Origin of the sequence: Enterobacter sp. RHBSTW-00994, from assembly GCF_013782625.1 — a bacterium.
GTDB lineage: Bacteria > Pseudomonadota > Gammaproteobacteria > Enterobacterales > Enterobacteriaceae > Enterobacter.
Window position 1 is genome coordinate 2,581,062 of record NZ_CP056199.1, and the last position, 115,343, is coordinate 2,696,404.

General features: G+C 51.8%; 109 protein-coding genes, 2 tRNA genes, 2 other RNA genes, 1 pseudogene and 1 other annotated feature (1 of these 115 only partly in view). Of the genes and pseudogenes, 55 read left to right on the forward strand and 59 right to left on the reverse strand.

The window, feature by feature from the left end; all coding sequences use genetic code 11:
* Positions 1-79: 79 nt before the first annotated feature.
* Positions 80-2,677: a type I DNA topoisomerase gene (gene topA / locus HV346_RS12375; protein WP_181619646.1), complete on the reverse strand. Its 2,598-nt coding sequence runs from the start codon at positions 2,675-2,677 to the stop codon at positions 80-82.
* A 398-nt stretch (positions 2,678-3,075) separates the two neighbouring features.
* Here topA and HV346_RS12380 point away from each other — a divergent pair, with 398 nt between their 5' ends.
* On the forward strand, positions 3,076-3,327 hold the full coding sequence (locus tag HV346_RS12380) for a YciN family protein (protein ID WP_181619647.1): 252 nt from the start codon (positions 3,076-3,078) through the stop codon (positions 3,325-3,327).
* Positions 3,328-3,361: 34 nt separating this feature from the next.
* On the opposite strand, the gene sohB is transcribed toward HV346_RS12380, so the two are convergent.
* Positions 3,362-4,408 carry a protease SohB gene (sohB, locus tag HV346_RS12385; protein ID WP_181619648.1) on the reverse strand — a complete coding sequence of 349 codons (1,047 nt, stop codon included), beginning with the start codon at positions 4,406-4,408 and terminating at the stop codon, positions 3,362-3,364.
* A 252-nt stretch (positions 4,409-4,660) separates the two neighbouring features.
* On the opposite strand from sohB, the gene HV346_RS12390 reads away from it, so the two are divergent.
* The gene (locus HV346_RS12390; RefSeq protein WP_181619649.1) at positions 4,661-5,422 is read left to right on the forward strand and encodes a YciK family oxidoreductase; all 762 of its coding nucleotides are present in this window, start codon (positions 4,661-4,663) and stop codon (positions 5,420-5,422) included.
* Positions 5,419-6,009, forward strand: coding sequence for a cob(I)yrinic acid a,c-diamide adenosyltransferase (cobO, locus tag HV346_RS12395; RefSeq protein WP_181619650.1), 591 nt, complete (start codon positions 5,419-5,421; stop codon positions 6,007-6,009). Before HV346_RS12390 ends, cobO begins: the two co-directional genes overlap by 4 nt.
* A 33-nt stretch (positions 6,010-6,042) precedes the next feature.
* On the opposite strand, the gene rluB is transcribed toward cobO, so the two are convergent.
* The 6 genes from rluB to rnm all read right to left on the reverse strand — a co-directional run bounded on the left by rluB (position 6,043) and on the right by rnm (position 11,031).
* Positions 6,043-6,918 carry a 23S rRNA pseudouridine(2605) synthase RluB gene (gene rluB / locus HV346_RS12400; protein ID WP_181619651.1) on the reverse strand — a complete coding sequence of 292 codons (876 nt, stop codon included), beginning with the start codon at positions 6,916-6,918 and terminating at the stop codon, positions 6,043-6,045.
* Positions 6,919-7,167: 249 nt separating this feature from the next.
* Positions 7,168-7,599, reverse strand: a complete 432-nt coding sequence (gene arsC / locus HV346_RS12405; protein WP_181619652.1) for a glutaredoxin-dependent arsenate reductase — start codon at positions 7,597-7,599, stop codon at positions 7,168-7,170.
* 13 nt (positions 7,600-7,612) lie between these two features.
* Entirely contained in the window at positions 7,613-8,902 is a 1,290-nt protein-coding gene (locus HV346_RS12410; protein ID WP_181619653.1) for an arsenic transporter, read from the reverse strand.
* Positions 8,903-8,955: 53 nt separating this feature from the next.
* Positions 8,956-9,276, reverse strand: a complete 321-nt coding sequence (locus tag HV346_RS12415) for a metalloregulator ArsR/SmtB family transcription factor (protein ID WP_181619654.1) — start codon at positions 9,274-9,276, stop codon at positions 8,956-8,958.
* 244 nt (positions 9,277-9,520) lie between these two features.
* Complete coding sequence (locus HV346_RS12420) at positions 9,521-10,141, reverse strand: L-threonylcarbamoyladenylate synthase (protein ID WP_181619655.1); 621 nt, start codon at positions 10,139-10,141, stop codon at positions 9,521-9,523.
* Positions 10,138-11,031 carry an RNase AM gene (rnm, locus tag HV346_RS12425; protein WP_181623766.1) on the reverse strand — a complete coding sequence of 298 codons (894 nt, stop codon included), beginning with the start codon at positions 11,029-11,031 and terminating at the stop codon, positions 10,138-10,140. The genes HV346_RS12420 and rnm overlap by 4 nt, the downstream gene beginning before the upstream one ends.
* Before the next feature lie 148 nt (positions 11,032-11,179).
* Positions 11,180-11,274: a sequence feature (Trp leader region), on the forward strand.
* A gap of 25 nt (positions 11,275-11,299) precedes the next feature.
* Between rnm and HV346_RS12430 the strand changes: the two genes are divergently transcribed.
* From HV346_RS12430 to trpA, 5 genes are read left to right on the forward strand one after another with little or no spacing between them, the layout of a single operon-like run.
* Positions 11,300-12,862, forward strand: a complete 1,563-nt coding sequence (locus HV346_RS12430; RefSeq protein WP_181619656.1) for an anthranilate synthase component 1 — start codon at positions 11,300-11,302, stop codon at positions 12,860-12,862.
* A complete protein-coding gene (gene trpD, locus HV346_RS12435) occupies positions 12,862-14,457 on the forward strand; it encodes a bifunctional anthranilate synthase glutamate amidotransferase component TrpG/anthranilate phosphoribosyltransferase TrpD (RefSeq protein ID WP_181619657.1) in 1,596 nt (531 codons plus the stop codon). Before HV346_RS12430 ends, trpD begins: the two co-directional genes overlap by 1 nt.
* Before the next feature lie 3 nt (positions 14,458-14,460).
* A complete protein-coding gene (trpCF, locus tag HV346_RS12440; RefSeq protein WP_181619658.1) occupies positions 14,461-15,819 on the forward strand; it encodes a bifunctional indole-3-glycerol-phosphate synthase TrpC/phosphoribosylanthranilate isomerase TrpF in 1,359 nt (452 codons plus the stop codon).
* A 10-nt stretch (positions 15,820-15,829) separates the two neighbouring features.
* The gene (gene trpB / locus HV346_RS12445; protein ID WP_181619659.1) at positions 15,830-17,023 is read left to right on the forward strand and encodes a tryptophan synthase subunit beta; all 1,194 of its coding nucleotides are present in this window, start codon (positions 15,830-15,832) and stop codon (positions 17,021-17,023) included.
* Entirely contained in the window at positions 17,023-17,832 is an 810-nt protein-coding gene (gene trpA / locus HV346_RS12450; RefSeq protein WP_181619660.1) for a tryptophan synthase subunit alpha, read from the forward strand. The genes trpB and trpA overlap by 1 nt, the downstream gene beginning before the upstream one ends.
* Before the next feature lie 33 nt (positions 17,833-17,865).
* On the opposite strand, the gene HV346_RS12455 is transcribed toward trpA, so the two are convergent.
* Positions 17,866-18,318: a MarR family transcriptional regulator gene (locus tag HV346_RS12455; protein WP_181619661.1), complete on the reverse strand. Its 453-nt coding sequence runs from the start codon at positions 18,316-18,318 to the stop codon at positions 17,866-17,868.
* A 74-nt stretch (positions 18,319-18,392) separates the two neighbouring features.
* On the opposite strand from HV346_RS12455, the gene HV346_RS12460 reads away from it, so the two are divergent.
* A complete protein-coding gene (locus HV346_RS12460) occupies positions 18,393-19,340 on the forward strand; it encodes a zinc-binding alcohol dehydrogenase family protein (RefSeq protein WP_181619662.1) in 948 nt (315 codons plus the stop codon).
* A 1-nt stretch (position 19,341) separates the two neighbouring features.
* Here HV346_RS12460 and HV346_RS12465 read toward each other — a convergent pair whose 3' ends face one another.
* Entirely contained in the window at positions 19,342-19,680 is a 339-nt protein-coding gene (locus HV346_RS12465; RefSeq protein WP_181619663.1) for an SMR family transporter, read from the reverse strand.
* Between the two features lie 205 nt (positions 19,681-19,885).
* Here HV346_RS12465 and yedE point away from each other — a divergent pair, with 205 nt between their 5' ends.
* The 3 genes from yedE to HV346_RS12480 all read left to right on the forward strand — a co-directional run bounded on the left by yedE (position 19,886) and on the right by HV346_RS12480 (position 21,773).
* Entirely contained in the window at positions 19,886-21,097 is a 1,212-nt protein-coding gene (yedE, locus tag HV346_RS12470) for a selenium metabolism membrane protein YedE/FdhT (RefSeq protein WP_181619664.1), read from the forward strand.
* A complete protein-coding gene (gene yedF, locus HV346_RS12475) occupies positions 21,094-21,327 on the forward strand; it encodes a sulfurtransferase-like selenium metabolism protein YedF (RefSeq protein WP_049841022.1) in 234 nt (77 codons plus the stop codon). Before yedE ends, yedF begins: the two co-directional genes overlap by 4 nt.
* A 128-nt stretch (positions 21,328-21,455) precedes the next feature.
* Complete coding sequence (locus HV346_RS12480) at positions 21,456-21,773, forward strand: PTS cellobiose transporter subunit IIB (RefSeq protein ID WP_181619665.1); 318 nt, start codon at positions 21,456-21,458, stop codon at positions 21,771-21,773.
* 116 nt (positions 21,774-21,889) lie between these two features.
* Here HV346_RS12480 and HV346_RS12485 read toward each other — a convergent pair whose 3' ends face one another.
* Together HV346_RS12485 and HV346_RS12490 are read right to left on the reverse strand one after the other, a co-directional pair.
* Entirely contained in the window at positions 21,890-22,453 is a 564-nt protein-coding gene (locus tag HV346_RS12485) for a DUF1440 domain-containing protein (RefSeq protein ID WP_181619666.1), read from the reverse strand.
* A gap of 291 nt (positions 22,454-22,744) precedes the next feature.
* The gene (locus tag HV346_RS12490) at positions 22,745-23,050 is read right to left on the reverse strand and encodes a cupin domain-containing protein (protein ID WP_249415085.1); all 306 of its coding nucleotides are present in this window, start codon (positions 23,048-23,050) and stop codon (positions 22,745-22,747) included.
* 184 nt (positions 23,051-23,234) lie between these two features.
* Here HV346_RS12490 and HV346_RS12495 point away from each other — a divergent pair, with 184 nt between their 5' ends.
* Positions 23,235-23,648 (forward strand): hypothetical protein, encoded by a 414-nt coding sequence (locus HV346_RS12495; protein ID WP_181619667.1) that lies wholly within the window; start codon positions 23,235-23,237, stop codon positions 23,646-23,648.
* Positions 23,649-23,745: 97 nt separating this feature from the next.
* Here HV346_RS12495 and HV346_RS12500 read toward each other — a convergent pair whose 3' ends face one another.
* The 3 genes from HV346_RS12500 to ompW form a co-directional block, all read right to left on the reverse strand.
* Entirely contained in the window at positions 23,746-24,324 is a 579-nt protein-coding gene (locus tag HV346_RS12500) for a GNAT family N-acetyltransferase (protein WP_249415086.1), read from the reverse strand.
* Positions 24,325-24,373: 49 nt separating this feature from the next.
* Positions 24,374-25,141: a GIY-YIG nuclease family protein gene (locus HV346_RS12505; RefSeq protein ID WP_181619668.1), complete on the reverse strand. Its 768-nt coding sequence runs from the start codon at positions 25,139-25,141 to the stop codon at positions 24,374-24,376.
* Between the two features lie 1,395 nt (positions 25,142-26,536).
* Positions 26,537-27,169: an outer membrane protein OmpW gene (gene ompW / locus HV346_RS12510; protein ID WP_181619669.1), complete on the reverse strand. Its 633-nt coding sequence runs from the start codon at positions 27,167-27,169 to the stop codon at positions 26,537-26,539.
* Between the two features lie 268 nt (positions 27,170-27,437).
* On the opposite strand from ompW, the pseudogene HV346_RS23425 reads away from it, so the two are divergent.
* From HV346_RS23425 to yciA, 4 genes and pseudogenes are all read left to right on the forward strand, one after another.
* A pseudogene (locus HV346_RS23425) lies at positions 27,438-27,563 on the forward strand (YkgJ family cysteine cluster protein); the annotation flags it as partial.
* A 25-nt stretch (positions 27,564-27,588) separates the two neighbouring features.
* On the forward strand, positions 27,589-28,332 hold the full coding sequence (locus tag HV346_RS12515) for a YciC family protein (protein ID WP_181619670.1): 744 nt from the start codon (positions 27,589-27,591) through the stop codon (positions 28,330-28,332).
* A gap of 59 nt (positions 28,333-28,391) precedes the next feature.
* Complete coding sequence (locus HV346_RS12520; RefSeq protein WP_181619671.1) at positions 28,392-28,934, forward strand: septation protein A; 543 nt, start codon at positions 28,392-28,394, stop codon at positions 28,932-28,934.
* Between the two features lie 107 nt (positions 28,935-29,041).
* Positions 29,042-29,437: an acyl-CoA thioester hydrolase YciA gene (gene yciA / locus HV346_RS12525; RefSeq protein ID WP_181619672.1), complete on the forward strand. Its 396-nt coding sequence runs from the start codon at positions 29,042-29,044 to the stop codon at positions 29,435-29,437.
* A 42-nt stretch (positions 29,438-29,479) separates the two neighbouring features.
* On the opposite strand, the gene tonB is transcribed toward yciA, so the two are convergent.
* A complete protein-coding gene (gene tonB / locus HV346_RS12530; protein ID WP_181623769.1) occupies positions 29,480-30,199 on the reverse strand; it encodes a TonB system transport protein TonB in 720 nt (239 codons plus the stop codon).
* A gap of 221 nt (positions 30,200-30,420) precedes the next feature.
* On the opposite strand from tonB, the gene HV346_RS12535 reads away from it, so the two are divergent.
* Positions 30,421-30,717, forward strand: a complete 297-nt coding sequence (locus HV346_RS12535) for a YciI family protein (protein WP_181619673.1) — start codon at positions 30,421-30,423, stop codon at positions 30,715-30,717.
* A 31-nt stretch (positions 30,718-30,748) separates the two neighbouring features.
* On the opposite strand, the gene leuE is transcribed toward HV346_RS12535, so the two are convergent.
* Together leuE and HV346_RS12545 are read right to left on the reverse strand one after the other, a co-directional pair.
* Positions 30,749-31,384 (reverse strand): leucine efflux protein LeuE, encoded by a 636-nt coding sequence (leuE, locus tag HV346_RS12540; protein ID WP_181619674.1) that lies wholly within the window; start codon positions 31,382-31,384, stop codon positions 30,749-30,751.
* Between the two features lie 183 nt (positions 31,385-31,567).
* Positions 31,568-31,741, reverse strand: coding sequence for a YciY family protein (locus tag HV346_RS12545; RefSeq protein WP_181619675.1), 174 nt, complete (start codon positions 31,739-31,741; stop codon positions 31,568-31,570).
* Positions 31,742-31,884: 143 nt separating this feature from the next.
* Here HV346_RS12545 and cls point away from each other — a divergent pair, with 143 nt between their 5' ends.
* Positions 31,885-33,345, forward strand: a complete 1,461-nt coding sequence (gene cls / locus HV346_RS12550) for a cardiolipin synthase (RefSeq protein ID WP_181619676.1) — start codon at positions 31,885-31,887, stop codon at positions 33,343-33,345.
* 33 nt (positions 33,346-33,378) lie between these two features.
* Positions 33,379-33,708: an HI1450 family dsDNA-mimic protein gene (locus HV346_RS12555; protein WP_181619677.1), complete on the forward strand. Its 330-nt coding sequence runs from the start codon at positions 33,379-33,381 to the stop codon at positions 33,706-33,708.
* 31 nt (positions 33,709-33,739) lie between these two features.
* Here the strand turns inward: HV346_RS12555 and HV346_RS12560 are convergent, their stop codons facing one another.
* From HV346_RS12560 to HV346_RS12590, 7 genes are all read right to left on the reverse strand, one after another.
* Complete coding sequence (locus HV346_RS12560; RefSeq protein WP_249415087.1) at positions 33,740-34,576, reverse strand: ion transporter; 837 nt, start codon at positions 34,574-34,576, stop codon at positions 33,740-33,742.
* A 47-nt stretch (positions 34,577-34,623) separates the two neighbouring features.
* On the reverse strand, positions 34,624-35,628 hold the full coding sequence (oppF, locus tag HV346_RS12565; protein WP_181619679.1) for a murein tripeptide/oligopeptide ABC transporter ATP binding protein OppF: 1,005 nt from the start codon (positions 35,626-35,628) through the stop codon (positions 34,624-34,626).
* Positions 35,625-36,638, reverse strand: a complete 1,014-nt coding sequence (locus tag HV346_RS12570; protein ID WP_181619680.1) for an ABC transporter ATP-binding protein — start codon at positions 36,636-36,638, stop codon at positions 35,625-35,627. The genes oppF and HV346_RS12570 overlap by 4 nt, the downstream gene beginning before the upstream one ends.
* 11 nt (positions 36,639-36,649) lie before the next feature.
* The gene (gene oppC / locus HV346_RS12575; protein ID WP_181619681.1) at positions 36,650-37,558 is read right to left on the reverse strand and encodes an oligopeptide ABC transporter permease OppC; all 909 of its coding nucleotides are present in this window, start codon (positions 37,556-37,558) and stop codon (positions 36,650-36,652) included.
* A gap of 12 nt (positions 37,559-37,570) precedes the next feature.
* Positions 37,571-38,491, reverse strand: coding sequence for an oligopeptide ABC transporter permease OppB (gene oppB, locus HV346_RS12580; RefSeq protein WP_181619682.1), 921 nt, complete (start codon positions 38,489-38,491; stop codon positions 37,571-37,573).
* A gap of 124 nt (positions 38,492-38,615) precedes the next feature.
* The gene (oppA, locus tag HV346_RS12585) at positions 38,616-40,250 is read right to left on the reverse strand and encodes an oligopeptide ABC transporter substrate-binding protein OppA (protein ID WP_181619683.1); all 1,635 of its coding nucleotides are present in this window, start codon (positions 40,248-40,250) and stop codon (positions 38,616-38,618) included.
* Positions 40,251-41,022: 772 nt separating this feature from the next.
* Positions 41,023-41,670: a YchE family NAAT transporter gene (locus tag HV346_RS12590; protein ID WP_181619684.1), complete on the reverse strand. Its 648-nt coding sequence runs from the start codon at positions 41,668-41,670 to the stop codon at positions 41,023-41,025.
* A 478-nt stretch (positions 41,671-42,148) separates the two neighbouring features.
* Here HV346_RS12590 and adhE point away from each other — a divergent pair, with 478 nt between their 5' ends.
* On the forward strand, positions 42,149-44,827 hold the full coding sequence (gene adhE, locus HV346_RS12595) for a bifunctional acetaldehyde-CoA/alcohol dehydrogenase (protein WP_181619685.1): 2,679 nt from the start codon (positions 42,149-42,151) through the stop codon (positions 44,825-44,827).
* Positions 44,828-44,907: 80 nt separating this feature from the next.
* Here adhE and tdk read toward each other — a convergent pair whose 3' ends face one another.
* The gene (gene tdk / locus HV346_RS12600; RefSeq protein WP_181619686.1) at positions 44,908-45,522 is read right to left on the reverse strand and encodes a thymidine kinase; all 615 of its coding nucleotides are present in this window, start codon (positions 45,520-45,522) and stop codon (positions 44,908-44,910) included.
* A 547-nt stretch (positions 45,523-46,069) separates the two neighbouring features.
* Between tdk and hns the strand changes: the two genes are divergently transcribed.
* Complete coding sequence (hns, locus tag HV346_RS12605; protein ID WP_008502781.1) at positions 46,070-46,483, forward strand: histone-like nucleoid-structuring protein H-NS; 414 nt, start codon at positions 46,070-46,072, stop codon at positions 46,481-46,483.
* Positions 46,484-46,691: 208 nt separating this feature from the next.
* On the opposite strand, the gene galU is transcribed toward hns, so the two are convergent.
* From galU to rssA, 3 genes are all read right to left on the reverse strand, one after another.
* Positions 46,692-47,600 (reverse strand): UTP--glucose-1-phosphate uridylyltransferase GalU, encoded by a 909-nt coding sequence (gene galU, locus HV346_RS12610; RefSeq protein ID WP_181619687.1) that lies wholly within the window; start codon positions 47,598-47,600, stop codon positions 46,692-46,694.
* A gap of 199 nt (positions 47,601-47,799) precedes the next feature.
* Entirely contained in the window at positions 47,800-48,813 is a 1,014-nt protein-coding gene (gene rssB / locus HV346_RS12615; protein ID WP_181619688.1) for a two-component system response regulator RssB, read from the reverse strand.
* Between the two features lie 90 nt (positions 48,814-48,903).
* Positions 48,904-49,806, reverse strand: coding sequence for a patatin-like phospholipase RssA (gene rssA / locus HV346_RS12620; RefSeq protein ID WP_181619689.1), 903 nt, complete (start codon positions 49,804-49,806; stop codon positions 48,904-48,906).
* A 114-nt stretch (positions 49,807-49,920) separates the two neighbouring features.
* Here rssA and HV346_RS12625 point away from each other — a divergent pair, with 114 nt between their 5' ends.
* The 6 genes from HV346_RS12625 to HV346_RS12650 all read left to right on the forward strand — a co-directional run bounded on the left by HV346_RS12625 (position 49,921) and on the right by HV346_RS12650 (position 51,985).
* On the forward strand, positions 49,921-50,379 hold the full coding sequence (locus tag HV346_RS12625) for a YchJ family protein (protein ID WP_181619690.1): 459 nt from the start codon (positions 49,921-49,923) through the stop codon (positions 50,377-50,379).
* 48 nt (positions 50,380-50,427) lie between these two features.
* Complete coding sequence (gene purU / locus HV346_RS12630) at positions 50,428-51,270, forward strand: formyltetrahydrofolate deformylase (protein ID WP_181619691.1); 843 nt, start codon at positions 50,428-50,430, stop codon at positions 51,268-51,270.
* 158 nt (positions 51,271-51,428) lie between these two features.
* Positions 51,429-51,513: transfer RNA gene (locus HV346_RS12635), tRNA-Tyr, on the forward strand.
* 35 nt (positions 51,514-51,548) lie between these two features.
* A tRNA-Tyr gene (locus HV346_RS12640) sits at positions 51,549-51,633 on the forward strand.
* Between the two features lie 45 nt (positions 51,634-51,678).
* Positions 51,679-51,809: non-coding RNA, RtT sRNA (locus HV346_RS12645), on the forward strand.
* 45 nt (positions 51,810-51,854) lie between these two features.
* Positions 51,855-51,985, forward strand: a non-coding RNA gene (locus HV346_RS12650) — RtT sRNA.
* Between the two features lie 147 nt (positions 51,986-52,132).
* Here HV346_RS12650 and HV346_RS12655 read toward each other — a convergent pair.
* Positions 52,133-52,576 (reverse strand): Lrp/AsnC family transcriptional regulator, encoded by a 444-nt coding sequence (locus HV346_RS12655; RefSeq protein WP_181619692.1) that lies wholly within the window; start codon positions 52,574-52,576, stop codon positions 52,133-52,135.
* Positions 52,577-52,683: 107 nt separating this feature from the next.
* On the opposite strand from HV346_RS12655, the gene HV346_RS12660 reads away from it, so the two are divergent.
* The gene (locus tag HV346_RS12660) at positions 52,684-53,583 is read left to right on the forward strand and encodes a DMT family transporter (protein ID WP_181623770.1); all 900 of its coding nucleotides are present in this window, start codon (positions 52,684-52,686) and stop codon (positions 53,581-53,583) included.
* On the opposite strand, the gene narI is transcribed toward HV346_RS12660, so the two are convergent.
* From narI to HV346_RS12680, 4 genes are read right to left on the reverse strand one after another with little or no spacing between them, the layout of a single operon-like run.
* On the reverse strand, positions 53,580-54,257 hold the full coding sequence (narI, locus tag HV346_RS12665; protein WP_181619693.1) for a respiratory nitrate reductase subunit gamma: 678 nt from the start codon (positions 54,255-54,257) through the stop codon (positions 53,580-53,582). The two genes, HV346_RS12660 and narI, sit on opposite strands and share 4 nt — an antisense overlap.
* On the reverse strand, positions 54,257-54,967 hold the full coding sequence (narJ, locus tag HV346_RS12670) for a nitrate reductase molybdenum cofactor assembly chaperone (protein ID WP_181619694.1): 711 nt from the start codon (positions 54,965-54,967) through the stop codon (positions 54,257-54,259). Before narJ ends, narI begins: the two co-directional genes overlap by 1 nt.
* The gene (narH, locus tag HV346_RS12675) at positions 54,964-56,499 is read right to left on the reverse strand and encodes a nitrate reductase subunit beta (RefSeq protein ID WP_181619695.1); all 1,536 of its coding nucleotides are present in this window, start codon (positions 56,497-56,499) and stop codon (positions 54,964-54,966) included. Before narH ends, narJ begins: the two co-directional genes overlap by 4 nt.
* Entirely contained in the window at positions 56,496-60,239 is a 3,744-nt protein-coding gene (locus HV346_RS12680; protein ID WP_181619696.1) for a nitrate reductase subunit alpha, read from the reverse strand. The genes narH and HV346_RS12680 overlap by 4 nt, the downstream gene beginning before the upstream one ends.
* A gap of 352 nt (positions 60,240-60,591) precedes the next feature.
* Between HV346_RS12680 and HV346_RS12685 the strand changes: the two genes are divergently transcribed.
* Both HV346_RS12685 and HV346_RS12690 read left to right on the forward strand, forming a co-directional pair.
* Positions 60,592-61,269 carry a patatin-like phospholipase family protein gene (locus tag HV346_RS12685; protein ID WP_181619697.1) on the forward strand — a complete coding sequence of 226 codons (678 nt, stop codon included), beginning with the start codon at positions 60,592-60,594 and terminating at the stop codon, positions 61,267-61,269.
* The gene (locus HV346_RS12690) at positions 61,184-61,834 is read left to right on the forward strand and encodes a hypothetical protein (RefSeq protein WP_181619698.1); all 651 of its coding nucleotides are present in this window, start codon (positions 61,184-61,186) and stop codon (positions 61,832-61,834) included. The genes HV346_RS12685 and HV346_RS12690 overlap by 86 nt, the downstream gene beginning before the upstream one ends.
* Before the next feature lie 45 nt (positions 61,835-61,879).
* Here the strand turns inward: HV346_RS12690 and HV346_RS12695 are convergent, their stop codons facing one another.
* Positions 61,880-63,277 carry a NarK family nitrate/nitrite MFS transporter gene (locus tag HV346_RS12695; protein WP_181619699.1) on the reverse strand — a complete coding sequence of 466 codons (1,398 nt, stop codon included), beginning with the start codon at positions 63,275-63,277 and terminating at the stop codon, positions 61,880-61,882.
* 309 nt (positions 63,278-63,586) lie between these two features.
* On the opposite strand from HV346_RS12695, the gene narX reads away from it, so the two are divergent.
* Positions 63,587-65,383, forward strand: a complete 1,797-nt coding sequence (gene narX, locus HV346_RS12700; protein ID WP_181619700.1) for a nitrate/nitrite two-component system sensor histidine kinase NarX — start codon at positions 63,587-63,589, stop codon at positions 65,381-65,383.
* A complete protein-coding gene (narL, locus tag HV346_RS12705; protein WP_181619701.1) occupies positions 65,376-66,026 on the forward strand; it encodes a two-component system response regulator NarL in 651 nt (216 codons plus the stop codon). The genes narX and narL overlap by 8 nt, the downstream gene beginning before the upstream one ends.
* 2 nt (positions 66,027-66,028) lie before the next feature.
* Here the strand turns inward: narL and HV346_RS12710 are convergent, their stop codons facing one another.
* The 7 genes from HV346_RS12710 to nasR form a co-directional block, all read right to left on the reverse strand.
* Entirely contained in the window at positions 66,029-67,435 is a 1,407-nt protein-coding gene (locus tag HV346_RS12710; protein ID WP_181619702.1) for a YchO/YchP family invasin, read from the reverse strand.
* A gap of 134 nt (positions 67,436-67,569) precedes the next feature.
* On the reverse strand, positions 67,570-70,068 hold the full coding sequence (locus tag HV346_RS12715) for a nitrate reductase (protein ID WP_181619703.1): 2,499 nt from the start codon (positions 70,066-70,068) through the stop codon (positions 67,570-67,572).
* On the reverse strand, positions 70,065-74,048 hold the full coding sequence (gene nirB / locus HV346_RS12720; protein WP_181619704.1) for a nitrite reductase large subunit NirB: 3,984 nt from the start codon (positions 74,046-74,048) through the stop codon (positions 70,065-70,067). Before nirB ends, HV346_RS12715 begins: the two co-directional genes overlap by 4 nt.
* A gap of 13 nt (positions 74,049-74,061) precedes the next feature.
* Entirely contained in the window at positions 74,062-74,850 is a 789-nt protein-coding gene (locus HV346_RS12725) for an ABC transporter ATP-binding protein (RefSeq protein WP_181619705.1), read from the reverse strand.
* A 9-nt stretch (positions 74,851-74,859) separates the two neighbouring features.
* Positions 74,860-75,741: a nitrate ABC transporter permease gene (gene ntrB, locus HV346_RS12730; RefSeq protein WP_181619706.1), complete on the reverse strand. Its 882-nt coding sequence runs from the start codon at positions 75,739-75,741 to the stop codon at positions 74,860-74,862.
* A 2-nt stretch (positions 75,742-75,743) separates the two neighbouring features.
* The gene (locus tag HV346_RS12735; RefSeq protein WP_181619707.1) at positions 75,744-76,991 is read right to left on the reverse strand and encodes a CmpA/NrtA family ABC transporter substrate-binding protein; all 1,248 of its coding nucleotides are present in this window, start codon (positions 76,989-76,991) and stop codon (positions 75,744-75,746) included.
* Positions 76,992-77,219: 228 nt separating this feature from the next.
* Positions 77,220-78,404 (reverse strand): nitrate regulatory protein NasR, encoded by a 1,185-nt coding sequence (gene nasR / locus HV346_RS12740; RefSeq protein ID WP_181619708.1) that lies wholly within the window; start codon positions 78,402-78,404, stop codon positions 77,220-77,222.
* Between the two features lie 73 nt (positions 78,405-78,477).
* Here nasR and HV346_RS12745 point away from each other — a divergent pair, with 73 nt between their 5' ends.
* The 3 genes from HV346_RS12745 to HV346_RS12755 all read left to right on the forward strand — a co-directional run bounded on the left by HV346_RS12745 (position 78,478) and on the right by HV346_RS12755 (position 81,178).
* Positions 78,478-78,831, forward strand: a complete 354-nt coding sequence (locus HV346_RS12745; protein WP_181619709.1) for a DsrE/DsrF/TusD sulfur relay family protein — start codon at positions 78,478-78,480, stop codon at positions 78,829-78,831.
* Positions 78,832-78,938: 107 nt separating this feature from the next.
* Positions 78,939-80,723, forward strand: coding sequence for a methyl-accepting chemotaxis protein (locus HV346_RS12750; RefSeq protein ID WP_181619710.1), 1,785 nt, complete (start codon positions 78,939-78,941; stop codon positions 80,721-80,723).
* A gap of 212 nt (positions 80,724-80,935) precedes the next feature.
* Positions 80,936-81,178: a DUF1883 domain-containing protein gene (locus tag HV346_RS12755; RefSeq protein ID WP_181619711.1), complete on the forward strand. Its 243-nt coding sequence runs from the start codon at positions 80,936-80,938 to the stop codon at positions 81,176-81,178.
* A gap of 42 nt (positions 81,179-81,220) precedes the next feature.
* Here the strand turns inward: HV346_RS12755 and HV346_RS12760 are convergent, their stop codons facing one another.
* On the reverse strand, positions 81,221-81,916 hold the full coding sequence (locus HV346_RS12760) for a gamma-glutamylcyclotransferase (protein WP_181623771.1): 696 nt from the start codon (positions 81,914-81,916) through the stop codon (positions 81,221-81,223).
* A 447-nt stretch (positions 81,917-82,363) separates the two neighbouring features.
* Between HV346_RS12760 and chaA the strand changes: the two genes are divergently transcribed.
* The gene (gene chaA / locus HV346_RS12765; RefSeq protein ID WP_181619712.1) at positions 82,364-83,464 is read left to right on the forward strand and encodes a sodium-potassium/proton antiporter ChaA; all 1,101 of its coding nucleotides are present in this window, start codon (positions 82,364-82,366) and stop codon (positions 83,462-83,464) included.
* Between the two features lie 64 nt (positions 83,465-83,528).
* Here chaA and kdsA read toward each other — a convergent pair whose 3' ends face one another.
* Genes kdsA through hemA form a run of 6 tightly spaced genes read right to left on the reverse strand, consistent with a single transcriptional unit; the run spans position 83,529 to position 88,832 of the window.
* Positions 83,529-84,383, reverse strand: a complete 855-nt coding sequence (gene kdsA / locus HV346_RS12770; RefSeq protein ID WP_181619713.1) for a 3-deoxy-8-phosphooctulonate synthase — start codon at positions 84,381-84,383, stop codon at positions 83,529-83,531.
* A gap of 36 nt (positions 84,384-84,419) precedes the next feature.
* A complete protein-coding gene (gene sirB1, locus HV346_RS12775; RefSeq protein WP_181619714.1) occupies positions 84,420-85,229 on the reverse strand; it encodes an invasion regulator SirB1 in 810 nt (269 codons plus the stop codon).
* 3 nt (positions 85,230-85,232) lie between these two features.
* Positions 85,233-85,625, reverse strand: coding sequence for an invasion regulator SirB2 (gene sirB2, locus HV346_RS12780; RefSeq protein WP_181619715.1), 393 nt, complete (start codon positions 85,623-85,625; stop codon positions 85,233-85,235).
* Positions 85,622-86,452, reverse strand: a complete 831-nt coding sequence (gene prmC, locus HV346_RS12785) for a peptide chain release factor N(5)-glutamine methyltransferase (protein WP_181619716.1) — start codon at positions 86,450-86,452, stop codon at positions 85,622-85,624. Before prmC ends, sirB2 begins: the two co-directional genes overlap by 4 nt.
* Positions 86,452-87,534: a peptide chain release factor 1 gene (prfA, locus tag HV346_RS12790; RefSeq protein WP_181619717.1), complete on the reverse strand. Its 1,083-nt coding sequence runs from the start codon at positions 87,532-87,534 to the stop codon at positions 86,452-86,454. The genes prmC and prfA overlap by 1 nt, the downstream gene beginning before the upstream one ends.
* A gap of 41 nt (positions 87,535-87,575) precedes the next feature.
* Positions 87,576-88,832: a glutamyl-tRNA reductase gene (hemA, locus tag HV346_RS12795; RefSeq protein WP_181619718.1), complete on the reverse strand. Its 1,257-nt coding sequence runs from the start codon at positions 88,830-88,832 to the stop codon at positions 87,576-87,578.
* A gap of 210 nt (positions 88,833-89,042) precedes the next feature.
* Between hemA and lolB the strand changes: the two genes are divergently transcribed.
* The 4 genes from lolB (at position 89,043) to dauA (ending at position 93,415) form a co-directional block, all read left to right on the forward strand.
* On the forward strand, positions 89,043-89,654 hold the full coding sequence (gene lolB, locus HV346_RS12800; protein ID WP_181619719.1) for a lipoprotein insertase outer membrane protein LolB: 612 nt from the start codon (positions 89,043-89,045) through the stop codon (positions 89,652-89,654).
* The gene (gene ispE / locus HV346_RS12805) at positions 89,651-90,520 is read left to right on the forward strand and encodes a 4-(cytidine 5'-diphospho)-2-C-methyl-D-erythritol kinase (protein WP_181619720.1); all 870 of its coding nucleotides are present in this window, start codon (positions 89,651-89,653) and stop codon (positions 90,518-90,520) included. The genes lolB and ispE overlap by 4 nt, the downstream gene beginning before the upstream one ends.
* A gap of 125 nt (positions 90,521-90,645) precedes the next feature.
* A complete protein-coding gene (gene prs, locus HV346_RS12810; RefSeq protein ID WP_003856663.1) occupies positions 90,646-91,593 on the forward strand; it encodes a ribose-phosphate diphosphokinase in 948 nt (315 codons plus the stop codon).
* 124 nt (positions 91,594-91,717) lie between these two features.
* Positions 91,718-93,415 (forward strand): C4-dicarboxylic acid transporter DauA, encoded by a 1,698-nt coding sequence (dauA, locus tag HV346_RS12815; RefSeq protein ID WP_181619721.1) that lies wholly within the window; start codon positions 91,718-91,720, stop codon positions 93,413-93,415.
* On the opposite strand, the gene HV346_RS12820 is transcribed toward dauA, so the two are convergent.
* Entirely contained in the window at positions 93,395-94,441 is a 1,047-nt protein-coding gene (locus HV346_RS12820) for a MerR family transcriptional regulator (protein ID WP_181619722.1), read from the reverse strand. The genes dauA and HV346_RS12820 overlap by 21 nt on opposite strands.
* 125 nt (positions 94,442-94,566) lie before the next feature.
* The gene (gene ychH, locus HV346_RS12825; RefSeq protein WP_181619723.1) at positions 94,567-94,842 is read right to left on the reverse strand and encodes a stress-induced protein YchH; all 276 of its coding nucleotides are present in this window, start codon (positions 94,840-94,842) and stop codon (positions 94,567-94,569) included.
* Positions 94,843-95,121: 279 nt separating this feature from the next.
* On the opposite strand from ychH, the gene pth reads away from it, so the two are divergent.
* Positions 95,122-95,706, forward strand: a complete 585-nt coding sequence (gene pth / locus HV346_RS12830) for an aminoacyl-tRNA hydrolase (protein WP_181619724.1) — start codon at positions 95,122-95,124, stop codon at positions 95,704-95,706.
* 126 nt (positions 95,707-95,832) lie between these two features.
* Positions 95,833-96,927: a redox-regulated ATPase YchF gene (ychF, locus tag HV346_RS12835; RefSeq protein WP_181619725.1), complete on the forward strand. Its 1,095-nt coding sequence runs from the start codon at positions 95,833-95,835 to the stop codon at positions 96,925-96,927.
* A 56-nt stretch (positions 96,928-96,983) separates the two neighbouring features.
* Here ychF and HV346_RS12840 read toward each other — a convergent pair whose 3' ends face one another.
* Entirely contained in the window at positions 96,984-97,790 is an 807-nt protein-coding gene (locus tag HV346_RS12840) for a hypothetical protein (RefSeq protein ID WP_181619726.1), read from the reverse strand.
* A 231-nt stretch (positions 97,791-98,021) separates the two neighbouring features.
* Between HV346_RS12840 and HV346_RS12845 the strand changes: the two genes are divergently transcribed.
* Positions 98,022-100,310 carry an FdhF/YdeP family oxidoreductase gene (locus tag HV346_RS12845; RefSeq protein ID WP_181619727.1) on the forward strand — a complete coding sequence of 763 codons (2,289 nt, stop codon included), beginning with the start codon at positions 98,022-98,024 and terminating at the stop codon, positions 100,308-100,310.
* 1 nt (position 100,311) lies between these two features.
* On the opposite strand, the gene HV346_RS12850 is transcribed toward HV346_RS12845, so the two are convergent.
* Positions 100,312-101,151: an AraC family transcriptional regulator gene (locus tag HV346_RS12850; RefSeq protein WP_249415088.1), complete on the reverse strand. Its 840-nt coding sequence runs from the start codon at positions 101,149-101,151 to the stop codon at positions 100,312-100,314.
* A gap of 107 nt (positions 101,152-101,258) precedes the next feature.
* Here HV346_RS12850 and HV346_RS12855 point away from each other — a divergent pair, with 107 nt between their 5' ends.
* The 7 genes from HV346_RS12855 (at position 101,259) to HV346_RS12885 (ending at position 107,184) form a co-directional block, all read left to right on the forward strand.
* The gene (locus HV346_RS12855; RefSeq protein ID WP_181619728.1) at positions 101,259-101,999 is read left to right on the forward strand and encodes an AzlC family ABC transporter permease; all 741 of its coding nucleotides are present in this window, start codon (positions 101,259-101,261) and stop codon (positions 101,997-101,999) included.
* A 2-nt stretch (positions 102,000-102,001) separates the two neighbouring features.
* Positions 102,002-102,322, forward strand: coding sequence for an AzlD domain-containing protein (locus tag HV346_RS12860; protein ID WP_181619729.1), 321 nt, complete (start codon positions 102,002-102,004; stop codon positions 102,320-102,322).
* 147 nt (positions 102,323-102,469) lie between these two features.
* Positions 102,470-103,558 (forward strand): ABC transporter ATP-binding protein, encoded by a 1,089-nt coding sequence (locus HV346_RS12865; protein WP_181619730.1) that lies wholly within the window; start codon positions 102,470-102,472, stop codon positions 103,556-103,558.
* The gene (locus HV346_RS12870; protein WP_181619731.1) at positions 103,551-104,180 is read left to right on the forward strand and encodes an ABC transporter permease subunit; all 630 of its coding nucleotides are present in this window, start codon (positions 103,551-103,553) and stop codon (positions 104,178-104,180) included. Before HV346_RS12865 ends, HV346_RS12870 begins: the two co-directional genes overlap by 8 nt.
* A complete protein-coding gene (locus tag HV346_RS12875; protein ID WP_181623773.1) occupies positions 104,180-104,851 on the forward strand; it encodes an ABC transporter permease in 672 nt (223 codons plus the stop codon). The genes HV346_RS12870 and HV346_RS12875 overlap by 1 nt, the downstream gene beginning before the upstream one ends.
* 37 nt (positions 104,852-104,888) lie before the next feature.
* Positions 104,889-105,788 carry an ABC transporter substrate-binding protein gene (locus tag HV346_RS12880; RefSeq protein ID WP_181619732.1) on the forward strand — a complete coding sequence of 300 codons (900 nt, stop codon included), beginning with the start codon at positions 104,889-104,891 and terminating at the stop codon, positions 105,786-105,788.
* 46 nt (positions 105,789-105,834) lie between these two features.
* Entirely contained in the window at positions 105,835-107,184 is a 1,350-nt protein-coding gene (locus HV346_RS12885) for an LLM class flavin-dependent oxidoreductase (RefSeq protein ID WP_181619733.1), read from the forward strand.
* On the opposite strand, the gene HV346_RS12890 is transcribed toward HV346_RS12885, so the two are convergent.
* Together HV346_RS12890 and HV346_RS12895 are read right to left on the reverse strand one after the other, a co-directional pair.
* On the reverse strand, positions 107,161-107,964 hold the full coding sequence (locus tag HV346_RS12890) for a PhnD/SsuA/transferrin family substrate-binding protein (RefSeq protein ID WP_181619734.1): 804 nt from the start codon (positions 107,962-107,964) through the stop codon (positions 107,161-107,163). The genes HV346_RS12885 and HV346_RS12890 overlap by 24 nt on opposite strands.
* Positions 107,957-108,928 carry a fatty acid desaturase gene (locus tag HV346_RS12895; protein WP_181619735.1) on the reverse strand — a complete coding sequence of 324 codons (972 nt, stop codon included), beginning with the start codon at positions 108,926-108,928 and terminating at the stop codon, positions 107,957-107,959. The genes HV346_RS12890 and HV346_RS12895 overlap by 8 nt, the downstream gene beginning before the upstream one ends.
* Positions 108,929-109,131: 203 nt before the next feature.
* Between HV346_RS12895 and HV346_RS12900 the strand changes: the two genes are divergently transcribed.
* Positions 109,132-110,112, forward strand: a complete 981-nt coding sequence (locus tag HV346_RS12900; RefSeq protein WP_181619736.1) for a helix-turn-helix domain-containing protein — start codon at positions 109,132-109,134, stop codon at positions 110,110-110,112.
* A 78-nt stretch (positions 110,113-110,190) separates the two neighbouring features.
* Positions 110,191-111,201: a type I glyceraldehyde-3-phosphate dehydrogenase gene (gene gap, locus HV346_RS12905; RefSeq protein ID WP_181619737.1), complete on the forward strand. Its 1,011-nt coding sequence runs from the start codon at positions 110,191-110,193 to the stop codon at positions 111,199-111,201.
* 130 nt (positions 111,202-111,331) lie between these two features.
* Here gap and HV346_RS12910 read toward each other — a convergent pair whose 3' ends face one another.
* Complete coding sequence (locus HV346_RS12910; RefSeq protein WP_181619738.1) at positions 111,332-111,742, reverse strand: ASCH domain-containing protein; 411 nt, start codon at positions 111,740-111,742, stop codon at positions 111,332-111,334.
* A gap of 422 nt (positions 111,743-112,164) precedes the next feature.
* On the opposite strand from HV346_RS12910, the gene HV346_RS12915 reads away from it, so the two are divergent.
* Positions 112,165-112,725 (forward strand): hypothetical protein, encoded by a 561-nt coding sequence (locus HV346_RS12915; protein WP_181619739.1) that lies wholly within the window; start codon positions 112,165-112,167, stop codon positions 112,723-112,725.
* A gap of 233 nt (positions 112,726-112,958) precedes the next feature.
* On the opposite strand, the gene HV346_RS12920 is transcribed toward HV346_RS12915, so the two are convergent.
* From HV346_RS12920 to HV346_RS12930, 3 genes are all read right to left on the reverse strand, one after another.
* Positions 112,959-113,501: a DUF3916 domain-containing protein gene (locus HV346_RS12920; protein ID WP_181619740.1), complete on the reverse strand. Its 543-nt coding sequence runs from the start codon at positions 113,499-113,501 to the stop codon at positions 112,959-112,961.
* Between the two features lie 181 nt (positions 113,502-113,682).
* Positions 113,683-114,372: a class I SAM-dependent methyltransferase gene (locus HV346_RS12925; protein WP_181619741.1), complete on the reverse strand. Its 690-nt coding sequence runs from the start codon at positions 114,370-114,372 to the stop codon at positions 113,683-113,685.
* Positions 114,373-114,527: 155 nt separating this feature from the next.
* The gene (locus tag HV346_RS12930; protein ID WP_181619742.1) at positions 114,528-114,827 is read right to left on the reverse strand and encodes a putative quinol monooxygenase; all 300 of its coding nucleotides are present in this window, start codon (positions 114,825-114,827) and stop codon (positions 114,528-114,530) included.
* A 175-nt stretch (positions 114,828-115,002) separates the two neighbouring features.
* Here HV346_RS12930 and HV346_RS12935 point away from each other — a divergent pair, with 175 nt between their 5' ends.
* Positions 115,003-115,343 carry the 5' portion of a GNAT family protein gene (locus tag HV346_RS12935; RefSeq protein WP_181619743.1) on the forward strand. The gene runs 205 nt beyond the window's last position, so 341 of the gene's 546 nt are visible here — the first part of the coding sequence; its start codon is at positions 115,003-115,005; the stop codon falls past the right edge of the window.

Sequence of the window (115,343 nt, forward strand, 5' to 3'; positions counted from 1 at the left end):
GGAACAAAAAATAATAACGTAGTAATAAAAAAGGGCCGAAAATTCGGCCCTTTCAGAGGTAAGTTACGGTAAGTGTAGATTATTTCTTGCCTTCAACCCATTTACCGTCGACGAAGAATGCTGACCAGCCTGTTGCTTTGCCCTCTTTCTCCGCTGCAACATATTGCTGCTTTGTTTTACGGCTAAAGCGTACGACAGTCTTGTTGCCTTCGGGGTCTTGCTGAGGTGCATCAGCCAGATAACGCAGTTTCTCTGGCATACGATCGCGGAACCGATACAGCTCTTCAACCAAAGGTGCACGCGTTTCGCGCGATTTCGGGAAGGTGTTCGCTGCCAGGAAAACGCCGGCTGCACCATCACGCAGGACAAAATACGCATCTGATTTTTCACACGGCAACTCAGGCAGCGGAACCGGATCTTCCTTCGGCGGCGCAACTTCACCGTTACGCAGGATTTTACGCGTATTCTTACACTCGTCGTTGGTGCATGCCATGTACTTTCCGAAACGCCCCATTCTCAGGTGCATTTCAGAGCCACACTTTTCGCACTCAACAATCGGGCCATCATAGCCTTTAATGCGGAACTCACCTTCTTCAATCTCATAACCATCACAGGTCGGGTTATTACCACAGACGTGCAATTTACGTTTTGGATCGATCAGGTAACTGTCCATCGCCGTACCACATTTCTGGCAACGACGCTTAGCGCGCAGGGCGTTGGTTTCAGCGTCATCACCTTCCAGGATATTGAGAACTTCGTTCTCAGGCACAAGGTTGATGGTGGTTTTGCAACGCTCTTTAGGCGAGAGCGCATAGCCAGAACACCCCAGGAAAACACCTGTAGTTGCAGTACGGATCCCCATCTTGCGGCCACAGGTCGGGCAATCAATGCTGGTCAACACCATCTGGTTTGGCAGCATACCGCCCTCTTCAGGATCTTTCTCAGCTTTATCCAGTTGGCTGGTAAAGTCGCTAAAGAAACTGTCGAGTACCTTTTTCCATTCCGCCTGGTGGCTGGCAACCTGGTCCAGGCTGTCTTCCATTTGCGCGGTGAAATCGTAGTTCATCAACTCGCGGAAGTTTGCTTCCAGACGGTCGGTAACAATCTCACCCATTTTCTCAGCATAGAAACGACGGCTTTCGACACGGACGTATCCACGATCCTGAATAGTTGAGATGATGGATGCATAGGTTGACGGACGACCAATCCCACGCTTTTCCAGTTCTTTGACCAACGACGCTTCACTAAAACGTGCAGGCGGTTTGGTGAAATGCTGCGCTGGAAGCAGTTCAACCAGCGACAGCTGATCGCCTTTATTTACCGCTGGTAAAGTTCGGTCTTCATCGCCTTTACGCAGTGCAGGCATAACTTTCGTCCAGCCATCAAAGCGCAGAATACGACCACGCGCTTTCAGACGGAAATCACCTGCCCCAACGGTCAGCGTGGTGGAATCATATTTCGCCGGTGTCATCTGACACGCCACAAACTGACGCCAAATCAACTGATACAGCTTCTGTGCATCGGCTTCCATGTCTTTGAGCGATTCAGCTAACACCGCAACATCAGAAGGACGAATCGCTTCATGCGCTTCCTGAGAGTTCTCTTTGCTGGCGTACTGGTTGGCGTTTTCAGGCAAGTACTTTTTACCAAAATTGTCGCCAATGTAATCGCGTACCATGTTGACAGCGTCCTGACTCAGGTTTGTTGAGTCGGTACGCATGTAAGTGATGTAACCCGCTTCATATAAGCGCTGTGCCATCATCATGGTTTTCTTCACGCCATAGCCCAGACGCGTACTCGCCGCCTGCTGCAATGTTGACGTGATAAACGGTGCACCCGGTTTGCTGCTGGTCGGCTTATCTTCACGATCCAGTACCTGATAACGTGCTTTTTCCAGCAGCGCCACAGCGGCCATTGTCTGGTCGCGATTTTCAGGTCGGAATGGTTTATCGTTCTGATGACTGACCTGTAACGGCAGAGCATCACCACCAGGCGTGGTGACATTGGCATCAATTTCCCAAAACTCTTCCGGCACAAACGCTTTGATCTCGCGTTCGCGTTCAACAACAAGACGCACCGCGACGGACTGGACACGTCCCGCAGAGAGACCACGTGCAATTTTTTTCCACAGGAGCGGAGAGACCATATAGCCAACGACACGGTCCATAAAGCGGCGTGCCTGCTGTGCATTTACACGGTCGATATTCAGTTCGCCAGGCTTTTCAAACGCCTGGCGAATGGCATTCTTGGTAATTTCGTTGAAGACAACACGGCTGTAGCGTTTCTCATCGCCGCCGATCACTTCCCGCAGGTGCCATGCAATGGCCTCCCCTTCGCGGTCAAGGTCGGTTGCGAGATAGATGTGGTCTGCTTTCTCAGCAAGCTGCTTCAGCTCGTTAACGACTTTCTCTTTGCCGGGCAGCACTTCGTACTGTGCGTCCCAGTTGTGCCATGGGTTAACACCCATGCGGTTGACAAGCGCGCTACGTTCATCCTTTTTAGGCTTTTTAGCCCCTTTGGTGGAGGTAGAGTCTGCGCTCTTTTTGCTGGCTGAGCCACTGGTCGGCAAATCGCGGATATGACCAACACTGGATTTAACCACGTAGTCACTACCCAGATACTTATTGATCGTTTTGGCTTTTGCCGGGGACTCAACGATGACGAGAGCTTTACCCATATTCACCTTTACCTAATTTAATTCTTCCAGGAATACGCCGCACGTTGATTTCCCTTCCGCTGACGACGAGCCATTGATATAGCGACTGCGCCAGGGGATATCAACCCCTTGAACTTACCGGACGTCAAAAAGACTCCATCCAGGTAATTGAGTTATCGGGCTTTTTTTCACATCAAAGTGACTGCGTGACGACTCTCAGGTCGAATGTCAAGCAATTCTATTGCCAGAATGACGAAAGCGCACACTGTACCTGATAAAATTCGTTACGCAACTTTATTAGCATGCAAAAGCAAATCACGCCAGCCTCACCCTCAGCACTTACCCCTTTGCATAACAGGGAATATTTGCCCATAAAGCGCCCCCGGCGTAGACTATTGTCACTGTTTAAGGAGTGGATTATGCAGAAAACAACCCAACCTATTGACCGAGCTTCTCTGCTCATTGAAGCGAACAAGTTGATTCGCAGCCATGAAGATACCCTGGCGGGAATCGAAGCGACTGGCGTTGAGCAACGCAACGGTGTGCTGATTTTCAGCGGCGAATACTATCTTGACGAACAAGGATTACCCACCCCGAAAAGCACCGCGGTGTTTAACATGTTTAAATACCTGGCGCATACGCTTTCAGAGAAGTATCACCTGGTCGATTAATGCAAAACGCGAGGCTCAAGCCTCGCGTTTTTGTTTACAACAGTGGTTTCTGACCGCGCTGTAACCAGCGCAGCAACAGTTTATCGGCACTCTCTGCCGCGCTGTTAGTAAAGCGGTCGAGCATTCTCTTACGTTGCGTAAATCGCACACCGACCAGTTCACGGCCTTCCATCAGGTTCAGCAGCAGATCGTCACTCGTTCCGACATCATCCACCAGCCCTTTCTCCTGCGCCTGCACCCCGTACCAGTGTTCACCGGTCGCCACGCTCTCAATATCAAGAGCAGGTCGCATGCGCTGAACAAAATCTTTAAAGAGGTGGTGCGTTTCGTTAAGGTCTTCGCGGAATTTTTGACGACCTTCATCGGTATTCTCACCCAGCAGCGTCAACGTGCGTTTGTACTGCCCTGCAGTATGCAATTCAATATCGATCTCTTTGTTTTTCAGGAATCGATTGAAGTTAGGGATCTGCGCGACCACGCCGATGGAACCAATAATAGAAAACGGTGCAGCCACAATTTTGTCGGCGACACAGGCCATCATATAACCACCACTCGCCGCCACTTTATCTACGGCAACCGTCAGTGGGACCTGTTTCTCCCGCAAACGCTGTAATTGCGATGCTGCCAGTCCGTAGCCATGCACAACACCACCAGGGCTTTCGAGACGCAAGACAACCTGATCCTCGGGTTTCACAACAGCCAGCACGGCAGTCACTTCCTCGCGCAAAGAGGTCACTTCATGCGCATCCATACTGCCTTTAAAATCCAGAACATAGACACGTGGTTTAACATCATCCTGCGTAGTGTGTAATTTTGCTTTTGCCTTAGCCGCCTTAGCGTCCTGCTTGAGCTTTTTCTTTTGTGCTTTCAGCCATATTTTCTGTTGATGGCTATCGAGCAACGCCAGGGACATCTCTTCCTGCATCTCCTTATATTGCTCACTTAGGCGGGTAATACGTAACTCACCACGCTGACGCTTACGTTGCGTCAGATTGGCAACCAGAACAGCGATCACCGCGATAGCAATGACTATCGTCGCGATTTTGGCCAAAAATAACCCATATTCAGAAAGTAATTCCACGCGTTCCACCTTGATTTAACCACGATTCTTTCACGCCAGTGTACAACAGCGATAGCCAGGCGTCTCATTCGTGACAATACCTGTGCGCACCGCTTTCCGGAATCCCTGATTGTGGTTGAAATATTTGCAAATTGTTAATTTTGCAGCGAAGCCTCCTGTAGACTGATTGAATTCTCGCGCTATTTCGGGCATAAAGCCGAAAAGTGATAAAAAGCAGGCGCAATTTATGCGCAGTGTGCCAGAGGAGTCACCGTGCACTATCAACCGCAAAAAAATCTACTGCAAAACCGGATCATTCTTGTGACAGGGGCCAGCGATGGCATCGGTCGTGAGGCCGCCCTCACATACACACGCTACGGGGCCAGCGTTATCCTGCTTGGTCGTAATGAGCAAAAACTGCGGGATGTGGTGCAAGAAGTCGAAAATGCAGGCGGCGCGCCCGCATCGTGGTATACGCTCGATTTGTTAACCTGCACGCCGGAATCATGTCAGGAGCTTGCACAGCGTATCGCCGCGCATTACCCCCGCCTTGATGGCGCTCTGCATAATGCCGGGCTTCTTGGCGAGGTTCGGCCGATGGATGAACAAGATCCCATAATCTGGCAGCACGTTATGCAGGTCAACATTAACGGAACATTCTTCCTGACACAGGCATTGCTTCCTTTATTACTTAACTCAGATTCTGGTTCCCTGGTCTTTACCTCATCCAGCGTTGGCCGCGAAGGGCGCGCGAACTGGGGAGCCTACGCGGTATCCAAATTCGCCACAGAAGGCATGATGCAAGTCCTGGCAGAGGAGTATCAAAGTCGCCATCTTCGGGTAAATTGCATTAATCCCGGCGGAACACGCACTAAAATGCGTGCCAGTGCATTCCCTGAGGAAGACCCGCAAAAACTCAAAACTCCGGCAGAGATTATGCCGCTCTATCTTTGGCTAATGGGCGACGACAGCCGCCGTAAAACGGGCATGACATTTGATGCCCAACCAGGTCGTAAACCGGGGATTTCACAATGAGTGAAGAACGTCATCAGCAACGCCAGCAACGTCTGAAGGAACAGGTCGACGCCCGCGTCGCTGCAGCCACGGATGAGCGTGGGATCATCATTGTTTTTACCGGCAATGGTAAAGGGAAAACAACAGCGGCATTTGGTACAGCCACGCGAGCCGTGGGTCACGGTCAGAAAGTGGGTGTCATCCAGTTCATCAAAGGTGAATGGCCAAACGGTGAGCGAAACCTGCTGGAACCGCACGGCGTGGAATTTCAGGTGATGGCGACAGGCTTCACCTGGGACACGCAAAACCGTGAAACCGACACCGCGGCCTGTCTTGCGGTCTGGGAACACGCGAAACGAATGCTGGCTGATCCGGCCTTAAACATGGTCCTGCTGGATGAGATTACCTATATGGTGGCCTATGACTACCTGCCGCTAAATGACGTACTGGAGGCATTGCAGCGTCGTCCGGTTCATCAGACGGTAATTGTGACAGGACGGGGCTGCCATCGGGACATTCTGGAGATTGCGGATACCGTAAGCGAATTGCGTCCGGTTAAGCACGCGTTTGATGCAGGTATCAAAGCGCAAATTGGTATTGATTACTAAAAAAACCCGGTCGAAATAACCGGGTTTTTCATTTTAACCGTTGTTATTACGGCTGCCCGAGCGACGATTAGTGCTCACCTGGCTATGGCGTTTCACTGCGCGGCGGATTTGATTCGCCTTCATGCGACGGCGGTCTTTCTCAACCGCCACTTTAGAGGCGGTTTCCGGCGTCAGTTCAACCAGTTCACGCAGGTAGTTGGTCTGCTCTAAATCCAGCTCGGTATAACCGCCTCGCGGCAAACCTTTCGGTAAGAGGATATCGCCATAACGAACGCGGATCAGTCGGCTCACCTGCACGCCCACGGCTTCCCACAAACGACGTACTTCGCGGTTGCGTCCTTCGGTCAGCGTGACGTTGTACCACTGGTTAATGCCTTCACCGCCGGTAAATTTGATCGTTTTAAACGCTGCAGGACCATCTTCAAGCTGGACACCACGTGACAGGTCACGCAGTTTGTTTTCATCGACCTGGCCGAAGACACGCACAGCATATTCACGTTCAACTTCACGGCTTGGGTGCATCAAACGGTTTGCCAGTTCGCCATCGGTGGTAAACAGCAGCAGCCCACAAGTATTTACATCCAGACGGCCCACGGCAATCCAGCGAGCACCACGTAGTTTCGGCAAACGGTCAAACACTGTCGGGCGACCTTCGGGATCATTACGGGTACAGAGTTCACCTTCAGGCTTGTAATACGCCAATACGCGGCAGATCTGCTCAGCGGATTCTTTAACCGAGATGAGATGTCCATCAATACGGATTTTCAGTCCAGGCAAGATTTCAACGCGATCGCCCAGCGTGGCGATTTTACCGTCCACACTCACGCGACCGGCTTCAATAATTGCTTCAATTTCACGGCGTGAACCGTGGCCGGCGCGCGCCAGCACTTTCTGTAATTTCTCGCTCATTGAGCTTCCTCAGATGTCGCCTTCACAGGCGTCTTATATACTTTCAAAAACAATGAGTTGGAAAAATATTAACGTAACTCACTGCTATATAACTCTTGCATGTTACATACGTGCGGCAAACCATACGCCACACGTTATGAATCGTGGGCGCACATACTACATGAATTTTAGCCTAAATGATTCAACAAGTTTCGCCCGCTCAGTTATTCACGCGCGCGCCCTGTGCTGAAGACATCTAATCTCTACTGATTATTTTGAAATCAGTCGGTTGCCAGCATCGTCAACGACCTTTTCACCGTCTTCTTTTTCAAACGCCCCCCGTTGATGATCAGGCAAAATATCGAGGACGACTTCGGAGGGTCTGCATAACATTGTCCCTAATGGTGTCACCACTATAGGACGGTTAATCAGAATCGGATGGCTCAACATCGCTTCAATAAGTTCTTCATCACTAAACCGCTCCTCGGCTAAACCAAGCTCGACGTAGGGTTCCACGTTCTGGCGCAACAGCGCGCGTGGGCTGATCCCCATGGCGCTGATCAATTTCCTGAGCGTATCCCGATCCGGTGGCGTTTCCAGATAAAGGATCACCGTAGGTTCAACACCGCTATTGCGAATCAACGCCAACGTATTACGGGAGGTTCCGCAGGCTGGATTGTGGTAAATGGTGATATCAGTCATAACGTTTCTCGTATCAGAGGGAAATCGACAGGCGGAGAACCAGCGCGCAGAGGGTAACAAACAACACAGGTATCGTCATAACAACGCCAACCCGGAAATAATAACCCCAACTTATTTTGACGTTTTTCTGAGCAAGAACATGCAACCAAAGTAATGTGGCAAGGCTACCTATTGGCGTGATTTTGGGGCCCAGATCGCAGCCAATCACATTGGCAAAGATCATGGCTTCCTTAATTATGCCGGAAGCGGTACTGCCCTCAATTGAGAGCGCACCAATCAGTACGGTAGGCATGTTGTTCATGACAGATGACAGGAATGCTGTCAGAAAGCCGGTTCCCAGTGCCGCAGTCCAAATCCCTTTACTCGCAAGCTGATTCAGCATGCCAGAAAGGGAGTCGGTCAGTCCTGCATTGCGCAGACCATAAACCACCAGGTACATCCCTAACGAGAAAATGACAATCTGCCAGGGCGCGCCACGGAGTACTTTACCTGTGTTAATTGCATGACCGCGTTTCGCCACCAGAAAGAGAATGAAAGCCCCGGCTGCAGCAATAGCGCTCACCGGGATCCCCATCGGCTCCAGAACAAAAAAGCCCGTCAGCAACAGAAGGAGTACTATCCACCCGGTCCTGAACGTTGCGCTATCTTTTATGGCGTCTGCCGGTATTTTCAGCCGCGAGCGCTCGTAGACGGCTGGAATGTCACGGCGAAAGAAGAGATGCAGAACCGCGAGTGTTGTCGCAATAGCAGCAAGATTGACCGGAACCATCACCGAAGCGTAATCGCTAAACCCCAGTTTGAAAAAGTCAGCAGAAACAATGTTCACAAGGTTCGAGACGATAAGCGGCAAACTGGCCGTATCAGCAATAAATCCTGCCGCCATGACAAACGCCAGGGTCGTTGCCTGGCTAAAGCCCAACGCCAACAGCATGGCTATCACAATCGGTGTCAGGATCAGTGCAGCGCCGTCATTGGCGAAAAGCGCGGAAACGGCAGCGCCCAGCAAGATAATGTATGAAAATAAGCGCCTCCCGCTCCCCCTTCCCCACCGGGCCACATGCAATGCACACCACTCAAAAAAACCTGATTCATCCAACAACAGGCTGATAATGATGACGGCGATAAAAGCCGCAGTCGCATTCCAGACAATGTGCCAGACAACGGGAATATCGTTGATCTGAATAACCCCTGAGACCAGAGCCAGAACAGCACCCAATGAGGCCGACCAGCCAATGCTAAGGCCTCGAGGTTGCCAGATGACAAACACGATGGTGAATACAAAAATAGCGCCTGCCAATAACATCCCGGTCTCCTGCCTTACTATTTACATTTGATTTAGCGTATATGTTTTGTCATTCAGCAGCAGGTTTCGGCACTGACGTTCTTTAACGATGCGCGTACTTCATTCCGATGACTGCTCCATGCACTGTCGATGACAGATGCTGCCCACGCGGGCATATGCGGAGAAAGCCGGTAATAGATCCATTTTCCTTCGCGACGGTCCAGAACCAGCCCAGAGTCACGCAGTAAAGCAATGTGCCGGGAGATTTTCGGCTGAGATTGACCGGTAATCGCACAGAGTTCGCACACGCAGAGCTCGCCAGCTTCCCGTAAAAGCAGAATAATTGTCGTGCGCGTTTCATCCGCAAGGAGTTTAAAAAGTTGAACAGGCTGCATATAAAACAGTTCCAGTGAAAATCTTACACATACGTTAATTCATATATGTAAAAAGTAAAAGCAGTAATACCATACCGCCTGTTGCTGACCATGGCACGTATTGTGATTGCGATGACGAAAGGGAAAGCGTCTTACAGACGCAGAGGAAAAGAGGCAAGTGATAACACGTTGCTTTGCGTTTAGAAATATTGCAAACGCAAAGCAACGCAGTCGGTTAAATCGAGTTTATCTTCCCCGGCAGGTGTTACAGGAAGGGTTTAACATCGCCCACGCCCTCACGAATGACTTCAGGCGCATCTTCTGTCAGATCGACCACGGTTGTTGGTTGCTGACCGAGATACCCCCCGTGAATAATCAAATCCACCAGCTTCTCCAGACGATCTTTAATTTCCTCAGGATCGGACTCAGTAAACTCACTGCCCGGCAGCATCAGCGAGGTCGAGAGCATCGGTTCGCCAAGTGTTTCGAGCAGTGCCTGGGCAATCGGGTTTGATGGCACACGCATACCAATCGTTTTGCGCTTTTCCTGTAACAGACGGCGCGGCACTTCTTTCGTCCCTTTCAGGATGAAAGTGTAATTGCCAGGCGTGTTGTTTTTGATCAAGCGAAACGCCACGTTATCAACATAGGCATATGTGGAGAGCTCCGAAAGATCGCGACACATCAGCGTAAAGTTATGCCCATCCGGCAGTTGTCGAATGCGGCAGATACGCTCCATTGCGCCTTTATCTTCGATTTTGCAGCCCAGCGCATAACCAGAATCGGTCGGGTAGACGATAACGCCACCTTTACGGACAATCTCAACGGCCTGATTAATCAAACGCGGTTGCGGGTTATCCGGATGAATATAGAAAAACTGACTCATACTTCCCTCTCTTCAAGTTGCTGTGGCTGTTCCCAGAGCTGCCAGACAGGCTCAACACCTGCAGGAAGCCAGAGCTTGCGCCCCAGTTCTATCCACGCACAAGGTTGATGAAAATCCGACCCTTGTGAAGCAAGAAGACCAAACTGACGGGCGTATGCCGCAAGCTGTGCTCGCTCATTGGGGGCTTGCTGGCATTGGGCAACTTCCATTGCCTCACCACCGCATTCGGCAAAGTGCGCCAGCAGCCTTTTCAGCCATTTAGCAGAAAGATTATACCGTCCCGGATGGGCCAGCACCGCCTTACCACCAGAATGATGAATCACATCAATAGCTTGTTCTATTGTACACCACTGTGGAGGAACGTATCCGGTTTTCCCCCGCGCCAGATACTTTTTAAAGACGTCCGCCATATTATTCGCTTTACCCGCAGCCACCAGAAAACGGGCGAAGTGTCCACGCGTTACGGCCCCACCATTGGCCAATTGCAGCGCCCCTTCCCATGCACCAGGAATATGGGCTTTTTCCAGCCGCTCCCCAATCAGTTCAGCTCGTAAATTACGACGTTCTTTTTGCTGTTGTAAAAAAGCGCGCATTGCAGGGTGTTCTGTATCAATGTTCAGACCGACAATATGAATTTCATGGTTCTCCCAGACGGTGGAGATTTCTACGCCAGACACCAGATTTAACGGCAATCCACTGCGGGCAATCTCAGCCCGAGCCGCCGGAATAGCATCCGTTGTATCATGATCGGTGATGGCAAGCGTGCCGACACGCATCTCAACGGCTCGATGAACCAGTGCTTCAGGCGTTAACAGGCCATCTGAGGCCTGTGTATGGCTGTGTAAATCATAAATCACGGCGTAAGTTATTTCGCTCAAAGCGGTTCCCATCACAGGTTAGAGACATCCTAAAACCCTATGATAACGACTTGCTGCGAAATTCTGAAATCAAGGGTTGACAACAGACAGCTGAACTAGTTAACTAGTACGCAAGTTCACACGAGAAAGGTATCTGAAAATGACAACACATAACGCTCTGCACGGATGGTGGCGCACTTCCTGATTATCGGGCAGTGTCACACGTATGCATAACGCATTCAGATACCAGGCCCGCTCCCAAGCGGGCTTTTTTTTGAACAGAATAAATGAGAACAACACAATGCAAACAGCCAAACCTACCCTCGAATTGCTGACCTGCGAGGCGGCCTATCGCCACAACCCAACCGCGCTGTTTCACCAGGTCTGCGGCGCGCGTCCGGCAACCTTACTTCTGGAATCTGCTGATATCGACAGTAAAGACGATCTGAAAAGCCTGCTGCTGGTTGACAGTGCGCTGCGTATTACTGCGCTAGGTGACACTGTCACCATTAAAGCATTATCGGAAAATGGCGCTGCACTGCTGCCGCTGCTGGATGCAGCATTGCCTGCCGGCATTGAAAATGAACACCATCCTGACATGCGCACACTGCACTTCCCTCCGGTCAGCCAGTTGCTGGATGAGGATGCGCGTCTGTGTTCGCTGTCTGTTTTCGATGCTTTCCGTCTGCTGCAAACGCTGGTGTCAGTTCCTGAAGATGAACGCGAAGCCATGTTCTTCGGTGGGTTGTTTGCTTATGACCTGGTGGCGGGTTTCGAGGATTTACCGGAAACCGAACAAGGCAACCGTTGCCCGGATTACTGCTTCTATCTGGCCGAAACCTTGTTGGTGATCGACCATCAGAAAAAATACACCCGCATCCAGGCCAGCCTGTTTACACCGTCAGCATCGGAGAAAAAACGGCTTGAGCATCGTATCACGCAACTGCAGCAGCAAATGACCGAAGAACCTCCGGCCTTGCCTGTTCAACGCGTTGAGCAGATGCAGTGTGACGTGAGTCAGACTGACGATCAGTACGGTGCAGTCGTGCGTCAGATGCAAAAAGCGATTCGTGCTGGTGAAATTTTCCAGGTGGTTCCTTCTCGCCGTTTCTCGCTGCCTTGCCCGTCGCCGCTGGCCGCTTACGATGTTCTGAAAAAGAGCAACCCAAGCCCTTACATGTTCTTTATGCAGGACAACGATTTCACCCTGTTTGGCGCATCCCCGGAAAGCTCGCTGAAATATGATGCCACCAGCCGCCAGATTGAAATTTACCCTATCGCCGGGACGCGTCCTCGTGGCCGTCGCACAGATGGAACACTGGATCGCGATCTCGACAGCCGTATCGAACTGGAAATGCGCACCGACCATAAAGAGATGTCCGAACATTTGATGCTGGTCGACCTGGCACGTAACGACCTGGCACGCATTTGCACCCCAGGTAGCCGTTATGTCGCGGATTTAACCAAAGTAGACCGTTATTCATTTGTGATGCACCTGGTATCCCGCGTAGTCGGTGAACTTCGCCACGACCTGGATGTGCTTCACGCCTACCGTGCCTGCATGAATATGGGCACGCTGAGCGGCGCACCAAAAGTACGCGCAATGCAGCTGATTGCCGGAGCAGAAGGTCGCCGTCGCGGCAGTTACGGCGGCGCAGTGGGCTATTTTACCGCCCACGGTGACCTCGATACCTGCATCGTGATTCGTTCTGCCTACGTGGAAGATGGCATTGCCACCGTCCAGGCCGGTGCGGGCATTGTTCTTGATTCTGTTCCGCAGTCCGAAGCTGACGAAACACGCAGTAAAGCTCGCGCGGTATTGCGCGCCATCGCAACCGCACACCATGCACAGGAGATTTTCTGATGGCTGACATTCTGCTGCTCGATAACATCGACTCTTTTACATACAACCTGGCAGATCAGCTGCGTGCAAATGGTCACAACGTCGTTATCTACCGCAACCATGTTCCGGCTCAGACGTTGATTGAGCGTCTGGAAACCATGCAAAATCCGGTACTGATGCTCTCTCCGGGCCCTGGTGCACCAAGCGAAGCGGGCTGCATGCCTGAATTACTGACCCGTATGCGCGGAAAATTACCGATTATCGGTATCTGTCTGGGGCATCAGGCGATTGTGGAAGCATACGGCGGATATGTCGGCCAGGCGGGTGAGATCCTGCACGGTAAAGCCTCCAGCATTGAACATGATGGACAAGCGATGTTCGCGGGGCTGCCAAACCCGCTGCCTGTTGCGCGTTACCACTCACTGGTCGGCAGCAATATCCCGGCGGGGCTGACCATTAACGCCTCCTTTGAAGGCATGGTAATGGCTGTTCGTCACGATGCGGATCGCGTCTGTGGCATGCAATTCCATCCAGAATCGATCCTGACCTCTAATGGCGCTCGTTTGCTGGAACAAACCCTCAACTGGGCGTTACAAAAACTGGAGCAGACCAACACTCTGCAACCGATTCTGGAGAAGCTGTATCAGGCGCAGACGCTGAGCCAGCAGGAGAGCCATCAACTCTTCTCGGCCGTTGTTCGCGGTGAACTGAAACCTGAACAGCTTGCAGCCGCACTGGTCAGCATGAAAGTACGTGGTGAAAGCCCACAGGAAATTGCCGGGGCCGCCACCGCATTACTGGAGAATGCCGCACCGTTCCCGCGTCCGGATTACCCCTTTGCCGATATCGTCGGAACCGGTGGTGATGGTAGCAACAGTATCAACATTTCTACCGCCAGTGCCTTTGTTGCCGCAGCATGTGGTATGAAAGTGGCAAAACACGGAAACCGCAGTGTTTCCAGCCGCTCCGGTTCTTCCGACCTGCTGGCTGCCTTCGGCATTAACCTGGACATGAAAGCCGAGCGCTCACGCGAAGCTCTGGATGATTTAGGGGTGTGCTTCCTGTTCGCGCCGAAATACCACACGGGATTCCGCCACGCGATGCCGGTACGCCAGCAGCTTAAGACCCGTACGCTGTTTAACGTACTGGGGCCATTGATTAACCCGGCGCATCCTCCGCTGGCGCTGATCGGTGTTTACAGCCCGGAACTGGTGCTGCCGATTGCTGAAACCTTGCGTGTTCTGGGTTATCAGCGTGCCGCAGTGGTGCACAGCGGTGGTATGGATGAGGTTTCCCTCCACGCGCCGACCCTGGTCGCAGAACTGCGTGATGGGGAGATTCAGAGCTATCAGCTTGAAGCGTCAGATTTCGGCTTAGCGCCATACCATAAAGACGCGCTGGCTGGCGGAACACCCGAAGAAAACCGTGACATTCTCACCCGCTTACTACAAGGTAAAGGTGAAGCCGCCCATGAGGCTGCTGTTGCCGCCAACGTCGCCATGCTGATGCGTTTGCACGGTGAGGAAGACCTGCAGGCCAACGCACAAAAAGTTATCGCCGTACTGCGATCCGGTGCAGCCTACGATCGCGTTACCGCACTTGCGGCAAGAGGGTAAATAATGCAGACCGTTTTAGCAAAAATCGTCGCCGATAAGGCCATCTGGGTTGAAGCACGTAAACAACAACAACCGCTCGCCAGTTTTCAGAATGATGTTATTCCGAGCAGCCGTCGTTTTTATGACGCCCTGCAGGGTGCGCGTACCGTGTTTATCCTGGAGTGTAAAAAAGCCTCCCCGTCAAAAGGGGTTATCCGTGACGATTTCGACCCGGCACGTATTGCTGGTATCTACAAACACCATGCGTCAGCCATCTCTGTGCTGACGGATGAAAAATACTTCCAGGGCAGTTTCGATTTTCTGCCGATTGTCAGCCAGATCGCACCACAACCGATTCTGTGCAAAGACTTTATTATCGACCCGTATCAGATATGGCTGGCGCGTTTTTACCAGGCTGACGCCTGCCTGCTGATGCTGTCAGTGCTTGATGACGAACAGTATCGCCAACTTTCGGCGGTTGCGCACAGTCTGAACATGGGTGTGTTGACCGAGGTCAGCAACGAAGAAGAGCTGGAGCGTGCTATCGCCCTGAAGGCAAAAGTCGTTGGTATCAATAATCGCGACCTGCGCGATCTCTCCATCGACCTTAACCGCACACGTCAGCTTGCCCCGCGTCTGGGTTCCGGTGTGACGGTGATCAGCGAGTCCGGGATTAACCGCTACGCTCAGGTACGTGAGTTGAGCCACTTTGCCAATGGTTTCCTGATTGGTTCAGCCATGATGGCCTATGACGATCTCAATGCTGCCGTACGTCGGGTGCTGTTGGGTGAGAACAAAGTGTGCGGCCTGACCCGTGAACAAGATGCCCTCGCGGCCTATGAAGCGGGCGCTATTTACGGTGGTCTGATCTTTGTGGAATCGTCTCCTCGCGCAGTCACCGAAGACCAGGCACGCGCGGTGATCGCTGCCGCACCACTGAGTTATGTGGGCGTGTTCCGTCACGCGGCTATCGACGAGATTACCGCCAAAGCGGAAGCCTTATCCCTGAGCGCCGTACAACTGCACGGTGATGAAGATCAGAACTATATCAACGCGTTGCGTACAGCTCTCGCCCCACAGGTGCAAATCTGGAAAGCGCAGAGCGTAGGCGAAACACTGCCAGCCCGTAATCTGAATCATGTTGATAAATACGTGCTCGACAACGGCAAGGGCGGTACAGGCCAGCGGTTTGACTGGGCATTGCTGAACGGTGAAGTGCTGGACAATGTTCTGCTCGCGGGCGGACTGAGCCCGGATAACTGCGTAGAAGCCGCCAAAACCGGCTGCGCAGGCCTCGATTTCAATTCAGGCGTAGAGTCCCAACCGGGAATCAAAGATGCCGGCAAGCTGGCCTCGGTGTTTAAGACGCTGCGTGCATATTAAGGAAGAGAAGATGACAACATTACTTAATCCCTATTTTGGTGAGTTCGGCGGGATGTACGTCCCGCAAATCCTGATGCCTGCCCTGCGCCAGCTGGAAGAGGCGTTCGTGAGTGCGCAGAAAGATCCGGCATTCCAGGCTGAGTTTACCGACCTGCTGAAAAACTACGCAGGCCGCCCGACGGCACTGACCAAATGTCGCAACCTGACCGAAGGCACGAAAACCACGCTGTACCTCAAACGTGAAGATTTACTGCATGGAGGGGCGCACAAAACCAACCAGGTATTGGGCCAGGCGCTGCTTGCCAAACGCATGGGGAAAACCGAAATCATCGCAGAAACCGGTGCGGGCCAGCACGGTGTGGCATCTGCACTTGCCAGTGCCCTGCTCGGTCTGAAATGCCGCATTTACATGGGCGCTAAGGACGTAGAACGTCAGTCTCCAAACGTCTTCCGTATGCGTCTGATGGGTGCAGAAGTGATCCCGGTACACAGCGGCTCTGCCACATTGAAAGATGCCTGTAACGAAGCGCTGCGCGACTGGTCTGGCAGCTATGACACCGCGCACTACATGCTCGGAACCGCTGCGGGCCCACACCCGTTCCCGACTATCGTGCGTGAATTCCAGCGTATGATCGGTGAAGAGACAAAAGCACAGATTCTGGAAAAAGAAGGTCGTCTGCCTGATGCAGTCATTGCCTGTGTGGGTGGCGGCTCGAACGCCATCGGCATGTTTGCCGATTTCATCGATGATACTCGTGTGGGCCTGATCGGTGTTGAGCCTGCTGGTCACGGCATCGAAACCGGTGAACACGGTGCGCCCCTCAAACATGGTCGCGTTGGGATCTATTTCGGTATGAAGTCACCGATGATGCAAACCGACGAAGGCCAGATTGAAGAGTCATATTCCATCTCTGCCGGCCTCGATTTCCCATCCGTTGGACCGCAACATGCCTACCTGAACAGTATTGGTCGCGCGGATTACGTCTCCATCACCGATGACGAAGCGCTGGAAGCCTTTAAAACACTGTGTCGCCACGAAGGGATCATCCCGGCGCTGGAGTCCTCTCACGCCCTGGCGCATGCGCTGAAAATGATCAAAGAAAATCCGGAAAAAGAGCAATTGCTGGTGGTTAACCTTTCCGGTCGCGGTGACAAAGATATCTTCACCGTTCACGATATTTTGAAAGCACGAGGGGAAATCTGATGGAACGCTATGATAACGCATTTGCACAATTGAAAGCCCGCCAGGAAGGCGCATTCGTTCCTTTCGTGACGCTTGGCGACCCAGGCCCAGAGCAATCCCTGAAAATTATCGATACGCTGATTGAAGCGGGAGCCGATGCACTGGAATTAGGTATCCCGTTCTCTGACCCACTGGCTGATGGCCCGACCATTCAGAATGCGACCCTGCGTGCGTTTGCGGCGGGTGTCACCCCGACGCAATGTTTTGAGATGCTGGCCGCTATTCGCCAGAAGCACCCGACGATCCCGATAGGTCTTCTGATGTACGCCAACCTGGTTTTTAACCGCGGTATTGATGAGTTTTATGCCGAGTGCGCACGCGTCGGCGTAGATTCTGTGCTGGTTGCCGACGTACCGATTGAAGAATCCGCTCCGTTCCGTCAGGCTGCAATGCGCCATAACGTTGCGCCAATTTTCATCTGCCCGCCAAATGCGGATGATGAACTGCTGCGCCAGATTGCGTCATTTGGGCGCGGGTATACCTACCTGCTCTCCCGGGCTGGCGTGACCGGGGCGGAGAATAAAGCGGCCCTGCCGCTGCACCATCTGGTGGAGAAACTGGCGGAATACCATGCAGCCCCACCGCTGCAAGGGTTCGGTATCTCTTCGCCTGAGCAGGTAAAGGCAGCAATCGATGCCAAAGCCGCAGGGGCAATTTCCGGCTCTGCTATCGTGAAAATCATCGAGAAGAATGTTGATCAACCGGAGCAGATGCTGTCTGAACTGAAAGCCTTCGCCACCGTCATGAAAGCCGCAACACGTCAAGCCTGACCCCTCTGACCGTCTGGCGAGCCCGCCAGACGGTTACTCTCCTGTGATGCTGTCGGCATACTGGCGAACCAGTCTGAACAGATCGTTGACGTCCTGCGCCTTCCAGTTGCTGAAAATCTGATTCATCAGCGTCATGCGCGCATCCGCAATTCTCATGGTGAGTGCTTTTCCTTCCGGGGAAATCGTAACGCTGGTAATGCGTTTATCTTTCTCGTGCGCCTGTTTCACGGCCAGACCATGTGACTCCAGCCGTTTAACCTGCCGGCTCACCGTGGTGTAGTCGCGTCCCAGCCCGTCAGCCAGTTCAACCACCCCTACCGGACCATAGCGGTCCAGCGCAATAAGAAGCGGGAAAAGCGCCTGATCCAGGTGTACTCCCGCTTCAGAGAGCAACATCTCATCCCGTTTGGGTTGATTCATTACGCTGATGATATCCAGTAATGCACCGTGAAAATCGGTGACATCATATTTATGTGCATGTTGCATATATTTTCCTGCGGCGTATAGTGCTGATATCAGTTATGTGCATTTTACACATATTCTATCCTGGAGGATATCTCATGAAAGCTGCAATCGTATTCGATCTTAATCAGGGCCCGGTGTATACCGAAACCGCCAGCCCAACACCACAGCCGGGACAACATATTGTTCATGTCCAGGCCTCGGCGATAAGCCATGTTGTGAAAAGCCGCGCGTCCGGCAAACACTACAGTTTTGATGGAGCGCTACCGTTTATTACCGGTATTGATGGAACCGGGATCACTGCAGACGGTCAGCGTGTTTATTTCGCGTTCCCGCCTTCCCCCTGGGGCAGCATGGCAGAGTATGTCCCTGTCGCTATCGAGCACTGTGTTCCTCTTCCTGAAAATCTGGATGCAGCCACAGCAGCGGCGATGGCAAACCCCGGCATGTCTGCCTGGGCGGCTCTTGTGAAACGGGCGCAACTTCAGGCGGGCGAAACGGTGCTCGTCAACGGTGCAACGGGAAGCGCCGGACAACTCGCCGTGCAAATCGCACGGTATCTGGGGGCGGGAAAAGTGATCGTCACAGGACGGAATCTGCAGGTATTAGCCCAACTGCAAGCCGACGAGAGCGTACTGTTAAACGATGATGCAACGTCTATCACACAACAATTATCGCGTCTCGCCGCAAATGGGATTGACGTGGTCGTTGACTATCTGTGGGGTAACAGCGCAAGCGCCCTGCTGGCGGCGCTAGCTAAACACACTCCCGGAGTCTCTCCTGTCCGTTTTGTGCAGGTTGGGGCGTTATCGGAAGGCGAAATTACGCTGCCCGGCGCAGTACTTCGTTCATCTCCCATTCAGTTAATGGGCAGCGGGATTGGCAGCCTTTCCATGGCAGACCTTCTCCAGGCAACGGCTGAAATGTTGCAGGCGGCCGTACCGGGTGGCTTTACCATTGCCACAACACCTGCGCGGCTGGAAGATGTCGCCGACGCCTGGGCGCGCGACGACAGTAGACAGAGAACCGTGTTTGTGATGCCGTAATTCAGTGCACCACACTTTTCGAAAACAGGTTAATCACCACCACCCCGCCAATGATCATCATCATGCCCAGGATGGCGGGGAAATCGAGTTTTTGGCCCAAAAACAGCCAGCCTACAGCACCAATTAACACAATTCCGGCCCCTGACCAGATAGCGTAAATAATACCGGTAGGGATGGTTTTCATGGGAATGGTCAAACACCAGAAGGCAATGCAGTATCCCAGAACCGCAATAATACTCGGCAGCAGACGCGTGAAACTATCCGAGAGCTTTAGCGCTGTGGTCGCAATGACTTCCATCCCAATGGCAATCGCCAGAAAAAGAACAGCCTGTGGTGTCATAGTATCCTCAATAAAAAGCCAGCAAACTCACCATTATAAAGGGCTTTTATGACGGAACAGAGCAGTCTTTGTGGGGAGGTCAAAATTGATCGTATCGATACTTTTGGCGTTCCAGGCTTTTCAAACAGGCCTGTCGGCGTATGATCCCTGACTCTTTTTTCGGCTTATCAGCCATCTTTTTCCTTCTGAGTTCAGAGGTTTGCTCATGACATGGCAACATTTCAAACAAACTTACCTTGTTAAGTTCTGGTCGCCGGTTCCGGCCGTTATCGCTGCGGGGATCCTTTCGACCTATTATTTTGGTATTACCGGAACCTTCTGGGCCGTCACCGGTGAATTTACCCGCTGGGGTGGTCAGCTTTTACAGCTGGCAGGCGTCCATACTGAAGAATGGGGATACTTTAAGCTTATTCACCTGGATGGCACACCGCTCACGCGTATCGATGGCATGATGATCATCGGTATGTTTGGCGGCTGTTTTGCCGCTGCCCTGTGGGCAAACAACGTGAAGCTTCGAATGCCAAAAAGCCGTGTTCGCATCGCACAGGCTGTCGTCGGCGGCATCATTGCTGGCTTTGGCGCACGCCTGGCGATGGGCTGTAATCTGGCCGCATTCTTTACCGGTATCCCTCAGTTTTCTCTACATGCGTGGTTCTTTGCTGTGGCAACGGCGATAGGCTCATACTTTGGCGCACGCTTTACGCTGCTGCCCCTCTTTCGTATTCCGGTAAAAATGGTCAAAGTCAGCGCGGCTTCACCGTTAACGCAAAAGCCGGATCAGGCTCGTCGCCGTTTCCGGATGGGGATGCTGATTTTCATCGCCATGATTGCCTGGGGCATCTGCACCGCAATGAACCAGCCTAAACTCGGCCTGGCAATGCTGTTCGGCGTAGGATTTGGCTTACTGATTGAGCGGGCACAAATCTGTTTTACCTCTGCGTTTCGCGATATGTGGATCACCGGGCGCACCATGATGGCAAAAGCCATCATTGCCGGGATGGCCGTGAGCGCGATCGGCATTTTCAGTTACGTTCAACTCGGCGTTGAACCCAAAATCATGTGGGCGGGCCCGAATGCTGTTATTGGCGGGCTACTGTTCGGTTTCGGGATTGTTCTGGCTGGCGGGTGTGAAACGGGCTGGATGTACCGCGCCGTTGAAGGCCAGGTTCATTACTGGTGGGTAGGTCTCGGTAACGTCATAGGCTCGACGATTCTGGCGTATTTCTGGGATGATCTGTCGCCCGTTCTCGCCACCAACTGGGATAAGGTCAACCTTCTTAACACCTTTGGCCCACTGGGCGGTCTACTCGTCACTTACGCGCTGTTGCTGGTTGCCTTCTTGCTGGTTATCGCGCAGGAAAAACGCTTTTTTCGCCGTGCTGCCCTCAAAACTGACACACAGGAGAATGTCGCATGAAAACGATCGTTCCTGACTATCGTCTGGATATGGTAGGTGAGCCTTGCCCCTATCCCGCAGTGGCTACGCTGGAAGCGCTGCCCCAGCTAAAGAAAGGTGAAATACTGGAAGTGGTGAGCGACTGCCCGCAGTCGATTAACAACATTCCGCTGGATGCGCAAAACCATGGTTATACCGTGCTGGATATTCAACAGGACGGCCCAACCATTCGCTACTTAATTCAGAAATAACCTTGCTTTGCGCCCTACTCCAGGGCGCATGCCTGCCCTGCACAATATCGTCTAAAAAACCGCCGTAGTTCGCATTTTCATCGTCCTCACAGGCATAGTGTATGAGGAGTTTCCAGGAGGATATACCGATGAAAAAAATACTGATTTGTTGTCTTTTCGGCAATACCGCGACTGCACTTGCAAAGAAAATGCAGCACGTTGCCGATGAACGTGGCTATCCGCTCGTGGTGAGTGCCGTGGGGCTGGATAATTTCGCCAGCGTCGCCCCCGCGTTTGATGGCTTTCTGGTTGCACCACACATCCAATATAAACTTGATGAACTGTTACAGGAGATTGGCAAAGAGCAGCCCATCGTCATTATAGAGAGCTACCCGTATGCGTCACTGGACGGGGAAACGGTACTGATGTATGCGCTGGAACATATGCCTGAGCTGGGAATAAACTAAAAAAGTGCCCTGATATAACAGCCTGTCGATAATGACGCGTCATAGAGACAAAAGCCTCGACAGATTCGAGGCTTTTGACGAATTAAACCGTTTTAGGCTACTAACCACCCGGTTCTTTACCGGAACGTTGCATCCAGCGGTACTTCAGCATCAGGTTCATGCGTGATGCGGTTTCTCAGATCACGACGAATCATTTCGATAGCCCAGAACCAGAAAATATGACCGATCAATTCAGAAATGTATTCATCTGCCGGAATATTAAATAATGAAGGCGTTAAGTTAAGTAATGGGAAGGATATCCAGTGTACGGCAATGGTAGCAACAATACCGGCCCAGACACCCTGCCACAATTTAACTTTAGGAAATACTTCTGCAACAACACAATATCCGATGGCGAAGACCAAAGAGAAAATAATGTGCGTCACCATTACCGGATTAATAATATGTTCTGAAAACGTATAGACGGTATGCGTTGGATCTATACCGAGGTAGTCGCGCAGGAAGAGGTATGGAGGATTAAACTCATCTCGACCACCCGAGAAGGTTCTTGGTGGCAGAGGAACTTCCGCCCCCCATTTCACAAACGCAGACATTACGCCGGCGATGATACCGACAAAAAAAGCAACGCCATAACGACGGCGACCAGGTGCTGTTTGTACGAAGAAATCTTTCACTGCCATGTTATACCACCAAAGAATTATCTCTATTTGCGTGTGGTAATGCTTAATGAATCACACGCCGCTAACATTGACCTGGATCACACTTTTTTCGATAGTCTCTATATTCTTTCACTCTATTTTAGAACTTTAAAATTGCAACCAGAACATCCCTACCAAATATAAGTATGAAAGTGTAGATGAATGGAGGAACGCCTCTCCGTGTTTAGTATTTCAAACAAAATGACTTGCCCCAAACCCTGGCATATATACGTACATTCCATTCAGAATTTTCTTATCTTGTATTTCAAAAAATCAACTATCAGCATCTATCAGTAATAACGAGCCATGACTACCCGCTGGAACACTGTGCGTAGCGCCTCTGGGTATAAGATAAAAATCGCCACTTTTGAGGTAAAAGGACTCCCCGTCAACAACTAACGACATCTCACCATCGATAACCACCAGCAATTCATCAAATCCGGCATGAGTTTCATCAGGAATGCCATCTCCTCCCGTCCTGATTAATTTAATGTTTGCGTTACCCACATTGCCAACTATTAACGATTTCCAGACACCGGGTAAATCTAACGCTATTTTATGCAATGCACCTGTATCCACTTCACACCCGCGGTTCTCAGAAAATGATAGTGATAACGCACTTCGGGTTCATCGCAAATTCGTAATGATAATAAGGTAATCTATTTTTGGGATTAGTCAGATGCCGGGCATGACTAAAATCCAGGCAGGCAATATTATCTCTCACACGAAACGTGTCTGTTCCTATCATCAGGATAACCATGAAATGAAACCACTTTTAATCATGTTGGTCACTCTGGCAGTCGCCGCCTGCTCAAACACACCAGTACCGACAAATCAAGCGAAAGAGGTCACAGCCCCGCAGCGTCTGACAACCGCTTACTCGCAAGCTGATGCCAACGCCGGAACCATTATTATCAAACGCGATGCAGGTAAGATGGGCAGCCTCTGTACGGTGCTTATCGCTATCGATGGCAATCATCTCGCCAATCTGGAATCAGAGGAGAAAGTCACGGCGTATGTTAGTCCTGGGCGTCATATTGTGAGTGCAGACCCTAAAGGTGCTTGCACTGGCGGCCTCAGCGAGCAAGCCTCAACGATCGTCAAAGGCGAAACACAGGTCTTTCGGGCAAGCTTTGCCAGTGCCGGAGACTTCAGTCTTTCACCGACAAATTTATGATAGAGAAAAACCTCTCCTGCATTAATACAACAAAATCAAAAAATCATCCTGGCGTGGCTAACTTACCGGAACAGCCACCGTCGGGATAACCGTTCATTTATTTGATTTGATATGTAATAAAATGCATGTCCAGGTCATCATCTTTACGAATGACTTCCCTGAACTCGCCCCCACTGACAGAGGCAATGGCTGAGCGCCAGAAACGCAACGCCGCCGTATTTTCCAGCATAACCCTTGTTTGCCAGTAACCAGGTCTTTCTGTCACAGCAAGACGAAACGCTTCTTTGCCGACGCCCATCCCTTTAAACTTGCGAAGAACGAAGAACTGGTCGACATCATAGGTTCGGACATCAAACGGGTAACGTCGCAACAAGCAGAACCCTGCCAGTTCATCCTCATCGTAAATCAGATAAGGCCAGTGATCGTCCCGACTCCAGTGGGGATCAAGCAGAGAGGAATTAAATAGATATTGTCCATCCTGCCCGCACCGCCACTTTCCATATTCAGCAAGATCATAAACATAATATCGGAAAAGATTTTCAATAATGTGCCGGTCATTCTCTGCCGTTCTTAAACTCACATGATTAACCATAATGAGCGTATTTCCCTTAGTGCAAGATGTCATTATTACGGGAACACTGTTTATGCCAGTATATAAAGAGAGCAGACGGACCATTCTCTCTACCAGTGACAATCTGACACCATCCCGGAGAACAGTCTGGTGTTTAATTCAATTGCAGTGTGTTTTTTGAAAGCATTCTGTAACTGACAGTCTGATCGATGGTGTAGTATTTCTGAAAGAAATTCTTTAATCCAACGCCACCCATTATCCTTGGTGTGCCCGATTTATTCGCTGTTCGATTGATAATGGCAGTCAGTATGACTGAACCATCATCATTTACGATGGTAAGCGTATCACCATCATGGGAAAACTCATCAGATGATGAAACCGAGACATTAAAGAATCCCCGTTTCCAGTAGGTTGACGCCATGTTAAATGCGTGGTTTTTATACGCACTGTGCTCACCCTCGATTTGCACGTTATCATCGAAAATACACTCGCTCACATCTGCGTTAAGTACGGGATCACCTGCTGTAATTTTTGAGCCTCCATTCCACACGGGGTTTATTACTTTGATAATACTATCTTCAAGCCCGGCCGCAAGATTGAGATGAAACTGTCCATAATGCATCAGACCATTATCTGGCAATACCAGTATATCCACCGCGATATCCTGACGTAATGCCTCACGAATATTTTCGTTATTCTTGATATTGGTAGACTGAGATAGACCTGGCTTTTTATAATTATACATTCTTGTTTTCAGTAATCTTGTCGTTTTCCCGATATACTTTACTTCGCCATCACAGGTAAACGCATAAAGATTGTTACAGACATCATTGAATGATTCCGTCATTACATAATGCAACTCGCCATCCCGCAACGTCCAGTAACCGATTTTTATAAAACCAATATTAAGCAGACGATCCATTTCAGTTAATCCTCAACATGATGTTATATTAATATCATTCAATCTTTGTCTCTTTTCAATTGATATCTCCCACATTGATGCGTTAATGGGGCTGGCATCGGTGTTATCCCTGACTCTGTTGACCCACCTGATGAGCGACCAGTGACAACTCTGAGGCCATTACGCCAAAAACTGCGCACGGCAAAATAGCATTGGTACAAGTAGCACCCGCGTGCGACACACGCTATCATCTCTTATATCAGTGTCATAAACAGGGGTATGGACTGATCCCATAATGCGAGGGAGTGGATTGAGAGAAAGTCTGTTTTTTATTTCGGTCGCCATCATCTCATTTACATTCATTTTCATCTGGATCATGCTCGTTGGCCCGGTAAAGGGAGACGAAAAGACTTACATCCAGGATTCAACGACGTTCGCAATCGTGGTTATGGTGTTGCTCCTGATTGCATTCACAACCGTTTCTGTAACGGTTCTTATGTTCTGAAACGGAGCGGATGACAAACACATACAGAAAGAGTGGATATAATAAGATCGGTAATATTTTGCTTTATGAGAGGTCACAGAATGCGGCCTTTTTTATTGCGAACAGTTTATCTGTTCATCCATCTCCGCGTTATTCAAGTCGTCACATTCAGATAGTAGATTATCCGGTACAGTTCACTTCTCGGGTTAAGATCGTGAAAACCGCCATAGCTCTGCCGCTGATCCTCTTTATCCTGTTAGTCATCTTCGCCATTTTCATTGACCTTCCGGCCTCGCATGTTGTCAGAAGTAAATGTATATGGTCCGATAGCGTGATGCTGAGTTGCCATACCCGACATACTGGTAAAACGTTTTAAAGGGGTAACCGTCGTACCCGGTTGGCACACTTTAGGTGTGATATATTCCCCCCGAAAGCCAAAGCAAAGAGGCAATGGGACAGCGTTTTCCCCCTGATTTAGAGAGCCGAATTACACCACTGTGATACCGGATTACTGAGACCAGAATATGTTGAGCCAGGCGAGACCTTCCCCTTCATTGATCAGCGCTAAAATAGCCATTACGACGATGATGGAGATAATAATCAGTAAGAGTGGATTCATGTGCATCGTTAACTCCCTGTCAGAAATCCAGCTAAATTAAGATCTGTATCTTAAGTATCTCCTGATTCGTAATCATTATTGGTGACATTGCCTGTAAAATGTACAGACTCTTCCCGGTTATTTTTGTCATTGTGTTGACCACGGTTAGATCATTCTGGCAGATGTCATCATCAGGACCGTAAAGACCTCCTCCAATATTGCGTACGCAACACATCTGTCAGGCAATAACGGCTCACACCATGAAACGCACGATAAAGCATAAAAAAAGCTGGCCATGTAATGACCAGCTTTTTAGGCGTTTTGCTGATGCGTTTTAGAAACGATAACCCGCAGAGAACATAAACACCCATGGGTCCAGTCGTGTATGGATACTCTGCTGTTCCCCACCCGCTTTGAACCGCACGTCGGTATCAACATCCATGTACCAGACGGACATGTTAATCAGCCAGTCGCGGTTAATCAGATAATCCAGACCGGCTTGCCCCGCTACACCCCAGGAGTTTTTCAGGCTGAGGTCAGAAAGCCCGGCATCTTTGCCGGTATCGTTAAACTTCTCATTGAAGAACATGGTGTAGTTAACACCCGCGCCAATATATGGGCGCACTTTGCTGCTGGCATCACCGAAATACCATTGCGCCATTAAGGTTGGCGGCAAAAGGTTAACCGTCGCGATATTACCCGTCGGGCCGGTTCCTACATGGTTTCGGAAAGGTGTCGCCGCCAGCAGCTCAACACCGATGTTATCTGTTGCCATATAGGTAAACGTCATCCCCAACTGCGTGTTATTGCTGACGTTAAAGCCGCCGAGCCCCAATACGTTATCGGAACCTTCAGTTGGTCGCACCGTTGCCGAACCGGCACGAATAAAGAACTCACCTGCTTCATGCGCGTACGCACCGCCAGAGAGACTGCTTAAGACAAGGGCTGCCACCGCTAATTTTTTCATATCCGCTCCATCGTTGTGGTTTTCATAGCGGAGGTGAATATACTCACAAATGAGTAATAAGTGATCTAACACAGATCACATAAAAACCAGTAAGTTAACATTCATTGATCTGGATTAATTTTTTACAACTAATCAAAAAGCAGCAAGTTGAATTCAGGTCAATTTTGACAGATTTAACCATTCTTAAAGAAAGTCTCTGGTCTCCAGGCAAGGCGAACTGCAGGATGTTTTTTGGGAACCATTGATGTGACATGAAGATGAGTGGGCAAACGATGCCTATAATCCTGCTCGGGAAAGCATCAGATTACCGTCGCTTTACAAAGATATGCTTTTCCATACAAGCCGTGATGCTGCCACCGCGGAGTTATCCGGTGTACAATCGCCTGCTAATTAACACCTGCAATACTCAAGGAGAGTGCATGTCTATCACGGCGAAGTCTGTCTACCGTGACACGGGAAATTTTTTCCGCAATCAGTTCATTACCTTTTTACTGATCGCATTGCTATGTGCGTTTATCACGGTGGTACTTGGCCATGCGTTTTCACCGAGTGAAGAACAAATTGCCAGCCTGAGCCAGGGTGATCATCTTGCAGGCAGTGTTGGGTTATTTGAACTGGTGCAAAACATGACGCCAGACCAGCAACAAATCTTGCTACGCGCGTCCGCAGCTTCGACTTTCTCGGGATTAATCGGTAATGCAATTCTCGCAGGTGGCGTACTGCTGATGATTCAGCTGGTTTCTGCTGGACACCGTGTCAGCGCTCTGCGCGCTATCGGTGCTAGCGCGCCGCTGCTTCCTAAGCTCTTTATCCTCATTTTCCTGACCACCATGCTGGTACAGATGGGGATTATGTTAATTGTTGTTCCTGGCGTACTACTGGCGGTGGTGCTCTCTTTCGCCCCGATTATGGTTGTGCAGGATAAAATGGGGATCTTTGCGGCAATGCGTAACAGCGCAAAGCTGGCATGGTCTAATATGCGTCTGGTTGCTCCTGCGGTTATCAGTTGGTTGCTTGCCAAAACGCTTTTGCTGCTGTTTGCGCCAAATTTTGCTGTCTTAACACCCAATGTAGGTGCAGTCGTGGCAAATACGCTGAGCAACTTGATTTCAGCAGTCCTGCTGGTCTACTTGTTCCGCCTGTATATGTTAATTCGTCAGTAGTGTCCTGAAGGTTGGGCGCGTCCTCGCGCCCGGCTCAACGCAGAAGATGGAATCGTAGAATGAAGCAGTTTCTTGATTTTTTACCCCTTGTTGTGTTTTTCGCATTTTATAAGTTGTACGACATTTATGCTGCGACCACTGCGCTGATCATCGCCACGGCAGTGGTATTGATTTACAGTTGGGTGCGCTATCGTAAAGTCGAAAAAATGGCGCTGATTACGTTTCTGCTGGTTGCCGTTTTTGGTGGACTGACCCTCTTCTTCCATAATGATGAGTTCATTAAATGGAAGGTGACCGTTATCTACACCCTTTTTGCCGGTGCACTGCTTATCAGTCAGTGGGTCATGAAAAAACCGCTGATCCAGCGCATGCTTGGGAAAGAACTCACTCTGCCTCAGGAAGTGTGGTCCCACCTGAACGTCGCCTGGGCTGTGTTTTTCATACTCTGTGGCCTGGCAAATATCTATATTGCCTTCTGGTTACCACAAAATATTTGGGTCAACTTCAAAGTCTTCGGCCTGACGGCGTTGACGCTCATCTTCACGCTCCTGAGCGGCGTCTATATTTATCGCCATATGCCGCCTCAGGACGACAAGAACTGATCTTTATGGCCAGAACGCGCACTCTGCGGGCGTTCTGGCCTATTCTCACCAGACGAAAATCATAGTAGCATCCCGCCTGAAGTCTTCCGTTACGAGTTAAATCAATAATGACAACAAATGACGCCCCTCAGGGCGAACTGGTCTTACGCACACTGGCAATGCCTGCTGACACCAACGCCAATGGCGATATTTTTGGTGGATGGCTGATGGCACAAATGGATATGGGTGGTGCGATCCTCGCAAAAGAGATTGCGCACGGGCGTGTCGTAACCGTCAGAGTTGATGGTATGACCTTCCTTCGGCCGGTTGCGGTCGGTGATGTCGTCTGCTGCTATGCACGCTGTATGAAACGCGGCAACACCTCGATTTCCATCAATATTGAAGTCTGGGTAAAAAAAGTCGCCTCTGAACCTATTGGTCAGCGTTACAAAGCCACTGAAGCGCTGTTTATTTATGTCGCCGTCGATGGGCAAGGGAAACCGCGCCAACTTCCTCAGGCCTGATCCTTCAGGTAAAAAAAAGCCTCCTTGCGGAGGCTTTTTCCTTTATTCCATCTGTGCCCCGCCGTTAAGGCGGAAGACAATATTCACAATGAGCCCATTGCCAGGCTTACCGGACTCATAACGCCATTTGCGCATGGCAGTTTTAACTTCACGCTCAAACATGTTGGAAGGCTGCGCGGACAAGACTTCCACATTATCAACACGGCCATCCGCTGTGACGTCAAATTTCACACGAACACGGCCTTCAATACGCAACGCCTGGGCTCGCGCCGGGTACTGCGGTTGGTTACGGCTCAATGCACGCGGACCTGAAGGTGCGGTTACGGTTGGTTTTGCGGTTGTCGGTGAACTGTTCATCACCGGACGCGCCGGAGCCGTATTCTCAACAGCCTGAGTGGCACGAGGCTCTACAGGTCGCTCTTCTTTTGGACGCTCTTCAACCTTTTTCACCGGTTTTGGTTTCGGTTTTGGTTTGGACTTTGGCTCAGGCTTGTGAATCACCACTGGCGCCTCTTTCGGCGGCTCCGGGATCGGTTCAGGCTCTGGTTCTGGCTCCACAACCGGCTGTGGCGGTGGCGGCGCGACTTGCGGTGGCTCAAGCTCCGCAGGCGTTACCATGGTCACAGAAATTGGCTGCGCGGGCGCTGGCATTTCAATAACCTGATGAACCGAGGTATAGAGCAGGCCCGCCACGACAGCACCGTGAATGACAACGGAGAGCAATGTCGGCCAGGGAAAGCGGCGAGGTAAATCAAGGGTCATCGAAGTCATAATCATTAACGTTAAAAAACCGGACCCTGATTTTAAATGCAAATAGCAATCATATTCAATAAGACACTTTATCTTCACGCAATTTAAGCGCATAACCGGCCAAAAAAGGCGCGCCAGCACTAAGGTTTTAACATTCTCGTTATCTTTACATTGCAGTCAATTGTGCTTTCACATAACGTAAATGACACTTTTAAAGGTTAAGGAGCTACTCCGTGCTTTATGTCATTTACGCCGAAGATATCGCAAATTCCCTGGAAAAACGTCTTTCTGTACGCCCAGCCCACCTGGCTCGTTTACAGCTGTTACATGATGAAGGCCGTTTGTTAACCGCAGGCCCAATGCCAGCAGTAGACAGCAACGATCCAGGCGCGGCAGGTTTTGCAGGTTCAACAGTGATTGCTGAATTTGACTCCCTGGAAGCCGCGCAGGCCTGGGCTGAAGCGGATCCGTATGTCGCAGCAGGCGTTTACGCTAAAGTCACAGTACGACCGTTTAAGAAAGTATTCTGATGTGAAAAAGGCTCCCTCAGGAGCCTTTTACTCAGTGCAGCGACGCCAGGCGCGCGGCAAATCCTACAAACAGCAGTCCTATCAAGCCATTCCCCAGCTTCGCCAGTTTCTTTTTGGTTTTCAGATAACGGGTGACAAATGCACCGGAGAAAATCAGGAAGCTCATATACATAAAGCTAATCAGTTCAAGCGTGGTCGCAAGGATCAGGAACGATGCGCCCGTATTTTCCGCTCGTACATCAATGAACTGCACAAAAAACGAGACATAAAAGAGGATCGCTTTTGGGTTGGTCAGGCTTAATACCAGCGAGCGTTTCATGATCATGCTCGCTGGCTCAGTGCCGTTTTCATGTGCGTTATTCTGACGGGTAATAACCGACCACAACATTTTGCCACCCAGCCACAGCAAATAAAACGCACCGAGGTAGCGAACAATATTGAATAAGACCGGGGTGGTCTGAATCAGTGCGGCGACACCAGCCCAGGCCAAAAACATCAGCACCGCATCGCCAATAAAAACACCCGTGGCGGCCAGATACCCTTTTTTAACGCCATGCCCAATACCCGTTTTGAGAACAAACAAGGTATTCGGACCTGGCACTAAGACGATAAAAAATGCACCGACAACATATGTCCAAAAGTTAAGCACACCAAACTCCGTAAACACCTCTTCCTCCTTTTGCTAAATCAATACGTAAATACCGCTGCAATGGCAGTATCCACTCAATAATAACTTGTCATACGCCGTGATAACCCTCAATCGATATAGAGGATCTGTGCTGGAGGGATAGCGCGGTGTTTGATAATCAAGAGATAAACATCGGGCACCTTAACGGTGCCCACGGGGTTCTCAGAGATCCTGGACGGCAAACAGTAACGCGTTACGGTGTCTGCTCATTCCACATTTTCTGATGGCGTGAATACGCATATTGCGGCGGGATTGTGCTTCCAGCCAACGAGCCTTGCGACGACTCACCTGTCGCAACATGCGCCAGCGCCCTACTTCTGTTCTACTGCGCTTCATGTCTACAACTCTATCTCTAACAGAGCCGTCATTATAAACCCTGCGCGGCGGCAGACCAGCGCTTTTATCTGCCGTTTTTATTTGCCAGATGAATCCTGATGCGTACACTCATAACAATACGCTTTCAAAAGGATTTTTTATTTATGACAACCTTCTACACCGTGGTGAGTTGGCTGGTCATTCTGGGATACTGGCTGCTCATTGCGGGCGTAACGTTACGCATCCTGATGAAGCGCAGAGCCGTACCCTCCGCCATGGCCTGGCTTCTGATCATCTACATTCTTCCACTGGTAGGGATTATTGCGTATCTCTCCTTTGGCGAACTGCATTTGGGAAAAAGGCGAGCTGAGCGCGCCCGCGCGATGTGGCCTTCAACCGCCAAATGGCTCAACGATCTTAAAGCCTGTAAACATATCTTTGCCGAAGAGAACAGCAGCGTTGCGGCTTCGTTGTTCAAATTGTGTGAACGTCGTCAGGGCATTGCCGGAGTAAAAGGCAATCAGCTCCAGCTACTGACGGACTCTGACGATGTCATGCAGGCGCTGATCCGCGATATTCAGCTGGCGCGACATAACATCGAGATGGTGTTCTATATCTGGCAGCCTGGCGGTATGGCCGATCAGGTGGCGGAATCGCTGATGGCCGCCGCGCGTCGGGGAATTCATTGTCGGCTGATGCTGGATTCCGCAGGCAGCGTCGCATTTTTCCGTAGCCCCTGGGCGGCAATGATGCGCAATGCGGGTATCGAAGTGGTCGAGGCGCTCAAGGTGAACCTTCTGCGTGTCTTCTTGCGCCGAATGGATCTGCGCCAGCACCGCAAAATGATCCTGATTGATAACTATATTGCCTACACCGGCAGTATGAATATGGTCGATCCCCGTTTCTTCAAACAGGATTCAGGCGTGGGGCAATGGATTGATCTCATGGCTCGCATGGAAGGCCCCGTTGCAACCTCCATGGGTATCGTCTACTCCTGCGACTGGGAAATCGAAACCGGCAAACGCATTCTGCCGCCACCGCCCGATGTCAACATCATGCCGTTTGAAGAGGCCAGCGGGCATACGATCCATACCATTGCCTCGGGTCCTGGCTTTCCGGAAGACCTTATTCATCAGGCCCTGCTGACCGCAGCCTATTCGGCGCGCGAATATTTGATCATGACCACGCCCTATTTTGTTCCGAGCGATGATCTTCTGCACGCCATCTGTACTGCCGCACAGCGCGGTGTCGATGTCAGCATTATCATGCCGCGCAAGAACGACTCCGTTCTTGTCGGTTGGGCAAGCCGGGCCTTCTTTACCGAGCTGTTGGCGGCCGGGGTGAAGATTTATCAGTTCGAAGGCGGGCTTTTGCACACCAAAAGCGTGCTGGTTGATGGCGAACTCAGTCTGGTTGGGACGGTCAACCTGGATATGCGCAGTCTGTGGCTCAATTTTGAAATCACGCTGGTCATTGATGATGCCGGATTTGGCGGTGATCTGGCCGCGGTTCAGGACGATTATATTTCCCATTCTCGCCTGCTGGATGCCCGGTTGTGGGTCAAACGACCAATGTGGCAGAGAATTGCCGAACGACTGTTTTACTTCTTTAGTCCGTTGCTGTAAAACGTGCCCAACGATGTTAAACAGGTAGTCATCATGGAAATGGATCTGAATAATCGCCTGACTGAAGACGAAACGCTTGAACAGGCTTACGATATTTTTCTCGAACTGGCGGTTGATAACCTCGATCCCGCAGACGTGATTCTCTTTAACCTGCAATTCGAAGAGCGCGGCGGCGCAGAATTGTTCGATCCATCAGAAGACTGGAACGAACATGTTGATTATGACCTGAACCCTGACTTCTTCGCTGAAGTGGTTATTGGTCTGGCAGATACCGACGGTGGTGAAATCAACGATATCTTTGCTCGCATCCTGTTGTGTCGCGAGAAAGATCACAAGCTGTGCCATATTCTCTGGCGCGAATAATAAAAAAGGCTGCGTATGCAGCCTTTTTTATTTAATCAGGGAGTTCGTTACCACACCTGCTGCAATAGCGCGCACTATGTTCGTGGCCTCTCTGCTGGCATTTTAAGCACTGGCGATCTAACTGCCGTTTCTGAAACGCCGAACTCATGTGCGTTGTAATCAATCCTGTCGGGATCGCAATGACCGAATAACCAATCAGGATCAACACTGACGCCACAATACGTCCAAGCGGTGTGTGCGGTGTAATATCACCATATCCCACCGTTGTTACCGTAACGATTGCCCAATAGACAGATGCATTCAGCGTTGTAAATCCGTACTTAGGCCCCTCAATCAAATACATCAGTGCGCCAAAAACAATCATCACGATGGCAATGAATGAGTAGAACAGAATCAGCTGGTGACGGGCACTTAATATTGCACTCCAGAAAACCCGTAATGACGGCATAAAACGCAACAGCTTCAGAATACGTAATACGCGAACAGCACGCATCGCTCGCCAGGCGAAAACATAATCCAGGCTGATTTCCGGCCAAAGCCACATAACATAAAGTGGCAAAATGGTGGCTAAATCAATAAAACCCCAAAAGCTAAAAACGTATTTCGCCGGATTAGGCCAGCAGAAAACACGGAGCAGATATTCAAGGGTAAAGACCAGCGTGACAATAAGTTCCAGCCAGACAAAAACATGCCATTCATCAAAGGTCAGGTGATACTGCAACCCAGCACCGGATTCGACAAAGATAATCGCAACGCTTAATAGTGCGAACAAACCGCATAAGGCTTCGAAGCGACGCCCGGATAACGTTTTCGGGTCAAATAACAACTGGTATAGCCGCCGACGGGCTGACGTGAATAAGTGCGACACATTAACCTCGCAAAAAATAAGGGCTGACATTATGTCAGCCCTTGCGATTATAACGGGTCTACCTTCAGGCAGGAAACCGCATGGCGGAAACTGCCTTCCAGAACCGGTCGCGTTTGCGCGCATTCCGGTCCCGCTAACGGACATCTCGTCCGGAAGACGCAGCCAGAAGGCGGGTTAATTGGCGATGGCAATTCACCTTCCAGAAGCTGGATCGTTTTATTTTTCTCCAGGTCTGGATCCGGAACCGGTACAGCCGACATCAGGGCTTTGGTATAAGGGTGCAGCGGATTATGGTACACCTCATCATACGTGCCCAGTTCGACGGCATGCCCCAGATACATCACCAACACACGGTCAGAAATGTGTTTTACCACGGCCAGGTCGTGCGCAATGAAGATCAGCGATAACCCCATTTCCCGCTGCAATTTCTGCAACAGGTTAACCACCTGCGCCTGAATCGACACGTCGAGCGCGGAAACGGGCTCATCACAGATGATCAACTTCGGCTCCAGAATCAACGCACGCGCAATACCAATACGCTGACACTGACCACCTGAGAATTCATGTGGATAACGGTTGATGAGGTTTGGCAGCAGCCCTACTTTCATCATCATCGCTTTCACACGGTCACGCACTTCCTGACGCGGCATTTTCGGATGATAGGTGCGCAGTGGCTCGGCAATGATATCGCCGATGTTCATACGCGGGTTTAGGGATGCCAGCGGATCCTGGAAAATCATCTGAATGTCGCTTCGCACCTCACGCCATTCATCCGGTTTCATGCCAAGCAGGTCGTTACCCAGCCAGGCCACTTTACCGTCGGTGGCTTTTACCAGGCCAATGATGGCGCGGGCAAAGGTCGACTTACCACAGCCAGACTCTCCCACTACGCCCAAGGTTTCCCCTTCGTACAGACGCAGAGTAACGCCATCGACCGCTTTCAGTGTCTTTGGCGGCTGCCAGAACCACTGTTTGCCATCTTTAATGTCGAAGTGCACCTTAAGATCGGAAATCTCGAGCAGGACGTTACGTTTTTCGTCTAATGCGTTCATACCAGTTCCTCCTGCGGCTTAAAGCAGGCGCGCAGACGGCCTGGTGCAAACTCCTGTAACGGTGGCGCACTGTTACAGATTTCCATCGCATGCGGACAACGAGGCTGGAACGGACACCCTTTCGGCAGACGCAGCAGGTTTGGTGGGTTTCCAGGGATGGTCAACAGGGATTCACCTTCCGCATCCAGACGCGGGACGGCATTGAGCAGACCGATAGAATATGGATGCGCAGGATGATAGAAGACATCTCGCGCTTTGCCATACTCCATGGTACGACCCGCATACATCACCAGTACTTTGTCACAGATCCCCGCCACTACACCCAGGTCATGGGTGATCATGATGATGGCCGTGTTGAATTCGCGCTTAAGCTCGTTCAGCAAGGTCATGATTTGCGCCTGAACGGTAACGTCCAGCGCCGTGGTCGGTTCGTCAGCAATCAGCAGTTTTGGCCGACACAGCAAAGCCATCGCGATCATGACGCGCTGGCGCATCCCACCGGAAAACTCATGCGGGAACATGCGCATACGCTTACGCGCTTCTGGCATTTTCACCGCATCCAGCATTTTAACGGACTCTTCAAACGCTTCAGCTTTTCCCATGCCTTTATGCAGCATCAGTACTTCCATCAGCTGCTCGCCAACACGCATGTACGGGTTCAGCGAGGTCATCGGATCCTGGAAAATCATTGAAATCTGCTCGGCACGAAGCTTGTTCAGCTCCTGCTCCGGCAGATTAAGGATCTCTTTACCGTTGAAGGTCGCAGACCCACCTATGCGTCCGTTTTGCGCCAGCAGTCCCATCAGCGCAAATGCGGTCTGGGATTTACCGGAACCCGACTCACCCACGATCCCCAATGTCTCACCGGCACGCAGGTTAAAGTTCAGGTCGTTTACCGCAGTAACATCGCCATCTGGCGTTTTAAAGGTGACACGGAGGTCCTTAACGTCCAGCAAAACCTTGCCCTGCTGTTGCGCCTGAGGCGCAGATGCCGTTTCAATAATCGTCATAACGGCGCTCCTTAACGGTCTTTCGGGTCGAGGGCATCACGCAGGCCATCGCCGATAAAGTTGAAACAAAACAGGGTAACAACCAGGAAACCCGCCGGGTAAAGCAGCAGCCATGGAGACACTTCCATTGAGTTCGCTCCATCGCTAAGAAGCGCGCCCCAACTGCTCAGCGGCTCTTGTGTACCCAGACCCAGGAAGCTCAGGAAAGATTCGAACAGGATCATGCTCGGAACCAGCAGTGAGGCATACACCACCACCACACCCAGTACGTTAGGGACAATGTGGCGCACCACGATATTCGCGGTAGAAACACCACCAACCTGCGCCGCTTCAATGAACTCTTTACGTTTAAGGCTCAGGGTTTGACCACGAACGATACGTGCCATATCCAGCCAGGAAACCATCCCAATGGCAACGAAGATCAGCAAGATGTTCTGACCAAAGAAGGTGACCAGCAGGATAACGAAGAACATGAACGGGAAGGAGTTTAAGATCTCCAACAAACGCATCATGACGGAGTCGACTTTACCGCCAAGATAGCCGGACAGTGAACCATAAAGCGTTCCGACAATCACCGCCACCAGCGCGGCGGCGATACCCACCATTAATGAAATACGTCCACCGATTGCCACACGCACCAACAGATCACGTCCAGAAGAGTCCGTGCCAAAGTAGTGTCCGGATGCCATATCCGGCGCACTGGACATCATCCCCCAGTCGGTATCGAAATAGGTGAACTGCGATAACACGGGAGCCAGGGCGACAAACAGGGCGATCACAACCAGCACAATGAGACTGGCTACGGCCGCCCGGTTATGCATGAAACGACGACGCGCATCCTGCCAGAGGCTACGGCCTTCAACTTCGAGTTTTTCACTGAAGTTTTCCAGCGCCTCGCTGTTTTTCTTACTCAACATCATGGCGTGCTCCAGTTAGTAACGAATTTTCGGGTCGATAACGGCATAGAGCACATCGACAATCGCGTTAAAGAGAATGGTCAGCGCACCCACAAGAATGGTAAGGCTCAGCACCAGCGAATAATCGCGGTTGAGCGCGCCGTTGACAAACAGTTGACCAATTCCTGGCAAACCATAGATTGTTTCGATAACCATAGAGCCTGTAATGATACCGACGAAAGCCGGTCCCATATAGGACAGTACAGGTAACAGTGCTGGCTTGAGAGCATGACGGAAAATAATCCGGCGCATCGGCAGCCCTTTCGCGCGAGCAGTACGGATGAAGTTGGAGTGCAGTACTTCAATCATCGAACCGCGCGTGATACGCGCAATACTGGCGATATACGCCAGCGATAATGCCACCATGGGCAAAATCATGAACTTCAATGCCCCGCCGTTCCAGCCGCCTCCCGGCAGCCATTTCAGCGTGATGGCAAATATCATCACCAGCAATGGCGCGACAACGAAACTGGGTATAACCACCCCGGTCATTGCGACCCCCATCACGGCATAATCCCATTTGGTATTTTGTTTAAGCGCAGCGATAACGCCCGCAGCGACACCGAGAACGACAGCCAGGAAGAATGCCGCAGCACCTAATTTAGCGGATACCGGGAAGCTTGATGCCACCAGGTCGTTAACGGAATAGTCTTTATATTTGAATGACGGTCCAAAATCGCCATGCGCAAGTTGCTTCAGATAATTGAAGTACTGCGTAGAGATTGGATCGTTTAAGTGATATTTCGCTTCGATGTTGGCCATAACTTCTGGCGGCAACGTACGCTCACTGGTAAATGGACTACCTGGCGCAAGACGCATCATGAAGAACGAAATGGTAATAAGAATAAAGAGCGTCGGAATCGCTTCAAGACAGCGACGTAGGATAAATTTCAACATTGCCCGTACCTTCTGGCGTGTGCCTTTTACACATTCTTATTCAGGCGAACCAGAAAAATAATGTGTATATAGTGCGATGAATTAAGACACAGTGGGGCAAATGACTTTGCCCCACGGATTGCCATTAATGCTTAATGATGTACAGATCTTTAGTATAGATGTTGTCCATCGGATCTTTACCGGTATAACCGCCAACCCATGGTTTCACCAGGCGGGCGTTAACATAGTAATAGACCGGTACAATTGCAGAATCTTTGCCTAACTGTTGTTCTGCTTTGTCATACAGTGCGGAGCGTTGTGCTTCATCAGTGGCTTTCAGCGACTCTTTCATGATCGCATCGAACGCCGGGCTCTTATAATGCGCAGTGTTCATTGAGCTGTCTGACAGCATGGTATTCAGGAAGGAGGTTGGTTCGTTGTAGTCAGCACACCAGCCGGCACGCGCCACGTCATAAGTTCCCTGATGACGAGTATCCAGGAAGGTTTTCCACTCCTGGTTCACCAGTTTCACGTCCACACCCAGATTTTTCTTCCAGATAGAAGCGGCAGCGATAGCCAGTTTTTTGTGCAGGTCAGAAGTGTTGTAAAGCAGGTTGAAGGTCAGTGGTTTATCCGCTGTGTAGCCTGCTTCAGCCAGCAGTTTTTTCGCTTCTTCGTTACGTTTTTCCTGAGTCCAGGTGAACCACTCTGGTTTGGTCAGTTTCGCACCATCTGCATATGGCGGGGTGTAGCCGAATGCTGGCAGGTCGCCTTGCGCTTTCACTTTGTTTACGATGATATCGCGATCCAGACCCAGTTTCAGCGCAGTACGAACGCGTGCATCGGTGAATGGTGCTTTCTGGTTGTTGATTTCATAGTAATAAGTACACAGATACGGGTCGACGTGCACTTCGGTTGGGATCTCTTTCTTCAGTTTCTGGAAGAGTTCGATCGGCAGGTTGTTATAGGTCATGTCGATCTCACCGCTGCGGTAGCGGTTTACATCTGTCACTTCAGAGGAGATCGGCAGATAAGTAATCTGGTCTACGACAGTTTTCGCGTTATCCCAGTAATTGGTGTTACGCGCCATTACGATACGTTCGTTAACAACCCAGTCAGTCAGCTTATATGCACCGTTAGTCACGATATTCGCTGGCTGAGTCCACTTCTCACCGAATTTTTCGATGGCGGTTTTGTTAACCGGAGACATTGCCGGGTTAACCAGCAATTTGTAGAAATACGGAACAGGCTCGCTCAGCGTGACTTCCAGAGTGTGGTCATCAATTGCTTTGACGCCAAGTTCTGACGGCGCTTTTTTACCGTCGATAATTTCATCAACGTTCAGAATATGACCGTACTGCGGATAGCTGGCGTAAGGCGAAGCCGTTTTTGGGTCAACCAGACGTTGCCAGCTATAAACGAAATCTTGTGCGGTAACAGGTTCACCGTTGGACCATTTTGCGTCTTTACGCAGGTGGAATGTCCATACTTTGAAGTCTTTGTTATCCCAGCTTTCAGCAACACCTGGAATCGGGTGACCATCTTTGGTAGAGGTAATCAGCAGGCCTTCGAACAGGTCACGGCTGATGTTTGCTTCAGGAACACCTTCAATTTTGTTTGGATCCAGCGACTGCGGTTCAGCGCCATTGTTACGAATCATGGTTTGCTTTTCTGCCAGCGTAACGCCAGCAGGAACATCGGCTGCCATTGCCATATTACCCGCGATTAGCGCAGTAAAAATTCCCGCGGCAATCAGACTTTTTTTTGTGATGATGGACATTGTGTTGATACTCCACTCATTATAATTACTGGCGTTTGCCAGCTGTGTAATCCCCTGTTGGGGCCTGTACAGCGCAGGAGTTTTTTTTGCTGCTGTCAGGTTCTTTTTTTACTTCTTGCTATCACCGACTTCATTATTACTGACCGCTCGTATGGCCGTCTTGCGTCGATTCTTGACACGCCTCCCCTGTTTGAGACGTGTGCTGGATATTCGGGACAAGTTCTATATGAAAATAATTCTCATCTACTTGTTTAATGCCGCAAAATATAAGGCCGGAAAGTATCAAATGGCGTAATCTCGCGCCAATACATTTTGCAAATTTGTTAAGCAATTCTCTTTTACGACGATCGTCGTTTCTATGGGGGCAGCCTTGCCGCACATCTGATACCAATTGAAACCTATGGTATTCAATGTGATAGAGACAAAAATCCCTATAAGCGCGTCGCTGCGCTATCATTGACTGGTTTTGTACGAAAATTTAACAACTGGTTATTATTTAGCACATTCTTCTAACGGAACGTTGAAATTACTAATATCATTTCGGTTATCGCTCAGCAAGCCCCAGAGTATCATGTGAGTAAAATAACAGACCGTTTGCATGGTTTCTGTGCAGGCCAACGACACCCAAAATATTAACTCATTGAAATTTAAGTAAAAGACATTATTAGTAGAATTTATTATGGCTTGTGTGCATTTCAACTTTATTTATATGATTTGCTGATAATCACGTAAAAAAACGGAGCCACAGGCTCCGTTCTTTCGAATGAAATGTTCAGTGTAATAACCCGGGGAAAATGCTTTTAATGCCGGTGACGATGAATTCGATCCCCAGAGCCATCAATAACAGCCCCATGATACGAGTTATCACGTTAATACCTGTTTGCCCAAGCAAACGAACAAGCCAGGGAGCAATGCGGAAAACACCCCAACAGCACAATGCAAAAAGCGCAATCGCTACGGAGAACCCAATAAGATGCATCAGATTGTGGTATCGCGTGCCCCATACAATGGTAGAACTGATCGCCCCTGGACCGGCCATCAGTGGCAGTGCTAAAGGGACCACCCCGATACTTTCGCGAATCGCAGTCTCTGACTTCTCTTGCTTGTTTTGCTTATCCTCACCCAACTTACCGCTGATCATTGACATCGCAATGGTGACGACAAGGATCCCACCAGCAATGCGAAACGAATCAATTGAAATACCGAAAATCTGTAAAATCGCATCGCCAAGATAAAGAGAGGTCAACAAAATGATGCCCACAGACAGATTTGCCGTCAGGTTGGTTTTATTCCTGGCAGCGGCTGTCTGGTAACTGGTCATACTAATGAAGACTGGAATGATGCCTACTGGGTTAACCAGTGCAAACAGACCAATAAAGAACTTAAAATATGTAGGGAAATCAAAGAGCGTTTGAATCACGTTAAGCTCCGCCTATGCACATGGCCAGGGACATAAATTGTGTCATGATAAAACCGCGCTGAAGATACGCTTTTTATCAGCACACTTCACCAGAAATCTATGTCAAAACGCTATCATTTCACTATGTTAAGTTTTTGTGGTATCTATGATAGCGCCACTTCCAATACTTACTTAATTATTTAACACTGGAAAAATCTCAAAGAAATAACGCTGCTGAATGGTATCAGCTTGGGGAGAAATTGACGCAGATCATGATTTTCGTACTCAGAAGTGAGTAATCTTGATTACGCCGCCAGGGAGATCACCATCAAAAAGGTATGATGCTAAGGTCAGGCTCTTTTAGTAAATTAGTGTACAAGCACGAAAAGTAACCCGTTGTTTTAATGTGTGTTACGCAAGGGTAATCGACTCTGACTATACTGTTGTCGTTATTGAGCGCTGGTTTACTAAAAGAGTTTAACATTATCAGGAGAGCATTATGGCTGTTACCAACATCGCTGAACTGAACGCACTCGTCGAGCGCGTCAAAAAAGCCCAGCGTGAATATGCCAATTTCACCCAAGAACAGGTTGATAAAATCTTCCGCGCGGCCGCTCTGGCTGCTGCAGATGCTCGAATCCCTCTCGCTAAAATGGCCGTTGCCGAATCCGGCATGGGTATCGTTGAAGATAAAGTGATCAAAAACCACTTTGCTTCTGAGTATATCTACAACGCCTATAAAGATGAGAAAACCTGTGGCGTTTTGTCTGAAGACGACACCTTCGGGACAATCACCATTGCAGAACCTATCGGCATTATCTGCGGTATCGTTCCGACCACCAACCCAACCTCTACCGCTATCTTCAAATCGCTGATCAGCCTTAAAACCCGTAACGCAATCATCTTCTCCCCGCACCCACGAGCTAAAGATGCAACCAACAAAGCAGCAGATATCGTTCTGCAGGCTGCTATCGCAGCTGGTGCACCAAAAGATCTGATTGGCTGGATTGATCAACCTTCTGTTGAATTGTCCAACGCACTGATGCATCACCCTGACATTAACCTGATCCTGGCGACCGGTGGTCCTGGCATGGTTAAAGCAGCATACAGCTCCGGCAAACCAGCCATCGGCGTAGGCGCAGGTAATACCCCAGTTGTTATTGATGAAACCGCTGATATCAAACGCGCTGTTGCTTCTGTTCTGATGTCTAAAACCTTCGATAACGGCGTTATCTGTGCTTCTGAGCAGTCAGTGGTTGTTGTTGATTCCGTATATGATGCAGTACGTGAGCGCTTTGCAAGCCACGGCGGTTACATGCTGCAGGGCAAAGAGCTGAAAGCCGTTCAGGACATCATCCTGAAAAATGGCGCATTGAACGCCGCTATCGTTGGTCAGCCTGCGTATAAAATCGCTGAGCTCGCCGGCTTTACCGTTCCTGCTACAACTAAAATCCTGATCGGTGAAGTGAAAGTTGTGGATGAGAGCGAACCATTCGCTCACGAAAAACTGTCCCCTACTCTCGCAATGTACCGTGCAAAAGATTTCGAAGATGCAGTGGTAAAAGCAGAAAAATTGGTTGCGATGGGCGGTATCGGTCACACCTCTTGCCTGTACACTGACCAGGACAACCAGCCAGAACGCGTTGCTCATTTCGGTCAGATGATGAAAACCGCACGTATTCTGATTAACACCCCAGCGTCTCAGGGTGGTATCGGTGACCTGTACAACTTTAAACTCGCACCTTCCCTGACTCTGGGTTGTGGTTCATGGGGTGGTAACTCCATCTCTGAAAACGTTGGTCCTAAACACCTGATCAACAAGAAAACCGTTGCTAAGCGAGCTGAAAACATGTTGTGGCACAAACTTCCGAAATCTATCTACTTCCGCCGTGGCTCACTGCCAATCGCGCTGGATGAAGTGATTACTGATGGCCACAAACGTGCGCTCATCGTGACTGACCGCTTCCTGTTCAACAACGGCTACGCAGACCAGATCACCTCAGTTCTGAAAGCTGCTGGTGTGGAAACCGAAGTATTCTTCGAAGTTGAAGCTGACCCAACGCTGACGGTTGTACGTAAAGGTGCTGAACTGGCGAACTCCTTCAAACCGGATGTGATCATCGCACTGGGTGGCGGTTCCCCAATGGATGCAGCCAAAATCATGTGGGTCATGTACGAACACCCAGAAACCCACTTCGAAGAACTGGCACTGCGCTTTATGGACATCCGTAAACGTATCTACAAGTTCCCGAAAATGGGTGTAAAAGCGAAAATGATCGCAGTGACCACCACTTCCGGTACAGGTTCAGAAGTTACACCGTTTGCGGTTGTAACTGACGATGCAACAGGTCAGAAATACCCACTGGCTGACTATGCGCTGACTCCAGATATGGCAATCGTTGATGCCAACCTGGTGATGGATATGCCGAAATCGCTGTGTGCGTTCGGTGGTCTGGATGCTGTAACTCATGCTCTTGAAGCGTATGTTTCCGTCCTGGCTTCTGAATTCTCTGATGGTCAGGCTCTGCAGGCACTGAAACTGCTGAAAGAAAACCTGCCAGCGTCTTATAACGAAGGGGCTAAAAACCCGGTAGCGCGTGAGCGTGTACACAGTGCTGCAACTATCGCAGGTATCGCGTTTGCTAACGCATTCCTGGGTGTTTGCCACTCTATGGCACACAAACTGGGTTCACAGTTCCACATTCCTCACGGTCTGGCGAACGCCCTGTTGATCAGCAACGTTATCCGTTATAACGCCAACGACAACCCAACTAAGCAGACTGCATTCAGCCAGTATGACCGCCCTCAGGCACGTCGTCGTTATGCTGAAATCGCAGACCATCTGGGTCTGAGCGCTGCGGGCGACCGTACTGCTGCTAAAATCGAGAAATTGCTGGCATGGCTGGACAGCATCAAAGCTGAACTGGGTATTCCTAAATCTATCCGCGAAGCAGGCGTTCAGGAAGCAGACTTCCTTGCTCACGTAGATAAGCTGTCTGAAGATGCCTTCGATGACCAGTGTACTGGTGCTAACCCGCGCTACCCACTGATCTCCGAGCTGAAACAGATTCTGCTGGATACCTACTACGGTCGTGAGTTTAAAGAAAACGACGTTGTCGCTGCTAAAGTTGAAGCACCTGCAGCAAAAACTGACAAAAAAGCGAAGAAAAGCGCTTAATTGACAGCCTAATAAAAACCCGCCAAATGGCGGGTTTTTTTATATCTGCGTTCAGAATTCAATTAAATATCAGTATCGAATTAACAGCGATTATGGTCCTGAATTGCCGTCAACGACCCCACAGCTAACGCTTCTTTGTAGTGCTTACGACATACAGAAACATACCGCTCATTTCCGCCTATAACGACTTGTTCACCATCCGCATACGGCTTACCTGATTGATCGAGACGAAGCACCATGCTGGCTTTACGGCCGCAGTAACAAATCGTTTTTAGTTCGACGAGTTTATCCGACCACGCAAGCAAATACTGACTCCCGGCAAATAATTCGCCACGAAAATCCGTGCGTAATCCGTAACACAATACAGGAATGTCGAGATCATCGACGACGTCAGAAAGTGCACGGACCTGTTGGCGCGTCAGGAACTGGCTTTCATCCACCAGAACGCAGTGTACAGGCCGGGAAGCATGCTCTGCACGTATATCCTCGAACAGGTCGGTTTGCGGGTTATACAGCTTTGCAGGCGATGACAGACCTATTCGCGAACTCACTTTACCTGCGCCAAAGCGGTCATCAATCTCAGCAGTGTATACGACACTACGCATGCCCCTTTCCTGATAATTGTAAGAGGACTGCAGTAACGCCGTAGATTTCCCTGCATTCATTGCCGAATAGTAGAAATAAAGTTGTGCCATTGGCCGTAAAACCCTAATCAATGTGTAATATTCCCAATGATTCATTGTACCATATTTTGTCTCGCTATCCGCGACAGACAGCACATACTCTGCGACATATGGTTATCCTGGGTTCAATCCACATCAGAAAATAATGCGTTAAAACATGCAGTAAACTCGTTTGATGCCCCAAAAAGGGAAAGTCCATAGCCAAACATAACACTCCTTTTTATACTGGATTTCAGGGCTATTAAAATTCACTATTTATTAACTATTTCTGACTTTCATCCCCTCCAACAAGGTAATACAAAAGGCTGATATTTATCCTACGCAACTATAATTCGTGAGGGAGTTGTCACAAAAACATACTGCCAACAGGTTTATACCGCCTGGCGTGATAACGTGCAGACCAGACAGCCATCGAAATTTAAGTTAGCGTAATTAATAATAGCGCCCAATATTCAGTATTTTTTGAATTCCTTACATTCTCACCTATTGCACAACTCAATTTATCGCTCTATTATTACTTCAACAAACCACCCCCCATTATAAGTTTGAGATTACTACAATGAGCGAAGCACTTAAAATTCTGAACAACATCCGTACTCTTCGTGCGCAGGCGAGAGAATGTACCCTTGAAACGCTTGAAGAAATGCTGGAAAAATTAGAAGTTGTAGTTAATGAACGTCGTGAAGAAGAAAGCGCTGCTGCAGCTGAAATCGAAGAACGCACTCGTAAACTGCAGCAATATCGCGAAATGCTGATTGCTGATGGTATCGATCCAAATGAATTGCTGAACAGCATGGCTGCAGCTAAAACCGGCACTAAAGCAAAACGTGCAGCTCGTCCGGCTAAATATAGCTACGTTGACGAGAACGGCGAAACTAAAACCTGGACTGGCCAGGGACGTACTCCTGCTGTTATCAAGAAAGCCATGGATGAGCAAGGTAAACAGCTGGATGATTTCCTGATCAAGGATTAATCATTATAGATTCTAAAAAATCCCGCTAAATGCGGGATTTTTTGTGTCTGCAATTTATACTGAACATCCTCTTACACTCAGCCATATTGCGACAAACAGCTATTTACCGGAACTGACAAAACCATTCTGGCTTATCATAATGTGTCGTTGTGGGCATAAAAAAACCGGTGGGCAATGCCACACCGGTCATGTCAGTTTGAACAACAGATTATTTTGTAATACCCATCGTTTCTTTCAACCAGGCTTTAAATTCTTCACCCAGGGTATTGTGGCGAATGCCGTATTCAACAAATGCCTGCATATAACCAAGCTTATTGCCGCAATCGTGACTCTTACCTTTCATATGATAGGCTTCGACGGTTTCTTTCTCGATCAGCATATCAATTGCATCGGTCAATTGGATTTCATCACCTGCTCCTGGAGGCGTTTTCGCCAGCAGAGGCCAAATCTCAGCACTCAGAACATAACGCCCCACAACAGCCAGATTTGAAGGCGCTACGTCGGCTTTCGGTTTTTCAACAACCCCAACCATTGGGACGCTCTCGCCAGCACTCAGGCTAACGCCCTTGCAGTCGACAACACCGTAAGCCGTCACATCTTCAACAGGCTCAACCATGATCTGGCTGCTGCCGGTTTCATCAAAGCGTCTAATCATATCAGCCAGGTTGTCCTGGGACAGATCCGACTCAAACTCATCCAGGATAACATCGGGCAGAATAACCGCGACAGGCTCATCACCCACAACCGGGTGCGCGCACAATACCGCGTGGCCAAGACCTTTAGCCAGCCCCTGACGTACCTGCATAATGGTAACGTGCGGAGGACAAATAGACTGAACTTCGGCTAACAGTTGGCGCTTAACACGTTTTTCCAGCATCGCTTCAAGTTCAAAACTGGTATCGAAATGGTTTTCGATAGAATTTTTGGATGAATGTGTCACCAGCACAATTTCGGTAATGCCTGCGGCGATACATTCATTGACGACATACTGGATTAATGGCTTATCAACCAAAGGCAGCATCTCTTTAGGGATTGCCTTTGTTGCCGGCAGCATCCTGGTTCCCAATCCCGCGACCGGGATAACGGCCTTTCTGACTTTCGAATTTAGGGCAGCCATTGAAATTCTCCTGAGCTGTTCAAGTTTTGAACTTTTATGCAATAAATAACGCGTTGAGTATATCAGCCTCATCATACAGTCAGGGTCTGAAAAGGACGCGTTGCCGATCAATTAGGATAAATACGTATGAAACTGGCAGTGATAGTAGCACTGCCTGTAAAACACAGGAAAAGCAATCTGAAGAATAAATCTCAACTGCTTATTCCGTGGACAACATTAAGCGTAACCGCCCTCCCGCCCCCCAAATTTGGCACTGCCAGGAGGCACAACGATGGCTTATTTGATTAAGATATGCCGTACCCATTGTCCCTAACGGCACTCCATTACTCACCTGTATATGGTGTTCCCCTGTATTCAGTGAAGCATTTAAACCAGCAGACACGAGGATGAGGTTTTTTAAACCGCTGTGATAATAACCAACCAGCAGCGGAAATTGCCCCGGCAGATTTGCCTGGCGAAAAAGCTGATTAACCTGTTTAAGTAAACTCCCCAACTCAGGAAGTCGTTGACCCTGGTGCGATAGCTGTTCCTGCAATAGTCCATTAAAAAGCGCCCGGAGTAATAACGCCGCTAATACACCGTTATCACCCGCACGCGTCACATCCAGACAATAAAATGCAAGATCGGTATCAGATAAAGGCGCAATATCCAGCACCAGTCCAGATTGATCCGCAGCGACCAGTTGCCGGTAATTTATTCGGCAATGCGAAATCTGTTGTTGCACTGGTGGCTGAAGCTCTTGTAACAATTTTGCGGCAGCCGCCGGATTACTGACTAACGCATCCCAGTCCTGAAAAAGACGCTCTTCTTCCTCGACACGAGAATTAAACATATTGGGGTACAGGCACGCCAACACGGTTTCCCGCAATCGGCTCAGATCTTTAACGGGTTTAAGCAAAATATCCTGCACCCCCAGACGCAAGGCTTTGGCGATGTCCGCCATATTCTCGGTCGCAGAGATCACCAGAATGGGAGTTTGATCGCCTTCATTGCGCAGATGTTCAACCAGTTTTAGGCCATTCATCCTCGGCATCGCAATATCACAAATCATCAGATCGGGTATGAAGTTTGTCATTTTTTCCAGCGCGTCGACACCATCCTCGGCCAGAGAGGTAACCGCGCCCAGCGAGGATAACCACGAGTCCAGCAGCGAGCGGAAAACGGGTTCGTCTTCCACTATCAATATCTGTTTTCCGGCCAATGGTTGCGTCATGGTTCCTCCCCTGGCTGACAATAACTACATAGTGGCATGCGATCGGCACTATCGCCTGTCAGACTTTGCTGAAGTAATCAAAAAGGATGTTTAATCTGCTATTCGCACAAACGGTAACAGTTCATCCATTTTCTTTTCGACAGCTAACACCCCTGCCGTAATTGCTGCTTCCGCACGATGAAAATCGAGCGTTGCGATTTGCGGACAGTACGGTTGGATCAGAATGTCTGGCGGGTCTCCCGCCATACGGTTTCGTTTCAGGCGATTTTCAAGCACCTGTATAGAGGTCGTCATAATTTCCATCGCGGTCGGCGCGGTCACGCTACGGCGCGTGGTTATACGCCCAATTCGTCCACGTAAGCGCTCATGCCAGGCCAGTTTCTCACTCTCAGCCTCATCACTTTGCAGATTAACGGGCATCAGATCTTGTTGCATCAGGTGAGCATCGTGCTGGAGATCCACAGCGATGACAATATCCGCCCCCATGGCACGTGTCAGAGAAATAGGAATTGGGTTGACCACCCCACCATCGACTAACCAGTAGCCATTGTGAGGGACCGGAGCCATTAAACCCGGCATACTGCAGGAAGCACGCACAGCGAGGTGAATATCCCCTTCGGTAAACCACAACTCTCTGCCCGTACTGAGGTTTGTCGCCACCGCGCCGAAAGGCATTTGGCAATGGCTGAAGTCATCAAGCGGCATAATCTGACGGAATTGATTAAATACGCGTTCACCGCGTAACAGGCCACCGCGCTGCCAGGAGAGATCCATCAGCCGAAGCACATCCCAGTAACTAAAGGAACGTACCCATGTTTCAAGCTCCGGTAGTTTTCCGCAGGCATATGCGGCCCCTACCAGCGAACCAATAGAACACCCTGCAACGATATCAACGTCGATACCTAACTTTTTTAAGGCATTGATAACGCCAATATGCGACCATCCCCGGGCTGCACCTGAGCCCAGCGCCAGACCAACTTTAACCTTTCTCATTAGACCTGTTTTACTTCCCCTGGATTCCCAACATAGCGTCAACGCTAATGCTCAGTTAACATGGTGCTACCCAGGCGCTTAAACGCCATTATTTTTGTTCCAGGAAGAGTAATTGTGTCTCAACTCTGCCCTTGTGGTAGCGCTCTGGAGTATAGCCTATGTTGCCAGCGATATCTTTCTGGCGAGCAGGTAGCTCCAGACCCATCACACCTTATGCGTTCACGTTATACTGCTTTTGTGATCAAAGACGCAGACTACCTGATCAGGAGCTGGCATCCATCTTGCCATGCTGCGGATTTTCGCCAGGAGATTGAGGCCGGTTTTGCCAACACGCAATGGCTAGGTCTTACCCTCTTTGAATCAGCGGAAGGCCGTCATGATGCCGAAGGTTATGTCAGTTTTGTCGCGCGTTTTACTGAACAGAACAAACCGGGAGTCATCATCGAGCGCTCCCGGTTCTTAAAGGAAAGCGGGCAGTGGTATTATATTGACGGAACGCGTCCGCAATTTGGTCGTAATGACCCCTGCCCGTGCGGTTCAGGTAAAAAATTTAAAAAGTGTTGCGGGCAGTAACGTCCGACAACATAGACTTCGCAAATACTCAAACAGGATTTCCCGGCGATGCAATCACTACAACGTAAAGTTCTGCGCACAATCTGCCCTGACCAGAAAGGGCTTATCGCACGAATTACCAATATTTGTTACAAGCATGAACTGAATATCGTGCAGAACAATGAGTTCGTTGACCACCGTACTGGCCGTTTTTTCATGCGTACGGAGCTTGAAGGTATTTTCAACGACAATACTCTGCTTGCCGATCTCGATAGTGCGCTGCCCGAGGGATCTGTTCGCGAACTGACTCCTGCAGGCCGCCGCCGCGTGGTTATTCTGGTCACCAAAGAGGCCCACTGCCTGGGCGATCTTTTGATGAAAGCTAATTACGGTGGTCTGGATGTTGAAATTGCCGCCGTTATCGGTAATCACGATACGTTGCGCACGCTGGTTGAACGCTTTGATATCCCGTTTGAACTGGTCAGCCATGAAGGTCATACCCGTGAAGAGCATGATGATCTGATGGCACAAGCGATTGAAGCGCATAATCCGGACTATGTTGTACTGGCAAAATATATGCGTGTCCTGACGCCATCCTTTGTGTCCCGTTTCCCAAATAAAATCATCAATATTCACCATTCGTTCCTGCCAGCCTTTATTGGTGCACGGCCTTATCACCAGGCCTACGAACGTGGCGTGAAGATCATCGGCGCAACGGCGCACTATGTTAATGACAATCTTGATGAAGGCCCAATCATCATGCAGGACGTTATTCATGTCGATCACACTTATACCGCCGAAGATATGATGCGTGCCGGACGTGATGTTGAGAAAAACGTATTGAGCCGCGCGCTGTATCAGGTGCTGGCACAGCGCGTCTTCGTCTACGGCAACAGAACGATCATTCTTTAATCGACTGAGAAATGAATTGGTTAGCTTTGCGCCTTTGCGTGTAAAAATCAGGCAACCAGTTTATTTTTATCATGGTAACGCTTTACAGGGGCGTGTCATTTGATATGATGCGCCCCGCTTCCAGCAGGAAGCAGGCCAGTTAAAAAGCATTACCCCGTGGTGGGGTTCCCGAGCGGCCAAAGGGAGCAGACTGTAAATCTGCCGTCATCGACTTCGAAGGTTCGAATCCTTCCCCCACCACCATCTCTAAGCATCATCTGAAAATCTGAATTACCCCTGGTGGGGTTCCCGAGCGGCCAAAGGGAGCAGACTGTAAATCTGCCGTCATCGACTTCGAAGGTTCGAATCCTTCCCCCACCACCATCACTTCTAAATCGCTCTATATCAATTCATTGCACTGTGTCCCATGTTTCCCCAATGCAGGGAAGGATGAGAAGCTTCGACTAAGGTTCGATTCGAGCGCAGCGAGAAAGCGTTGCCGCAGGCAACGACCCGAAGGGCGAAGCGCAACGCGCTGAGTCATCCTTCCCCCACCACCATCACTTCTAAATCGCTCTATATCAATTCATTGCACTGTGTCTCGTGTTTCCCCAATGCAGGGGAGGATGAGAAGCTTCGACTAAGGTTCGATTCGAGCGCAGCGAGAAAGCGTTGCCGCAGGCAACGACCCGAAGGGCGAAGCGCAACGCGCTGAGTCATCCTTCCCCCACCACCATCACTTCTAAATCGCTCTATATCAATTCATTGCACTGTGTCTCGTGTTTCCCCAATGCAGGGGAGGATGAGAAGCTTCGACATTCGTCTCTCTTTTCCCATCATGGCCCGGCAATATTCCATACAAACCCAACAGTACAACAAGCGGTTACATCGGCGGCAACCTGCGCTTTACGGGTGAACTCTTCACAATCGACGTATTGCATTGCGCATGCTCTGCCAGCCCATCCAGCAACATATCAAGCTGCTCAATTGAACGAACAACCAACCTGATTACAAAGCAATCCTCTCCAGTCACTTTGTCACTTTCAATACACTCAGGCATCGCCTGAATATATCGATCTACTTTATGTAATAGTCCAGGCAACGGCCGCACACGCACCAACGCCTGCAAGGTATAGCCCAGTGCCGTAAGGTTAACTTGCGCGCTATAACCTTGTATCACGCCCCGCTCTTCCAGTCTTTTCAGGCGTTCCGCTGTACTGGGTGAAGTCAGACCAACCCGGCTGCTTAACACTTTCAGCGACATACGGGCATCCTCTACCAGGCAAGCCAGAATCTGTCGATCGATGTCATCAAGAAGGTAATCCATTGCATTCACCTAATATATAAAAGTAAAAGACGGATACTACCTTACATCACCTCTGTAAAAACAAATGGGCATTTTCGACAATAGAAGCATTATTCAGGAGGTGTATGATGCGTGATATTCAGAAAGGCGTCTGGCAAATGAGCCTGGCGATGCTTATTTCCGGTTCGATAGGGGCTTTTGTTTTACTCTCCGGTTTACCGGTCACAGAAGTGGTGTTCTGGCGCTGCTTAATCGGCGCAGTTGCGCTGTTTCTTTTTATCCGGTTCAGTAAATCCCCCTTTAGCCCCATAACAACAGTCACCCTGGGTCTCGCCACTCTTGGTGGCGTGGCATTGGTCGTTAACTGGTTACTACTGTTTGCCGCCTATGGGCAGATCTCTATTGGGCTATCTACCGTGGTCTATAACACGCAGCCGTTTATGCTGGTACTGATGGGTGTATTGATGGGAGAACGCGTCAGTCTGGTAAAATGGAGCTGGTTATTCCTCGCCTTCGGCGGTGTTATCATCCTGCTCTCCAGTGAACTGACGGGTAAATATGACGATGGTTTGCTGGCAGGTATCAGTCTGGCGTTGGGAGCCGCGTTCTTTTATGCGCTAACCGCGATGATCACGCGTAAGTTAAAAACTATCGCCCCTCAGCATATCGCTTTTATTCAGGTTCTGACGGGGGTAGTAATACTTTTGCCGATGGCGCATCTGCCCGTATTTACCCGAGACTTCCCCTGGTCGATCTTATTAACGTTAGGCATTGTGCACACCGGCATAATGTATCAACTGCTCTATAGCGCCATTCAGAAACTCCCTACACCTGTTATCGGTTCGCTGTCGTTTATCTATCCGCTGGTCGCCATTATTGTCGATAACCTCGTATTCGGTCATACCCTTACCGCGCCTCAGTTGGCGGGCGGCGTGCTTATTTTGGTTGCAGCGGCGGGTAACAATCTGGGCTGGGGTGAAAAAAAACCCCGCGAAGGCGGGGTTAGGATAAAACCTGGCGTGAATTAACGACGCGCACGCACAATCTGATATTTGCGCGTCAGGTACTCAACCGGCGCGCTCCAGATGTGCACCAGGCGAGAGAATGGGAACAGCAGAAACAGTGTCATCCCCAGCACCAGGTGGATACGGAAGATGAAGGCAACACCATCCAGATGTGCTGATGCACCGCCGTGGAAAGTCACGACAGACTGCGCCCAGCCAACCAGTTTCATCATTTCGCTGCCATCCATATGTTGTGCAGAGAACGGAATCGTCAGCAGGCCCAGGGCGCATTGCACCATTAACAGGGACAGGATCAGAATATCGGCCCCCGTTGTTGTGGCTCGCACACGCGGGCTAAAAAGACGGCGTTTCAGCAGCAGTAAACCGCCCACCAGACACATCACGCCACTCGCGCCCCCCGCAAACATCGCCATCTTCTGCTTCACTTCAATCGGCAGGAAGGATTCGTACATCCAGTGCGGCGTCAGCATACCGAGGAAGTGACCGGCAAAAATACCCAGGATCCCGATATGAAACAGGTTAGAAGCCAGATTCATCCCTTTACGGTCCAGCATCTGGCTGGAGCCCGCACGCCAGGTATACTGGCCGTAATCGTAACGCAGCCAGCTACCAATCAGGAATACCGACCCTGCAATGTACGGATAGATATCAAAGAAGAACATATTCAGGAAGTGCATTATTGCTGTCCTCCGTTGGAGATATTCAAATATTGCGGAGCCACTGCACCGGCAAAGCGACGCTGGTGAGCGGAGATTTCAGACTCACCGCAGTTCTGGTCTGCGAAGAATTTCACCTGCTCTTCTTCCCAGACAGCATCCAGCGCCTGGGGCGTATCATCCCGGGCTTCATCGGCAATTTTTTCCGCCACTTTACTGCTGTCGATTGCGGAATCCGCCAGCTTCACCAGCAGGTCAAAGAGCGCCGCATAGCGACTCTCACGCTGTTGCAGACGCGCGCTAAGCAGCGCCAGAATCGGTGCAATATCCTGCAAACCACCAAGTGCTTCTTCTTTTGGTAACTGCGCCAGATACTCCAGATAAAGCGGCAGATGATCCGGCAGCTCACGGCTGTCGAGCTGCAACCCGTGCGCTTCATACTGCGCCAGCAGGTCGACCATCGCCTGTCCACGGTCGCGGGATTCGCCATGAACATGTTCGAACAGTAGCAGCGATGTTGCACGACCACGGTCAAACAATTGGCTATAGTCAGACTGTGCATCCAGAAGATCCTGCGCGAGCAAATCGCGCAGGAAAACGCCCAGTCGCTGGGCATCCTCTTTATCCAGGTTTTCAGACGACGCGAGTGCATCGAAGAGTTCCTGCTGATGCTGCCAGAGGGCAGCATCCGGGTACTCGAGCAGACGCGAAACAATGACGAGTTCAATCATTGGTGCGGCTCCGTTTTGCTGGTGACGTCCATCGCATCAATACGACGGCTGTTGAACAGGTTGAATTTAGTATCTGAACCGTGACAACCATCACCGAAGGTAAAGCCACAGCCGCTTTTCTCCGGGAAGGCTTCGCGCGCTAATTCACGGTGACTGCTCGGTACAACGAAACGATCTTCGTAGTTAGCAATGGCCAGGTAACGATACATTTCCTGTGCCTGCGCTTCAGTCAACCCCACCTCTTCCAGTGCTCGTGTGTCGATCACGCCCTCAACGGTTTCTGCACGTTTAAAGTGGCGCATCGCCAGCATACGTTTCAGCGCCAGCAGTACCGGCTGTGTATCACCTGCGGTCAGCAGGTTCGCCAGGTACTGAACCGGAATACGCAGGCTTTCCACATCGGGCAGAATACCGTTACTGCCCAGTTCACCCGCATCAGCTGCGGACTGAATCGGTGACAGAGGCGGCACATACCAAACCATCGGCAACGTGCGATATTCAGGGTGCAGCGGCAGCGCCAGCTTCCAGTCCATCGCCATTTTGTACACCGGTGATTGCTGCGCCGCGTCAATAACACTCTGCGGCACGCCGTCTTTCAGCGCCTGTTCAATGATTTTTGGATCGTTCGGATCGAGGAACACATCCAGTTGGCGCTGATAGAGATCTTTCTCATGTTCAGTGCTTGCCGCATTCTCGATGGCATCCGCGTCATACAGCAATACGCCAAGATAACGAATACGGCCTACGCAGCTTTCAGAGCACACGGTTGGCATACCGGCTTCAATGCGTGGATAACAGAAGATGCACTTCTCGGATTTCCCGCTCTTCCAGTTAAAGTAGATTTTTTTGTACGGACAGCCCGTAATACACATCCGCCAGCCACGGCACTTGTCCTGGTCGATCAACACGATGCCATCTTCTTCACGCTTGTAAATCGCGCCGCTTGGGCAAGTCGCGACACAGGCCGGGTTCAGGCAGTGCTCACACAGACGTGGCAAATACATCATGAAGGTGTTTTCGAACTGACCGTACATTGCCTTCTGCATGTTTTCGAAGTTCTTGTCTTTCGACAATTTTTCGAACTCCCCCCCCAGGTCGTCTTCCCAGTTTGGTCCTTTTTCAATCTTCGCCATACGCTGGCCGGTGATCAGCGAGCGCGGACGTGCGATAGGCTGATGCTTGCTCTCTGGCGCGCTATGCAGGTTCTGATAGTCGAAATCAAACGGCTCGTAGTAATCATCGATGCCCGGTAAATGCGGGTTAGCGAAGATTTTACCCAGCAGCAATGCACGGTTACCCATACGCGGCTGGATTTTGCCATTGATCTTGCGGATCCAGCCGCCCTTCCATTTCTCCTGGTCTTCCCAGTTGGTCGGGAAACCCGTACCAGGTTTGGTTTCAACGTTGTTAAACCACGCGTATTCCGCCCCTTCACGGCTGGTCCAGACGTTTTTACAGGTGACTGAGCAGGTATGACAGCCGATGCATTTATCCAGATTCAGCACCATGCCGACTTGTGAACGAATTTTCATTTTACGCTCTCCTGTACCTGGTCATTACCTTCGCCATCTAACCAGTTAATATTCTTCATCTTACGCACGACCACGAACTCATCGCGGTTGGAGCCGACCGTACCGTAGTAGTTAAAGCCATACGCCAACTGGGCATAACCGCCAATCATGTGGGTAGGTTTCGGTGTAATACGGGTGACGGAGTTATGAATACCGCCGCGCTGTTCGGTGATCTCTGAACCCGGCAGGTTAACGATGCGTTCCTGCGCGTGATACATCATGGTCATCCCGGCCGGAACACGCTGGCTGACAACGGCACGGGCAGTCAGTGCACCATTGCTGTTGAACACTTCAATCCAGTCGTTATCCACGATATCCAGCTCTTTCGCGTCGGCTTCGCTCATCCACACAATCGGACCACCACGACCCAGCGTCAGCATCAGCAGGTTGTCGCTGTAGGTAGAGTGGATCCCCCATTTCTGGTGCGGTGTCAGGAAGTTGAGCGCTTTTTCCGGGTTGCCGTTAGATTTTTCGCCCATCACTTCTTTCACCGAGCGGGTATCAATCGGTGGACGGTAAACCAGCAGGCTCTCACCGAAATCACGCATCCACGGGTGATCCTGATACAGCGACTGACGGCCCGTCAGGGTACGCCATGGGATCAGCTCGTGAACGTTGGTGTAACCGGCGTTATAAGAAACATGCTCATCTTCAAGTCCTGACCAGGTCGGGCTGGAGATGATTTTGCGCGGTTGCGCCTGAATATCGCGGAAACGAATTTTTTCGTCTTCTTTATTCAGCGCCAGATGCGTATGGTCGCGCCCCGTAAACTCACTCAATGCAGCCCAGGCTTTCACCGCCACCTGACCGTTGGTTTCCGGCGCCAGCGTCAGAATCATCTCTGCCGCATCAATCGCCGTATTCAGCATCGGCTGACCTTTGGCTGGCCCCTCGGCTTTGGTGTAATTGAGCTTACGCAGCAGGTCCATTTCGCTCTGGGTATTCCAGGCAATACCTTTACCGCCGTTACCGATTTTCTCCATCAACGGGCCGATAGAGGTAAAGCGCTCATAGGTCGCCGGATAGTCACGTTCCACCGGAATAATGTGCGGTGCAGTTTTTCCTGGGATCAGGTCACATTCACCTTTTTTCCAGTCCTTCACATCCAGTGGTTGCGCCAGTTCAGCCGCAGAGTCATGCTGAATGGGTAGCGTCACCACATCGGTTTCAACGCCCAGATGCCCGACACACACTTCAGAGAATTTCTTCGCGATACCTTTGTAGATATCCCAGTCACTTTTGGATTCCCATGCAGGGTCAACCGCAGCAGACAAGGGATGAATAAACGGATGCATATCCGAGGTATTCATGTCGTCTTTTTCGTACCAGGTGGCAGTCGGCAGCACGATGTCGGAATACAGACAGGTGCTGGAAAGACGGAAGTCCAGGGTGACAACCAGATCCAGCTTGCCGTCGAGACCATTGTCCTTCCATTCCACCTCTTCCGGCTTCACGCCACCTTGTTTACCCAGATCTTTTCCCTGAATACCGTGTTCCGTACCCAGCAGGTACTTCAGCATGTACTCGTGACCTTTACCGGAAGAGCCCAGCAGATTAGAGCGCCAGATGAACAAGTTGCGTGGGTGGTTTTTCCCGTTTTCAGGCTGTTCCGCCGCGAAGCGAATCGACCCCTCTTTCAGGGATTTGACGGTGTAATCTACCGGGTTCATTCCGGCTTTCTTCGCCGCTTCGGCAATGCGCAGCGGGTTTGTTCCCAGTTGTGGCGCAGACGGCAGCCAGCCCATACGTTCAGCACGTACGTTGAAGTCAATCAGATGCCCACTGTAGCGGGATTTATCCGCCATCGGTGACAGCAGCTCTTGCGCGGTGACGGTTTCGTAACGCCACTGGCTGGAGTGGTTATAGAAGTAAGAGGTACTGTTCATGTGACGTGCCGGGCGCTGCCAGTCGAGGCCAAACGCCAGTGGCTGCCAGCCCGTTTGCGGGCGCAGTTTTTCCTGCCCCACGTAGTGCGCCCAACCGCCACCACTTTGGCCGACACAACCGCAGAAGACCAGCATGTTGATCAGACCACGGTAGTTCATATCAAGGTGATACCAGTGGTTCAGACCTGCACCGACGATGATCATCGAACGGCCGTGCGTCTTGTCGGCATTTTCCGCAAACTCACGGGCGATACGGGTGATATTTGCGCGCGGCACACCGGTAATTTTCTCTGCCCAGGCCGGGGTATAGGCTTTGATGTCATCGTAGCTGGTGGCGCAGTTTTCATCGTTCAGACCGCGTTCCAGGCCGTAGTTTGCCATGGTGAGGTCGTAAACAGTGGTTACCAGCGCGGTCGACCCGTCCGCCAGTTGCAGGCGCTTCACCGGCAGTTTGTGCATCAGGACGTTTTGCAGTTGGACCTTATTGAAGTGCTCAGTGCCATCGCCCCCGAAGTACGGGAAGCCCACTTCAGCAATCTCATCCTGGCTGCCCAGCATGCTGAGACGCAGTTCCGTCTCTTCTCCGGACGTACCATCACGTTGCTCAAGATTCCACTTGCCCTTTTCACCCCAACGGAAACCAATAGAACCGTTCGGTGCAACCATGTCACCCCTGGTGTTACAGGCAACGGTTTTCCATTCCGGGTTATTTTCCTGGCCGAGAGCATCCACCAGATCGGCGGCACGCAGCATACGCCCCGCCGCATAGTAGCCGTCTCGCTCTTCCAGCATGACCAGCATAGGCATGTCGGTGTAGCGACGCACATAATCTGTGAAGTACTGGCTTGGTTTATCCAGATGGAATTCGCGCAGCATAACGTGGCCCATCGCCAGCGCCATTGCCGCATCGGTTCCCTGTTTCGGGGCTAACCACAGGTCGCACAGTTTTGCGATTTCGGCATAGTCTGGCGTGACGGCAACGGTTTTGGTCCCTTTGTAACGCACTTCGGTGAAGAAGTGGGCGTCCGGGGTACGGGTCTGCGGAACGTTAGAACCCCATGCAATGATGTAGCTGGAATTGTACCAGTCAGCAGATTCAGGAACGTCGGTCTGCTCACCCCAGGTCTGAGGAGACGCAGGCGGTAAGTCGCAGTACCAGTCGTAGAAACTCAGGCACGTCCCCCCGATGAGAGAAAGATAACGTGCGCCAGAGGCGTAAGAGACCATCGACATTGCCGGGATCGGCGAGAACCCGGCCACGCGATCCGGCCCGTACGTTTTCACGGTATAGACGTTAGAGGCCGCAATCAGCTCATTCACTTCCTGCCAGGAAGATCGGACAAAACCACCCCGACCACGCGCTTGCTTAAAGCTTTTCGCTTTGTCGGCATCTTCAATGATGGAAGCCCAGGCATCGACCGGATCGCTGTGCTGCACTTTCGCTTCACGCCACATCTTCATCAGACGTTTGCGCATCAGTGGATATTTCAGACGGTTTGCACTGTACAGATACCAGGAATAGCTCGCACCACGCGGACAACCACGCGGTTCATGGTTTGGCATATCCGGGCGTGTGCGCGGATAATCGGTCTGCTGCATTTCCCATGTCACCAGACCATTTTTAACGAAAATCTTCCAGCTACATGAACCGGTGCAGTTTACACCGTGGGTAGAACGCACGACTTTGTCATGCTGCCAACGTTGACGGTATCCATCCTCCCAGTCCCGGTTGGTCTCCAGAACCTGACCGTGCCCATCGGCAAAGGTTTCGCCCTTCTGCTTGAAGTAGCGAAACCGGTCCAGAAATTTGCTCATCGGGTATCTCCTGTGTGGAGCCTGTGGCTCTCTAAATCGACATTGCTGATTTGCAGCGAAGGTAACGCTATGAAAGATGGCGATAATTGATAACGATCAAGGGCAACCGGGATGCTTCAGGCAGGAAAAACGCAAAATACCACCAAAGAAGTAGGATTTTTTATTTTTTAACAATTTGTTTTTTATGGTTTTTTTATAAAATCAACACCGCAAAGGGTAAAACCACACAATGATTAGTTATTAAGTGGTAGGCGTTTGTTTGTCCGTAAGAACCGCGTATGAGTCTCATTTTTTTATTATTCGTCTAGAGTCTGTTTATCTCACCCTGTTCCCGACGCGTAAGGGCATAAAAATGAGTGATCCAGAAGCGCAGACTGACCCGAATGAACACGATGAAATAAACGCCATCAACGCCCGACGAGCGGATTTAGATCTCCCTCAAAGCACAGGTACTGACACAATTGGATTAGCGTTATCCGGCGGAGGGATCCGCAGTGCCGTATTTAACCTCGGTTTGATTCGCGCACTGGCAAAAAAGGAACTTCTGCGAAAGTTTGATTATCTTTCGACCGTGTCGGGTGGGGGATATGTCGGGGCAATGCTGGGACGTTTATATCAGGCATTAGATCCGCTTCTCAGTACTTTCAGCGGTAAACTTGATCATATTAAAAAGGTGACCAACCCGTTACCGGGTGACGATATTACTTTTGGAAAATACCAGCCCCATTTATTTCAGGGACCGATCCACCTTATGACCTGCTGTATTAATCAGACCGTTGATGACCGTAGCCGCAACTATGATGCCGACCGCAAAGGCATCGCTTTAACCGTTAGCGCGTTTGGGGCGGAAACCGGTACGCAAAGGCCTTCCCTATCAAAACCGGTCGCAGGGTCCCACACTTTCGCACTGGGTCGCTATTTCGGGGGCAGCAGCGGCAACCGGTATGGGGTCACGCACCTCTCCGGGGCTGGCGTTTCTGCTTTTCCTGATTGGTGGCAGGCTGGGGTATTGGTCGCCCAACCTGGTTAAATCCCCGGCCACAAAAGATCCGCTTGCCGCACTGTTCGCTGAAATGTTTGCCCGTTTCCCTGGGAAAAATAGCCAGTACTGGTATCTCTCTGATGGCGGTCATTTTGAAAATACAGCCGTTTATCCGCTCTTAAAGCGCCGGGTAAAAACCATCGTGGTTGCTGACTGCGGCGCGGACCCGGAATTTATCTTCGACGATCTGGACAACCTGGTGCGCAAGGCGCGAATTGATTACGGGATTTCGATACTGTTTTCCCCGGCCATCACAGGCAGACGGACATCGGTAGCGCAGTTGAAAAAAGGGAAAACAGACTTGCCTCTCATTGAAGCCAGAATTCACTCCCCCAAAACAGCAACGGAGAAGGCCAGGCCCGGCAAACTGATTATCGTTAAACCGCATCGCCTGGCGAATATGGGGCTTGATACAACCTGTTATGCAAGCCACCACCCGGATTTCCCTCAGCAAACGACGGGCGATCAATTCTTCGATGAGGAGCAGTGGGAAGCATACCACCAGCCAGGTCTTCAGGCCGGTAAGGCGATAACAAAAGAGATGCTGCCATAGCAAAAAAAAGCGCGGCCCTAAGGCCGCGCAAACGGATAATCAAACTTACTTGTTTTTCTTGGAATTACGTCCGTATACCAGCCACGTGATCACCACACAGGCGATATAGAATACGAGGAATATTTTCATCGCACCTGCCGGAGAACCCGTCAGGTCGAGCGAGATGCCAAAGGCCTTAGGAATAAAGAACCCGCCGATAGCCCCAATCGCAGAGATAAAGCCCAGCGCCGCTGCGGTATCAGTTGCAGCCTCGCGCATTGCCTGCTCTTCTGTGCCGCCCTGCGCTTTTACCCGGTCCATCGTGAGCTTGCGGAAGATCAGGGAGATCATCTGGAAGGTAGACGCGCTCCCCAGTCCGGCCGTCAGGAACAGCACCATAAACACCGCGAAGAACGCCACAAAGTTTCCGCCCTGCCCGTTCGTCGGCAGCGTCAGGAACAGCAGCGCGCAGAAGATAGCCATGACCACAAAGTTCACCAGCGTGACACGCGTTCCGCCCAGTCGGTCAGAAATCATGCCGCCAGTGGAACGCGCCAGTGCGCCAATGAACGGACCGAAGAACGCGTAATGCAGGATCTGCACTTCCGGGAACTGGGTCTTCGACAGCATCGCAAAGCCCGCAGAGAATCCGATAAATGAACCAAACGTCGCGAGGTATAACAACGCCATCACCCACAGATGTCCACGCTTCAGGACTGGCAGTTGCTCGCTCAGCGACGCTTTTGACGCCGACAGGTCATTCATAAAGAACCAGGAGGCAAGCGTCAGTACGATCAGGAACGGAACCCAAATCCAGGCCGCATTTTGCAGGTACAGCCAGGAGCCATCAGGCTGTGCGACACCGGTTCCGCCAAATACGGCAAAAATAGAAACGGAGATAGCCAACGGGGCAATCAACTGCATGACGCTGACGCCCATGTTCCCCAGACCGCCGTTAATACCCAGCGCGCCACCTTGCTTCGCTTTCGGGAAGAAGAAGCTGATATTCGCCATGCTGGAGGCAAAGTTTGCCCCCGCAAAGCCACACAGCAGGGAAATAATCACAAACACGCTAAAGGGTGTCGAGGTGTCCTGCACCGCAAAACCCAGCCATACGCACGGGATAATCATGATCCCGGTGCTGAAAGCCGTCCAGCGACGCCCCCCAAACAGGGGAACCATAAAGGCATAGGGCACACGCAGCAACGCACCGGACAATGCCGGTAAGGCGGTCAACATAAACAGCTGATCGGTGGTAAACGTAAAGCCCACTTTCGGCAGGTTTACTGCCACTGCACTAAACAACATCCATACACAAAATGCCAACATCAGGCACGGAACTGAAATCCACAGATTACGACTTGCTACACGATGACCGCGCTGTTGCCAGAACGCCGGATCTTCCGGACGCCATTCGGTAATGACAGCACCGTCTTCCCTTTCGGGAGCGGATGAGTGACTCATAGACACCTCTGATTCTTGAATGATGCTGCAAACATTAGGGTTTTAGGGCAGAGGTAAGTTGATATAAATCAAAGGAAAAGGTGGAGGATCCGCGGTCAAAAAAAGATCATTACTCTTAGTGGGTAGGGTTTTTCGGCAAAAAAGGTGTGGTTTTTCACGGTGCTGAGGCGTCAGCATCTCCCCCTTCCACAACCCCGTACCTCTTTGGCAATTTAGAGGTAATCCTTTATTGGTATGGGTATACTCCAGGGTATGCACGAGAATAGCGCCATTCCTGCAAGCAGGCCACGTCAGGAGCCCGGCAACCCTATGTTAAAAAGATGTTTATCTCCGCTGACGCTAGTCAACCAGTTAGCGTTAATCGTTTTGCTCTCCACCGCCATCGGTGTGGCAGGCATGGCTATTTCCGGTCGGCTGGTCCAGGGCGTACAGGGTAGCGCACATGCCATTAACGAGGCAGGCTCACTACGCATGCAGAGTTATCGTCTGCTCGCCGCCATTCCGCTCACCGCAGAAGATCAACCCCTTCTGGATGAAATGGAGCGAACCGCGTTCAGTTCTGAGCTGGCATTTGCCGCCAACCGTGACGGGCAGCAGGCGCAGCTAAAAGCCTTACAGGAATACTGGCACAGCCAGCTTGAACCCGGCCTGCGTCAGGCAAAATCACCGGACACAGTCGCGACCGACGTTGCCCGTTTTGTGGCGCGCATCGATGACCTTGTCTCCTCGTTTGACCATACCACTGAGATGCGTATCGAGCAGGTTGTTTTGTTGCATCGGGCCATGGCCATCTTCATGGGGCTGCTGTTGGTTTTCACCATCATCTGGCTACGCAAGCGCTTGCTCAATCCGTGGAAACAACTGCTGGCGGTAGCCCGCGCTGTCACCCATCGAGACTTCACAAAACGTGCTCGCATCAGCGGTCGTAACGAAATGGCCATGCTCGGCCAGGCGCTGAATGACATGTCTGCTGAGCTGGCTGAGAGCTACGCCGTACTGGAACAACGTGTACAGGAAAAAACCGCCGGTCTGGAGCAGAAAAACGAAATCCTCTCTTTCCTGTGGCAAGCTAATCGTCGGCTGCACATGCAGGTTCCTCTCTGTGAGCGCCTCTCCCCGGTATTGAATGGTTTGCAAAATCTGACGCTCCTGCACGACCTGGAATTGCGTGTCTATGACGTTGAAGATGAGGAGAATCATCAGGAATTCACCTGTCAGTCGGATATGTCATGCGACGACAAAGGCTGCCATCTTTGCCCTCGCGGTTTACCACCGATGAACAACAGCGGCACAACGCTTAAATGGCGCCTGACAGACAGCCATACACAATACGGCATTCTTCTGGCGACGCTGCCTAATGGCCGTCATCTGAGCCACGATCAACAACAGCTGGTCGATACGCTGGTTGAACAACTGACGGCCACGCTGGCTCTCGATCGTCACCAGGAAAAACAACAACAGCTGATCGTGATGGAAGAACGCGCCACCATCGCCCGCGAACTCCATGATTCCATCGCTCAGTCCCTCTCCTGTATGAAAATGCAGATCAGCTGTCTGCAAATGCAGGACGACGGTATGCCGGACAGCAGCAAGCAATTGCTGAGCCAGATCCGCAACGAACTCAACACCTCGTGGGTACAGCTTCGCGAATTACTGACTACCTTCCGTTTGCAGCTGACTGAACCGGGTCTGCGTCCCGCTCTCGAAGCCAGCTGCCGTGAATTTAGCGCCCGACTGGGGTTCCCGGTGAAGCTCGATTATCAGCTTCCGCCGCGTTTTGTTCCTTCCCATCAGGCCATTCATTTACTGCAAATTGCCCGTGAAGCGCTGAGTAACGCACTCAAACACGCCGATGCAACCGCAGTAACCGTAACTGTCAGTCATCACGCTAACCAGGTGAAACTTACGGTTCAGGACAACGGCTGCGGCGTGCCGGAAAATGCCGAGAGAAGTAACCACTATGGTTTAATTATCATGCGAGACCGCGCACAAAGCCTGCGCGGTGATTGCCAGGTTCGCCGGGGAGAGTCTGGTGGCACTGAAGTAGTGGTCACCTTTATTCCCGAAAAGCCTCAAATAACTGCTCAAGGAGAAAACCATGACTAATCAGGAACCGGCAACCATCCTGTTGATCGACGACCATCCAATGCTGCGCACGGGTGTCAAACAGCTTGTCAGCATGGCGCAGGATATCACCGTTGTGGGCGAAGCCAGCAACGGCGAACAGGGTATTGAACTTGCCGAATCACTCGATCCTGATTTGATCTTGCTCGATCTCAATATGCCCGGCATGAACGGACTCGAAACGCTCGATAAATTGCGGGAAAAATCGCTATCAGGCCGCGTGGTGGTCTTCAGCGTTTCCAACCATGAAGAAGACGTGGTGACGGCGCTAAAACGCGGGGCTGACGGCTATCTGCTGAAAGATATGGAGCCAGAAGATCTGCTTAAGGCGCTGCAACAAGCTGCGGCAGGCGAAATGGTGCTGAGTGAAGCGTTAACGCCCGTGCTGGCTGCCAGTTTGCGCGCCAACCGAGCCACGTCTGACCGCGACGTCAGCCAGTTAACCCCGCGTGAACGCGATATCCTGAAGCTGATTGCGCAGGGTCTGCCGAACAAAATGATCGCCCGTCGCCTGGATATCACCGAAAGTACGGTCAAAGTCCATGTGAAGCATATGTTGAAGAAAATGAAGTTGAAATCACGGGTTGAAGCCGCGGTGTGGGTTCATCAGGAACGTATTTTTTAATCTCATTCTTCCGGCAGCAGCTTCCACCGAGGATCGTCGTTGGGCAACGCGATCAACGGTGGCACAACCGTTAGCGTGATCTCATTGGAAGAGACACGCTGCCCGTCTTCATCTTCGACCACGACAGACAACCGCCAGCGATTACTTGCTCCTTCTTGCCCATCCCAGGCAGGCATAATCACGCTCCAGCCTTCTTCGCTGCTCTGTTTTGCGGGCGACGTCAGGCTCAGGGCCTGCGTGTCTCCCTGCCAGTGTAATTGGCGGATACCGTGTGTACTGCGGACCTGTAATTTCAGTATTACCGTTTCCCCCCCTTTGAGATCCCAGGGCGGCGTCGCCAGATAAACTGACAACGTTTTACGCTGACGGAACTCCATCACGGGGAGGTTATCCCGTTCAGGAGAGTCATACCGACTTCCCCGTAACGAGCGTGTGATCGCCACTTCGCTCGCGGAAAGCTGTTTCTCAAGCGGAACGCCGAAACGATAGTTGAGCTTCATGCCCAGATTATTCTGGCTTACGCCGCTTTCCCCTTGCTTATGCGCCGCTGAGAACGTTAGCAGCGGTACTGGCGTGTAGTTGAGTCCAAGGTTCACCGCCATCGGATTGTGATAACCCGTCCCGCTGTTAAACAGATCCACACTATCGCCAAAATACTGCTCGAAGCTGACGCTGGTATTCAGGTGATGAAACCAGGGCAGCCAGGCTTTTGCGGTAAGATCGTATCCGCGCGCCATGCGTTGCTCCTGCACATCGGAACGGTTTCGCCAACTGGCAAATGGCTGATAGTAATTTGCCGATAAACGTAAGTTTTCGCCCCAGGCCTCTGCCCCCAACCCTGCCCGCTGGAGATTTTCATCAAGCAGGTTGTCATAAAAAGTGTTGTAGCCCAGTAACCATTTCCCGGCCAGCCAGCGTTGTCCAATGCCCGCATTGCTTACCAGACCGTCGGTTTGCTGGGTAAGCCCCAACTGACTCCAGCTCAGATAGCGGTTATTGTCTTGCCAGGGCACAAACCAACGGCCACTGCTGCCTGTGAATTCGCCATTCTCATCCACCAGCAAGTCGACACTGGCATTGCCCCATGGCGAGAGCCAGGATTCAATCTGCTGGTTCACCTCACCGCTCAGCGCATCCCGCACCTGACCAAAAGCAAACTGACGCGCCTGCTCACCGGTGGTGAGGCCATTATCGACCATGCTGGCTTCACCAAACGCTTTAGCCACTTCTGCGAGATGTTTTTCACCGTCGGCTGTAGGCTTTGCCAGCCCCAGGTCAGGTAAACCATCGCCATCGTTATCAAATGGATTTTGCGCCTGTTGCACAAAGGAATTCGGCGTGCCGAAAACAGGCCCGGCCGAGACAAGGAAGAGTAAACACAGCGGGCGAATGCGGGAAGAAACAACCATCAACGTCTGGAAAAGGAACCTGTATTTTGAAATATACCTTTTACTACCTTAGCGTGTTCAGGAAGTAATTGCAGCCTTAACAGAAATTTCAGGAAAAACCTGAACTCTGAAAAGCGACTCGCCCCCAAAGACATTTACCCCCTTGCGCTTATCAATGCCTTCAGCTCAGGAACACAAGAGCCACAATTAGTCCCGCACCGCAGTTTCGCCCCCAATGCCGCAGCGGAATCACACCCTTCGGCGATCGCCTCATTGATTGCCCTTTCGCCAATGCTAAAACAGCTACAGATAATACGCCCCTGCCCAACCTGCTCACCCGGACGTTGTCCGTTCAGTAATGCATGGCGCGCGGCAAGTTCCGCAGGCGCAGTATGAAAGGCCTCTTCAACAAAAGTATGGGCCAACTCCGGCAATGTGTTGTCTTCCCAGTACCCCAGCATCAATTCTCCGTTGTGCCAGGCCAGAACACTGTTACGATCGCCGCTGTGGGCAAGCTGAAGTTGCCACTCCTGGACACGGCAGTGTGCCATGATGTCTTCCAGCAGAGATTTATCTCCTGCCACCGTTAAATGCTGCACACCCTGCGCCGCTTTACGCCACCAGCAAGCCGAAGGTGGCACTTCAGGCAGGTCCCGCGCGTAAAGCTCCCCCTGCCAGCCAGGTTGCCAGGGCATGATCCGGATGGCGGTTTGTTTACTCTCCGGCTGGCCAGAGAGCGGATCGCAGCGCCCTTCCACCAGCACATTGACTTTACCCTGGCGAGCGAACTGATTGTTCCAGTGCATGGGCACAAATAATTCCCCCTCCCGCTGGCCCTGGAGTATTCGCACTCTGGCGACCATCACCCCACGTGGGGAACTAAGCCGAGCCAGTTGCCCGTCCATCAGCATAAAACGACGCGCATCGCCGGGCGAGATCTCGACCAGAGGTTCGTCGATATGCTGCATCAGTCTGGCAACATAGCCTGTGCGGGTCATGGTATGCCACTGATCGCGGACACGACCGGTGTTGAGTAACAGTGGATAGAGGGCATCAACCCTGGCACTGTGCTTCTGCGGCGCCACCGGCACAATTTTTCGATACGGCATATCCCCCGTCGGCCACTGATACGGTGTCAGGTTATCCCACTGTTCGCGGGTCAGCGAGGCAAGTTCGCGGAGGTTAAACGCCCGTGAGCCGTCATTTTCAAATGCCGAAAGTGCCGCATGCTCACAAAAAATTTCCTGCGGGTGCGTCCATGCAAACGCCTCGCCGTATCCCAGTGCTTTTGCCACCTGGGCGATGATCCACCAGTCGGGTTTTGCCTCCCCTGGCGCAGGTAAAAATGCACGCTGGCGCGAGATACGGCGCTCAGAGTTCGTCACTGTGCCGTTTTTCTCGCCCCAGCCCAGTGCCGGAAAGCGAATATGAGCAAAGCGGCTGGTATCCGTTTCGCTCATCACTTCCGAAACAACCACCAGGGGACATGCCGCCAGCGCCTGACAAACTGCGTGGCTGTCAGGAAGGGACACGGCGGGATTCGTCCCCATAATCCATACAGCCTTAACCTCGCCACGGGCAATCGCATCAAAGAGTTCCACTGCCATTAACCCTGGCGTCTGCGCCAGCCGCTCCGTCCCCCAGAAACGGGCCACTCGCGCAAGATCGTCCGGTTCAAACCCCATATGGGCCGCAAGCTGGTTCGCCAGCCCGCCAACTTCGCGTCCCCCCATCGCATTTGGCTGCCCGGTTAGCGAAAAAGGCCCACAGCCCTGCCGGGCAATTTTCCCACTGGCCAGATGCACATTGATAATGGCATTGCACTTGTCACTGCCGCTGGTGGACTGATTGATCCCCATGGTATAGAGCGTTATCGCGCGCGGAGCGGTGATAAACCAGTCGTAAAATGTCCCCACCTCGCCGACCAGCAGGCCACAAAAATCCGCCACGCGGTCAATGCTCCAGGTCGTATCGCCCTGAATGGCATTTAGCAAACCAACAAACAGCCCGGCATCACTGCCCGGCATCAGTGCCAGATGGAGATCCGCGATATCACAGGTCGCCGTTTTTCGCGGGTCAATCACCACCACTTTCATATCGGGATTGTCCTGACGCGCCTTTACCAGACGCTGAAACAGAACCGGATGCGTCCAGGCGGCATTCGAACCCACCAGCACCACCAGATCGCTGTTTTCCACATCGTCATAGCTGCACGGAACAATGTCTTCGCCAAACGCCCGCTTATAACCTGTCACCGCCGATGACATACAGAGCCGCGAGTTAGTGTCGATGTTGGCTGCGCCGATAAATCCCTTCATCAGCTTATTTGCCGCGTAATAGTCCTCGGTTAATAGCTGCCCGGAAGCATAAAACGCCACCGCCTGCGGTCCCCACCTCTCAATGATCGCCTGCAATCGCTCCCCGGCAACACTCAGCGCCCGGGACCAGGTAACATCGTGGTCATCCACCCTCGGGCGCAGAAGTCGGCCCTGCAAACCGGTTGTTTCACCCAATGCCGAGCCTTTAACGCAGAGCCTTCCGTAGTTAGCCGGATGCGTTTCATCTCCCCGCACGCTGACGTTTCCGTTCTCTCGTCTTACAACCACTCCGCAGCCAACACCACAATAAGGACACGTTGTACGCGTTTCATTCATGATGCCTCCGCCCGCATGACCAGTTCTTCATTGCCAACCCAGACTTTGCCGTTTTCAATTTTCACCGGCCAGGCGCGAACGGCAGGTTCACCATTTTCGAACTGACGTCCGTCACGCAGACGAATGCGCTGCTTATACAACGGAGAGATCACAACTGGCTCACCGCCCGCATCCCCCAGGATACCGCGCGAAAGAACATTTGCGCTGCTGCCCGGCTCCTGGTCGTCAAGGGCATAAACCGCTTTACCAAAACGGAACAGCGCGATGCGTTTACGTCCCAGCCGTGCGCCAATCCCCGCCTGTTCAGGGATTTCGTCGATGGCGCAAATCTCCTGCCAGCGTTTGTCATCCGTCTGCGTGCTGTTGACCTCAGAACGGAACAACGCCAGACGATCAGGATCGTTCAGGGTCGTCTGCCACTCACATTGATAGGTCTCGACAACCCGTGCCATTTCCTGCTCCAGCTCGTGAGCAATACCCAGGCTGTCATCAAGGATCACCTCGCGCAGATAATCGAGCCCACCTTCCAGGTTGTCCATCCAGATACTGGTACGTTGCAGGCGATCGGCGGTACGGATATAGAACATCAGGAAGCGATCGACAGTACGCAGCAGCGTTGCCTCGTCCAGATCGCTGGCAAAGAGATCGGCATGTCGAGGTTTCATCCCCCCGTTTCCGCATAAATAGAGGTTCCAGCCTTTATCGGTTGCAATGACCCCGACATCTTTACTCTGCGCTTCTGCGCATTCGCGGGTACACCCGGAGACAGCCATTTTGATTTTGTGCGGCGCGCGCAATCCTTTATAACGATGCTCCAGCGTGACGGCGAGTCCGGTGGAGTTCTGCACGCCATACCGACACCACGTGGAGCCAACGCAGGACTTCACCGTGCGCAGTGACTTACCGTAGGCGTGTCCGGTTTCGAATCCCGCTTCCACCAGCGCCTGCCAGATCTCCGGCAGTTGCTCAAGGGTTGCACCAAACAGATCGATACGCTGCCCCCCGGTGATTTTGCTGTACAGTTGATAACGTTTGGCAATCTGACCGATGGCAATCAGCCCGTCGGCGGTAACTTCACCTGCGGGCATACGCGGCACAATGGAATAGGTTCCATCTTTCTGGATGTTAGCGAAATAGCGATCGTTTGTGTCCTGTAACGGCAGGAGTGCCGGTTTCAGTAAATATTCGTTCCAGCAGGAGGCCAGTACCGACCCCACCAGCGGCTTACAAATCTCACATCCGTGTCCCTTTCCGTAGCGGCTGATAAGCTGGTCAAAGGTATGAATGTGATTAACACGCACCAGGTGATAAATTTCCTGCCGTGAATACGGGAAGTGTTCGCAGATATCCTTTTTCACTTCCACACCCTGTTCCGCTAGCTGGTATTCCATCACCTGTTTGACCAGCGCGCTACACCCCCCGCAGCCGGTCGCGGCTCTGGTGCACTGTTTAATCGCGCCCATATCCGTAGCACCGGTACTCACCGCCTGGCAGATATCACCTTTGCTGACATTATGGCAGGAACAGATCTGCGCACTTTCCGGCAGGGCTGCCACTCCAGGCGCTTTTGGCGCATTGCCTGCCACGGCGGGTAAAATCAGCGTTTCAGGCTCTTTGGGCAGGCTAATACCATTCAGCATCATCTGTAACAGCGTGGCATATTCACCCGCATCCCCCACCAGCACCCCACCCAGCAACGTTTTACTGTCGTGGCTAACCACAATCTTTTTGTAGATTTGCTGCGGCCCGTGTGTCCATTGGTAACTTAATGCCCCTGGTGTGCGGCCATGTGCATCACCAAATGAGGCAACATCCACACCCAGTAGCTTCAGTTTGGTGCTCATATCCGCCCCGGCAAACATCTTATCGTCTCCCGCCAGTTGTGCTGCCGCGACACGCGCCATCTGGTATCCGGGAGCGACCAGACCGTAAACTTTGCCTTCCCAGAGCGAACACTCCCCGATGGCAAACACATTCTTATCAGAGGTCCGGCAGTGCGCATCAATGCAGATCCCGCCGCGCTCGCCAACGGCCAGTCCACCACTACGCGCCAGCGCATCCTGCGGGCGGATCCCGGCGGAAAAGACCACCATATCGGTATCGAGTTGTTCGCCGTCGGCAAAACGTAGCGCCAGCCCTGTATCTGTAGCAGCAATCTCCGTAGTGGCTTTACTGGTGTGAACCCCCACACCCAGCGCCTCTATCTTTTTACGCAGCATCGCCGCGCCATCATTGTCGAGCTGGACCGCCATCAGGTTCGGCGCAAATTCCACAACATGCGTTTCCAGACCCAGCTGTTTCAGTGCGTTTGCGGCTTCAAGCCCCAGTAACCCGCCACCAATCACCACGCCGCGCCGGGCATTCTCTGCGTGCGCCGCAATGTGATCCAAATCGTCGAGAGTGCGGTAAACAAAACACCCTGCCAGTTCACGCCCAGGAACAGGAGGAACAAAGGGATAAGAACCGGTTGCCAGCACCAGCTTATCCCAGTGGGTTTCGTGTCCACTGGCTGTACGCACGACATGCGCGTCACGATCTATAGCCACTACCTGTTGCGACAAACGGAGTTCAATACCGTTGTCTGCAAAGAAATCGCCCTGCACCAGAGAGAGCGAATCAGCACTACGTCCGCCAAAATATTCTGAAAGATGAACACGGTCATAGGCGGCATAGCGCTCTTCACCGAAGACAATAATCTGGTATTGCTGATGCAAATTGCGGTTCACGCAATCTTCGAGGAAATGATGGCTGACCATACCGTGTCCAACCACCACCAGAGTAGGTTTTGTCATAGCGTTCTGTCCTGCAACCTGTGGTTGCGTAGTGAAACGATCGAAAAGCCAGTCCACATGTGCGGGAACAGGCGTTGCCAGTAAATCGGTGAACGTCGCGGCACTGCGGCAATCCCCCATCAACTGCACACCCGCCAGCATGCCGTGGCGGATCAATAATCGACGATAGTGGCGGGTTAACGGATCCCATGAATGCCAGACCGCATCGCCTGGCTGCACCGATACGCCCCCAGCGCTGAACAGCTCAATACCCGTCACCTTGAGGCGCATCCCGCTGTCGCCGGGCATAAATGCCGTGGGCACATCGCCAGCCAGCCGGGCGGCCAGGTTGTCGGCCTGCACCAGACAAGGAGCGACCAGGCCAAATGTCTGGCCATCAATCTCGCAGCACTCACCGATGGCACTGATATGTGGCAATGAGGTTTGCATCAAGTGGTTCACCACGATGCCTTTGGCACACTGCAATCCGCAGTCCTTCGCCAGATGGATGTTGGGCACAACACCGGTTGCCAGCACCACGCGCGTCGCGTCAACCCGGCGACCATTGATAAGCGTGACCGAGTCCGTACCAATCTCCGCGATCCCGGATGCCAGTTCGCAACAGATACCGCGTTCAGCCAGAGCCTCTTCCAGCAAGCGTCCTGCCTGCTGATCCAACTGCTGTTCCATCAGCCACGTTCCGCGATGCACCAGCGTGACGTTGTCACAATTTCGCGCCAGTGCAGCGGCGGCCTCAATACCGAGCACGCCCCCACCCAGCACCACAGCCGGACCAGCGATTGCCATAATGGCGTTGGCATCACCCAGCGTGCGAAAAGGGAAAACATGTGAAGACTCACCGCCGGGTATGGGCGGGACAAATGGCACAGACCCCGTCGCAAAGACCAGTTCATCCCACTGCAGTACGCGGTTCGCGGTGCGAACCTCACCGCTCGCCACCTCTACGGCAGCCACTTTTTCCCCCCTCAACACCGTGACCCCCCGGGCGCGATACCACGCGTCATCGTACAGTTGAATGGCCGCGGCCTGTTTTTCCCCACCCAGCACCGGAGAGAGCTGGATGCGGTTGTACGCATGCTCCGGCTCATCACCAACAACAGTGATAGTGAAGCGACCGGGAGCCTTCTCGCTCAGCGATGTAATCAGTCGCGTAGCTGCCATGCCATTGCCGATAATCACCAGTCGCATTGTGTTCTCCTCGTTACGCCGCTTTGGGCTGTTTTTCATAGAGGAAATGCAGAATTTGCTGGCGCATATGGTGATAGCGGCTGTCGTCAGCCAGTTGCACCCGGTTACGTGGGCGTGGCAGGTCAACATGCAGGATTTCACCGACGGTGGCCGCAGGGCCATTGGTCATCATCATGACCCGGTCCGAAAGCAGTACCGCTTCATCCACATCGTGGGTAATCAGTACGATGGTGGTGTTTAGCGCCTGCTGAATTTGCATCACCGAATCCTGCAAGTGAGCGCGCGTGAGCGCATCCAGAGCACCGAACGGTTCATCCATCAGCAGGACTTTGGGTTTCATCGCCAGCGCACGGGCAATACCGACCCGCTGTTTCATTCCACCGGAGATCTCCCCCGGACGTTTATGCAGCGCATGACCCATCTGCACACGTTCGAGGTTGTGTTCGATCCACTCTTTGCGCTCAGCCTTGCTCATCGTGCGACGAAAGACCTGGTCTACTGCCAGCGCCACGTTATCAAAGCAGGTGAGCCACGGCAGCAGTGAATGGTTCTGAAACACAACCGCGCGTTCCGGGCCGGGTCCGGCAATTTCACGGTTATCACAAATCAGCCCGCCCTCTGTGGGCAACGTGATCCCGGCGATCAAGTTCAGCAGCGTGGATTTGCCACACCCCGAGTGACCAATCAGGCTCACGGTTTCGCCTTCATGAATATCAAAAGAGACATTTTGCAATGCCAGAAACTCGCCGCTGGCAGTGGAAAAACGCTGACTCACCGCTTGTACCTGAATAATCGGTTTCATGTTCACTCCTTATTTTTCCTGCCAGCTAAAACGGCGGGCAATCAGCATCAGCCCCTGCTCCAGCAGCAACCCCACCACGCCAATAATGACGATGGCGATGAGAATATTTTCGACGTTAAGGTTGTTCCACTCGTTCCAGATCCAGAACCCAATACCCAGCCCACCCGTTAGCATTTCGGCCGCGACAATGACCAACCAGGCAATGCCGATAGAGAGGCGAACCCCGGTCAATACCGCAGGCAGCACAGCCGGAAAAAGAATGCGCCGCATGATGGTCCACTCAGAAAGCTGCAACACCCGCGCAACGTTGAGGTAATCCTGTGGAATACGGCGTACACCTTCGGCAGTGTTAATGACCATTGGCCAGATGGAGCAGATAAAAATGGTCCAGCTCGATGCCGGTTCCGCTTTCTGGAACAACAGCAGACCAATAGGCAGCCAGGCCAGTGGACTCACGGGTCTCAGGAGCGCAACCAGCGGTGTAAACATGCGTGAGACAAAGGTAAAGCGACCAATCAGGAAGCCCATCGGGATCCCCACCAACGCTGCCAGGCCAAAGCCCACGGCGACCCGCTGTAAAGAGGCCAGCACGTTCCAGCCGATCCCCATGTCGTTGGGCCCATCGCGATAAAACGGGTCTGCGAACAGGGTAAGTGCAGAGTCAAACGTACTCAGAGGGGTCGGAAAACCTTTGCTGTTAATTGCAGCCAGTTGCCAGCAAACCACCAGCAGTCCAAGCCCAAGAAAACCAGGAATGATGCGCTGAAGCAGGGCATTTAACCGGCGAGCATACGCCGGGGCACGACGACGAACCTGAACCGGCGGAAGCACAATCACCTCGCCGCCTGTCGGTTTTTCTTCAACGGATTGTCTGTTTTGCAGATGCGTCATAATCAGGCCCCTTTACGATGAATGGCGAAGCGGTTTGCGTAGCCTTCCGGATCGAGACCGTTCCACACGGTTCCGTCCATTAAGGTGCTACTGCGCATGGGTGACGATGGCGCACTGATGCCACCTACCGCTGTGGCCGCGTCCTGCCAGACTGATGTCTGGTTAATACGTTGGGCAATAGCGGCATAGTCCGGCTCCGTTTTGAGCAATCCCCAGCGACGGAACTGGGTTAAAAACCACATGCCGTCGGATAACCACGGATAACTGACCGCACCGTCATTGAAGAAGCGGATCGGGTGTGCATCCTGCCAGCGCTGGCCGATGCCGTTGTCGTATTCCCCCAGCATGCGTCCGGTGAGGTACTGCTCTTTAGTGTTAAGCCATGCACGACGAGAGAGGATCTGCGCGGTTTCACGTTTGTTATCCGGGGATGCGTCAATCCATCGTGCAGCGTCCAGAACGGCGCTAACCAGTGCTCGCGCTGTATGCGGGTTTTTCTCGACCCAGTCACGTCGGGTCCCGAGGATCTTTTCCGGATGTTCCGGCCAGATAGATTGCGAGGTAGCGGCTGTAAAACCGATACGGTCGTTGATGGCCCGCGCGTTCCAGGGCTCACCGACACAAAAACCGACCATGTTGCCAATGCGCATATTCATGACCATCTGCGGCGGCGGTACAACCACGGTGCGAACATCATCAAACGGATTGATCCCTGCGCTCGCCAGCCAGTAGTAAAGCCACATGGCATGTGTTCCCGTCGGGAAAGTGTGCGCAAAGGTGTATGTCCCTGGAGCCTGCTGCCCTATCAGCTTTTGCAGCCCGTCGACGTCACGAACCCCCTTTTCTGCCAGATCGCTGGAAAGGGTAATCGCCTGACCGTTATGGTTAAGCGTCATCAGGTTCGCCATCGGTTGTGGCTTACCGGCAATTCCCAGCTCCAGCCCGTACAGCAGGCCGTAAAGTATGTGCGCCGCATCCAGTTCGCCCGCGACCAGTTTGTCGCGTACAGCAGCCCAGCTCGCCTCTTTGGTGGGCACAATGGTGATACCGTATTTTTTATCAAACCCTTTAAGTGCTGCGATAACGACGGGAGCGCAGTCGGTCAGGGGGATAAACCCGATTCGCACGGTCTCTTGCTCCGGCTTATCCGACCCACCCGCCCACGCCGCCTGCATGACACCCGGTAACAGCATCGCGCCACTTGCCAGCATACTGGCCTGCAAAAATCGCCGTCTCGACAAATCCGCCATGACCCACTCCTGAATAAAAAGCAAAAAAAAGCGCCCGACAATGCCGTAGCACTGTTGGACGCCTTTATCCCGAAGACGCATGCACCGCCGTTGGTGCATCGTCAAAAAATGGTAATCAGTTAATGCAAAGTAGATGCCAGGTTTTATGCTCTGTTTTACGGGTGATAACCTGCCTCAGGAGAGATTTACGCACCTCAACCATGCAGTAAATGCCCACTGATTGTGCAACTACTCCTTTGGTATTACCTGCCACAATGTTTTTACGGTAAGCAATGCGTGAGCGATATCCACCATCCGCTGGTTTTTATCCATCGCCATTTTTCGCAAGGCATACCACGCCTGTTCTTCACTCATATTCTGGTGTGCCATCAGCACGCTTTTCGCTTTATCAATGATCTTCCTCTCTTCCAGCGTATCGCGTAGCGATGCAAGTTGGCGGGACAGCAGCTCAATCTCGCGGGCCTGCTGGCGAAGCAGTGGCAACAACGGTTTATCCGGATAGCACGCGAGGGGATCGTCTTGTTCATCATCCACAGGCGTTATCTCATCGTCATTCTGGATGCGCGCATCCACCGCCATCATCAGGTCGGCGATAACGATCTCTTCAAGGGTTCTCAGATGCTCAAGACGCGCGGTTTGTCGCGCAAACCAGTGAAGCGCCGTATGACCATTGTCTGCGCCAGGCTGACGGGTACAGGCAACTCGCCTGAGTTGCTCAGTCTCCAGACACGGCTGACAATTGAGCATAAATGTCTCCCGCACATCTTCGCGGCAGCACGATAAAAAGACATCAAAGCAGGACTGCTGCCCATCAATGCGGTCGACCAGCCTCTGACGAGTATCATCACTGAAAAAACCCTGCGTGAAGCCAATTGCGCCCAGCGCGCGCTCTTGCCCTGCCAGCTCTTTGCCCTGCATCAGGCTGTAGAGCGCGACGAATCGCCCCGCAATTTGCGGATCATCAATGCTGTCATTCAGTTGTGGCACGATACTGAGCAGATGACGGAGTATACGGCTGTAGTGCTCCATCGCCTGAGGTGCGGTGATGTTTTGCTCGCTTACGCCATCACGCAGTGCCGAAAGCCCATCCAGACTTTGTATCGCACTCGCAATGCGTTCACACACGGTACTGCCGGGCATGGGGGATTGTTCATCGAGGATACGGTAAAGCGCGGCGAGATTATCATCCGCTAACGCCCGGCTGGCTTTGCATTCCAGGGCATACAACGTTCCCTGGGAACAGAGCCAGACATTTGACGCCCCACGCTCGCACTGTAGCATATGCGCCAGACGGCTGATGCCGTTCACGAGTGAGCCCAGTTGTGCCAGTGTGTTGAGCTGTTGTCGACGCATCTGCTTTGCGCGCTGGAACCATTCAATTGCGCCAGGTGAACGGCCAGCCATTATTGTCATGCTTACTCTCCCGGTTCGGTATTATCGGTTGAGATAAGCAATATTCGTGCCTTATCAAAGAACAGGAGTCAACATGCAGAAGATTGTAATCGTCGCCAACGGTGCGGCATATGGCAGTGAATCCCTCTTCAACAGTCTGCGTCTGGCGATTGCCCTGCGCGATCAGGACAGCGAACTGCAATTACGTCTCTTTTTAATGTCTGATGCGGTCACCGCCGGACTGAAGGGGCAAAAACCCGCCGAGGGATATAACATCCAGCAAATGCTGGAAATTCTGACGGCGCAAAATGTCCCGGTGAAACTGTGCAAGACCTGCACTGACGGACGGGGTATCACGGAATTACCGCTGATTGACGGAGTTGCAATTGGAACCCTGGTCGAACTGGCTCAATGGACACTTACCGCAGATAAAGTATTAACTTTTTAATAATATATTCTGAAAAATATTATTTTCTTATGGACGCGGTTTCAGCATCAAGTTTACCTGCCGGGTTGCCGATAGGCATGTGAAACAACACAGCAGGTATTTTACTTATGTTCAGATCAATTCGCGCACGCATCATTGCCGCGACGACAGGCTGTCTGATCGTCGCCCTTATTCTTAACACCGTTATCAACTTTCAGGTTACTCGCCAGGATAACCAGCAATCGCAACGCGATATTCTGACCAGCACCAGTGCCAGCCACAATATGGCGATTGCCGACTGGGTAAACAGCAAAATGACCGTGATCGCCTCTGCGCAAAACGTGGCGCTAAGCGATGATCCGGTTCCGGTGTTTAAACAACTCGCCGAGGCCGGTGGTTTTACTAACGTCTACGTGGGTTATGCCAGTAAAACGGCGAAATTCTCCGACCCTGCCGGCGTGCCTGCTGATTACGACCCTACCGTCCGCCCGTGGTATCAGCAGGTCGTCAGCACCGATGCCCCTGTCGTAACTGCCCCTTACGTTGATGCCGGAACCGGTAAACTGGTCGTGACCTTTGCCGTACCGGTCAAAGACAATGGCACGCTTAAAGCCGTGGTGGCGGGCGATGTGGCGATGGACAGCGTGGTGGCTAACGTTCGCGGGATCCATCCTACACCTGCAAGCAGTGGCTTACTGGTTGATAGCGACGGTACAGTCATTGCCGCCAACGATCCCGCTCTGACGCTGAAACCCTTTAGTGAAACCGTCAAAGACGCTGATTTCACTGCCCTGAAAAGCGGCGTTTCGGTTGATGGGTTATTTAATGGTGTCGAGAAAACCTTTATAGCAACGCCCGTCGCCGGTACACACTGGATGCTGGTGGTTGCCCTCGATAACAACGATGCCACCTCCGGAATGCGCTCTCTGCTGAAAGCCTCCGCGATCTCCCTGGTGATCCTTGCCCTGCTCAGCGGAGCCATTGTCCATTTCCTGATTGCCCGCCTGCTCAGACGCTTGTCCGATATCCGTGATGCTATGCACGCCATCGCCAACGGGACCAACGATCTTTCCCAGCGTCTTCCGGACAGCGGTGACGATGAGGTGGCGCAAATCGCGCAGGCCTTCAATGCGTTCAGTGACAAATTATCCGTGGTGATGGTGCAGTTACGCGATGCCAGCGCATCGGTAAAAAATGCAGCACAGGAGATTGCCGCGGGTAACCAGGATCTCTCCGGGCGTACCGAACAGGCTGCCTCCAGCCTGCGTGAAACGGCAAGTGCCGTTGAGCAAATCACAGCCTCCGTGACCCAGTCAAACGAGTCCGCAGCGGAAGCAAACGATCAGGCAAGCAAAGCCTCGGCTGCCGCATCGCGCGGAGGGGATGTCGTTTCTCAGGCAATCTCGACCATGCAATCTATCGAAGTGGCTTCTGCCAAGATTGGTGATATCACCAGTGTGATTGATGGCATTGCCTTCCAGACGAACATTCTGGCGCTGAATGCGTCGGTAGAAGCGGCGCGAGCCGGAGAACAGGGGCGCGGGTTTGCCGTTGTCGCCGGAGAGGTTCGTAACCTTGCCAGCCGCAGCGCACAAGCCGCCAAAGAGATTAAATCCCTGATCGACTCCACTACCGACAGCGTGGCAACCGGTTCTCGCTATGTCCATCTGGCAGGCGAAAGCATGGACGAGATCCGCTCCAGCATCGGCAGTGTGTCCGGGATTATGCGTGAGATTTCAATCGCCACCAGCGAGCAGATGAAAGGTATCCATGAGATTAACCATGCGGTGACGCATCTTGATCGAATGGTACAGCAGAATGCCGAACTGGTTGTCGAATCCGCCGCCGCCGCCAGTGCGCTGCAGAGCCAGGCGGGCGACCTCGCTGAAACTGCCGGGCATTTCCGCATTTAATTTTATTCAGGCGCGTCTTTACCTTGTTAAATACGCGCCAGCTGAATGCTTTCAGGTGTTTTGTCATTTTTGTTTAAACGTTATGCAATTTTTTGATCAAAATCAGCATCTCACCCCCTCCCGTTTGGTGTTATGCCATGAGTGAATTGTGAACAACATCACGCTCAGGATTGGCTGCAAGGAGAGCGTCGTTTCGGACTACGGGGTAAATAATGGCACTGGTAAAAACAAGTTTGACACTGTTTGGCGGGGATACGGTGGTGGTGCGTTGCTCAGAGCGCTGCCACATTCATCTGATGAGTTCAAAAGCGCAAAAACAATCGCAGGCTGACATTTTAAGCGTGCAGGATAAAGATAATGCGTGGCTCACTGTGCCCTATACCGGCACGTGGGATGTCCTGATTGACAGCCACAGTCAATCGCTTGAGCACTCTGTAAGTTACGTTCCCGCCTGATATGTCTGCGCCCGGTTTGCCTTCTGGCAACCGGGCGTTTTATCAGGCAAATCCCGGACGCAACGGGTTATTTCGCACATTCCCTTCGAGCAAGGCTTGCACTTTCGCCACCAGCTCATTCAGACACTCATCTTTCATGCCGAGGCGCGTCAGTTCTTCATCAAGAGAAAACAGATACTGAGCGTTAGTGCCTAATGGCCCGCTGGCGGATGCAATCAGCGGGGCGATAACCTGAGTGCGTGTATCGGCTTCATACAGCGGATGGCGCGGATCCATAATAAATACCAGCGCGTTGACAGTACGACCATCATCAAGCTCAAGCTTGCACCAGCTTGGCATATAGCAGCCGGTGATCATCTCCCGCTTCCACAAGAGCGTGAGTTCATCCTCCAGCGTCGCATCCGGCAAGCGGTATGCAACCCCGGTGGTGCGCCCGCCCTCTTTCAGTGCAAGCATACGGCCTGGCTGGCAGGCGCTGCCTCGTCCGGCCGTCAGGCGCAAACAAAATGCGCGATGCCAGCCAGGTAATGTCCCTGTCGCCGATTCGACAAACTCGAGAGCCGGGTTCCACATCAGGGAGCCGTAACCAAAAATCCATACCGGGCCATCATCCGGACGGCACGCCAGCGTGGCCGCGAGCGATGCCGCACGTTGCTCAGCCGACCAGAGAAGCGATTCCTCAATAGCACCAAATGCTGTTTTACAATCTGCCTTCATTAAGAAATCACGCGTTAACACTTTACACCTCCGCCACTGCATGCTTCCTTGCGACATCTGTAATTCGCCTTCCCGGCATTATGTGCTGTTCATTTTGACAGCAGTTAATTAACGATAAGCAATTCGCAGGCCAGTTGCAATACAACGAAAGTTCAACCACCTGAAAAGTCAAAATTGAGGCTGCTAATTATTCAGCCGTGTAGTACGTTTGACCTACTACTGCGCCTCATCTATCGCCGATCTATGCTCTTGCCCGACATTATCAAAAGTGAAAAAATGGACGACTTAATTCATTGTTATTTAGATTTTTAATTAGATAAAACACACTATTAGAGATAACTCAGCGGAAATACAGCCATTACGGTAAAAGTAAGTAAAAAATAACAGAATAGTAATTTTGATCTGTTAGTTTAATGGCCACAAATTTTCTATCTATAATTACAAGCACCTGCATTGAGGGAGAACAACATGACAGCGACACATGAGGCGGTGAAGACCCGCCACAAGGAGACATCACTCATTTTCCCGGTCCTGGCACTGGCAGTGCTGCTTTTTTGGGGAAGCAGCCAGTCATTGCCAGTGGTCGTCGGCATTAATATCCTTGCCCTGATTGGTATTTTGAGCAGTGCATTCAGTGTTGTTCGCCACGCCGACGTGCTAGCGCACCGTCTGGGCGAGCCATATGGTTCATTAATATTAAGTCTTTCCGTCGTCATTCTTGAAGTCAGTCTGATTTCAGCACTGATGGCGACAGGTGATGCTGCGCCGACACTGATGCGAGACACCTTGTACTCCATCATCATGATTGTTACCGGCGGGTTGGTCGGTTTTTCTCTGTTATTGGGCGGACGTAAGTTTGCCACTCAATATATGAATCTGTTTGGTATTAAACAGTACCTGATTGCTCTTTTTCCTCTTGCCATTATTGTTCTGATCTTTCCAATGGCGCTGCCGGGAGCGAATTTCACCACTGGACAGGCGTTACTGGTTGCCCTGATTTCTGCGGCCATGTACGGCGTATTTCTGCTTATTCAGACGAAAACGCACCAGAGCCTGTTTGTCTATGAACATGAAGATGACAGCGACGACGACGACCCCCATCACGGTAAACCTTCGGCGCACAGTAACGCCTGGCATACGATTTGGCTGATCGTACATCTGATTGCGGTTATCGCCGTGACCAAAATGAACGCCAATCCACTGGAAACCCTGTTAACAGAGCTGAATGCCCCTGTGGCATTTACCGGTTTCCTGGTCGCGTTGCTGATCCTGTCACCGGAAGGTTTAGGTGCGTTGAAGGCCGTACTGAGCAATCAGGTACAGCGTGCGATGAACCTGTTTTTTGGTTCCGTGCTGGCAACCATTTCACTGACCGTCCCGGTCGTGACGCTGATTGCGTTTATGACTGGCAACGAACTGCAGTTTGCGCTGGGTGCGCCGGAGATGATTGTCATGGTCGCGTCACTGGTGCTATGCCATATTTCCTTCTCGACCGGCAGGACTAACGTACTGAACGGTGCGGCGCATATGGCCTTGTTTATTGCCTACCTGATGACGATCTTTGCGTGAACCTGATGCCCTCTCCTGCGTGAGAAGATGCACATATAAAAAACCCGCCGAAGCGGGTTTTTTATTAGTTGCTGGTATCCAGCTCGTCGAAGCTCTTCACCAGATCATCAATCGCCTTGATCTGCTTCAGGAATGGCTCCAGTTTATCCAGTGGCAACGCGGATGGACCGTCGCATTTCGCATTGGCCGGATCAGGGTGCGCTTCAATGAACAGGCCCGCCAGACCGACCGCCATACCGGCACGCGCCAGTTCCGTAACCTGTGCACGACGTCCACCGGACGCTGCGCCAAACGGGTCGCGGCATTGCAGGGCGTGGGTCACGTCGAAGATAACCGGAGACTGGTTGGAAACGTTCTTCATCACGCTGAAACCCAGCATGTCGACCACCAGGTTGTCATAACCGAAGTTTGCACCACGGTCACACAGGATCACCTTGTCATTCCCACCTTCGATAAACTTATCAACGATGTTACCCATCTGACCCGGGCTTACGAACTGGGGTTTTTTCACGTTGATCACCGCACCGGTTTTAGCCATTGCTTCAACCAGATCGGTCTGACGCGCAAGGAATGCCGGAAGCTGAATCACATCAACGACATCAGCCACAGGCTGCGCTTGTGATGCTTCGTGTACGTCGGTGATCACTTTCACGCCAAACGTCTGCTTCAGCTCCTGGAAAATCTTCATTCCCTCTTCCAGGCCTGGGCCACGGTAAGAGTTGATAGAGGAACGGTTGGCTTTGTCAAAAGAGGCTTTAAACACATACGGAATACCCAATTTCTGGGTTACGGTCACGTAGTGTTCGCAGATGCGCATGGCAAGATCACGGGATTCCAGAACGTTCATGCCACCAAAGAGCACGAACGGCAGGTCGTTTGCCACGTTGATATCACCAATGCTAACCACTTTTTGTTTCATAGGATCGCCTTATTCAGGTGTGAATCGGAATTAAGATTAATGCAGTGTAATTTGTTTGTGCGCGATCGCGTTGATCTGCGCGCGGATCATTTCGCTAATCGGGTCTTCCGGGCACTGTTCGACAAAATAATTCAAATCGTTCAGCGCGACATGTTCACAGTCAAGCTGTGCATAGATAAGACCGCGATCGCGAATTTCATATGGATCTTCCGGATTGAATTGCAACAGCACTTCACTGGCACGCAATGCCAGTTCCATCTGACGCTCCTCCATTAATGCCGCCTTCAGCGTGTCCAGCAGTTTACGGATCACTTCTGAATTATCAGCTTCATCGAGATCTTCGTTGAAGAGCTCGGCTACCGGGCTAATGTTGCCTTTCAGCCAGACGTCAAGCGTGTGTTCGTCCAGTGTGTCGCCGTTAAACGGGTTAATTAACCACATTTCACCGTCCAGCCATTCTGCACGCAGGATCATCTGTGTCGGGAAAATGACCGGAACCAGAGGGATATCCAGACGGTGCGCAACCCATAGCAAAATCGCGCCCAGAGCAACCGCGCTGCCCTGACGATTTTTTAAGACCTGATCCAGCCAAAGTGCGTCAGACAGGCGATACACACCGCGCGTATCGCAAAAACCCCATTCTCCATAGAAAAGCTCAACCAGCTTCTCTAATTGCCAGTCCTGCGGGCGCGACTGATTTATCTCTTCTCGCGCCAGGCTTACCAGGTTTTCCAGCTCAGCATTGACGTACTGCGACGTAAAATCATCGCGGATCATCTCTGAAATCAGAATCATGCCATCGCAAAGCGGCACTTTGTTAAATTCGAAATCGGCCAAGGACCTCATGACTTACCCCAGTAACGGTATTCTTGTGGTGGCGAGTTTAATGATGATGTACAGCACCACCAGACCCAGCAGAAAGGCGATAAAACCGACCTGCTGGCTGCGCGGACGACGTCGTCCAAGCGCGATAAAACCCAAAACGATGTAGATGATAACGCCAAACAGCTTTTCAGTCAGCCATGTGCCTTTATCAGTAAATGGCAGATAGCCTGTCTTCCACATTAAGCCCACACCGGACAGGAACAGCAGTGTATCGATGCAGTGTGGTGCAACGCGTACCCAGCGGGTTTCGAGCAACGGATTGTTGCTGTAACGCCACCAGTAACGGAGAATAAAAAAACTGATGGTCAATGCGACAGACGCCAGATGAACGGAGATCAGCACAGTAAAGAGCGTCATGACCATTTACCTATCGTCAGACGCTCATTGCCCCCATAGTCACGGCAGGTCTCCACCGCGCGATAACCGACACGGGTGAACAGCAGACGTACCGCTTCTCCCTGCGTCCAGCCATGTTCCAGCAACAACCAACCACCTGGCAGCAGGTGCTGGCGAGCCAAATCAATGATGTGTTCAAGATCGGCCAGCCCTTCGTTAGCCGCAACCAACGCTGTCATCGGTTCGAAGCGGACATCCCCCTCTGACAAATGAGGATCTCGCTCGTCAATGTAGGGCGGATTACTGACAATCATCTCAAAGGTGCAATGTTCCAGAGCGGCAAACCAACTGCTTTGGATCACCGTCACATTGCTCAGCCCCAGACGCTCAAGGTTACGCTTTGCTAGCGCAACCGCATCGGGCATCACATCGACGGCAGTCACCTGGCAATCAGGACGTTCACTGGCCAGAGCCAGGGCGATCGCCCCCGTTCCTGTGCCTAAATCGAGGATCTGACATGCATGAGATGGCAACCGCGCCAGTGCCTGTTCGACCAGGCATTCCGTATCAGGACGCGGGATCAGCGTGGCTGGAGAGACATAGAGCGGCAGTGACCAGAACTCACGTTCACCCACCAGGTGTGCCACAGGTTCCCCCGTTTTACGGCGTGAAAGCAGTGCCGCAAGTTGCGCTTCCTGCTCTGCACTCAGCACCGTTTCGCCAAACGCCAGGAGAAAGGTCCGGGCTTTTCCCGTCACAAACCCCAGCAATATTTCGGCATCACGACGCGGGCTTTCACTGGCGGAAAGCTCACTGACGGCATGGCGTAACCAGTGCTGAAAATCCATTAGTCCTGCTCAGCCAGCGCCGCCAGTTGATCGGCCTGGAATTCCTGGACAATAGGTTCGATCAGCATGTCGAGTTTCCCTTCCATCACCTCATCCAGACGGTAAACCGTCAGGTTGATGCGGTGGTCAGTAACGCGCCCTTGCGGGAAGTTATAGGTACGGTTACGGTCGCTGCGATCACCGCTACCAAGCAGGTTACGGCGCGTTGAGGCTTCCGCCTGCTGGCGCTTTGCCACTTCGGCGGCACGAATACGCGCCCCCAGAACTGACAATGCTTTCGCTTTGTTTTTATGCTGCGAACGTTCGTCCTGACACTCCACCACAATACCGGTTGGCAGGTGGGTAATACGAATTGCGGAGTCGGTGGTGTTAACGTGCTGACCACCCGCACCGGAAGAACGGAAGGTATCAATGCGCAGCTCCGATGGGTTGATATCCGGCAGTTCTGCTTCCGGCAGTTCCGGCATGACCGCGACGGTACAGGCGGAGGTGTGGATTCGACCCTGGGATTCCGTTGCAGGAACGCGCTGGACGCGATGCCCACCTGATTCGAATTTCAGACGGCCATAAACACCTTCGCCGCTGATTTTAGCGATCACTTCTTTATACCCACCATGTTCACCTTCATTGGCGCTCATGATTTCGACTCGCCAGCGGCGAGCTTCAGCATAACGGCTGTACATACGGAACAGATCGCCAGCAAACAGAGCGGCTTCATCCCCTCCCGTACCAGCGCGCACTTCGACAAAAGCGTTACGTTCGTCATCCGGATCTTTTGGCAGCAGCAGAACCTGAAGCTGTTGCTCCATCTCTTCGGCACGCGCTTTTGCATCCTGCAACTCTTCCTGCGCCATTTCGCGCATTTCCGGGTCGTCGAGCATCATCTGTGCCGTTTCGATATCTTCCTGAACTTTTTGCCAGTCAATAAAGCAGCGCGAAACATCACTCAACTGTGCGTATTCACGGGATAACGCGCGAAAACGGTCCTGGTCTGCAATAGTCCCGGCATCACCGAGCAGCGCCTGTACTTCTTCATGGCGCTCGTGCAGAGCTTCCAGTTTGGCGACGATAGAGGGCTTCATAGGCGTAAATGCACCTTGTAATAGAAAATGGGTGTGTGGCGCTATTCCAGCCCGAGGCTGTTGCGCAGAATAGTCAGGCGTTCATCATCCCCGTCTCGGGCAGCCTGCTGAAGAGATTTGGTTGGTGCATGAATCAGGCGATTGGTCAGTTTCCATGCCAGATCCTGCATAATTGCCTGCGCGTCACCGCCCTGTTCAAGGGCAGCCAGCGCTTTGGCAGTCAGGTCGTCTCGCACCTGCTCTGCCTGACCGCGATATTCGCGGATGGTCTCGCTAACGCTTTGGGCGCGCAGCCAGGCCATAAACTCACTGGTTTCCTGCTCAACAATCGTTTCCGCCTGAACTGCGGCCGCTTTACGCTGCGCGAGGTTGTGCGAAATGATACTTTGCAGGTCATCCACGCTGTAAAGATAGGCGTTCGCCAGCTTGCCGACTTCCGGTTCGACATCGCGCGGAACGGCGATATCGACCAGCAACATCGGTTGGTTACGACGGGATTTCAGTGCGCGTTCCACCATCCCTTTACCGATGATCGGCAGCGGGCTGGCGGTAGAACTGATAATGATATCCGCCTCTTTAAGACGTTCATCAATGTCGCTTAACGCAATCACCTCTGCGCCGACTTCGTCTGCCAGAACCTGCGCCCGTTCACGGGTACGGTTAGCAATAATCATCTTCTTCACTTTGTGCTCACGCAAATGGCGAGCCACAAGTTCAATGGTTTCACCCGCACCAACCAGTAATACCGTAACGGTTGAGAGTGATTCGAAGATTTGACGAGCGAGCGTACAGGCTGCGAAAGCAACAGAAACCGCACTGGCACCAATGTCGGTTTCGGTTCGCACACGCTTAGCCACGGAGAAGGATTTCTGGAACATGCGCTCCAGTTCACTGGCTTTAAGATGCCCTTTTTGGGAATCTGCAAACGCCTTTTTCACCTGCCCCAGAATTTGTGGTTCACCCAGTACCAGAGAATCCAGACCGCTGGCGACGCGCATCAGATGACTGACTGCATCATTGTCCTGATGCCAGTACAGGCTATTACGCAACTCTTCTTCGTTCAGGTTGTGATATTCACATAACCAGCGGATCAGCGCTTCATGCAGATTATCCTGCTCTTCTACACTGAGATAGAGTTCGGTACGGTTGCACGTCGACAGCACCACGCCACCTTGCACCATAGGTTGTGCAAGCAGACTATCCAGCGCCAGGTCGAGTGTATCCGGCGAAAACGTGACACGTTCTCGCAACGAAACCGGGGCTGTTTTGTGGTTAATACCGAGTGCTAAAAGGGTCATGTGAGCGGGAATAATACCAGCGTTAATAAGGTTAGCAGGTGGCATCATACAGGATGCGCGAGATCAATAAAAGAGACCGCCCCCTTTCGGAGTAATAGGTGTTCCGCGCTAATTAAATGATTTAAGACAATATGAACGTAGACGCTGCCAGCGCCGGGCGCTAGCATTAAGGGTTATTACTGCAACGTATCTCAAGGATTTGTCATTATTATGACCCGACTGATTCGCCTGCTGCCTTTGACGGCGCTGCTTCTGACCGCGTGTTCTATTACTCCACCCAAAGGTCCGGGTAAAAGCCCTGACTCCCCGCAGTGGCGTCAGCACCAGCAGGATGTGCGCAATTTGAGCCAATACCAGACGCGCGGTGCGTTTGCCTACCTATCTGACGAGCAAAAAGTGTACGCCCGTTTCTTCTGGCAGCAAACGGGGCAGGATCGTTACCGTCTGCTGCTTCTGAACCCGCTGGGTAGCACAGAACTGGAGTTAAACGCGAAGCCTGGCGAAGCACAAATTACCGACAACAAAGGCCAGCATTACACCGCGACCGATGCCGAAGAGATGATTGGCAAACTGACCGGCATGCCGATTCCGCTCAATAGCCTGCGTCAGTGGATCCTCGGCCTGCCGGGTAATGCGACCGATTATACCCTCGACGACCAGTATCGTCTGAGCCAGGTCAATTACACGGAAAAGGGCAAAACCTGGAAAGTGGTGTACAGCGGTTATGACAGCAACAGCAAACCGGCGCTGCCATCCAATATGGAACTGACCGAAGGCACTCAGCGTATCAAGCTGAAAATGGATAACTGGATGGTCAAATGATGACCCACTGGCCCTCCCCTGCAAAACTGAATCTGTTCCTGTACATCACCGGGCGACGGGCAGACGGTTACCACACACTGCAAACGTTGTTTCAGTTTGTCGATTATGGTGACACGGTGTCGATCAGCCCTCGCCATGATGGCCAGATTCAACTGCTGACCCCTGTTGAAGGTGTGGAGCACGACGATAATCTCATTGTGCGTGCCGCGCGCCTCCTGATGAAAGCGGCGAGAGAGAGTGGGCGGCTGCCGACCGGAAGCGGTGCAGATCTCCGCGTTGAGAAACGGCTGCCTATGGGCGGTGGACTGGGTGGCGGCTCATCCAATGCCGCTACCGTTCTGGTCGCGCTGAATCATCTGTGGGGATGTGGTTTGTCAACAGACGCACTGGCGGCCCTGGGGCTGACACTAGGAGCCGATGTTCCGGTATTTGTTCGTGGCCATGCCGCCTTTGCAGAAGGGGTCGGCGAAATCCTGTCACCGGCTGAACCGCCGGAAAAATGGTATCTGATCGCCCACCCCGGCGTGAGTATTCCCACGCCTGTTATTTTCAACGATCCGGACCTCCCGCGTAATACCCCAACGCGGTCAATAGAAACGTTATTAAAATGTGAATTCAGCAACGATTGCGAGGTTATCGCAAGAAAACGTTTTCGTAAGGTTGATGCGGTGCTTTCCTGGCTGTTAGAATACGCGCCGTCGCGCCTGACTGGCACAGGGGCTTGTGTCTTTGCTGAATTTGACACTGAATCCGCCGCTCGTCAGGTGCTAGAGCAAGCGCCAGAATGGCTGCATGGTTTTGTGGCGCGTGGGATGAACACTTCCCCGCTACAGCAGACCCTTCTTGCGCAGACTGAGTTTCGGTGACAACGTCACCCTGTTCCAGACGTTGCATCGCGCTCTTTAATACACCGCCTGGATAGCCTTCGCCTGGCCCGCACAGTTTTTGGCGAATGTTATCCACCATTGGACGCATGCCTGAGGTTCTTCTCGTGCCTGATATGAAGCTTTTTGCTGGTAACGCTACCCCGGAACTAGCACAACGTATTGCCAACCGCCTGTACACTTCCCTCGGCGACGCCGCTGTAGGTCGCTTTAGCGACGGCGAAGTCAGCGTACAAATCAACGAAAATGTACGCGGTGGTGATATTTTCATCATCCAGTCCACCTGTGCTCCAACTAACGACAACCTGATGGAATTGGTTGTTATGGTCGATGCCCTGCGCCGTGCTTCTGCAGGCCGTATCACGGCTGTTATTCCTTACTTTGGTTATGCCCGCCAGGACCGTCGCGTCCGTTCCGCGCGTGTACCTATTACCGCTAAAGTTGTTGCCGATTTCCTGTCAAGCGTCGGTGTAGACCGTGTTCTGACGGTTGACCTGCACGCCGAGCAGATCCAGGGCTTCTTTGATGTCCCGGTTGATAACGTATTCGGCAGCCCCATTCTGCTGGAAGACATGCTGCAGCTGAACCTGGATAACCCGATTGTGGTTTCTCCGGACATCGGCGGCGTAGTCCGCGCTCGTGCTATCGCCAAACTGCTGAACGATACCGATATGGCTATCATCGACAAACGCCGTCCACGTGCTAACGTTTCTCAGGTGATGCACATCATCGGTGACGTTGCAGGTCGTGACTGCGTGTTGGTTGACGACATGATCGATACCGGTGGTACGCTGTGTAAAGCAGCCGAGGCGCTGAAAGAGCGTGGCGCTAAGCGTGTGTTCGCCTACGCAACTCACCCGATCTTCTCCGGTAATGCGGTGAATAATCTCCGCAACTCTGTTATCGATGAAGTGGTGGTTTGCGATACCATCCCATTAAGCGATGAGATCAAAGCACTGCCAAACGTACGTACTTTGACCCTGTCCGGGATGCTGGCCGAAGCGATTCGTCGTATCAGCAACGAAGAATCCATCTCAGCAATGTTCGAGCACTGATCGAACACGGCCGAAAAACCCGCTGCGGCGGGTTTTTTTGTTTTGAATATTCATTTGTATGACCAATGCCTCCTTCACCTGCCATTCACATGACAGATGATGCGCACACGGATGATAGATTATTGTGAAAAACGTAACTTCCTCACAAGTTCTGCCCTTTCGCGCCCTCATCGACGCCTGCTGGAAAGAGAAATACACCCTGTCACGCTTTATGCGCGACGTTATTGCGGGTATCACCGTCGGGATTATTGCGATTCCCCTGGCGATGGCGCTGGCAATTGGTAGCGGTGTTGCACCGCAATATGGGCTGTATACCTCGGCAGTTGCCGGGATTGTGATTGCGCTGACGGGGGGTTCTCGCTTTAGCGTCTCGGGGCCAACCGCCGCCTTTGTGGTGATCCTCTACCCGGTATCACAGCAGTTTGGGCTGGCTGGCCTCCTGGTTGCCACACTGATGTCTGGCGTCTTTTTGATTCTGTTCGGGCTGGCCCGCTTTGGTCGGTTAATCGAATATATCCCCCTTTCCGTGACGTTGGGGTTCACATCAGGGATTGGTATTACCATCGGGACGATGCAAATCAAGGATTTCCTGGGTTTACAGTTGCCGCATGTACCGGAACATTACCTGCAAAAAGTGGGGGCACTGTTTATGGCGCTACCCACTATCAATATGGGCGATGCTGCCATTGGTATCGTCACATTGGGCACGTTGATTGTCTGGCCACGTTTGGGCATTCGCCTGCCAGGTCATCTGCCAGCATTGCTGTTGGGATGTGCAGTGATGGCTATCGTCAACATGCTTGGCGGTCACGTGGCAACTATTGGTTCCCAGTTCCATTACCTGTTAGCCGATGGCTCGCAGGGCAACGGGATCCCTCAGCTTTTACCGCAACTGGTGTTGCCGTGGGATATGCCAGGCTCCACCTTCACTTTAAGCTGGGACTCCCTGCGCGCGCTGCTACCTGCTGCGTTCTCGATGGCAATGCTGGGCGCTATTGAATCGCTGCTCTGCGCCGTCGTGCTGGATGGTATGACAGGAACCAAGCATAAAGCCAACAGCGAGCTGGTCGGCCAGGGACTTGGCAACATCATTGCCCCTTTCTTTGGCGGCATCACTGCCACCGCCGCAATTGCGCGTTCCGCGGCTAACGTTCGGGCAGGCGCAACCTCTCCGGTATCAGCCGTTATTCACGCGGTACTGGTGATCCTTGCACTGCTGATCCTTGCCCCCTTACTCTCCTGGCTCCCGCTTTCGGCTATGGCAGCCCTGCTGCTGATGGTCGCCTGGAACATGAGCGAAGCGCATAAGGTGGTCCACCTGCTGCGTCGTGCGCCAAAAGACGACATCATCGTGATGCTGATCTGCATGTCGCTGACCGTTCTGTTTGACATGGTGATCGCCATTAGCGTGGGCATTGTGCTGGCTTCCCTGCTGTTTATGCGCCGAATTGCACAAATGACCCGCCTCTCCCCGGTGAACGTCGAGGTTCCGGATGATGTACTGGTGCTTCGGGTGATCGGCCCGCTGTTCTTTGCCGCAGCAGAAGGCCTGTTCAACGAACTGGAGTCACGCATTGCCGGTAAACGGATCGTGGTACTGAAGTGGGATGCAGTTCCGGTACTGGATGCGGGAGGTCTGGATGCCTTCCAGCGCTTTGTCAAAAAGCTGCCGGAAGGCTGCGAACTGCGCGTGAGTAATCTTGAATTCCAGCCTCTGCGCACCATGGCGCGGGCTGGTGTACAACCAGTTCCAGGCCGTCTCGCATTCTATCCTAATCGCGAAGCAGCCTTAGCCGATGTGTTAGTGACCGAGCATCAATAAGCGTTTTTGCATCATGATGCCTATCGCCTGCTGTAGCCATTCAAGCACAGCAGGCGTCATCCACGTTCCTTTCATCAGATGCGGCTCCTGTTGCATCGCAACCCGAAACTTTTGCTGTGTGGCCGGGTTTGTTCCCGCGTAGGACTGAAAAAGCATCAGCCAGTTTTCAGCCAGCGCTTGTGCAGCTTCTGTTGAGGGATCGAGCGACGCTTGCTGCGCCTGGTGTAATTTCGCTACCAGCGGTGGCCATTCCATCATCCGGTCAAAATAGTGGGCGCGCGTAAACACCATCTCTTCTGCGGTAAGATAGTTTTCCCAGATAACGAGTTTTGATTCGGCGAAAGCCCGCGTAACATAATCGGTCATCTCAGGTGTTATCCCTGTTTGCTCGCGCATTTGCGGCTCAACGCTATGCATCTCATTAAGCCGGGTCAGGAATTCTGGCTTACCTGCCGTGTCCTCCTCCAGACGCAGCATCCAGCGTGTCGCGAGATCCATCGCTCTCGGATCCGTCACACTAACATGCTGTTCCAGCAGCATTTGAGCCTCATTAACCAGGCCTGACCAAATCACAGCCAACTCGGCTTTCTGCGCCGCAAAGGGTAACTGCTGTAACTCTTCTTTGCTAAACCAGCGATCATACATGTTCATTAACTCCAGAGTTTGTAGCCAGGACTCAAGGTCCGGCGTCTCCTGTGCATTCAGTCCGGTACGTAAATCCGTCAGTCGGTCACGCAACGTACTGATGCTGCGTACCTGTTTATCCAGCAAGCGGATTTGTGCGTCCAGGAGATCAGCCAGCGAGAGAGACGCGTGATCCAGAAAGTCTCGTATTTCGGCAAGCTCCAGCCCTGCTTTTGCCAGCACCTGTATCATGTGCAGGCGTTTAACATCAGCCAGATTATAAAGCCGGTAGCCAGCCGCACTTCTGGCAGAAGGCAGTAACAACCCTGTTTGTTCGTAATGGTGCAATGTTCGCACGGTGATCCCGGCCCGTCTGGCCAGTTCCCCCACTTGAATCAACATAACGGTTCCTTTTCTTTTGCCAGTGGCACTCACTCTGGAGCCTTACGTTACGTGAGGGTCAAGCTGATATGCAAAAAAAAACGGTTCCGACAGGAACCGTTTCTCATAAAATCCTGCTATAACCGCTAGCTGTGTTTATGCTGATCGCGGCGGCAGCGTTTATCATAGTGGCGCACCCACCAGTACCGGTCACTCACCTGTTCATGACCACTGACACGCGCACCTGCAAGCCAGAGGACAGCACCTACGAAGATACTCAATACCGCGCCATGTGCGAAATATTGTGGCAGGTCGAGCTGCGGCAATTGGTTTAAAATAGAGTAACCGACACCGGCGACCATCACGAACAGTCCCAACCCCATCAGTACGTTACCGAGTATCGAAGCGTTTTTGCGTTTCATAGATTACCTCCGGAACTTTGGTTTGGGTTGCAGGGCAGTATGTCCCTAATCCTTGTGTGTAAAGTATAGACAACGGCCCTTTCAGGAGTTGCGTGAACGATCACAATTACGCTCATCTCCACCACAAAAGTTTACAAATAAGCCTCTGAACCGCTTGAAATTCTAATGGTTCACATCAGTAATTATTCGTATTTTGGCGTTGCCGGCGCAGAATTTTGTCAAGCGGCGCGCCAGACAGTAAACTACGCGCCAGATCTGGAATCTTTTAGGAATTAAACCGTGACGATTAAACTGATTGTCGGCCTTGCCAACCCGGGCGCTGAATATGCTGCAACCCGCCATAATGCCGGTGCGTGGTATGTTGATCTGCTGGCCGAACGGTTACGCGCCCCCCTGCGCGAAGAACCGAAATTCTATGGTTTTACTTCGCGTATAAACCTGGCGGGTACTGATGTGCGCCTGCTTGTGCCAACCACATTTATGAATCTGAGCGGCAAAGCGGTTGCGGCGATGGCAACTTTTTATCGCATCAATCCGGACGAAATTCTGGTCGCCCATGATGAGCTGGACCTGCCGCCAGGAGTGGCAAAATTCAAACTGGGCGGTGGTCATGGTGGCCACAACGGGCTAAAAGACATCATCAGTAAATTGGGCAATAACCCGAATTTTCACCGTTTACGCGTTGGAATCGGCCATCCGGGCGATAAAAACAAAGTTGTCGGCTTTGTGCTCGGCAAACCTCCGCTTTCTGAGCAAAAACTGATTGATGATGCAGTAGACGAAGCGGCGCGTTGCACCGAAATTTGGCTGAAAGATGGCTTAACAAAAGCGACAAACCGCTTACATGCCTTCAAAGCGCAATAATCCGGACATTACGGCTTTTTTACCGCGCGACATGCGGGTTACGTGTATAATAAGCGAAGTTATTTACTTTTCTTCAATCGGTTAGCTCTAACGGATTGATAATCAAGACATTAAGGTGATTTAGAAATGGGATTCAAATGCGGTATCGTTGGTCTGCCTAACGTTGGCAAATCCACCCTGTTTAACGCGCTCACCAAAGCGGGTATTGAAGCGGCAAACTTCCCGTTCTGTACCATTGAGCCGAACACCGGTGTCGTACCCATGCCTGATACGCGTCTGGATCAGCTCGCGGAAATCGTGAAACCGCAGCGCATCCTGCCAACCACCATGGAATTCGTGGATATTGCGGGTCTGGTAAAAGGCGCATCCAAAGGTGAAGGTCTGGGCAACCAGTTCCTGACCAACATCCGTGAAACGGAAGCGATTGGTCACGTCGTTCGTTGTTTTGAGAACGACAACATCATCCACGTAAACAACAAAGTGGACCCGGCTGACGATATCGACGTTATCAATACCGAGCTGGCGCTGTCTGACCTGGACACCTGCGAACGTGCCCTGCACCGTGTGCAGAAGAAAGCCAAAGGTGGCGATAAAGACGCGAAAGCTGAACAGGCTGCGCTGGAAAAATGTCTGCCACAGCTGGAAAACGCGGGCATGTTGCGCGCGCTGAAAAACCTGACAGAAGAAGACAAGGCTGCCATCAAGTACCTGAGCTTCCTGACGTTGAAACCAACCATGTACATCGCTAACGTCAACGAAGACGGTTTTGAGAACAATCCGTACCTGGATAAAGTCCGTGAAATTGCTGCGGCAGAAGGTTCTGTTGTTGTGGCCGTTTGTGCCGCCGTTGAATCCGATATCGCCGAACTGGACGATGCTGACCGTGAAGAATTCATGGCTGAGCTGGGTCTGGAAGAACCGGGGCTGAACCGCGTGATCCGCGCAGGTTACGAACTACTGAACCTGCAAACCTACTTCACCGCTGGCGTGAAAGAAGTTCGTGCCTGGACTATTCCTGTGGGTGCGACCGCACCGCAAGCCGCAGGTAAAATCCACACCGACTTCGAGAAAGGTTTTATCCGCGCACAGACCATCGCGTTCGAAGACTTCATCACCTACAAGGGTGAGCAAGGCGCGAAAGAAGCGGGCAAGATGCGTGCTGAAGGCAAAGACTACATCGTTAAAGATGGCGATGTGATGAACTTCCTGTTCAACGTCTAAGTCATATAAAAAACCACGCAATCGCGTGGTTTTTTTATCTCCCCACAGTCCGGTCTCTAGGCTTTGTCTGTTTTATATCGGCACGTCTCTAGTGTAAAAATCCGCCTCTCTCCTTGCTGACGAGCAACCAGAATATGTTCATCGTCAATCAATACACCCCGTGTAGAAGGTTCAAGCTGGCATGGCGATCGGCTATACATTTCAAGATTGAAAATAAGAGAATCCGCCGATTCCGTCATAAACGTCGAATATTTTTCGATAGCATGATGTGATATGCCATAAATAAATCCGCAAAAAACACCAAAGCTGAATAACTGGATGAGGCGGGTCACGCCTAAAAAACGGACTGTCTCAGTATGTTTACTGAAAGGAAGTAATAATGTTTTCACTTCCCGGTCGAGGATAAAATAGTACATCAAAGCCAGAGGTACGACGATGACAACACTTATTGCAAATAACACCCCCATCAATAACGAAAAAATAAATGGAATCGTCAGAATTGAAAGTATGGCCGTTGTATTTGCGAATTTAGTGGGTTCAACGCCTGTCACTGCATTGATAACCTGTCCTGCAATTGAAATTGCCAATGCGGTACATAGACTGAATACAACCAGGATAACCCCTTTTCCAGGCAAGGTAGTATAAACGCGTTTAAATACAGCCAGAAGGTCGAAAAAAATAACAATCGTCCAGAGAAGTAAACTTAAAATAAAAAAGGAGCGAGTAAAATTATTCATACCCGTTAAAATATCCAACACCTTGTAAATACAGACTGCAAGCAGAATATTAAAATACATCTTCTGTGAAATATCTAAAACCTGATAAAAACTGCGGATCCTTTGCAATACTGTCAGAAACGTCATAATCCCCCCTTAGAGATGAAATGCCATAATAACGCAGTTCCTGAAACTTAAAACTCACATGATTTAGTGATCTCTATTTGCCGATATGCAATGACGAGTCGCGGATAACCGTCAGTCCACCCGCGCTCATCCCGCTCCTACTGTCATTTTGCAAATGAAGAGATTTTGTTGCCATTGCGTTAATAAATAAGGTGTAAAATTCATCTGTTAACCTATCGATCAGGAGTCCAGATGAAGACCAAAAGACGCTCAGTTCCCGGAATCAGACACTACGACGGTCCTGCCGGCGGTTGGGGCGCTCTGAAAGCGACGGCCATTGCCGTACGCACGCAAATGGACACCCTGGATGCCCCTGCCACGCTGCTGCGCACCAACCAGCCGGATGGTTTCGACTGTCCGGGCTGTGCCTGGCCTGATAAAGAACACAAATCCACGTTCCAGTTTTGCGAAAACGGCGCGAAAGCGGTGACATGGGAAGCCACCAGCAAACGCGTCACGCCGGAATTTCTGGCGCAACACACGGTCAGCGCTTTACTCGAAAAATCAGATTTCGAACTTGAAGGCTATGGCCGTTTGACTCGCCCCCTCCAGTATCATGCAGAGAGTGACACATTTCGCCCAGTGGAATGGGAACAGGCCTTTACGCGCATCGGCGAGATCCTGCGCGGTCTTGAACCCGATCAGGTCGAGTTTTACACGTCGGGGCGCGCCTCAAACGAAGCCGCCTGGCTGTTCCAGCTCTTCGCACGTGAATACGGTACGAACAATTTCCCGGACTGCTCCAACATGTGCCATGAAGCGACCAGCGTTGGATTACCCCGCTCGATTGGGATTGGCAAAGGAACGGTCTCGCTGGATGATTTTGACAAGACAGAACTGGTCATTTCTATCGGGCACAACCCCGGAACCAACCACCCACGGATGATGGGTACGCTGCACGAACTGGCACGTCGCGGCGTGCCCATTATCGTGTTCAACCCGCTGCGGGAAAGAGCTCTGGAGCGTTTTGCCGATCCGCAAAGCCTGATAGAAATGGCCACCTACAGCTCGACCGATATCGCCTCGACTTATTTCCAGGTAAAGGCAGGCGGTGACGCGGCAGCGTTAAAAGGCATTGCGAAACATCTGCTGGAGTCTGAATCCCTGCACGGCAATGTGCTTGATAGCGTCTTTATTGCCGAACATACGCAGGGTTTTGATGATTTTGCTGCAGATATCATGCAAACAAACTGGGAACTTATCGAACGCGAGTCAGGCTTATCACAGGCAGCCCTGAAAAGTGTGGCCGATGCCTACGCCAAATCTAACGCCACCATCATCACCTACGGTATGGGCATCACCCAGCATAACAAAGGGACGGCAAACGTCCGCCTGATTGCCGACTTGCTGTTAATGCGGGGCAATATCGGTAAAGCCGGGGCGGGTATTTGCCCGCTTCGCGGACACTCTAATGTTCAGGGAAACCGGACCGTCGGTATCACAGAAAAACCGTCCGCAGAATTTCTGGAACGACTGGAAAATCTCTTCGGTTTTGTTCCACCGTCAAAACACGGACACGATGCGGTCCAGGCCACCCAGGCAATGATCGACGGAACCGCCAAAGCCCTTCTCTGTCTTGGCGGTAATTTTGCCGTGGCCATGCCAGACCACACGCGGGGTTTCCCGGCTATGCGCACGCTGGATCTGAGTGTTCACGTCGGCACAAAGCTAAACCGCACGCATCTGCTGGTGAGCAAAGAAACCTTTATTTTGCCCTGCCTTGGCCGCACGGAACTGGATATTCAGCAAACAGGGCGACAGTCCATTACCGTGGAAGACTCCATGTCGATGGTGCACGCCTCATCCGGGAAGCTGAAACCTGCGTCGCCCCTGATTCGCGCCGAACCAGCTATCGTCGCAGGTATGGCCAAAGCGACGCTCACAAACAGTAACGTAAACTGGATGGAACTGGTTGCTGATTATGATCGCATCCGCGATCTGATAGAAAAAACCATCCCTGGTTTCGAAAACTACAATGAACGCATCCGCGTGCCAGGCGGTTTTCGCATGCCACTGCCTCCTGTCGCGCGAGTCTGGCCAACACCGACCGGCAAAGCCATGTTCTCCGTCTTCCAGGGTGTGGATGAGAATGCCACGGGCGAAGGCGACAACGTCCTGCGCCTGATTACATTACGCAGTCACGATCAGTACAACACCACCATCTATGCGCTGGATGACCGTTATCGCGGCGTGTTCGGTCGGCGGGATATTCTTTTCATGAATGAAGGGGATATGGAACAGCTTGGGCTGGAACATGGCGATCGGGTTGATCTCGAAACGGCCTTACCGGGCGAGACGCAGCGCCTGGAGGATATTACCGTGGTTGCATACAACATCGCGTCTGGCTCCGTCGGAGCCTATTATCCGGAAGCCAACGTCCTGGTTCCGCTCGATTACCTTGATAAGGACAGCGGCACACCCTCGTTTAAATCAGTGCCCATCAGAGTGACGCTGCGTTCGAAAGAGATCCGGGCATTGTAAACTATAAGGCCGACGCCACGGCAAACGCGCCGGGCGTCGTGCCAAAATGATGACGAAAATGTTTGATCAGATGACTCTGGTCGAAGAAGCCCACATCGGTCGCCACCTGTGCAGCCCCCATCCCCCGGGCTAACAGTGCTTTTGCACGCACCAACCGCAATTGGGTCAGATACTGGTGTACCGACAAGCCGGTCATCGACTGGAACGTGCGCATAAAATAGAACTCGCTCAGTCCTGCGACATCGGCAATCTCTTTGACCGAAAGGGAATGCTGGTAGGCCGAATGAAGGTAATCAACCGCCTTGCGGATATCCGCCCGCAGAATGGCCTGGCGACCAGAATTTACGGTTCGCTCCCCATAGTGTCCCACCAGCAGGTTGAGAATTTGATACATCACGCACTCTTTCTCTAGCGGGTCGTGGCTGGCGCTGAGCACCGACGCGGCCTGTAGCATTCGTCTCGCCATGCCAGGATCGTGGCGCATACCGTCTGTGCCAAAATTCACACTTCCCTGCCCACGCAGCACCGTCTCCGCCACATCCTGAACCAGGCCTTCGGAAGGATAAAATGCACAATAATCCCAGCCTTCATCGCGCTGTACCGCTTCGCCGGTATGCACCTCTCCCGGCATAATAAACATCACCGTACCTGGGGCCGCAATGCCTCGCTCTCTGCTGATACGCGTGCGTTGCGCACCACGGGCAAAGGCGGCAATCACAAACTCATTATGAAAATGAGGCGGATAGCTGTGCTCGTAACAGGAAGCACGCAGGATCTCCATGCCACCGTGTAGCGCATTATCCCGCCAGAGCCTGATGTCATCCCGCGTATCTTTTGCCACATCACACCCTTAAATTGATATTTCTGCAAATGCGCAGGATTTTACTATAGCGATTTTTGCCATTTCTTAAGATTATCATTCAGTGATGTACATTACGGGACAAATTAATGTTGATGAAAACAAAGACCGCTCACAGGGATGAGGCAACCGCAGAATTTCGCGCCGGGATCAGCGCCTGCCTGCCGACTATTCCGGGATACTGGAGTATTGGTTTTGCCGCTGGCGCCATCGGTACGCTCTCCGGGTTTACGACCATACAAACCGCGCTGCTGGCAAGCGTCCTGTACACGGGGTCCGCACAGTTTCTGTTCTATTCCCTCTGGGCGACCGGGGCGGAGGTCGCCTCGGTGGTATTCAGCGTTTTTCTGGTGAATCTGCGCTATCTGCTAATGAGCTCCGCCATGAGCGTCTTCTTTCGCGAGCAGAGCACTACGCAAAAGCTCATCAGCGGGTTGCTGCTGACCGATGAAACCTTTGGCGTCGCCGTGCAACGCGGCAGCCATTCGAATCACGTGCCCTATGCCTGGATGCTCGGCCTCAATCTGGCCGCGTGGCTTAACTGGATCCTGGCCTGTGTCGTCGGTGCGTGGCTCGCCTCAGCGCTTCCGCCTTCGCTAATGGAAGGGCTGAGCTTCAGTCTGGTGTCGATGTTTATTGGCCTCGTGTTGATGATCTGGTTCGCCAGCCGCAAAAAAGCACTGGAAACCTTCAGTATTGCCACCGCGGTCGCGATTACGCTGCTGACAGCAAAACAGCTGGATATCAGCGTCGTAGTCATTATTGCCGCCTCTGTCGCCGCAACGCTTGCCACCCTGGGGTTACGCCTCTTTTACAAAGGGGAGAAATAACGATGGAACGAAATATTCTGCTGGCGATTTTTATCTCCGCGCTGGTCACGGCGTTGATGCGCACGGTTCCGATCCTGCTGCTTTCGCGTTTTCGTCTTGCGCCCATTTTGCAGCAATGGTTGAGCTTTATTCCATCCGCCATCATGACGGCCATCATCACCGCTGAGCTGATTGGAAAACCGGCGCTAACCCCTTCGGGGATCAGTATCTCGTTGCTGGCCGCCGCCATCTCTGCCGTCGCCGGAATGCTAACCCGCAGCCTCTTCGCCACGGTCATTGCCGGGATGGTTGCCTTCTCCGGGTTAAGCTACATACTGATGTAATCCCTTCCCCCTCTGCGTCCTGGCAGAGGGGAAACAAAAGACAAATAGCAGCAATACAAATGCAAATATCATATTTGCGCCCCCCTCTCTGCCTCTGTAATTTGTCGTTTATATAAATGCAATAATTTCAGGGTGCTATTGTTTCCTATGATCAGACTCGAAAACATTAACAAAACGTACCCTGGCAGTACGCATGCCGCTATACGTGGACTCAACCTTACTATCCGTGAAGGCGAGTTTTGTACGTTTGTCGGACCCAGCGGTTGCGGTAAGACAACAATATTACGCATGATTAATCAGCTGGATATTCCTGATACCGGAAACGTATATGTTCAGGGAAACAAAATAGCGGACGAAGATATTATTCAGGTGCGCCGTAAAATAGGTTTTGTCATGCAAAGCGCGGCATTATTTCCGCACCGAACGGTGGCACAGAATATTGCCACCGTACCGCGTTTACTGGGCTGGAATAAAAAACATATTCTGGCGAGAATTAACGAACTTGTTGGATTAATGTCGCTTGATCCCACACTGCTGAACCGTTATCCCCACCAGCTTTCTGGCGGGCAGCAGGGTCGGGTTGCCATTGCCCGCGCGCTGGCAGCCGACCCACCGGTGTTACTGATGGATGAACCCTTCGCGGCAATTGATCCGGTGGTTCGCGAAAAGTTGCAGGATGAATTGCTCCAGCTGCAACAGCGGCTGCATAAAACCATCGTGCTTGTCACCCATGACATCAATGAAGCCATCCGTTTAGGCGACAAAATCGCGATATTTCAGGAGGGCAGCGTGCTGGCGCAGTTCGATACGCCCGATCACATTCTGGCCCATCCGGCCAGTGAGTTTGTGGCGCGCTTCATTGGGCCAGAGCCGAACCTGAAACGTCTGGGCAGGTTCCAGGTCGGCCAGCTTCCGCGACATGATGTCGCGCTTGTCGATGAAACACTGACGCCGATCTCCAGCGAGCACCCTACCGTTGCCAGCCCATTGCGACTGGTGCTGGATAACCAGCGACGCCCGTTGTACTGGCTGGATCCTGAGCGCCGCATCACGACCCCACTTTCCCTTACACTCAAGGCATTGCATACCCTGCGTTTTGCCTACAGCGCCCTGCTGGATGCTCCAGGTGGCGTCCTGGTCCACGTCAACGGCGACGGACAGTATCAGGGGAGCATTACGCACGCCCTGCTCCAGCATGTGCTGGACGGGCATGTGGATGTTCGCCGCTATGATTGACTGGCAATGGATCGTGGATAACCAGACGCCGATCGCGGCGTTGCTCTGGCAGCACGCCCAACTGGTGCTGGTTTCGCTCTTTTTCGGCACAGTTCTGACCGGCGTGTTGATTGGCCTGACGCTGCGCTGGCCCGCCTCTGCGCCACCACTCCTCTACCTGTGCGGGATCTTATTCACTATCCCGTCGCTGGCGTTGTTTATTCTGTTGATCCCCTTCACGGGGCTGTCACTGACCACCTCGGTTATCGGACTTACGCTGTACTCCCTGTTGATCCTGCTGCGTAATGTGGTCGCCGGGATCGAAAAACTGCCGTTCGATGTACTGGAGTCTGCACGCGCTCTGGGATACACGCGCTGGAAGCGTTTCATTGACGTTGAACTGTATTTGATTATCCCTTCACTGTTTGCCGGGCTGCGTATTGCATCGGTCACGCTGGTTGGTCTGGTTACGGTAACAGCACTGATTGGTCAGGGCGGTCTCGGACAGTTGCTGCTCTCGGGCTTCAACCAGGATTTTCTGACACCTATCGCCGTCAGCGTGGTTCTGAGCCTGCTGTTGTCCTTTACTTTTGACTCTCTGATAGCGCATCTGGGCTATTGGATCACCCCCTGGACACGATGATGGAGACGTTAACGGCAACCCTTCACTGGCTTATACAGCCGAATCACTGGTCAGGTGATACGGGGATACTCCTGCGGCTACGCGAACATCTCTGGTATGTACTGATCAGCATGGCGATCGCATCCGCCATCGCGCTTCCACTCGGTGTGATGCTGGGTTACTGGCGCAAAGGGGCATTCCTGGTGATCAATCTGTTTAATATTGGCCGGGCGATCCCCTCGCTGGGGCTGATTTTGCTGTGCATTATTCTTTTTGGTTTCAACGATGTCCCGGTATTTCTGGCGCTGGTCGCACTGTCGATTCCGCCCATTCTGACCAACACGTGGGTTGGAATTTACCATGCCGACCGGACGCTGTGCGACGCAGCCATCGCGCTGGGCATGACCCCACTACAAAGCCTCTGGCAACTGCGTATTCCACTGGCAATGCCGTTGATTTTTGCGGGTATACGTACCGCGCTGTTGCAACTGATCGCTACCGCGGTGGTCGCGGCATACGCGGGTCTGGGCGGGTTAGGCCGTTTTTTGATTGACGGACTCGGCCAGCGCGACATGCCGCAAGTGATTGCGGGCTCCCTGGTGGTCACGCTACTCGCCATCGCCTGCGAAGCGTTATTTTCGCTGATCGGTAAACGGATATTTCGGCTACAGGCCGCATCCGCACTCAATTAATTCTCACAAAAACCACCTGCACAATAAAAGAGGCACTATGACACAACCATTCTGGCAAGTATTTAACCGTCGTGGGTTTACATTATCCCTACTGGCGGCAGGATTATTTAGCCTGAGTTTTACGACACTGGCGGAAACCGTCACCATTGGCGGCGCAAACTTTACCGAAAGTTCTATTCTCGCCAATATTTATGCCAGTGCCCTAAAGAAAAATAATATTGAGGTAAAAACCCGTCTTAATCTGGGTAACCGTGAAATTATTCTTCCGGCACTGAAAAGTGGTGAAATTGATATTGTCCCGGAATATCTCGGCGCATTGCTTAATTATTATGATGGTAAAACGCTGGCGACCGAGCAAGGCGACGTCAGCGCCGAGCTGGAGAAAGTGCTGCCTGCCGATTTCACACTGCTGACACCTTCTTCCGCCAGCTCCGTTACCGCCTGGGCGGTTCGGGCCGAAACCGCAAAGAAATACGGGTTAAGCAAACTCTCTGATCTGACCCCCATCGCCCACGAACTGGTGATCGGCGGTCCACCGGAATTTCCGGTTCGCGCCCTGGGTTTGCCGGGACTGAAACGCGTTTACGGGCTGGAGTTCAAGGCGGTGAAGTCGCTGGATATGGGCGGTCCGTTGTCTCGCCTGGCGCTCAATTCCGGCAAGATTGATGTGGCAACCGTCGTCTCAACACAGGGCTCGCTCGCCAAAGAAGACTGGGTGGTGCTGGAAGACGACAAACACGAACAACCGAGCCAGAACGTGGTTCCGTTGGTGCGTAAAGCCGCACTGACACCCAAAATTGACAGCATCCTGAACTGTGTCTCCCGCAAACTGGATAACACCGCGCTGGTTGAGCTGAACAAACAGGTCGATCTACAGCATAAAGATCCTGCCGCCGTCGCGGAACAATGGGTCAACACTCACCTGACCGCGCAGTAACCCCTTTATGGCCAGGGAATGACCGCAACCAGAAACGAGCCTGACAATGTCGCACAACACACTGATCCTGAATCTGTTTTTCTTTAACCCGCAGGGAGACTACCGTTTTTCCTGGCGTCATCCGGACGCTCCGGAAAAAGCTGTCTTTACCCTGAAATATTATGCCGATCTCGCGCGTAAGGCCGAGGCGGCTACCCTTGATGCCATTTTTGTCGCTGATCATACGGGCGTCTGGGATAGCGTACCTAGCGGTTTAACCCACTACGCTAACGCGCGTCTGGAGCCGCTGACGCTCCTGTCTGCGCTCGCCGCAGTAACGGATAATATCGGCCTGATGGCAACCGCATCCACCTCCTGGATTGAACCCTATAATCTGGCGCGTTACTTTGCCTCGCTCGATTTTTTAAGTCACGGGCGAGCAAGCTGGAATATCGTAACCTCCTGGCTGGAAGAGGAAGCGGCCAACGTTGGTCTGGATCAGATCCCCCGGCACGACAATCGCTACCAGCGTGCGGGTGAATTTATCGACGTGGTCACCCGTCTGTGGGACTCGTGGGAAGACGACGCGCTGCTTTTCGATAAACAGAGCGGTCTGTTTGCAGATAACGCACACATTCATCATCTCAACCATCAGGGCGATTTCTTTAAGGTTCGCGGCCCACTTAACGTCCCACGCCCGCCTCAGGGACACCCCGTTTTGGTTCAGGCGGGATCATCTGAAGCAGGTAAACATCTGGCGGCAACCTGGGCTGATATGCATTTCGTGTTTATCAAATCCATTGAGCAAGGGCTGGCCTATCGCGAAGAGATGAACCAGAGGCTGGTTAAGCTTGGGCGTAAACCTGAACATTTCAAAATCATCGCCGGTGTGCTGCCCGTGGTGGTGAATTCCGAAGCGGAAAAAGCCGAACGCCAGCAGCTTAATGCGCAACTGATGAGCGACCAGATGGCGATTGATCTGCTCTCATCTTATCTGAAGCGAGATCTGAGCCAGTATCCCCGCGATCACCCCCTTCCTCCACTGCCGGATGAAGATAGCTTCAATGGCATTCGCACGACGCTACAACTGATTCGTGACTATGATCCGTCTCTCACCATCCTTGAGCTGGGCCGTCTGTTGCTACAAAGTTCAGACAGTTGGCTGGTGATCGGCAGTGCGCAGGAGGTGGCCGACACTCTGATCAGGATCTATCGTTCTGGTGCGGCGGACGGTTTTAACCTGATGTTCCCCCTGCTGCCGGGTGATTTTGAACGCTTCACGGAGCAGGTTGTGCCACTCCTGAAAGCCAGTGGAGTGATGAAAATGCAGTATGCGCCGGGGACGTTACGGGAAAAATTGGGGCTGCCAGTGCCTGAGAACCGCTTCGCGGCATCATCCCAGACGCGTCACACCTGACCTTCCCGCCTCTTTGCGCCAGTCGAGCAGTAAGGAATACGGCTGGCGCGTCACCTCGCTAAACCCGCCAATCAATACGGCGGAAAGCACCTCCCGATACTCAGGAGCGCTCACCAACGCTTTAAGGGCATCGCGGATGGCATGGAGCGTTTCGGCCGCCGTGTTTACCGATGTAATGAGCGGTAACCCAGGTGCAAGCGGGCTGCTGGCAATTATCGCCAGGCCATCAAGCAACGTGGGTTCATGGCGCTGCAATAACGCATACGTCACGCAGTCAATGGCTGCGATGTCACCTTCACCACGCCGCACTGCGATAAGCGACTGACGGTGACTGCCGCTCAGTATCACCTGTGAGAAAAAGCGTCCGTTTTCCGACAGAGGGGCCACCATTTTCAGCAACACGTTGTAACCCGACTGGGAATCGGTGGCGTTGCACACCACCCGGCGACCACGAAAATCCGCCAGCGTGTTGTCACGCTCCTGGTCGCGAACCACCAGCAGGCTACGATAACAGAACCCTTCACAGCCCGGCGCTGTATAGTGAAAACAGCCAACGGTCTGCACTTCCGGTAGCACAGTTACCAGTGGGTAGCCGCAGGTCTGGCTCAGGATAAGGTCGGGGTTTTTCCAGTGTTCCAGTAGCGCCGATTCTGGCCAACCCGGCGTCAGATTGCCCACAGGGACACCACGTTCTGTCAGCAAGTGCTGTACCGCCCGCCACAGAGATTCGGTATCCTGACGGCTTACCGCATACATAGGGAATGCCAGCGAGTTATGCATCGCTATCCTCTTTTTTGATGCCGGGATGGACGGTCACATCCACCGGTCTGCTCCAGAACTTGCGCAACCATTCACCATAACCCCGAACCAGAAATTGCTGGTTTCGCTGCTGATAATCATCACGGTTATGCTGGTAGATCGCTTTCAACCCATACCAGGGGACGCCAGGCAGATCGTGATGCACTAAATGGTAGTTAAGGTTCAGAAACAACACGCGCCAGAACAGCCCGGCCTCGTTGATGACCGAGCGAGCGAGCGGATCGTCCGCCGCACGGTGTTCAAGGAAGGAACGCACTTTCGTCAACGCCAGCGCAGGGTAGCTCACCGCCAGCACAAACCAGAGTGGGGAAAATTCAACGCGCGACATCCACGTGAACAGTGCGGCCAGCAACAGGCCATGCACCAGCCACATCATAATGGCCGGAAAATCCAGACGCCGAAACGCGGTTATCGCCCCACCCAGCGTCTGAACAATATCCAGGAGTGGCCCCAGCAACAACCGGCCCATGAACGTGTTACGTACATGAATGACGCGCCGTTGCCACGGGGAAAATCGCGCCCAGCTCTCATCGGTGAAATAGTAGGACTCAGGGTCGTCAACCGGGACGGTCAGATGATCGTTACGGTGATGCGCCAGATGTGAATCCCGGTAAAGTCCGTAGGGATACCATACCGCCAGCGGCAGTATGCCGAAGAGCTGGTTGAGCCACGGAAAGCGTGTGGGATGACCATGGATTAATTCATGCTGAAGCGACATATACCAGGCGGTAAACACGGTAAGGATCAGCGTCGTGGGCACTAACCCCAGCGTTTGCCAGTTCGCGAGCGTGATAAACCAGCCGCTATAGATCACGATGATGAGTATCCAGGTGGGTATTTCGCTTCGCCACAACCAGGTTGTTGATAGCTGGTGAATACGTTCTCGTTGCTGCTCGTGCAAATAAAGGGACGATCGTTTACCCATTCCTTCTCGCGCCATTTCCGTCAGTATCGTTGTGCTCTGACGATCTGAGATCGCGCGAGAAATGACAACGAACTTAAACGACTATGCTTTGCCAGAAAAATGAGCATCCTACGCCTGCGCTGCCCTTTCTTTTCTTTCTTGTCCGCATGTTCGCCCACACTCTGCCACTTGACTTACTCTGTAATAAAGGTACTTTTCAGGACATGAAGAAAATCCTGATTATTGTTCCTGATGGCGGCATGTTGTTTGAAGCCGCGGGTATCGCCGACATTCTGATGCAGGCCAACCGGCAGCACCCGGAAGGCCTGCAACATCCCTGCTACCGCATTATTATCGCCACCACGCAACCCCATCAGGTGATCCACGGTCAGTCTGGTTTGAACCTGCTCGCGGATTATCGCTTGCCGGAGCTGGACCCGCGTGAACCGCTCGATACGATCATCATCACCGGACGCGGAATGAACGAACTGGAGAGCACCGCCGTGGTGGACTGGCTACACCTTGCGGCTCCTCATGCGCGGCGTATTGCATCCATTTGTGGTGGGGCGATGCTGCTGGCCCAGAGCGGGTTGCTTGATGGCCGACGCGCGACGACGCACTGGCGACTGCTGGAGACAATGCAAGCCAGCTATCCAAAAATCAATGTCGAAGGTGGCCCGCTTTACATTCAGGATGGTCCAATCTGGACATCCGGTGGCGTCAGCTCCGGGTTTGATCTGACTCTGGCACTGGTTGAGGACGATTACGGTTTTACTCTTGCCAGGAACGTTGCCCAGGACATGGTGATGTATCTGCGTCGCCCCGGCGGACAACTGCAGTTCAGCCGTTATAACCTGCAACAAACCGGCGCGTCCGGCCCGATAAGCGAGCTACAAGCCTGGATCCTGCACAACCTCACCGCCGACCTGTGTGTTGAAAATCTGGCGGAAAAAGCCGCAATGAGTCCGCGTAACTTCACCCGCGTGTTTACCCGTGATGCTGGCGTGTCTCCGGCTCGCTATGTCACCGAGGCCCGTCTTGCCGCAGCCCGTCAGCGACTGGAGCAAACAACTGAATCACTGGAACTCATTGCCGAAAAGAGCGGGTTTGGCAGCAGTATCAATCTGCGCCGGGTGTTCGAAAAACAGCTTCATCTCACACCTGGCGAGTACCGCCAGCGCTTTCACTGCCGCAACATGGCGTAATATGATCCTTTTTTGTCATTTACGCCATCACGCCTGACGCCTACAGTCACTCCAGAAATCACAGATAAGGAGTTGATCATGGTTAAGGTCGGTATTAACGGTTTTGGCAGAATCGGACGTAATTTCCTGCGCGCAGCGCTGGGCAATCCGAATATTCAGATTGCAGCCATAAACGATCTAACGGACAGCAAAACCCTCGCCCATTTACTGAAATACGATTCCTTGCTTGGCACGTTGCCTGCCCCTGTAGAGGCTGCTGATGGTGCGCTACAGGTGGATGGTCAGCGGATCACGGTGTTTAGCGAGCGCGACCCGGCCACTATTCCCTGGCGAGATGTGGGCGTTGAGGTGGTTATCGAGGCGACCGGGTTCTTCACCGAACGGGAAAAAGCCGCAGTACATATTCATCGCGGTGGGGCAAAACGCGTCATTATTTCAGCCCCAGGTAAGAATGACGATCTGACAATTGTGATGGGGGTAAACCACGAACTGTATGACCCCACACAGCATTTCGTGGTGAGTAACGGCAGTTGCACCACTAACGGCCTCGCCCCGGCGGCTCAGGTACTGCACCAGCAATTTGGTATTGAACATGGCCTGATGAATACCACTCATGCCTATACCAACAGCCAGGCACTACACGACCAGCCGGAGAAAGATCTTCGCGGGGCGCGTGCGGCAGCCCTGTCTATCGTCCCTTACTCCAGCGGTGCGGCGAAAGCGCTGGGGAAAGTCATCCCGGAACTGGATGGCCGCCTGACAGGCTATTCGCTTCGCGTCCCGGTTCCTGTTGTCTCTATTGTCGACCTGACGGTGACGCTCAGCCGCGACGTGACCGCCGAAGAGGTGAATTCCGCCTTCCGAAAAGCCGCGACCAGTGGGCCATTGGCAGGGATTTTGGGTTACAGCGACGAACCGCTGGTATCGAGTGATTACCAGGGTGATCCACGCTCATCCATTATCGACGGGCTGTCCACTCTGGTGATTGGCGGAAATATGGTCAAGATCCTGGCCTGGTATGACAACGAATGGGGCTTCTCAAACCGCCTGGTTGATTTGGCGGTATTAATGGAGAAAAAAGGGCTTTAGCACACGGCCCTCACCCGCGAGGGTGAGGGTTTCCGGCGTTGTCCCTCCCCCTGCGGTACGAAGAGGATCGGCTGAATGCGCATTGCGCCAGATTATGTTTCCTGTCGATACTGCGCATAACGTAGGTGGATTACAGAACTTCAACGAGCTCATATTCCTCAGCAACCAGCTCCATATCAGCAGAAAAGAAACCTTCCCGGGTGAAAAAACGTTGGTGCTCTTTCCTCCAGTATTCAAGACTTAAATCGCCTTCACCTTCTTTCCTGGCAAACTCTTCGGTAACATCACAGAAACGAACCAGGCGCATCGACACCATTCTCACAACGCAGACCGGCGTACCCTGACCATTGAGGATAATATTATAACTCCCTATTTTGGGCGCAGACGCTTCTGCCTGAAAGGAAGCCAAAGAGCCGCATGAGGCGGTTTTCATCCCTTTTACCACCAGATCTGCAAGTGCATTGGCCATATCGGTACTGTCGCCAATTTGCCAGGCATTTGCTCCCGGATACTTCGCGTTTACGCTATCAACCGCGCTCATCTTCAGACCCTTCTCAACGATACGTTATAAGATTAATCTACCCTCTTCTGAATGTAGAAACACGGAAAAATAGCCGTTATTTCAACCTGTTCTGTCCAACTCCGTGATGTTCGTAAAAGCTAAAATCGAGTCTACTGGACAGAGGTTTGTTCCTGTGTCTGGTCTGATAAAGCAAAAGACATCCTGGAGGGAGAATAATCAATGGGTTTGCTGTGTGCCAGAAGCGGGTATTTCGCATTCCTGAATACGTGGCTAAAATCGGTGTGCCATTGCACTTTATGCTATTTATATTAATAGGTAAGAGAAAATGAAGGTTAACTGAAGTTTCATTCGGTTACATAGATCCATCGTTCAATTAATGATGGGCTCAGAGATTAGCGTTGCCAGGATTTATGTAAACAGTACAGGAAAGGGAATACCAGATGCCATCTCTATATACACTCAATGACCTGCTCGGGCTGCTTGTTTTTTCACAGAAATATCACTTTCTGCACAATGATCTGGACTGTCTGATCATTGCATGGGCTGAAGATCAAATCACCGAAGGAAATGATTCGGAGACTCTTTTAATTCTCGCTTCGCTGGGACTTGATAATGAACCTGAACGGACCGAGGTTGAATTATATCTGTTACGATACATGACAGAACAGCGGATAGATCTGCCACCGCTAAAAACAGCAGCATTGGTCTGGATCAAGCTATTTATGAGTCAACTTTCCCAGTGTGCGTCCATCCATGATGCAGAACAGAAAATGTGTTTTCTGGTGTGCCATTGGCTTGAACCTGATGTAAAGATTTTCGCGGAAGTAGTGGATACCCTGAAATCGCTTTACTGGCATCTCTTTGACGAGTGGGAGGGCACTGGTACAAGCGAAGCAGCAAGGATGGATGAGTCAGAATTCTTTGAGCTGATTAATCGCGCGATGCTGCCCTATTCCCGTAAAATTGAGAACCCAGATTGGTTGGATCTGCTTGTGCGGTAATTTATACCCCCCCCTGAAAGGTGTCTTTCCTCTGTGCATAATTCCATCAGATTTGAACTCTTTTTCGCATTTTACTTGAGTATATTCAGCAAAAATTTCATCGTTCACTCTATGAACTCAGGTACAAAAGTTAACCTAACTGAATAGCCGCTCAGTGCCAGGAGCGGACGTTAGACATAAGTAGTATCCCTTTTTATAAGTGCATTATTTTTAATCAAATGAAAGCAATTCCCTTAAGTCACCTGACCATAATACCAGCGTTCTCCCGTAAACCACTCATCACGGTCCTCACTTCCATAATATTCGAGAGTGATACCGATTTCCTGTATGTTAGCGGGAAGAACGAGTCCCCACTCAGCTGCAAGGCTACGATCTTTGATCAAAGCCGAAGCACCATTTTCAGAGCGACCTTCAGTTATAAACCCTTGAAAGTATTCTTCGGATCGATAAAGACAGACCTCACTTGTAAACATATCAGGAAGACATACGACAGCGGTAATTCGAGGACTGTAATTCATACCAGCAGTAACCGTTATGAGGTTTGAACATGCATTAATTAAAGCTTGCGCACAAGCCGCTTTGGTTTTAAGCGTGCTGCATTTCCCCTCAACGATATTAATGTCTACTGGAATTTTGAAATTCCAGTAATGCTCATCTTCTGAGAAAATGCTACGTTCAGGGTTGTGAAAAGTACTAGCCCAACGGTTAAGAGCTTTTAGGCGTCGGGGAATATTTCTGATTTTGGTTCGATAGTCTCTATTAAGTCGTCTACTCATGAATAGTTTACTTTTTAGCTCGTCAAACAGTTCGAGTTGTGTCCCTACACAAAGCATTCTATCCTAATTTGTTCAGTTTATCGTTATGCATGTAATTTAACGCACCGCAATCGGTTTGCGAGAAATTATGTCCGCTTCTCGCTCACTGCGGACCTAGAGTTAACACTTAACCGCTCAGTAGCTATTGTGAATCATATAGTGATGTGTTCACCGAACATACCACTGTGGCATGATCCCACCATGCGTTGTTATTAACTCTTAAAGCAAGTACGTTAAATTGCGCCTCCTGTATCTCATCTGTTAAAGCCGATAGCGGTTTCAGAGTGCGCCAGGGTTGACCTCCTTTCAGTAAATGATGTCTGACCGGATCATAAGCGCTAATGTCTGCAAAATTACCGGGTATTCCGCACATAGAACTGATCACAACCCGTCCTCCGGGTTTGAGCAACCTCTTCATCTCTGCAAAAAAGAGAGTTCGGTCATCATCTATAAGGCAATGCAAACAACTGCCGTCAATAATTAGATCAAATGTTGAGTTCTTACATTGATGGAGGCAGCAAACATTTCCGACAAAAAATTGTGCAGAGAGGCCTGCCTGCTGAAAACGTTTCTCTGCCCACCTGATAGCGGTTTCAGAAATATCCACACCCCACACTGAATATCCTCTCTCAGCAAGGGACTGTGCAGCCATTGCTCCATTACCACATCCCATTTCCAGTACCGGCGCACCCAATACGGGTAAATAGTGATGTAGATTGAGCCAATGAAAGATTTTCTCCTGCTGTTTTTTTGCCCTGATGTAACCTTTTCCCGCCCAGGCGACAGCCCCGTTTGCTATCAATTGCCTGTACTGTTTTTCATAGGGATTCATATTGAAGATGCCTTTTCGCAACAATCTCGTTCAATTTATACGCCATTTATCAACGAAATAAAGCTTATGGACACGAATACACGCAATATCGTCCGCTTCTCGCTCAGAGCCGAGGTCATACGTCAGGGCTTGCCGCTTCATGCCAGAAGTGGACTTTATCTCTCAGGATCCACCCGAACATCCATCAGAATATACTGCGCCACTTTACACGCGTGTTGATCAATCAAGGGAACAAGCCGAGTGAAATGCTCGCTGGCGCAATGTGCTTCGAGTGCTGCCCGGTCTGGCCACTCTTCAATGAAAATAAAATGCCCCGGATCCTTTTCATCCCGATACAAATCATAAGCAATACACAGGGGTTCTTCTTTCGTTGCCGCGATGAGTTCGCGGTAGAAAGGGAGAACGGTGTCGATGCTCTCGGGTTTGATAAAATCTTCGGCGATGACTTTTAGCATATGAACTCCTTCATTAAAAATGCGGATACTGGCAGCCTGAAGGGCTGGTCAGTGACAGGTGCGGACATCGATAACATCTGAGTGAGTTAAAGATTATCAAGCATTACCTGGCGTCAAATTAGTGGGCGATATTTATTAGAATGCATAAACATTGACAAGATAATATGAGGTTTTCATGATCTTCACGAATACACCACGGCTCATTCTTCGCGCATTCAAAGCGAAAGATGCATCTTCCCTTCTCGATTACCTGTTTTCACCTCGCTCGCCTTGTTTCCAGGACGAGAAACTCAATTCGCTGGAAGATGCGGCCGCAGAAGTCGACAGAAGAGCCCACGACAACAGCCAGTTTGCTGTATGTCTTAAAGAGACAGATGAACTGATTGGTCATCTCTTTGCTGATAATAGTGAAGAACCTGACAGGAATACGTGGTCAGTTGGATGGCATTTTAACAAACGTTACGAGGGTCAGGGGTATGCCACTGAATCCGTCACAGCACTGTTTCAATATTTGTT

Bases quoted from the DNA above. Each gene is read 5' to 3' on its own strand.
- kdsA (WP_181619713.1), bottom strand. From the start codon at position 84,383: ATGAAACAAAAAGTGGTTAGCATTGGTGATATCAACGTGGCAAACGAC.
- HV346_RS12430 (WP_181619656.1), top strand. From the start codon at position 11,300: ATGCAAACAGCCAAACCTACCCTCGAATTGCTGACCTGCGAGGCGGCC.
- lolB (WP_181619719.1), top strand. From the start codon at position 89,043: ATGACCCGACTGATTCGCCTGCTGCCTTTGACGGCGCTGCTTCTGACC.
- HV346_RS12715 (WP_181619703.1), bottom strand. From the start codon at position 70,068: ATGAATGAAACGCGTACAACGTGTCCTTATTGTGGTGTTGGCTGCGGA.
- narI (WP_181619693.1), bottom strand. From the start codon at position 54,257: ATGCACTTCCTGAATATGTTCTTCTTTGATATCTATCCGTACATTGCA.
- sirB2 (WP_181619715.1), bottom strand. From the start codon at position 85,625: ATGACGCTCTTTACTGTGCTGATCTCCGTTCATCTGGCGTCTGTCGCA.
- HV346_RS12480 (WP_181619665.1), top strand. From the start codon at position 21,456: ATGAAAAAAATACTGATTTGTTGTCTTTTCGGCAATACCGCGACTGCA.
- ychF (WP_181619725.1), top strand. From the start codon at position 95,833: ATGGGATTCAAATGCGGTATCGTTGGTCTGCCTAACGTTGGCAAATCC.
- tonB (WP_181623769.1), bottom strand. From the start codon at position 30,199: ATGACCCTTGATTTACCTCGCCGCTTTCCCTGGCCGACATTGCTCTCC.
- oppC (WP_181619681.1), bottom strand. From the start codon at position 37,558: ATGATGTTGAGTAAGAAAAACAGCGAGGCGCTGGAAAACTTCAGTGAA.
- trpB (WP_181619659.1), top strand. From the start codon at position 15,830: ATGACAACATTACTTAATCCCTATTTTGGTGAGTTCGGCGGGATGTAC.
- cobO (WP_181619650.1), top strand. From the start codon at position 5,419: ATGAGTGAAGAACGTCATCAGCAACGCCAGCAACGTCTGAAGGAACAG.
- HV346_RS12875 (WP_181623773.1), top strand. From the start codon at position 104,180: ATGGAGACGTTAACGGCAACCCTTCACTGGCTTATACAGCCGAATCAC.
- HV346_RS12840 (WP_181619726.1), bottom strand. From the start codon at position 97,790: ATGACGTTTCTGACAGTATTGCAAAGGATCCGCAGTTTTTATCAGGTT.
- prfA (WP_181619717.1), bottom strand. From the start codon at position 87,534: ATGAAGCCCTCTATCGTCGCCAAACTGGAAGCTCTGCACGAGCGCCAT.
- HV346_RS12890 (WP_181619734.1), bottom strand. From the start codon at position 107,964: ATGCATAACTCGCTGGCATTCCCTATGTATGCGGTAAGCCGTCAGGAT.
- oppB (WP_181619682.1), bottom strand. From the start codon at position 38,491: ATGTTGAAATTTATCCTACGTCGCTGTCTTGAAGCGATTCCGACGCTC.
- HV346_RS12900 (WP_181619736.1), top strand. From the start codon at position 109,132: ATGAAGAAAATCCTGATTATTGTTCCTGATGGCGGCATGTTGTTTGAA.
- trpA (WP_181619660.1), top strand. From the start codon at position 17,023: ATGGAACGCTATGATAACGCATTTGCACAATTGAAAGCCCGCCAGGAA.
- yedE (WP_181619664.1), top strand. From the start codon at position 19,886: ATGACATGGCAACATTTCAAACAAACTTACCTTGTTAAGTTCTGGTCG.
- HV346_RS12755 (WP_181619711.1), top strand. From the start codon at position 80,936: ATGGCACTGGTAAAAACAAGTTTGACACTGTTTGGCGGGGATACGGTG.
- nirB (WP_181619704.1), bottom strand. From the start codon at position 74,048: ATGCGACTGGTGATTATCGGCAATGGCATGGCAGCTACGCGACTGATT.
- HV346_RS12455 (WP_181619661.1), bottom strand. From the start codon at position 18,318: ATGCAACATGCACATAAATATGATGTCACCGATTTTCACGGTGCATTA.
- HV346_RS12570 (WP_181619680.1), bottom strand. From the start codon at position 36,638: ATGACGATTATTGAAACGGCATCTGCGCCTCAGGCGCAACAGCAGGGC.
- chaA (WP_181619712.1), top strand. From the start codon at position 82,364: ATGACAGCGACACATGAGGCGGTGAAGACCCGCCACAAGGAGACATCA.
- yedF (WP_049841022.1), top strand. From the start codon at position 21,094: ATGAAAACGATCGTTCCTGACTATCGTCTGGATATGGTAGGTGAGCCT.
- HV346_RS12380 (WP_181619647.1), top strand. From the start codon at position 3,076: ATGCAGAAAACAACCCAACCTATTGACCGAGCTTCTCTGCTCATTGAA.
- HV346_RS12910 (WP_181619738.1), bottom strand. From the start codon at position 111,742: ATGAGCGCGGTTGATAGCGTAAACGCGAAGTATCCGGGAGCAAATGCC.
- narX (WP_181619700.1), top strand. From the start codon at position 63,587: ATGTTAAAAAGATGTTTATCTCCGCTGACGCTAGTCAACCAGTTAGCG.
- HV346_RS12710 (WP_181619702.1), bottom strand. From the start codon at position 67,435: ATGGTTGTTTCTTCCCGCATTCGCCCGCTGTGTTTACTCTTCCTTGTC.
- HV346_RS12505 (WP_181619668.1), bottom strand. From the start codon at position 25,141: ATGGATCGTCTGCTTAATATTGGTTTTATAAAAATCGGTTACTGGACG.
- HV346_RS12685 (WP_181619697.1), top strand. From the start codon at position 60,592: ATGAGTGATCCAGAAGCGCAGACTGACCCGAATGAACACGATGAAATA.
- hns (WP_008502781.1), top strand. From the start codon at position 46,070: ATGAGCGAAGCACTTAAAATTCTGAACAACATCCGTACTCTTCGTGCG.
- narJ (WP_181619694.1), bottom strand. From the start codon at position 54,967: ATGATTGAACTCGTCATTGTTTCGCGTCTGCTCGAGTACCCGGATGCT.
- HV346_RS12680 (WP_181619696.1), bottom strand. From the start codon at position 60,239: ATGAGCAAATTTCTGGACCGGTTTCGCTACTTCAAGCAGAAGGGCGAA.
- rssB (WP_181619688.1), bottom strand. From the start codon at position 48,813: ATGACGCAACCATTGGCCGGAAAACAGATATTGATAGTGGAAGACGAA.
- ompW (WP_181619669.1), bottom strand. From the start codon at position 27,169: ATGAAAAAATTAGCGGTGGCAGCCCTTGTCTTAAGCAGTCTCTCTGGC.
- HV346_RS12725 (WP_181619705.1), bottom strand. From the start codon at position 74,850: ATGAAACCGATTATTCAGGTACAAGCGGTGAGTCAGCGTTTTTCCACT.
- purU (WP_181619691.1), top strand. From the start codon at position 50,428: ATGCAATCACTACAACGTAAAGTTCTGCGCACAATCTGCCCTGACCAG.
- HV346_RS12485 (WP_181619666.1), bottom strand. From the start codon at position 22,453: ATGGCAGTGAAAGATTTCTTCGTACAAACAGCACCTGGTCGCCGTCGT.
- HV346_RS12860 (WP_181619729.1), top strand. From the start codon at position 102,002: ATGGAACGAAATATTCTGCTGGCGATTTTTATCTCCGCGCTGGTCACG.
- ntrB (WP_181619706.1), bottom strand. From the start codon at position 75,741: ATGACGCATCTGCAAAACAGACAATCCGTTGAAGAAAAACCGACAGGC.
- HV346_RS12465 (WP_181619663.1), bottom strand. From the start codon at position 19,680: ATGACACCACAGGCTGTTCTTTTTCTGGCGATTGCCATTGGGATGGAA.
- HV346_RS12745 (WP_181619709.1), top strand. From the start codon at position 78,478: ATGCAGAAGATTGTAATCGTCGCCAACGGTGCGGCATATGGCAGTGAA.
- HV346_RS12520 (WP_181619671.1), top strand. From the start codon at position 28,392: ATGAAGCAGTTTCTTGATTTTTTACCCCTTGTTGTGTTTTTCGCATTT.
- HV346_RS12500 (WP_249415086.1), bottom strand. From the start codon at position 24,324: ATGGTCCGTCTGCTCTCTTTATATACTGGCATAAACAGTGTTCCCGTA.
- oppF (WP_181619679.1), bottom strand. From the start codon at position 35,628: ATGAACGCATTAGACGAAAAACGTAACGTCCTGCTCGAGATTTCCGAT.
- HV346_RS12555 (WP_181619677.1), top strand. From the start codon at position 33,379: ATGGAAATGGATCTGAATAATCGCCTGACTGAAGACGAAACGCTTGAA.
- HV346_RS12925 (WP_181619741.1), bottom strand. From the start codon at position 114,372: ATGAATCCCTATGAAAAACAGTACAGGCAATTGATAGCAAACGGGGCT.
- HV346_RS12545 (WP_181619675.1), bottom strand. From the start codon at position 31,741: ATGAAGCGCAGTAGAACAGAAGTAGGGCGCTGGCGCATGTTGCGACAG.
- narL (WP_181619701.1), top strand. From the start codon at position 65,376: ATGACTAATCAGGAACCGGCAACCATCCTGTTGATCGACGACCATCCA.
- HV346_RS12845 (WP_181619727.1), top strand. From the start codon at position 98,022: ATGAAGACCAAAAGACGCTCAGTTCCCGGAATCAGACACTACGACGGT.
- gap (WP_181619737.1), top strand. From the start codon at position 110,191: ATGGTTAAGGTCGGTATTAACGGTTTTGGCAGAATCGGACGTAATTTC.
- HV346_RS12655 (WP_181619692.1), bottom strand. From the start codon at position 52,576: ATGGATTACCTTCTTGATGACATCGATCGACAGATTCTGGCTTGCCTG.
- HV346_RS12915 (WP_181619739.1), top strand. From the start codon at position 112,165: ATGCCATCTCTATATACACTCAATGACCTGCTCGGGCTGCTTGTTTTT.
- HV346_RS12855 (WP_181619728.1), top strand. From the start codon at position 101,259: ATGTTGATGAAAACAAAGACCGCTCACAGGGATGAGGCAACCGCAGAA.
- HV346_RS12750 (WP_181619710.1), top strand. From the start codon at position 78,939: ATGTTCAGATCAATTCGCGCACGCATCATTGCCGCGACGACAGGCTGT.
- cls (WP_181619676.1), top strand. From the start codon at position 31,885: ATGACAACCTTCTACACCGTGGTGAGTTGGCTGGTCATTCTGGGATAC.
- rluB (WP_181619651.1), bottom strand. From the start codon at position 6,918: ATGAGCGAGAAATTACAGAAAGTGCTGGCGCGCGCCGGCCACGGTTCA.
- HV346_RS12660 (WP_181623770.1), top strand. From the start codon at position 52,684: ATGCGTGATATTCAGAAAGGCGTCTGGCAAATGAGCCTGGCGATGCTT.
- trpD (WP_181619657.1), top strand. From the start codon at position 12,862: ATGGCTGACATTCTGCTGCTCGATAACATCGACTCTTTTACATACAAC.
- narH (WP_181619695.1), bottom strand. From the start codon at position 56,499: ATGAAAATTCGTTCACAAGTCGGCATGGTGCTGAATCTGGATAAATGC.
- HV346_RS12920 (WP_181619740.1), bottom strand. From the start codon at position 113,501: ATGAGTAGACGACTTAATAGAGACTATCGAACCAAAATCAGAAATATT.
- rnm (WP_181623766.1), bottom strand. From the start codon at position 11,031: ATGGGAACCGCTTTGAGCGAAATAACTTACGCCGTGATTTATGATTTA.
- HV346_RS12690 (WP_181619698.1), top strand. From the start codon at position 61,184: ATGGGGTCACGCACCTCTCCGGGGCTGGCGTTTCTGCTTTTCCTGATT.
- adhE (WP_181619685.1), top strand. From the start codon at position 42,149: ATGGCTGTTACCAACATCGCTGAACTGAACGCACTCGTCGAGCGCGTC.
- ispE (WP_181619720.1), top strand. From the start codon at position 89,651: ATGATGACCCACTGGCCCTCCCCTGCAAAACTGAATCTGTTCCTGTAC.
- HV346_RS12865 (WP_181619730.1), top strand. From the start codon at position 102,470: ATGATCAGACTCGAAAACATTAACAAAACGTACCCTGGCAGTACGCAT.
- nasR (WP_181619708.1), bottom strand. From the start codon at position 78,404: ATGACAATAATGGCTGGCCGTTCACCTGGCGCAATTGAATGGTTCCAG.
- HV346_RS12930 (WP_181619742.1), bottom strand. From the start codon at position 114,827: ATGCTAAAAGTCATCGCCGAAGATTTTATCAAACCCGAGAGCATCGAC.
- HV346_RS12895 (WP_181619735.1), bottom strand. From the start codon at position 108,928: ATGGGTAAACGATCGTCCCTTTATTTGCACGAGCAGCAACGAGAACGT.
- tdk (WP_181619686.1), bottom strand. From the start codon at position 45,522: ATGGCACAACTTTATTTCTACTATTCGGCAATGAATGCAGGGAAATCT.
- HV346_RS12695 (WP_181619699.1), bottom strand. From the start codon at position 63,277: ATGAGTCACTCATCCGCTCCCGAAAGGGAAGACGGTGCTGTCATTACC.
- yciA (WP_181619672.1), top strand. From the start codon at position 29,042: ATGACAACAAATGACGCCCCTCAGGGCGAACTGGTCTTACGCACACTG.
- sirB1 (WP_181619714.1), bottom strand. From the start codon at position 85,229: ATGAGGTCCTTGGCCGATTTCGAATTTAACAAAGTGCCGCTTTGCGAT.
- HV346_RS12735 (WP_181619707.1), bottom strand. From the start codon at position 76,991: ATGGCGGATTTGTCGAGACGGCGATTTTTGCAGGCCAGTATGCTGGCA.
- hemA (WP_181619718.1), bottom strand. From the start codon at position 88,832: ATGACCCTTTTAGCACTCGGTATTAACCACAAAACAGCCCCGGTTTCG.
- HV346_RS12885 (WP_181619733.1), top strand. From the start codon at position 105,835: ATGTCGCACAACACACTGATCCTGAATCTGTTTTTCTTTAACCCGCAG.
- ychH (WP_181619723.1), bottom strand. From the start codon at position 94,842: ATGAAACGCAAAAACGCTTCGATACTCGGTAACGTACTGATGGGGTTG.
- arsC (WP_181619652.1), bottom strand. From the start codon at position 7,599: ATGACTGATATCACCATTTACCACAATCCAGCCTGCGGAACCTCCCGT.
- HV346_RS12410 (WP_181619653.1), bottom strand. From the start codon at position 8,902: ATGTTATTGGCAGGCGCTATTTTTGTATTCACCATCGTGTTTGTCATC.
- prmC (WP_181619716.1), bottom strand. From the start codon at position 86,452: ATGGATTTTCAGCACTGGTTACGCCATGCCGTCAGTGAGCTTTCCGCC.
- HV346_RS12420 (WP_181619655.1), bottom strand. From the start codon at position 10,141: ATGAGTCAGTTTTTCTATATTCATCCGGATAACCCGCAACCGCGTTTG.
- HV346_RS12820 (WP_181619722.1), bottom strand. From the start codon at position 94,441: ATGTTGATTCAAGTGGGGGAACTGGCCAGACGGGCCGGGATCACCGTG.
- HV346_RS12870 (WP_181619731.1), top strand. From the start codon at position 103,551: ATGATTGACTGGCAATGGATCGTGGATAACCAGACGCCGATCGCGGCG.
- galU (WP_181619687.1), bottom strand. From the start codon at position 47,600: ATGGCTGCCCTAAATTCGAAAGTCAGAAAGGCCGTTATCCCGGTCGCG.
- HV346_RS12415 (WP_181619654.1), bottom strand. From the start codon at position 9,276: ATGCAGCCTGTTCAACTTTTTAAACTCCTTGCGGATGAAACGCGCACG.
- HV346_RS12880 (WP_181619732.1), top strand. From the start codon at position 104,889: ATGACACAACCATTCTGGCAAGTATTTAACCGTCGTGGGTTTACATTA.
- trpCF (WP_181619658.1), top strand. From the start codon at position 14,461: ATGCAGACCGTTTTAGCAAAAATCGTCGCCGATAAGGCCATCTGGGTT.
- topA (WP_181619646.1), bottom strand. From the start codon at position 2,677: ATGGGTAAAGCTCTCGTCATCGTTGAGTCCCCGGCAAAAGCCAAAACG.
- HV346_RS12460 (WP_181619662.1), top strand. From the start codon at position 18,393: ATGAAAGCTGCAATCGTATTCGATCTTAATCAGGGCCCGGTGTATACC.
- rssA (WP_181619689.1), bottom strand. From the start codon at position 49,806: ATGAGAAAGGTTAAAGTTGGTCTGGCGCTGGGCTCAGGTGCAGCCCGG.
- HV346_RS12495 (WP_181619667.1), top strand. From the start codon at position 23,235: ATGAAACCACTTTTAATCATGTTGGTCACTCTGGCAGTCGCCGCCTGC.
- HV346_RS12515 (WP_181619670.1), top strand. From the start codon at position 27,589: ATGTCTATCACGGCGAAGTCTGTCTACCGTGACACGGGAAATTTTTTC.
- oppA (WP_181619683.1), bottom strand. From the start codon at position 40,250: ATGTCCATCATCACAAAAAAAAGTCTGATTGCCGCGGGAATTTTTACT.